The sequence below is a fragment of the Ruegeria sp. BA2 genome (assembly GCF_056539605.1).
Genome location: NZ_JBQFVE010000006.1, coordinates 1 through 110,987, shown reverse-complemented (window position 1 = coordinate 110,987; position 110,987 = coordinate 1). Strand labels below are relative to the sequence as shown.

Genomic DNA, 110,987 nt, shown 5'->3' with positions numbered 1-110,987 from the left:
TGACGCCGCGCGGTATCATCTGTCTTATTCCCGCGCGATCGCTGCGATTGCCGAGGCTTGCACCCACAAGGACATCCGCGAAAACCCCGGCATCTCAGTCAAGTTGTCAGCACTCCACCCACGCTATGAGCTGGCGCAAGAACAGCGGGTGATGGATGAACTGGTCCCTCGCCTGCGGGCCCTGGCGCTGCTGGCCAAGGCTGCTGGCATGGGTTTGAACGTCGACGCGGAAGAGGCCGACCGGCTTTCCCTGTCACTGCAGGTCATCGAAGAAGTGATGGCTGAGCCCGCGCTGGCAGGCTGGGACGGGTTCGGCATCGTTGTACAAGCCTATGGTCCGCGCGCCGGGCTGGTTCTGGATACACTCTACGATATGGCCGAACGACATGACCGCAAGCTGATGGTGCGGCTGGTCAAGGGCGCATATTGGGATACCGAGATCAAGCGCGCTCAGGTCGAAGGCGTTGCGGGGTTTCCGGTCTTCACCCAGAAGGCGGCAACGGATGTGTCATATGTCGCCAATGCTCGCAAACTGTTGGGCATGACCGATCGTATCTATCCGCAATTCGCTACCCACAACGCCCACACGGTCAGCGCCATCTTGCATATGGCCGAAGACCAGCCGTTCGAATTCCAGCGCCTGCACGGGATGGGCGAGACGCTGCATCAGATCGTGCGTGACAATCAGAACTCGCGCTGTCGCATCTATGCTCCTGTCGGGGCGCATCGTGACTTGCTCGCTTATTTGGTTCGGCGATTGCTTGAGAACGGGGCGAATTCCTCATTCGTAAACCAAATCGTCGATGAAGATGTCGCTCCGGAAATTGTTGCGGCGGATCCATTCCAAGACGTTCAGACGCCTGCAAAACCATTGCCGACCGGACCCGAATTGTTCGCGCCCGAGCGCCCGAACTCAAAAGGCTTTGATCTGCATCACACGCCGACCTTAGACCGGATCGATATCGCGCGAGACGCCTTCCGCGCCCATCACTGGTACGCCCGACCTTTGTTGTCAGACGAGGCGCGGCCTTTGGCCGACACGCCTGTGATCAACCCTGCGCACCCACAAGATTGCCCTGGCTCAGTCGCTGCTGCCAGCCCCGAGGACGTAGAATTGGCACTGGCGAGCGCATGCCCTTGGCAGGCCTCAGCCGAAACACGCTCTGACATTTTGAACAAGGCCGCTGACCTCTACGAGGCCCATTTCGGAGAGCTCTTCGCCTTGCTTGCTCGTGAGGCCGGGAAATCGATGCCCGATGCGGTGGCCGAGCTTCGCGAAGCGGTAGATTTCCTGCGCTATTACGCCGCCAATATCCCAGAGGCCAAACCCGCCGGGATATTCACCTGTATCAGCCCATGGAACTTTCCTCTGGCTATCTTTACAGGGCAGATTTCGGCCGCGCTTGCCGCCGGCAACGCCGTGCTGGCCGCCCCTGCCCCGCAAACCCCGCTGATTGCACACCGCGCTGTTCAATTGCTGCACGAGGCGGGCGTTCCGCGCGATACGCTGCAACTGTTGCCCGGTGGGCCAAAGATCGGCGCGGCGTTGACCTCAGACGCACGGGTCTCAGGCGTGGCCTTTACCGGCTCAACCGCAACCGCGCTGAAAATCCGCTCGGCCTTGGCTCAGCACATGCGCCCCGGAACGCCTTTGATTGCCGAGACCGGCGGTTTGAATGCAATGATTGTGGACAGCACCGCCCTGCCCGAGCAGGCGGTTCAGTCGATCATCGAAAGCGCGTTTCAATCTGCAGGTCAACGCTGTTCCGCCCTGCGTTGCCTCTACCTTCAGGAAGACATTGCCGAGGATGTTCTGACCATGCTGCAAGGCGCGATGGACGCTCTGCAGGTTGGAGATCCTTGGCTAATCTCGACCGATTGCGGACCGGTGATTGATGAACAGGCCCGTCAAGGTATCGCCGATCACGTCGCCCAGGCCCGGGCCGAGGGGCGGGTATTAAAAAAACTCTCAACTCCACCCGAAGGAACGTTCATTGCGCCTACGCTGATCGAAATTCCAGGCATCTCAGCGCTTGAGCGTGAGGTGTTCGGGCCGGTATTACACGTCGCTCGGTTCAAATCGCACGAGATTGATAAGGTCATTGCGGATATCAACGCCACAGGCTATGGCCTGACCTTCGGTCTTCACACCCGTATCGATGACCGCGTGCAGCATGTGACCGAAGCCGTCCACGCTGGTAATATATACGTCAATCGCAACCAGATCGGTGCCATTGTGGGCTCGCAACCCTTCGGAGGAGAAGGCCTGTCAGGCACGGGTCCCAAGGCAGGCGGCCCGAACTATATGGCGCGGTTCTGTGCTCCGGACCGAAGGGCCGTATCGGCAAGCTGGGATACTGCGGCAGAGCTGGGCACCCCCGAAGGACAGCCTGCGCCATCTCGCACCCAGTCTTTGCCCGGTCCGACCGGTGAATCAAACCGTTTGACCGAATATGCCCGCGCGCCGCTTTTGTGCATGGGACCCGGGCAAGAGGCGACACAAACGCAAGTCGACGCCGTCAAAGAATTGGGCGGCACAGCCATCCGGATGACAGGCATGCTGGACTTGCACCGGCTTGAAAACCTGACCGGGTTCTCAGGTGTTTTGTGGTGGGGTGACGACGACACCGCTCGCCAGATCGAGCAGCACTTGGCGCGGCGCGATGGCCCGGTCATTCCGCTGATCCCCGGACATCCCGACCGCGCGCGCGTTCTGGGCGAGCGCCATGTCTGCGTCGATACCACCGCCGCCGGTGGCAACGCCGCCCTTTTGGGAGGCGCAGCGTAACCAGGCCTTGACGCTGGGCCGCGAAAAGCCCAGCGTCGCGCCATGTTTCCGATCCGCGATCATAACCCTTCGGGGCGCACTCCGTTTGTTGTCTATACACTGATGGCTGCGAACACCTTGATTTTCCTCAGCTATGTGGGGTCAATGGACAATGCGCGGCTGATAAATCAGCTTTATTTCGACTACGCGGTCATCCCTGCCCGTATTGCTGACGGATATGGGTTTGAGACGCTTGTGACATCAATGTTCCTGCATGGGGGCTGGATGCATCTGGCCGGTAACATGCTGTTTCTATGGATCTTCGGCGATAACCTTGAAGACGAAATGGGTCATCTTCTGTTTTTGTTGTTCTACCTGCTGGCGGGGATCGGAGCGGGGCTGATTCACGTGGTTTCGGCACCCGGCTCTATGGTGCCAACGATCGGTGCGTCCGGGGCCATTGCCGGGGTGATGGGTGGTTACCTTTTGCTGTTCCCGAAGGCGCGCGTCGATATTCTACTGATCCTGATCGTCTATTTCAGAGTTTTCACCATCCCGGCCTTTGTCATGCTCGGGGTATGGCTTGGTTTGCAGTTCTTTGGCAGCCTTTCCAGCAATCCCGATCAGGGAGGCGTCGCCTATTGGGCGCACACGGGTGGCTTTTTCGTCGGAATGATCCTTTGCATCCCCTTGTGGCTCAGGCGTGGGGGACCCGGGTACTGGAATCGCACACATGGTCACCCGCCACACCCCGAACATAAGTATAAGCTTTCGAAATCGAGCATTCCCAAAGTAACGCGCAAGAAAACAAGAACTAACCCTTGGGCCCCCTCCCGCCGCTTAGATGAGTGATCTCTTGCGCCGCACGCATGACCAGATCCCCCAGCTCGGGCGCGCGTTCGCGGCTGAACCTTACGGTTGGGCCTGAGACTGAGATACCCGCGCAGGGCTCAGCCCGGTCATTGAAGATGGCCGCGCCGATGCAAGACATGCCTTCGTACCGTTCTTCGTGATCGTAAGACCAACCTCTGGCGCGGGTCTCGGCCAGATCCTCGCGCAAACCTGCATCAGGCAGATGTGTATTCTCGGTAAATGCAATCGGATCTGTCAGCCCCAAAACCTTGTTGAGTCCCTCATCGCTGAGAGCCGCAAGTATCGCCTTACCTGTGCCGGACGCATACATGGGCGCACGCACCCCGGGCGGAAAAAAAGCCCGGATTGGGTTTTGTGTTTCGACTTGTCCAACAAAGACGACCTCGGCCTTATCCGGCACTGCCAGATTGGCGGTCTCTCCGCTCTCCTGCATCAAGCGACGCAGGATGGGTCTGCCGATCTCAAGCACGCTGTTACGGCGTAGGAACGAAGCCCCGGTGCGATACGCCTCAATCCCGATCATCCATTCCTGACGCTCTTCGTCGAATGTGACGAAGCCATGTTTTTGCAAGGTAACCAGTATGCGATGGGTCGTTGCGGTTGGAACATCGACCTCTCGCGCCAGATCGCTGAGCGTCGAACGTTCAAGCCGGGCCACCGTTGTGAGAACGCCCAGCGCCCGGTCGAGCGATTGCATGGTCCCCGCCGAGCTTTCCTTGAACAGTGATTTCGGCCTGCCGCGGGGTCTTTTCTGCGATTCCATTTTGCCAAAACCCCCGCTTGTTTGCCTGATTTCGAAATCTGGCGCCGTCTCGCCAGTTATTCGTGCGTAAATTCAAGAAACTGAAACCATATACATTTCAGCCGCTTATTATTTAATTATCGAAATTGAAAATATTTTTCAAGAAAATTGCACAAAAGTGAGGCACGGGTGAAACTTGGGGTGAGAGGAAAGGACAGCAGCCATGTCAAACCAGAACCCGGTCTTCATTCCCGGCCCGACCAATATTCCAGATCGATTGAGGCTTGCGATGCAGGTCCAAACTCAGGACCACCGCGCGCCAGACTTTGTTGAGACGTTCGCCCCTGTGCTGGAAGATACTAAGAAAGTGTTCGGCACAGGTGATGGGCAGATAATCACCTTCCCTGCTAGCGGCACGGGTGGCTGGGAGGCTGCGATCACCAACACGCTCAGCCCTGGTGACAAAGTTCTGATCGCAAGATATGGCGTTTTCAGCCATCGCTGGATCGACCTGTGTCAACGCCATGGACTGGACGTTCAGATCATCGAATGCCCTTGGGGAACGGGTGCGCCTGCCGATCAGTTCGAAACCGCGCTGGCAGCGGACACGTCGCGGCAGATCAAGGCGGTGCTGGTCACGCATAATGAAACTGCTACAGGTGTGCGATCTGACATTGCGGCAGTACGCAAAGCGATGGACGCTTGCGACCACCCGGCAATGATGTTCGTCGACTGTGTCAGCTCTTTGGCATCAATGCCGTTCGAGTTTGATCGTTGGGGCGTGGATATCGCCATTTCGGGATCGCAAAAGGGGTTTATGCTGGCCACCGGTATGGCAATCCTCTGCATCAGCCCTAAGGCTTTGGACGCGATGGAAAGCGCTAGCCTGCCACGTACCTTTTTCGACTTCCGCGACATGATGGCTGCAAATGCCTCGGGTGGGTTTCCTTACACACCACCGCTGCAGCTCATCTATGGCATGCGCGAAAGCCTGAAGATGCTGTTCGAAGAAGGGTTAGAGAACGTTTACGCCCGCCATCACAGACTGGCCGAGGGTGTACGCCGCGCGGTCGACGCCTGGGGCTTGAAACTGGTTGCGCAGTTGCCCGATCTTTATTCTGACACTGTCAGCGCGATCTATGTACCCGAAGGCTATGACAGCAACCTGCTAACCGATCATGCATTTAATACGTATGGAGTATCCTTTGGTATTGGTTTGGGTGAACTAAATGGCAAAGCCTTCCGGATCGGCCATCTGGGCAGCCTGACGGATGTGATGGTTCTATCCGGTCTTGGCGCAATCGAAATGGCGATGGCAGATCTGGACTATCCGATCAAGCTGGGCAGTGGTGTCGCTGCGGCACAGGACTTCTACCGCACTGGTCCGACAGGCCAGGCCAAGGCTGCAGCATAAGGAGGACGAGATGTTGGACCATACCCCAGCCGCAGATCTGACCATCGATGACATGCGCGCAGCGCACGAACGGATCAAACCTTATATTCGCCGTACGCCCATCATGACCTCGGACTATCTGAACGATCTGACCGGCGCCCAGCTGTTCTTCAAATGCGAGAATTTTCAGGAAGCGGGCGCATTCAAGGTGCGTGGAGCGTGCAACGCGGTGTTCGGACTTAGCGACGATATGACAGCCAAAGGCGTTTGCACCCATTCCAGCGGCAATCACGCTCTGTCTTTGTCATATGCAGCCGGTCGGCGTGGGATACCTTGCAACGTAGTGATGCCGCGCACTGCACCGCAGGCCAAGAAAGACGCTGTGCGCCGTTATGGCGGTACAATCACCGAATGCGAGCCCTCGACATCATCGCGTGAGGCGACATTCGCTGATGTACAGGCCCGGACGGGTGGCGAATTCGTGCATCCCTATAACGATCCGCGCGTCATTGCCGGTCAGGCAACCTGTTCGGCTGAGATTCTGGAACAAACGGGTGGTTTGGACGCTGTGATCGCGCCCATTGGCGGGGGCGGGATGGTATCGGGCACCTGCCTGACCGTCTCGAATCTTGCGCCTGAGACCGCAATCTATGCGGCTGAGCCTGAACAGGCCGATGATGCATACCGATCTTTCAAGGCCGGTCACATCATCGCGGATGACGCGCCCAAAACTATCGCAGACGGGCTGCTGGTGCCGCTTAAGGAAAACACATGGCACTTTGTATCCAACAACGTGACGGATATTTTTACTGCTTCTGAGGGCGAAATCATCGATGCAATGAAACTGACCTGGAAATACCTGCGGGTCGTGATGGAGCCGTCGTCGGCAGTGCCGTTGGCTACGATCCTCAAAAACCCCGAGGTTTTCCGCGGGAAACGGGTCGGCGTGATCATCACCGGCGGCAACGTGGATCTGGACAAGCTGCCCTGGCTGAACGGGTAAGGAGAAACAGGATGAACAAACTCATGAATACCGATCAACTCGAAGTGGGCTATGACATTCCAGCCACGATTGGCATGGATGAGTCCGATATCCAGACGCCATGCCTGATCCTCGATCTGGATGCGCTTGAACGGAACATCAAGAAAATGGGCGACTACGCCAAGGCGCATGGGATGCGGCATAGGGTGCACGGTAAGATGCACAAATCGGTGGATGTCGCGAAATTGCAGGAACAGATTGGCGGTGCCGTCGGTGTCTGCTGCCAGAAAGTCTCCGAGGCTGAGGTGTTCGCGCGCGGAGGTATCAAAGACATTCTGGTCTCGAACCAAGTGCGGGACCCGGCCAAGATCGACCGACTGGCGCGCCTGCCTAAGCTTGGTGCACGCACAATCGTTTGCGTCGACGATGTGGACAACGTCGCGGACCTTTCTTCCGCGGCCGAAAAGCACGGCACCGAATTGGAGATCTTTGTCGAAATCGACTGCGGCGCAGGCCGTTGCGGGGTGATCACAACCCCGGTCGTGATCGAAATCGCCAAAGCGGTTGAGGCGGCACCCAACCTGAAGTTCACTGGCATTCAGGCCTATCAGGGCGCGATGCAACATCTGGATACGTATGAGGCCCGCCAAGAGAAGCTCGATACGGCCATCGCCATGGTCAAAGACGCTGTCGATGGGTTGAAGACCGAGGGGATCGAGTGCGAATTGGTCTCGGGCGGCGGCACGGGGTCTTATTATTTCGAAAGCAATTCAGGCGTTTATAACGAGCTGCAATGCGGGTCTTACGCCTTTATGGATGCCGATTACGGTCGGATTCTGGACAAGGACGGTCAGCGGATCGATCAGGGCGAATGGGAAAACGCGCTGTTCATCCTGACCAGCGTGATGAGCCATTCCAAGGCGGATAAGGCGATTTGTGACGCTGGCCTAAAGGCACAGTCTGTCGATAGCGGCCTGCCTTTCATCTATGGACGGGAAGATGTCGAATACCTGAAATGTTCGGACGAACACGGCGTGATCGGCGACCCGGATGGCGTGCTGAAAGTCAATGACAAGCTGCGACTAGTGCCCGGTCATTGCGACCCGACTTGCAACGTTCACGATTGGTATGTTGGCGTGCGTGGCGGCAAGGTCGAAGCCCTGTGGCCAGTTTCGGCGCGCGGCAAGGCTTATTGATCTGCCAGCAAATGCAATAAAGGGCGGTTCATCTGTGCCGCCCTCTTTTTGATGCCATACGAAAGAAAGGCACACGCGATGATCATCGTCCCTGAAAAGGAAATCGGCGCTCTGCTGGGGCGTCAGGAAAGCTACACCGCTGTCGAACAAGTATTCGCCGCAATGGCCGCAGGTGACGCCTACAACTTTCCGGTTGTACGCGAGGCGATTAGCCATGCAGATGCGCTCTATGGCTTCAAAGGCGGGTTTGACCGCGCTGGAATGACATTGGGCCTGAAGGCAGGCGGGTATTGGCCCAACAATCTTGAGACACATGATCTGATCAACCACCAATCCACGGTGTTTCTGTTTGATCCTGACACGGGCCGTGTCCGCGCAATTGTTGGAGGCAACCTTTTGACTGCGCTGCGCACGGCGGCAGCCTCGTCAGTTTCGATCAATCATCTGGCGCGCAAAGATGCCAAGGTGATCGGGATGGTCGGTGCGGGGCATCAGGCGACATTTCAACTGCGCGCCGCGCTGGAGCAGCGAGACTTTGAAAGAGTGATCGGCTGGAACCTGCACCCTGAGATGCTGCCCAACATTGAAAAGGTCGCTGATGAGGCGGGGCTGCCATTCAACGCAGTGGACCTACCCGACATGGTGCAAGCGGATGTGATTGTGACCATCACCTCATCCTTTGCGCCAAGCCTGATGTCCGAACACGTCTCGGACGGCACTCATATCGCCTGCATGGGCACGGATACGGTTGGCAAGCAAGAGGTCGCCACCGACCTGATCACCCGCGCCAGCGTCTTTACCGATGAGATCGCACAGGCTGTGACTTTGGGCGAATGCCAGCACGCCGTGGCTGCAGGAACGAAAGACGAAAGCGATATCCGGCAAATCGGAGAGGTCATTAACGGCACCCATCCCGGGCGCACGTCCAATGACGAGGTGACGGTGTTCGACGGCACAGGTGTCGGATTACAAGACCTTGCGGTGGCAAGTGCAGTGGTCGATCTGGCGGTTCAACAGGGGATCGCCATCGAAGTCGACTTCTAAACCAAAACACGCGCCTGAAATGGACGCGCGCTGCGATAAGCTGACCGGGGTTGGATGTCAGCCCCGGATCACCTTTGCAAAATTGTCAAAGATCGGCTCGTTCGCGCAGATCACCTCGCCATCTTCAAGCACGCTGCCTTCGGGGTTCAGGGCCTGAACAAACCCACCTGCTTCTTTGACGATGATGATACCAGCGGCCAAGTCCCACGCATTCAGACGACGCTCCCAGAAGCCTTCGTAGCGACCAGCGGCCACATATGCCATGTCAAGCGCTGCGGCCCCCCAACGGCGCACACCGGCGCAGGCGGGCATCAGGCGGGCCAGATCTTGCAGCGTTGCAGGCAAGTCCGAACGTCCCCCAAATGGCAAACCGGTCGAAAAGATCGATTCAATCATGCGATGACGGCCCGAGACCCGGATGCGCATGTCGTTCATCCACGCGCCCTCACCTTTCTCTGCAAAGAACATCTCATCCTTGGCAGGGTCATAGATGACACCGGCGACGATTTTGCCCTTGTGTTCAAGCGCGATTGAAACCGCCCAGTGCGGCAGCCCGTGCAGGAAATTCGTAGTACCGTCCAGCGGGTCAACGATCCAGCGGCGGGTTGGGTCCTCGCCATCGATCGAACCACCCTCTTCGGCCAGCCAGCCATAGGTAGGGCGCGCACCTAGAAGTTCTTCTTTCAGGATTGCTTCTGCTGCGATATCCGCTTTTGACACAAAGTCGCCAGCGCCTTTCATCGACACCTGCAAGTTCTCGACTTCACGAAAATCCTTGACCAAAGAACGCCCCGCTTTGCGCGCGGCTTTGATCATGATGTTGAGATTTGCACTGCCAACCATTTTACATAGGCTCCTGTCCGGTCAAGCCGCGCGTATACTGCCGCAATTCAGCATTGCCAAGAGGAATGATACGCATGGCTGATCTGCGCTGGTTACTACTGTGACTGCAACTTCTTCGCCTGAGTGCGAGCCAGATCCACCAGTTCCTGCACAAAGGGCTTTTCAAGGTCCTCGCTGCGCACCGCCGCGTATAGTCTGCGGGTTATCCCCTCTTTGGTCAGCGGACGTGTGACATAGTCCGAGTTGTATTTCACCTCACGCACCACCCAATCCGGCAAAGCGGAAACACCTCGGTTCGAAGCAACCAACAACAAGATTACAGCGGTCAGCTCAACCTGCCGGACCGAAGCCGGCTCAACCCGCGCCGGGATCAGCAACTGGCTGAAAACGTCCAGACGCGTCCGTTCGACCGGATAGGTTATCAATGTCTGCCCTCGAAAATCTTCAGCTTCGACATAAGTTTTGTCGGCCAGGGGATGTGAGGCTGCCGCAACGAACACGGCCTGATAGTCAAAAAGCTCGACGAACTCGACACCTGGCAAATCCTCGGGATCTGACGAGACCACCAGATCGACCTCTTCTTTCTGCAAGGCAGGCAACGCGTCAAATGCAAGGCCCGGGCGGATATCCACGTCGACATCTGACCATGACTTGCGGAAATCTTCGAGCACTGGGAAAAGCCACTCAAAGCACGCGTGGCATTCAATCGCGATATGCATCCGACCCGTGCGGCCGTCGCGCAGGGATGAAAACTCATCCTGCATCGCCTCGACCTGCGGTAAAATCTGTTCGGCGAGCCGCAAAAGCCGCAATCCAGCCGCCGACAATTTCATGGGCTTGGAACGGCGCAGAAACAGTTCGACCCCGGCCTGATCTTCCAACCCTTTGATTTGATGGCTGAGTGCGGATTGCGTGATGTTCAGTTGATCAGCCGCACGCGCCAGCCCACCACATTCGTGGATGGCTTTGATCGTCCGCAAATGGCGAAATTCGATATGCATTACTCATACAACTCATGTTGTTGTTGAAGAATATGAGTTTGTCTCACAACGCTTCAGATGGCACAAGGGTGCAAATGACAGTTACGAGGCCAAGATGACCAAGCCTGAGATTTCATTCGAGTTCTTTCCGCCCCAAACACTGGAGGCCTCGTTTCGCCTTTGGGATACCGTTCAGACGCTTGCCCCCCTGAACCCTCGATTTGTATCCGTTACCTACGGCGCGGGCGGTACAACCCGCGAGTTGACCCGCGACGCGGTTGCGACATTGCACAAATCCTCAGGGTTGCCCGTCGCGGCGCATCTGACCTGCGTCGATGCCTCGCGTCAGGAAACCCTTGAGATTGCCGATGCGTTCGCGCGCGCTGGCGTTGAAGATATCGTCGCGCTGCGGGGTGATCCGCCGAAAGGTCAGGATCGCTTTGCACCTCACCCGGACGGATTTGCCAACTCGGTCGAACTGATTGAGGCGCTGGCCGAGACCGAAATGTTCAGCATTCGTGTCGGTGCCTATCCAGACATCCACCCAGAGGCGCAAAATGCCCGCACGGACGTTGATTGGTTAAAGGCCAAACTGGATGCGGGTGCCGACGAGGCATTGACCCAGTTCTTTTTCGAAGCCGAAACCTTTTTCCGCTTCCGCGACGCTTGCGACAAGGCCGGGATCGACAAGCCTATCGTACCGGGCATTTTACCGATCGAAAACTGGAAGGGCGCGCGCAACTTTGCAAAGCGCTGTGGCACGCGTATTCCTGAATGGGTCGAGAACGCATTCGAAAAAGCACTCCGCGACGACCGCGAGGATCTATTGGCCACCGCCTTGTGTACCGAGCTTTGCTCGGACTTGATGGATGGCGGCGTGGACAAGTTGCATTTCTATACGCTCAACCGGCCAGAGCTTACTCGGGATGTCTGCTTTGCCTTGGGCATTACGCCTCAGGCTGAATTGCAGAATGTCGCTTGAGCTAAAGCCCTATCTTTCCCCGCATTGCATGGCTCAATTCACCTTGCTGAATTGAGCCGACTATTTTGTAGCGACAATCTCGAAGACCTGTCGTCAACTGTTGCTTGACCTTGGCCTAATGCCCCAAAAAATTTGACAAAAATGTGATCGGTGGCAATCTGGTCTCAGTGTAGTTTTACGAGTGTTAATAGTATGAAGCCAGTGAGCAAGGTAAAGGCTCGGGCCGAGGCGTTGCGGGTTCTCGGTCTGACCGCAAATGCCAACGGAACTGAGATTCGCGAGGCTTGGCGCAAGATCGCGTTTCACGATCACCCCGATCACACTGATGGTGATTATTCAGGGTTTTCAGAAGCCAAAGCAGCTTATGATTTTTTGCGAAAAGAGGGCATGACGCGCAGCAGCGCGTCTGATTGTTCTGGCCCACGTCGCCCCAAACTGAAAAAACGAGTCATCGAACTAGCGACGGATGAGATCGAAGCATGCCGCAATATGCTAAAGCCGGATCGCGCACTATCAGATCTATCTGACCCGGTAGGTGCAGATTCGACCGATCGAATTCGTGGCTTTTCGGATCACATTCCCGAAGCAATCGGGTGTTACGGGCGTGATCTGACCTACTTCGTCGCATCCTCAGTCTGCGAAGGATCAAATCGCGTCGCGCTACCAACCTCAGTCCTATCCGGTTGTCGCAATGCCGAAACCGAGATTCTCACCTTTCAATCAAAAGGTTCAGGCTCGGGTGATTTGGTGATCCCTGATCTGATACGAGAGCGAAAGTTTCCCGGTGCCAAGAGTGTCAGAATACGGTTCGAAGCCGATCAACATATGCGGGATATGTTTGAGTTGGCGGGGTGAGAGAACCCAACAACAAAAAAGCCCGGCCATAATGGCCGGGCTCGTCAATATTCTGCTAACTTAGTTGGAAACCGGACCTTCCGATGTGAATTTCGGGATCACGCTGGTCGAGGCTGCATCGCCTTCGATACCCGGCCAGTTTCCTTCAGCCAGATTGATATTGGCGGGAACATCCTCTTCCCAGAAACCAACCACCACATCGGTAATGTTCAGGTACAGCTTGTCATCAACAATCCGCCACAGGTTTGGGTTAGCCGGAACTTTCCCGCCTTTGGATACGCCGTATGCGCAGTGGCCATCATATTGCGGTGCATAAAAGGCTGGATTTTCCAGAAACTTGTCGCGGTTCTCTTCAGAGGCGAATGCCCATGTCGCACCATTGTAGCCTGCGGTGATGTCGGCCCGGCCACGAACGGCCTCGGGCTGTGATTGACCAACGGGTACCTGATCTAGGCTGCGATAGGCAACGACGTCATACCCCGACACGGCAAATCCAGTGCCGTCGACATATTGATCTCCGGCGAAGGCAGGCACGGCAAGGGCCATCGTCGCGGCAAGGGTCAGCGCAAAGCGTTTCATGTGATTTGTCCTCATGTCCTAACAGAATCTGGGCACCCGACTTACGGGTCTGGTCAAACAATAGGTAATTTTGGCCTGGCGCGAAGACCCGCTCGCGCCGGTGTGAAAACGGACGAGGATTTGTGAGGCGAACGGCGGGGTTTGTTACAAAACTCTTGCCACATCCGGGGTTGGACTTTGAGTTCTGCAATATTAGCTGTGATGGCGGCGGCGATTTGGCCAAATGATGCAGAAAGGCACGAGATGAGCGAACAAACCACTTACACACCCCCAAAGGTCTGGACTTGGGACAGCGAAAGCGGCGGACGCTTTGCCAGTATCAATCGGCCCATAGCCGGTGCGACCCACGACAAGGATCTACCGGTCGGAAAGCATCCTTTTCAGCTGTATTCGCTGGCAACGCCGAATGGCGTAAAAGTCACGGTCATGCTGGAAGAGCTGTTGGCTTTGGGCCACACAGGGGCTGAATACAATGCATGGCTGGTTAACATCGGCGAAGGCGATCAGTTCAGCTCGGGCTTTGTCGGGGCCAATCCCAACTCGAAAATACCTGCGTTGTGGGATCATTCGGGTGATGCGCCTGTAAGGGTATTCGAAAGCGCTTCGATCCTGATGCATCTGGCCGAAAAATTCGGCGAATTTCTACCAAAGAACGGTGCTGAGCGGACAGAAGTGCTGAACTGGTTGTTCTGGCAGATGGGCAGCGCGCCTTATCTGGGCGGTGGCTTTGGCCACTTCTACGCCTATGCGCCTGAAAAATGGCAATATCCGATCGACCGTTTCGCGATGGAAGCCAAACGCCAGTTGCATGTCCTGGACTTGGAGCTTGCGGACAAGCCTTATATTGCCGGTCAGGAGTATACCATCGCCGATATGGCGATCTGGCCATGGTATGGGCAGCTTGTTCTGGGGCGTCTTTATGATGCGGCAGAGTTTCTGGATGTCGAAAGCTATGAAAACGTGATGCGGTGGGCCAAAGCCATCGATGAGCGCCCGGCTGTTCAGCGTGGCCGGATGGTCAATCGTGCATTCGGAGAGCCGCACACGCAGTTGCACGAACGTCATGACGCCAGTGACTTTGAGACGCGCACACAGGACAAGCTGGAAACAGCAGAATAAAGCTCATCGCTATTTCAGAATAGGGGGCCGCTCGGGATCACTGCCCGGAGCGGCCCTTTCCATTTGGGGCGCTTGTGGCTGGGGCAAATCAAACCGCAACCCAACCCTCGCCAAAGCTGTGGCGGCGGGTTCCTGCGCTTCGAAAAAGCCGACATCCAGCGCACCAGCCTCGATCCCTGAAAAGGTCAACGCCTCGGAAACTGCGCGGGCCAGAGCGGGCTGCGCGCCCTCAACTGCCGCGACAAAACCCAAAAGATGGCCCTGCCCTCCATCCTCGGACTTTGTTCCAACCAGAAAAGCCGCTGCGGCGAGCCCGGCAGCTGTCACCAGTTTTGCATCAAGCGCGGTCAACAAAACATCGGGCAAACCCGCGGGCGGATGGAATTCCGCGAATCTCTGATGCACCTCTTGCGGGCCGTTCTGCAACGTATTGGAGAGCCAACTGAGAGCCTCGGCAGGGATCAACATTGACGACGGTGCAACCTCAAGGTTCAGGCCCAGCCCGACCCCCTGCCCCGACAACATACCCGAAAGAACACGACCCGACAGAGCGACATAGGGGACCGGTCGCCCGGCAAATGCTGCAAGCCGTTCTTCAAGATCGAAGACCAAAACAAAGCGCCCATCCGCCACATCAAAAAGCTCGGGCGAGATGTTTTCATTCCGCGCCTCTTCGGTGAGCATCAAGAACAACTCGCTATCGGCCAATCTCTCAAAAAACCGCAAGCGCGCATTATCGTCGTCCGGAGCAGACTGCATCGCGGTATGTGCGGCGTCTAAGGCCGTGGCTTCAGTCATTCAGCACCTCTTGTACCCGCGCTCGTAACACCGGCAACAGCTCGGCCTCGAACCAGGGATTTTTCTTAAGCCATGCCGTATTGCGCCAGGACGGGTGAGGCAAGGCAAAGACGCGCGGCGCATGGTCTCGCCATCGGCTCACTGTCTCGGTGACCGGCGTTTTCCCGCCAAGATGGTATTTATGCGCATGTCCCCCGACGAGGATCGTCAAAGGTACTTCTCCCAACGCAGCCATCACCTTGTCATGCCAGGTGCGCCCGCATATCGGCGGCGGGGGCAGGTCGGCTTTGCGCGCATTGTACCCGGGGAAGCAAAACGCCATCGGCACGATGGAGACGCGCGAACGGTCATAGAACCCCGTTTCATCCAGCCCCAGCCAATCCCGCAACCGATCCCCCGATGGATCGGTAAAAGGTCTGCCCGATTCATGCACGCGCGCGCCGGGCGCCTGCCCTGCGATCAATATACGCGCACCGGGGCGGAACCACACGACCGGGCGAGGCTCGTGCGCGGTTGCTGTATGCGCAAATTTATTCGCGCACAAACGGCAGGATTGAATGTCCTCAATCAGTGAATTCATCGGATCGTCAGGCTTTTGCAATCTGGTTCGACCAAGATAAGTAACATTCATCCCGGGGCCAATGAAACAGCCGCTGCAACACATCGGCGTCATGACCTCGGATGCGCATTGATCATTTGTTTCATATTTCGACATAATGTGGCCGACAAGGATCGGTAGCACACCCATCTTCAAACGACAAAAACCCGAGCGATCTGCAGGCCGCGTATGCTGGAATTCGACAATGTCAGCAAATCTTTCTGGACCGGAACTCGCCGCAAGGTGATTCTGGATCAGGTCTCGTTCCGGGTTGAGTTGGGCACGTCTTTAGGAGTGCTGGCCCCGAACGGGACTGGCAAAACCACGTTGATCAACATGATGGCCGGATTGGAAAAGCCCGACGAAGGTGTCATCCGGCGTGACTGCCGGATTTCGTTCCCGATGGGATTTACCGGGGGCGTGGCAAAACGCCTGTCCGCATTGGAGAATGCGCGCTATATCGCCAAGATTTACGGCATGGATCCCGACTATGTCGAAGCCTACTGCAAATGGCTGTGCAATCTGGGCGAATATTTCGACCAACCGCTTGGCACCTATTCGTCTGGCATGCGGGCCCGATTCACCTTTGCGCTGATGCTGGCACTGGATTTCGACATGTACCTGATTGACGAGGGGATGCCCTCAACAACTGATGTGGAATTCAACAAGAAAGCCGGCGATATACTGAAGGAAAAGCTGCGGACAACGACCTTGGTGATCGTGTCTCACAACCCTTCGATTCTTGAGAAATTCGCGCGCCAAGCTGCGGTTCTGGTGGACGGCAAGCTTTATATGTTTGAAACCTTGGAAGAGGCAAAGCAGCTCTATGACTACCAAACCCAAGGCTAGAAAATACAACCCTGATCGCGCCGCACGTGCCGCTGGCACCGCCGAAGCGCGCTCGGATGCGATTTCGCGCATCCGTAAGGCAACGCAGGGCTCGGACACGAACGAAAGCGCTCAGCAGCCGGGCACCGAGCTGGATGCCATCAAACGCGAGGGCCTGACAGGCCGACAATTGCGGGTTGCACGGCGACTTGCGCAAAAGAATGGGCTGGCCGCGACATCGGATTATGATGCCGTACGCCTATTGCGAAAAAAGGGGATCGATCCCTTTCAGCGCACAAATCTGCTCGATCTGGCAGCCTCTGCGCAAAGCAATTCGACCGGTGATGACACGGCGCAAGACAACATCAAGATAAACCTGCCTCAGACCGCCAAAGCCGCGCAGCAAAATCTGCCCGGCCCAGAGCTCAGCCCGGCTGAACGTCGTGAATATGAGATCGGGCAGATCCAGAAAGATATCGCCCGCCGCCGCCGCCGAAAGCTTGCAGGGCTGTTTGCGCGGTTGGCAGCCTTCGTCATCATTCCTACCTTTGTCGTGGGGTACTATTTTTATCGGGTCGCGACTCCAATGTATGCCAGCGACTCGGTGTTTTCGATCCTGCAGGCTGATGGCGGCGGTGCCTCGTTTGGCGGGTTCCTGGCGGGAACGCAGTTTGCGACGGCGCAGGATTCTGTGGCGACTCAGGAGTTTCTGGAGTCCAAGGATGCGTTGGAACGGCTTGAACGTGATGTGGGCTTTGCTGAATTTTTTCAGCAAGACGGAATCGATCCGATTCAGCGCCTGCCGGTCGATGCGACGCTGGAAGAGACGTACAAACTGTACAAACGCATGATCACGATTGGGTATGACCCCAGCGATGGCGTCATACGGATGGAGGTTGCCGCCCCAAGCTCGGAGATATCCGTCGATTGGTCCAATCGGCTGATCTCGTATGCCGAAGAGCGGATCAACGGTCTGACCGAATTGAAGCGTGAAGATCAGATGCGCGATGCGCTGGCAGGCTTTGAAGCCGCGCAAGAGGCGCGCCGCCAAGCGCAAGAGGATTTGATCGAATTGCAGCTGCAAGGGGCAATCCTTGATCCGCAGAGCGTGATCGCCAGCCTCCGTGCGCGGATCGACCAGTTCGAATTCGAACTGCAGGATAAAGAACTTCAACTGGCCGCACTTCTCGACAACACGCGCCCGAACCAAGCCAAGGTGGACGGCACCCGAGCGGATATCGAACGACTGCAAACGGTCCTTGATGAGTTGAATGCCGAGATGCTGGATGCCTCAGCAGGCGAAAACTCGCTGGCGCGTCTGAGCGTGCGCATCCAGATGGCTCAGGCAGATCTGGCGGCCCGTGATATGATGCTGCAAACGGCAATGCAGCAAATGGAATCCACGCGGACCGAAGCAAACCGCAAGGTGCGGTATCTGACCGTCTCGGTTAACCCGGTCGCCAGCCAGGAACCCAGCTATCCGCGCAAGTTCGAAAATACGATTTTGGCTTTCCTGTTATTTGCTGGTATCTACCTGATGATCTCGCTTACCGCGTCGGTCCTTCGTGAACAGGTATCCTCGTAAGACTTATGAAACATGTAAAAATCGCCGACCTCACGGTTGGCAACGACCTTCCGCTGACCCTAATCGCGGGCCCCTGCCAGCTTGAAAGCGCGGATCACGCGCAGATGATTGCGGGCACCATGAAAGAGGCATGTAACGCCGCCGGGGCGCAGTATGTATTCAAGGCTTCGTATGACAAAGCCAACCGGACCTCGTTGTCCGGCAAGCGTGGCATGGGCATTGATGCCGGATTGAAGGTGCTGGACGACATTCGCAAGACCATTGGTGTTCCGGTTCTGACCGACGTTCATACCGAGGCCCAATGCGCAATCGCGGCCGAGGCTGTAGATATTCTGCAAATCCCGGCGTTTCTGTGTCGCCAGACGGACATGCTGCTGGCGGCCGGCAATACCGGCAAAGCAGTGAACGTAAAAAAAGGACAGTTTCTCGCCCCGTGGGAAATGCCCAATATCGTCACTAAGATTGAAAGCACCGGCAATCAGAACATCCTGTTGACCGAACGTGGAACTTCGTTTGGCTATAATACGCTGGTCGCGGACATGCGGTCGCTGCCGCAGATGGCCAAGACTGGTTATCCGGTTGTAATGGATGCCACCCATTCGGTGCAGCAACCAGGCGGTCAAGGCGGCTCATCCGGTGGGCAGCGTGAATTTGCACCTGTTATGGCGCGGGCCGCGGTTTCGCTGGGCGTGGGGGCTGTATTCATCGAAACGCATCAAGACCCCGATAATGCACCTTCAGATGGGCCGAACATGATCCCACTGGATCAGATGGCCCAACTGATCGACACATTGATGCGGTTTGATGCTCTGGCCAAAGAAAACCCAATTCAGATTTAAAGATTGAGATTTGTTATGACCAAACCCCTTCCCGAGGTGGTCCCAAACACCTGGAGCTTTCTGCGTGACCCGATGATCAAGCCCACGGGCTTTCGCGAATATGACGCGCGATGGAAATATCCTGACGAGATCAATCTTCCTGGCATGACGGCCTTGGGTCTGGGTCTGGGTACTCAGATGCACAAACGCGGGATCGAACCGGTGATTGCGGTTGGCAACGACTATCGCGACTATTCGCTGTCGATCAAAAATGCCCTGATCGTGGGGCTGATGCAGGCGGGAATTCAGGTCAAGGATATCGGCCCGGCGCTCAGTCCCATGGCCTATTTTGCGCAATTCCATCTGGATGTGCCTGCGGTTGCGATGGTTACAGCCAGCCACAATCCCAACGGTTGGACCGGTGTGAAGATGGGCTTTGACCGCCCCCTGACCCACGGCCCCGACGAGATGTCAGAGTTGCGCGACATCGTGCTGAATGGTGAAGGCGTCGCGCGACCGGGCGGCTCTTATGAATTCGTTGACGGTGTCAAAGAAGCCTATATCGACGATCTGGTTGGTGACTTCAAAATGTCCCGCCCGCTCAAGGTTGTCTGTGCGACCGGCAACGGTACCGCTGCCGCCTTTGCGCCCGAGATTTTCGACCGGATCGGTGTTGAGATCGTGCCCAGCCATACTGAACTGGACTACACGTTCCCCAACTACAACCCCAACCCCGAAGCAATGGAAATGCTTCATGATATGGCCGATTCAGTCAAAGCCAGCGGTGCCGATCTGGCGCTTGGATTTGATGGCGATGGAGATCGTTGCGGCGTTGTGGACGACGAAGGCGAAGAGATTTTTGCCGACAAGGTCGGTGTCATCATGGCCCGTGATCTGGCCAAGCTGTACCCGGGTTCAACCTTTGTGGCTGATGTCAAATCGACAGGATTGTTTGCAAGCGATCCGGAACTGCAGGCGCGTGGTGTGAAAGCCGACTATTGGAAAACCGGCCACAGCCACATGAAGCGCCGGGTCAAGGAAATTGGCGCGCTGGCCGGGTTCGAAAAATCGGGTCACTACTTTCTGGCTGAACCTGTAGGGCGTGGATACGATTGCGGAATGCGTGTGGCGGTAGAAATCTGCAAACTGATGGACCGCAACCCGGATCAGAGCATGTCGGACCTGCGCAAGGCACTGCCCAAAACGTGGTCAACGCCCACCATGTCACCTTACGCTGCGGATACCGAGAAATACGACATTCTGCAGCGGTTGGTCGACAAACTGGTTGCGAAGGCTGACGCCGGCGATCGCTTTGCGGGACGTGCGATCAAAGAAGTTGTGACTGTCAATGGCGCGCGCGTCATTCTGGACAATGGCAGCTGGGGACTGGTGCGTGCGTCGTCAAATACGCCCAACCTTGTCGTGGTTTGCGAAAGCAGCGAAAGCGAAGACGAGATGCGCGCGATCTTTGCCGATATTGATGCGGTAATTCGCACCGAACCCGGTGTTGGCGACTACGATCAGACTATCTAGTGTACCAGATCAAGGGCGCTGAATTCAGCGCCCTTGTAGCGCGCCATTAATCCCCGCCAAACAGTTTCAGAAGGCTTTTCTTGGCCTCATTCTCCAACTTGTCTTTTAGGGCGTCTTCAATCTGACCGGTATCTGAGACTGTCGTATCAAGTTCTTTACCAACTTTCTCCAGAACCTTTTGCTTGGCGTCATCTTCCAATTCTTTGACCTTACCTTCGGCCGCAGCTTCAATGACCTTGGTGAGGTCAGGCCTGATTGACGGATTGCTCCATGGACCAACGATCCGAACAGGAACCGATATTCCCTGCCCCGCGTTAGCCCGCAACGCGACCGGAGTGAACAGGTAATCAATGTCGCGCGCGCCCAGGCCGACACGGCCTGTACCGTCCGCACGGAAATTGTCCAGTTGCATCAGCAGATCCTTGTTGGTCAGATCACCGTCTTTCATTGTGAAACTGGCCGTGAGGCTGTTGAACACCGTGGTTCCGCCAGACCCTTTGCCGCGTCCCATGAGGCGATCTAGATCCAGCCCGGATATCACGCCCTTGCCAACCTCAATGTCACCTTTGCCGCTAAGGGATTTCATAATCTGATCTTCGCTCTGACCAACGCCGAGAAACTCAAGGTTCCCTGAGCCTGTGCCAGATAGGCGCTTGATGTCCCCAAGCGTTTCAAGGGCTTCATTGATGTCGATATTGTCCGCCTTCAGGTTTCCCCCGACCGATAGGCCATTGCGATTGTTGGCAACCACCTGGCCGTTCAGATGCCCGGAAAACAGTGAAGCCGGATGCATTTTCAGCACCGCCCGTGACCGATCGAGGCTAAGCGTCAGATCGCTTTTGCCAAATTTCATACCCGGCACCGCAATCGAATTGGCCTGGAGACGGATCTGCCCGTTTGCGAGCCCCAGAAAGGACGCATCAATTGGGGTTTTGGACCAACCTTCCGTCGAAGCGCCGCCCTCAGTTGTGTCGTCCCCGCTCACCTTCGTCAGATCAAGATCGCCTGCATTCAGGCGCGCCGTGATTTGCGGGGGATCCGAAATCTGGATATCGGCTTCGCCCTGAAACCTATTCTGATCAAGAACGGCGATCATGTTCCGCAATGAAACCCGTCCGTCACGCGTATAGGTCATATGCCCGGATACGTTCGCGACCTGCCCTAACCCTTCAGGTACAGCCACGCCGCTTTGACCAAAGGCGGCCAGCATCTTGTGGGTGTCTTCCGCAGTCACAGTGGTTTTGCCATCCATTTCACCCGCCAGATTTACCCGGCCTGAGAACTGAATTTCACCGCCCGGTGCAGTCAGGCCGAGTTCCAACGGCGTGACAGTGCCGCTGGAAAAGGCAGGAAGGTCGGGGATAGTCAGGTCCACCGCAACATTGCCGCCGGGGACAGGCATGCTGGCCTGCATTTCCATAGGCGCGGTTACGTCGGGCCAACGGGCGGAAAGGTCAACATCCGCGAAGTCCATGCTGACCGTGCCATTCTCAAGATAGATCAGACGTGCATTGGTCAGTTCCAACCGTTCAAGCGTGATGGGACGGCTTTCAACGGTTTGTGCTGCCGTACCTGTGTCCGCGGAATTGCCGGGTTGGTGCAATTCCCAGTTCCCGCGACCATTGGCACGTTCAAGACGCAGAACTGGCCTGTCCGCCAACACGCGTTTGATCCTGATATCACCCGACAACAAGGCCGACGCATCAATCCCAACCGCAAGACTTTGGGCGCTGAGCATCGGCTCAGGCCCCGCCCATGGCGCATTACCAAAGGTCACAGGGCCGGTTTCCATTCCCAGCACCGGCCAGAAAGACAGCTTAACGTCACCGTTCAACTCAAGATCACGGCCTGTTTGCGCCTTTACCTGTTCGGCCAAAATGGTCGCCAGCTTGTCGCCCGGCATCAGCAACAAGGCGCCAATAACCAACCCGAAGGCGGCAACTATGAAAAATAGAAAGCGAATGATCCACTTCATGGGTCTGCCTTTCCGGCTTTTCTGCTCTGTCCTAAGTCAGCCCCGAGCTGGCAAGATTTGCAAGGGGAAGCTTTCCCCTCTATATGCCCGGCCATGAGTACGAACCCGCCAAACCTCCGCCCTGATCTGGCTCCTTCAGCGCAGATCACAGATACACCCCGCAAAGGCCAACCGACCCTTGGGATGGTGTCGTTGGGATGCCCCAAGGCTTTGGTTGATAGCGAACGTATTCTGACCCGGCTGCGTGCCGAAGGATACGGCATTTCGCCCGATTATGCCGGGGCCGATGCCGTCATTGTGAACACATGCGGGTTTCTGGACAGCGCCAAGGCGGAATCGCTGGAAGCAATCGGCGAAGCGCTGGTTGAGAATGGCAAGGTTATCGTGACAGGCTGCTTGGGGGCTGAGCCGGATTATATCCGCGAGCATCATCCGCGCATTCTGGCTGTCACAGGTCCACATCAGTATGAACAGGTTCTAGACGCGGTTCATGCCGCCGTTCCACCTGACCCGAACCCTTATGTTGATCTGCTGCCCGCCTCAGGCGTCAAACTGACCCCGCGCCATTACAGCTATCTCAAGATTTCAGAAGGCTGTAACCACAAGTGCAAGTTCTGCATTATCCCGGATATGCGTGGCAAACTCGCCAGCCGTCCTGCTCATGCCGTTTTGCGCGAAGCGGAAAAACTGATCGACAATGGTGTGCGCGAACTGTTGGTGATCTCACAGGACACCTCGGCCTATGGGCTGGACCGTCGATACGATCTGAACCCGTGGAAGGATCGCGAGGTGCGCAGCCATATCACCGACCTGGCGCGTGAACTGGGGCAGTTCGATACGTGGGTACGACTGCATTATGTCTATCCTTACCCCCATGTGCGCGAATTGATCCCTTTGATGGCGGACTCGGGCTGCAACGTGCTGCCTTATCTGGACATCCCGTTCCAGCATGCGCATCCCGACGTTCTGAAACGCATGGCCCGCCCGGCGGCCGGGGCCAAAACACTGGATGAGATTGCCGCTTGGCGCGCAACCTGTCCGGATATCACCCTGCGATCCACCTTTATCGTCGGCTATCCAGGCGAGACCGAGGCGGAGTTTCAGACGCTTTTGGACTGGATGGATGAGGCTCAGCTGGATCGCGTTGGGTGTTTCCAGTACGAAAACGTAGATGGCGCTCGGTCTAACGACCTGCCGGATCACGTTCCGGCCGAGGTCAAGCAGGATCGGTGGGAACGGTTTATGGAAAAGGCGCAGGCCATCTCTGAGGCCAAGTTGGCAGCGAAGGTTGGCCAAACCCTTGAGGTCATCGTGGACGAGGTGGACGATGAGGCTGCGACCTGCCGCACCAAGGCCGACGCACCGGAGATCGACGGCAATCTATTCATTGACGAGGGCTTCGAGGATTTGAAACCCGGGGATATTGTATCGGTCAACGTGGATGAGGCCGGCGAATATGACTTGTGGGGACGCTTGAACCGCTCGGCGTGATGAGACGCTCCGGAACTCAGAGCAGGCCAATCAATATCACGATCCACGCCACGCCTGCAGCAATCGCAGTCAAAGCGACCGCAGCACTTGCCGCATCTTTGGCTTGCCCGGCTAAAGTGTGATGCTCGGTCGAGGTATGGTCGACGGCCCTTTCAATCGCTGTATTGAACAGCTCTGCCACTAGAACCAGAATGCCCAAAGCAAGGATCAGCGCCCGTTCTGCGGTACCAAGAGGCAGCGCAAGCGCCAGTGCGGCTGAAATTACGTTGGCCCAACCCCACGCGCGAAACGAGTACTCATCCTGCCAAGTTGAGGCGAGGCCCTGCCAACTCCAGCGAGTGCGATCTTTAAGGTGGATGAACAATCTGCGCATAGGGTCTTCCGTTTGATCTAACTGGGATCTGAAATTCGCGACCTAGGGCAGAAAGGCAAGAAAAAACCGCCTTGAAAAGCGGCATACACAAGTTAAATACAGGCGGTCTCAAATTTGAGACCGCCTGAGGAATACTTATTGAGTAACTGGGTTACATACGGTCTGGCCTGCCTCGGTGGTGGCCAGTTCGTAGCCTGCCGAGCAGCTGGGTGTACCATACTTGTCATAGTCGGGCTGGATGTAGACCGGGGTCGGTTCCTCTTGCTGCGAGCACGCAGTCAGTACAACAGCCGTGGCGCAGATAGCAGCGAATTTCAGTTTCATGTCCATCAATCCTCTATTACTTTTCTGATATTGCCCAGTTTTTCGGGGCCAGTCTCAGAATAGGACTAAGAATTTCGTATGGCAACCGAATCGATAACGCATTTGTGAATAAAGGCGAAACCACGCTGGCAAAACGCTGATCAAAGGCAGCCTACCTTTTTTGACAAAGGGCACTAAACTCAGAAATTGACAGCAGCCAACGACGGAGTAGCCCCATGTCAGACGCACCCAGCATTGCCCAGAAAGCACCCTATCCGGTCGAGGTAACCGAAGGAAAAACCTATTTCTGGTGCGCGTGCGGAAAGTCTAAGCGGCAGCCATTTTGTGACGGCTCTCACAAAGATACATCGATTGAACCGGTGAAATATACCGCCGAGGCGAGCAAAAAAGTGTTCTTTTGCGGCTGCAAAAACAGTGCCAATCCACCGTTATGCGACGGGTCACACAGCAAGCTTTGAATTTCGGGCCAGATTGTTGAAAACGCTCGCATTAGCGCAAAATTCAGGCGCATTGGTTGCCCTTGTCTGCTGTGAAGCAAGCCATATCTGACAGCGTTCACTACAAGTTGCAGCCCGGCAACGGGTCACCATTTGGGCATAATCAAAGGGGGTCAATTTACCGTCGGCCATCGCTTCGGTCAAAGAAACCCCCACGCAGCGTGCTACCGAACGCGTCAGCCAAAAGTGTTTCTCGATATCACCCAGTGATGTCCGGTCCATTTAATCACCTTCGATTGCAGACTTTCAAAGCAGTAAATCTGTGCCGGTTTGGGCAGGTGCAGGGTGCGTGTTCGACCGTTTCATTCTCGCTCAGCCAGTCTGGGCATGCGCGCGCCCATTCACAGCCTCGACAAAGCTGGATCATATCAGCCCATTCTTGCTGGCTCAGGCGCCCCTCGCGATGCGCAGCAGCCAAATCGGTTCCGGTGGCCTGCGCCATCCGAAGTGCCAGACGAACGTGGGTCATGATCTGTCCGAGTCGTGGCACGGCAAATCCCCTTGCCATTAAGGCTTTAGCCTGCTCAGCAGCTCTTGGTTGCGACAGTATTCAGGTGTTTTTGACGCTGCCTGATTTTGGGCCAGTAAAGACTCACAATGCCCAGGGTTCGGACATTTGGTGCATCGCAAAACGGCGTCCGATATTTCGTCGAATTCTAGGGCCCCTTCGATGGCCGCTTCTTGCAAATCAACGCCTAATGTCGTGGCCATCTTGTCCACAAGATCAGCGTGATGTCGCAGCGTTTCGCGATCAGACATGTGGCTTCCTTTTCCGTTCACACTTTGGAAAAGTTACCCTATCCCCGCAGGAACGCCTTTGACTCAGGTCAATGCCCTGTTCCCAACTGGTCTAAATAGGTGCGCGTGGCATCCTGCACACGTCGAAATCTGTCTCCGCCCAACTTTTTCCCACCGTACCAGCGCGTCACGATTATCACGTGATCCGATAACTCGGCCCGCTCCATCATCCGAAGAATAACCATCGCGGCCCCGGATTCCCCGTCATCCGCCTTGAGTGCTCCGGTCGGCAGAACGGCGGCCCAGGTATTATGGGTCGCCTTGGCATAGGATTTGTCGGATTTTAGCTCTGCAAGCACCTGATCAATATCGGCGCGACTGGTCACCTGCGCACCAGTCACGGCGTATTTTGAGCCGCGATCGCTGAGAACGACGCCCAGTTGGGTGAGCTTGACCACTATTGCAACCCCAACTGACGGGCCGTTTGCAGCACTGCTTGGACCCGTTGCGCATTCGGTGGATGCGTCGCCAGAAATCGGTCGCCCGGATCGGGAATGCGCTGAAAGAAAGCCATCCCGACCAGTGGATCATATCCCGCTGCATGTGTGATCTTGGTGCCCAACCGATCCGCCTCGAGCTCGAATTCACGCGTGTAATTCTGCACTCCAACCTCAGCACCCAGTGCTTGTGCGCGCTCGATCCCTGCATCGTCGGCACCTTGCCTGCGGGCGAGATCGCCAAAAATACGGGCGCTTTCCTTGGCATTTTCCGCCTGTCGGGCGATGTGGCCCAGAATGTGGTGGGCGGCCTCGTGCCCCATGACGAAGGCCATCTCATCCGCGTTCTGCGTCGAATCGATCATCGGCTGCGTGAATATGATCAGCGGTCGCCCGTTCTTGTCCAAAGTCTGGAATGCGTTGGCGGGCGCGTTGGGCGAAAGATCGACCAAAATTACAAAATCACAATTGGCTGCCCTTGACCGGCGGCGGCATTCCCGACTGGCGGTGGTGCCAATGGCGCGGCTGACCTGTTCGAACTCGCGCGCCTTTTCCTGCTGAGCCGATGAGGGTTGCCATTGCTCGGCAGGGATCGCGACAATAGACGAGGTGTCACACGCCGCCAAAAGCAGAACCAGCAAAAGGGCAAGACGGCGCATTCACTTTCCTTTCACTCACTCTGCCGGCAGGCCAGCATAGCGCGACAAATCCCGACGGGCTACAACCGATTGCGGTTTACGACGGGTTGCATTGCAGCAATAGGATCGGCAGTCTGCGCGTATGTTTTCAATAGAACACGAATTCGACTCGACGGTCATTACGCTGGTGGACGAAGGTGCCAAGCCTTTGCAAGAGGATGTTGTTATCAACAACTTCGCCGAATGTGTTACGCTAGAGCAATTGGATCCCCGCACAGACCAGATCCAGAAAATCACGCTGTCACCCGAACAGGTGCGCGATCTGGCGGCTGCGCTGGATCTGCCAGAGGGCGTTTATCAGATACGCGAAACCGATACCGCCAAGGAATAGGCTGACCATTCCGCGCTGGCATTTGATCACAAGCTTCAATTCCGATTGAGTTTGTTGCCTTTTAATGGGCAGTTTGCACTTGAAAGAGGATACCGGGCCTCCGACATAGTGACTGCCCATGTGAAGGATATTAACATATGACCCTGAAGAGCCAAGCTGCGCTGGATTTCCTACACGCGCGCCGGTCCCGCCCAGCCAAGACCTTGGTGGCGCCAGCCCCGACAAGGGAAGAGTTGATACCCTTGTTAACCGCAGCCGCGCGCAGTCCGGATCATGGCAAGCTGGAACCATGGCGCTTTATTGTTGTCGAGCGCGGAGCGATGCAACGTCTTGCAGAACTTACCGCAAATTGCGGTCAGGCTATGGGCAAGACCGCCGAAGACATCGCCAAAGCCCGCAGTCAGTTCGATATGGGTCACTTGGCAGTCGCGGTCATTGAAGTGCAGAAACCATCTGAGAAGATACCGGCAATAGAACAAACCTATTCGGCGGGCGCAGTTTGTTTGGCCCTGCTTAACGCAGCACTTGCTGCGGGTTGGGGCGCAAACTGGTTGTCTGGCTGGCAAGCGCATGATCGCGATTTTTGCGAGCAGGGGTTAGGGTTGGCTGCAAACGAAAGAGTCGCAGGTTTCATTCATATCGCGACAGAAGGCACCGCCCCACCCGAGCGACCTCGCCCGGATGTGGCAGCACTTACCCAATGGATTTCCGAATGATCATTATCCAATCCTTTCTGAAAGCTCTGGGTCAGATCGGTGATCCCAGATTTCGTAAGGTGTTACTGTTGGGGGTCGCATTGACCTTTGCCTTGCTGGTCGCGGCATATGCTGGGCTTCTTTGGCTGATCAACATCTTTGTCGGAGACCAGGCGACGCTGCCAATCTTGGGAGAGGTCACATGGCTGAACGACCTGCTCAGCGTGTCTTCGTTTTTGTTCATGATGGTGCTGTCGGTGTTTCTGATGGTCCCAGTTGCATCGGCCATCACCTCGATGTTTCTTGATGAGGTCGCCCAAGCAGTTGAGGATCAGCATTATCCCCGCTTACCCCCGGCCCAGCGCATTCCCTTCGGAGATGCGTTGATGGACACGCTCAGCTTTCTGGGGGTGCTGATCGTCGCCAACCTGCTGGCCTTGATCCTTTATGCGCTCTTCACACCGTTTGCCTTGTTTATCTTCTGGGGCATGAACGGGTTTCTACTTGGCCGCGAGTATTTCACGCTGGCCGCCATGCGGCGACTGGGTCGTGAGGGTGCGCGGAAGCTGCGCGCAAAACACGCAACGACCATTTGGATTGCAGGCATTCTGATGGCGGTCCCGCTGTCGGTGCCGCTGGTCAACCTGTTGATCCCGATCCTGGGCGCAGCGACCTTTACGCATATCTATCACGGGCTTTCGGATAACCGGCCCTGAACTATTCGCGTGGCTCCAACTGGTTCAGCCAATCGAAATCACGCACGCTGATCACGCCCGAGATAATGATGCCGGCAATGATCGCCCACAGCACCACCGAAATCCCGGTGGTGATCCATAGCTTTTTCTTCATGTGATGGATTTCCGGCGCACCCGCATGGGTGCCTGGAACAATATCCCCCAGATCGCCTTGTGTTTTGATGCGCACAGGCAAGACCATCAGCAGGGTCAGAAACCAAATGACCGCAAACAGGACCAGAGCAGCAGTGATCGTCATCGGCGTCAGACCTGTTCCAGCTCAACAAGGCAACCGTTGAAATCCTTTGGATGCAGGAACAATACCGGCTTGCCATGCGCACCGATCTTGGGCTCACCCGAGCCCAATACGCGCGCTCCGGTCTCTTTCAGATGATCGCGGGCTGCAATGATATCTTCGACCTCATAACAGACATGATGGATGCCGCCGGATGGGTTCTTCTCCAGAAAGCCGTTAATCGGGCTATTCTCGCCCAAGGGATACAGCAATTCGATCTTAGTGTTTGGCAGCTCGATGAACACCACGGTGACGCCATGATCCGGCTCATCCTGCGGCTCACCAACTTTGGCACCAAGTGCGTTGCGATACTGGGCCGAGGCGGCCTCGAGGTCGGGAACGGCAATGGCGACGTGGTTCAGGCGACCAATCATAAGGCTCTCCTTGCATCTGCATTGACGTGGTTATGGGGGCAGATGTTAAGAAGGACAAGTGCGCCAAATCGTCGTTAACCCGGTATTAGCCAGAAGTTCCTAGCTTGAGGCATCTGCTAATCAGGAGTTCTGCCATGGACGATTCGGGACCTTTCGCCTCTGCACCGCTTGCCACCAAGATGCGGCCGCTGCTGGGCCAAACCATCCTTGTGGTCGAAGACAGCCGCTATGCGTGTGACGCAATACGATTGATGTGTTTGCACAGCGGTGCACGTATCCGGCGTGCGGATTGCCTGAAATCAGCGCGGCGACATCTGCAGATTTACCGCCCTTCGGTTCTGATCGTCGATATGGGGTTGCCCGATGGCTCGGGGGCCGACTTGATTGCCGAACTGACCCACGCCACGCCCCGCATTGGTGTCATACTCGGATTGTCAGGGGACGATAACATGCAGGCCCTCGCCATGCGCGCCGGTGCCGATGGCTTTCTGGCCAAGCCCCTGACCTCGGTCGCCTATTTCCAGAAGTCTATTCTTGAACTTTTGCCCGAAGATCGTCGCCCCAGTGATATTTCTGCAGTGCGGGAGGATTTCGTTCAACCCGATCCATTGGCCTATCTGGACGACATGGCCCATATCGCCGACGTGCTGACCGGCCCCACCGATCAGCGCACATTGGACTATGCAGCGCAGTTTCTGCACAGCGTTGCCCGCGACGCAGAAGATATGGTTCTTGCTGATGCCGCACGAGATCTTGCTCGATCACGCGCGAAGGGCGCGCCGTTCACAGCCCAGACGGCGCTGGTGGCTGGGTTGGTGCAAGACCGACTGGAGCGGCAAGAGGCGATTTGACATGCTCACTGCGTATTTTATTACAGCGACGCTGTTGTGCGTCTGGATTTATCGCCAGACGCGCCTCACAGCCAAGAACATTCGCAATCGTCGGGATTCAACAAATCCATTGGATTAACTCGACTCCCTGCGGTGCTTCTTGAATTGGGTCTGCGCATCAAAATCCCAAATGCAAACCGCCCGCTCGTGGCGGGCGGCTGCTATCAGCCCTGTGGGATGATCCTAAGACCCAATTCCATCAACTGATCCGAGGTCGGATCGGATGGTGCGTCCATCATCAGGTCTTCGGCGCGCTGGTTCATCGGGAACATCATGACTTCGCGAATGTTGGCCTCATCGGCCAGCAACATCACAATCCGGTCGATCCCTGCGGCACACCCACCGTGTGGCGGCGCGCCATAGTGGAACGCATTGAACAGCGCACCAAAGCGGGATTTGACCTCATCCTCGCCATAGCCCGCCAGTTCAAAGGCTTTTAGCATGATCTCGGGCTTATGGTTCCGGATCGCGCCCGACACCAGTTCATACCCATTGCAGGCCAGATCGTACTGGTAACCGCGCACTTCCAAAGGATCGCCGTTCAGCGCATCCATACCGCCCTGCGGCATTGAGAACGGGTTGTGTTCAAAATCAATCGTGCCGGTTTCTTCGTCCTGCTCATAGATCGGGAAATCCACAATCCAGGCAAAGGCAAAGCGGTCCTTCTCGGTCAGGCCGAGTTCTTCGCCAATCACGTCACGAGCCTTGCCGGCGACTTTCTCGAAAGCCTTCGGCTTGCCACCCAGGAAAAACGCCGCATCACCGACGCCCAATCCCAATTGCTGACGGATCGCCTCGGTCCGCTCGGGGCCGATGTTCTTGGCCAACGGCCCTGCGGCCTCCATCCCTTCGCCCTGATCGCGCCAGAAGATATAGCCCATACCGGGCAGACCCTCTTTTTGCGCAAATGCATTCATGCGGTCGCAGAATTTGCGGCTGCCACCACTCGGCGCTGGGATGGCGCGGATTTCGGTGCCTTCCTGCTCCAACAGCTTCGCGAATATCGCGAAGCCAGAACCGCGGAAGTGGTCGGAGACCACCTGCATTTTGATAGGGTTACGCAGGTCAGGCTTGTCCGTGCCGTACCATAGTGCCGCGTCTTTATAGGAAATCTGCGGCCATTCCTGATCGACCTTGCGACCCCCACCGAACTCTTCGAAGACGCCAGTCAGAACGGGCTGGATGGTGTCGAACACGTCCTGCTGCTCGACAAAGGACATCTCGAGATCCAGCTGATAGAAATCAGTGGGCGAACGGTCCGCACGCGGGTCTTCATCCCTGAAACACGGTGCGATCTGGAAATACTTATCAAAGCCCGACACCATGATCAGCTGTTTGAACTGCTGCGGCGCCTGTGGCAGCGCATAGAACTTGCCCGGATGCAGGCGCGAAGGCACCAGAAAGTCGCGCGCGCCCTCGGGGGACGAGGCGGTAATGATTGGTGTCTGGTATTCGCGGAAACCTTGATCCCACATGCGGCGGCGCATCGAGGCGACAACGTCCGAGCGCAGCGTCATGTTCTGTTGCATCGCCTCGCGGCGCAGATCCAGATAGCGATAGCGTAGGCGGGTTTCCTCGGGGTATTCCTGATCACCGAAGACCATCAACGGCAGTTCGTCGGCTGCACCCAGAACTTCAAGCTCGCGCACATAGACCTCAATCTCGCCGGTCGGCAATTTCGGGTTCACCAGTTCTTCGTCACGCGCTTTGACCGTGCCATCGATGCGGATACACCACTCGGAACGGACCTTTTCCAGCTCGGCAAACGCCGCGCTATCGCCGTCGCACAGAACCTGAGTAACGCCGAAATGGTCGCGCAAGTCGATGAACAGCACGCCACCGTGATCTCGCACTCGATGCACCCAGCCAGACAGGCGGACGGTTTCACCGACATTGGCGGCGGTCAGAGCGGCGCAGGTGTGGCTGCGATAGGCGTGCATGGATCATATCCCTTCGGGCGAAGAATTCGTCGCGCCGATACACCCCGTCAGGCTTGGAAAGTCAAGGCAGGTAGCGCCGTCAAAACGGCCTTTGCACATTGCCCGAGTAGAAATAGACACCCAGACCGGCGGCAAAGATGATATTGCCCGCAATTGCGTGCAGAAGAACAGCATAAAAGAACGACCCACGTTTGCGATAGGCCCATGTGAACAAAAGGCCTCCGGCGAAGGTCATGATCGTGACGACCCAGCTCCAATACATCAGGTGAGCCAGCGAAAAGAGCCCGGCGTTCAACAGATAGGCCGCGCGCCCATTAGGCAGGATCGCGTGGTAGCGCCGGAAAAAGAGAGACCGGAACAGCAGCTCTTGCGGAAGGGCGGACAGCAACGGGTAGCCGATACAAATGAATATCAACATCTCCGGCCGGTGTAGCAGCATAGCAAAGGCTGCATTCGGTCGTGCCCACAGTACCAAAGCGGAACAAAAGGCAGCCATGAACAGTGTGAAGCCAATCACCTCAAGCCACGACCAGTTCCGCCACCCATATCGAAGCTCGGCCCATGAGAACCCCGTGGTGTCCTGCAATAAAAGGATACCGAGGCCGGTGAACCCGAACAGTGCAGGAAACATCCAGTTCGGTGGGAACAATACCGCGATCAAGACCGGGACAGCCACAAAGAAAAAGACAAACTCGATCCTGAGCCTTTGATGGGGTGCTGGGGTTTCCACCCACTCGGTCATTTTGCTCAAAGTGCTACAAGCTCCGCCCGGATCAGCCCCCGCAGGGAATTTCCACAATAGATATTTTGTGCGTTTTGCAGATCGGTCAAGGTTAGAACGGTTTCAGTAACTTCTTTGTTCTCAATCAATTCTTCACGCAGGATGCCCGGAAGCAACCCGGAATTCAGTGAGGGCGTCAGCTGTCCTCCATCGGACATGGTTAGAAACAGGTTCGTAATCGTACCTTCACACAGCTCATCCCGTTCGTTCAGAAACAGCAGCTCGTCAACACCCTGCGGGAGGTTCGCGCGCGCCGTATCGTAAATCGCCCGACGGGTCGTTTTATGACGCAACCATAAATCCGCTGAGGACAACCTCTGATCCGCCAATCCCACGCGCCACTCAGGCGGGTTGGCTGCCAATTCCCCGGTTGTCAGATCAAATTCACCATGCACGTCCAGCGTCAGGCGGCAGCGGATTGCTGTGTCGCCCGACACCTTATCCAAAACGCGATGCGCTGAGGCTCGGTCAAACGCAATACCGAGCGTCTCAGCCGTTCGGACCATGCGAGATAGATGGCGTTCGAGACGCACAAAACCCTGCCCCGGACGGAACGCCAGAGTTTCGATCAGGCGGAAATCAGGCTCAGCTGGTGGGCGAAGCGGGCTTTCCATAGCGCCTCCTCATATTCTGACGGAGCGGTGCTGTCCCAGACCAATCCACCGCCTACGTTCAGGGTCGCCGTGTCGCCTTCAACCATGAGGGTGCGGATGGCGACGTTGAACTCGGACCGTCCATCCGGTGCAGCCCAACCAATGGTGCCGCAATAGGCATCGCGAGGCCAGGGTTCCAGCTCAGACAGGATTTCCATGGCACGAATCTTCGGCGCACCCGTGATTGAACCGCAAGGAAACAAAGCCGCAAAGATGTCAGAAAGACCTACCCCGAGGTGCAGTTGCGCCTGCACCAGCGATACCATCTGGTGAACGGTCGCGTAACTTTCAACCTTGAATAGCTCGGGCACATTGACCGATCCGGCCAGGGCAACGCGGCTGATATCGTTGCGCAGCAGGTCGACGATCATCAGGTTCTCGGCACGGTTCTTCGCGTCCGAAGACAGGAATGCCCGGCGGCGCTCGTCCTCGACCGGATCCTCACTGCGTGGTTGGGTGCCCTTCATCGGACACGTCTCGATGCGCCCTTGGGTGTCGGTACAGAAGAACAACTCGGGTGAACGGCTAAGCAGATCGGGCAGCCCGTCTTGCTCGACCAAAGCGCCATGGCCGACAGGTTGACCAGCCGCAAGCGCCGCATACAATGCCGCGCTGTTTCCGGTGACATCAAGGTCGATGGGAAACGTCAGATTTGCCTGATAGATATCTCCAGCGCCAATCGCATCATGAATGTCGCGGAACGCTTGGGTATATCGCGCCTCGTCCCAGCGGGGCTGAAACGCGGTGACAGCACCCATCTCCTGAGGCAGGCCAACGCGGTCCGGTTCTGCGTACACACCAAAACATAACAGCGGCAATCGCCGACCCTTAGGCAAACGCCCCGTCAGGCGAGGCTCAAGCACATAGCCCAGCTCATAGCTTGCGTAGCCAGCAAGCCAAGCGCCATCTGCGCGCGCCTGATCAAGCGCCGCCAGAGCTTGGGGCACCTCCACCGCATCATCCGCGCGAATGACATGGGATGGACGCTCGAACCGGGTTCCACGCCCGGCTGGTCCTTGATCGAAACGAATACGCAAGTGCATCCTCATTTATCGTGCTGCGCGATATAGAGGATACGCCAGCAAACGAAAGGGGGGAAAGCGGCAATTTCGCCCCTGTTTCCGATACCTCTTGCACCTTTTCGCGCGGTCCCTATAACGCAGGACAATTTGGGCGCTGGGGCGGTGCCCTGACTCGCGGACAATCGAAGGAACAAGGCCATGCCGAGAAGAACCGACATCCAGTCGATCATGATCATCGGGGCGGGGCCCATTGTTATTGGTCAGGCGTGTGAGTTCGACTATTCCGGTGCTCAGGCCTGTAAAGCGCTGCGGGAAGAAGGCTACCGGGTCATTCTGGTGAACTCGAACCCCGCGACGATCATGACGGATCCTGGGCTGGCGGACGCGACTTATATCGAACCGATCACGCCCGAGGTTGTCGCCAAGATTATCGAGAAAGAACGCCCCGACGCCCTGCTGCCCACTATGGGCGGGCAGACCGGTCTGAACACCTCGCTCGCGCTGGAAGAGATGGGTGTGCTGGACAAATTCAATGTCGAGATGATCGGCGCCAAACGCGACGCCATTGAAATGGCGGAAGACCGCGCCCTGTTCCGCGAGGCGATGGACCGGCTGGGTATCGAAAACCCCAAGGCCGAGATCGTGACCGCCCCCAAAGATGACAGCGGCAAAAAGGACCTAGATGCCGGTGTCGCGCTGGCGCTGGACACGCTTGAAACGGTTGGCCTGCCTGCCATCATCCGTCCTGCCTTTACGCTGGGCGGCACCGGCGGTGGCGTGGCGTATAACCGCGAAGACTACATCCATATTTGCCGCTCGGGCATGGACGCCTCGCCCGTTGGCCAGATCCTGATCGACGAAAGCCTGCTGGGCTGGAAAGAATATGAGATGGAGGTGGTGCGCGACACCGCTGACAACGCCATCATTGTCTGTTCCATCGAAAACGTCGACCCGATGGGCGTGCACACCGGTGACTCGATCACTGTGGCCCCGGCGCTCACGCTGACCGACAAAGAATACCAGATCATGCGCAATCACTCGATTGCCGTGCTGCGCGAGATCGGGGTCGAGACCGGTGGGTCAAACGTTCAATGGGCGATCAACCCGGTTGATGGCCGCATGGTCGTGATCGAGATGAACCCGCGCGTGTCGCGGTCCTCGGCGTTAGCATCCAAGGCGACCGGCTTCCCGATTGCCAAGATCGCAGCCAAGCTGGCCGTTGGTTATACGCTGGACGAGCTGGACAACGATATCACAAAGGTCACGCCCGCCTCGTTCGAGCCGACCATTGACTATGTTGTTACCAAGATCCCGAAATTCGCCTTCGAAAAGTTCCCGGGTTCCGAGCCCTATCTGACCACCGCGATGAAATCGGTGGGTGAGGCTATGTCCATCGGCCGCACAATCCACGAATCGATGCAAAAGGCCCTGGCCTCGATGGAATCTGGCCTGACCGGTTTTGATGAGATTGAAATCCCCGGCCTTAACGTTGGCACCTGGGACGAGGCTGATGACAAAGCCGCTGTCATTAAGGCGATCAGCCAGCAGACGCCCGACCGCTTGCGCACCATCGCTCAGGCCATGCGTCACGGGTTGACGGATGATGAAATCTTCGGCGTCACCAAGTTCGACCCATGGTTCCTGGCCCGCATTCGCGAGATCATCGAGGCCGAGCGGGTGGTCCGCAAAGACGGCCTGCCCGTCACCGAAGACGGCATCCGCAAGCTCAAGATGCTGGGTTTCACCGACGCCCGTCTGGGCAACCTGACCGGCCGGGATGAGGCCAACGTCCGCCGCGCCCGCCGCAACCTAGGCGTCAACGCAGTATTCAAACGCATCGACACCTGTGCGGCTGAGTTCGAGGCGCAGACGCCCTATATGTACTCGACCTACGAGGCCCCGATGATGGGTGAGGTTGAGTGTGAGGCGCGCCCGAGCGACCGTAAAAAGGTTGTCATCCTCGGCGGCGGCCCGAACCGGATCGGTCAGGGCATCGAGTTCGACTATTGCTGCTGCCATGCCTGTTTCGCACTGACCGAGGCGGGATATGAGACCATTATGGTCAACTGTAACCCCGAGACAGTCTCGACCGACTATGACACCTCAGACCGTCTGTATTTTGAGCCGCTGACTTTTGAACATGTCATGGAAATCCTGACAAAAGAGCAGGAAAACGGCACGTTGCACGGTGTGATCGTGCAGTTCGGTGGTCAAACCCCGCTGAAACTGGCCAACGCGCTTGAGGCCGAAGGCATCCCGATCCTGGGCACCACGCCAGACGCGATTGATCTGGCCGAAGACCGCGAACGTTTCCAGGCACTGGTCAACGATCTGGGCTTGAAACAACCCAAAAACGGCATCGCCTCGACCGACGAGCAGGCGCTTGAGATCGCCGAAAGTATCGGCTTCCCGCTGGTCATCCGCCCGTCTTACGTACTGGGTGGTCGTGCGATGGAGATCGTGCGCGATATGGATCAGCTGCGGCGCTATATCAACGAAGCCGTGGTGGTATCCGGCGACAGCCCGGTTCTGCTGGACAGCTATCTGGCCGGTGCGGTCGAACTTGACGTAGACGCCCTGTGCGATGGCACCGACGTGCATGTCGCGGGCATCATGCAGCATATCGAAGAGGCGGGCGTGCACTCGGGCGACTCCGCCTGTTCGCTGCCACCCTATTCGCTGTCGAATGAGATCATCGAACAAATCAAGGATCAGGCGTTCAAACTTGCCAAAGCGTTGAACGTTGTGGGCCTGATGAATGTGCAGTTCGCAATTAAGGATGACGAGATTTACCTGATTGAGGTGAACCCCCGCGCCTCGCGTACTGTGCCGTTCGTGGCCAAGGCAACCGATAGCGCAATTGCATCGATTGCCGCACGCGTCATGGCTGGTGAGAAGCTTTCGAACTTCCCGCAACGCCCTGCCTACAAAGAAGGTCAGGACACCAAGATCGCCGATCAAATGACGCTGGCAGACCCGAACATGCCGTGGTTTTCGGTGAAAGAAGCCGTAATGCCCTTTGCCCGTTTCCCTGGCGTCGATACGATTTTGGGCCCCGAAATGCGTTCGACCGGAGAGGTTATGGGTTGGGATCGCGACTTCCCGCGCGCCTTCCTCAAGGCACAAATGGGTGCAGGTATGGTGCTGCCGTCCTCGGGCCGCGCCTTCATCTCGATCAAAGATGCAGATAAGGGTGAGGCCATGCTTGAAGCCGCAAAGGTTTTGGTCGAGCAAGGCTTTGCGCTGGTTGCGACACGCGGCACACAAAGCTGGCTGGAAGAGCAAGGCGTTGCGTGTGAGGTGGTCAACAAGGTCTACGAAGGCCGCCCGGATGTAGTGGACATGCTGAAAGACGGTCAGGTGCAACTGGTGATGAACACCACCGAAGGTGCGCAGGCCGTCGAAGATAGCAAGGCAATCCGCTCCATCGCGCTTTATGACAAGATCCCATATTTCACCACAGCCGCCGCCAGCAACGCCGCCGCGCTTGCGATCAAGGCGCAGGCTGAGGGAGATGTCGAAGTGAAATCGCTGCAGGGCTAATCCCGCACACCAAAAAGACCAGATTGACCCCGGCCTCGGCGGGGGTCTTTTTTCTTCCTCTTTGCGCCAGACACACTCATGATGCAGCAAAAGGGGGCGTGATGGATCTCTGTACAACTTACGGAACGAATGACCTGCCGCGTGCCATCCGTTTCTATGATGCGATCTTTGCGGTTCTCGGACAGCCGCGTCTGCCCGGATGGATCGACGGTTGGGCCGGATGGGGCAAAGACCCCGACAGCGGTACTGGATTTTGGGTTTGCGCCCCTTTCAACGGAGCACCCGCCAGTACCGGCAATGGCACGATGATTGCATTTCCCGCCAAAAGCGCTGATCAGGTCCGACGGTTCCATGCCATCGGTCTGCAAAACGGCGGCACGGATGAAGGTAAACCCGGCGTCAGGCCTCACTACCAACCCGATTTCTATGTGGCTTATCTGCGTGATCCTGATGGCAACAAGCTATCGTGCTTCTATTGCCATCATGATCCCGAGGCAGAGGTGGGCGGCTAAATCCGCCGCCCATCCTTATCCAATGGCAGCCAGACGACGCTTTTCATCACGGTTGAAAAACAACATGTAGAATACCGGCGCTGCGACCATGGTCAGAATGGTGGCGAACGCCAGACCGCCCATAATCGTGACCGCCATCGATACGAAGAACGCGTCGGTCAACAGCGGTGCCATCCCCAGAATTGTCGTGATCGCAGCCAACATCACCGGGCGCAGACGCGAGACCGAAGCCTCGACAATCGCGGGTCGCAGGGCTTTGCCGGTGGCACGGACCAGATCGATTTCCTCGACCAGAACAATGCCGTTCTTGATCAGCATGCCCGACAAGCTGAGCAACCCGAGCAATGCCGTGAAGGTAAACGGCAGCCCTGTCCCCAGCAGACCGATAACCACGCCGTTCACAGACATCGGGACTAGCAGCCAGATGATGACCGGTTGCCGGATTGCATTGAACAGCAACACCGAGATCAGAACCATGATCAGCAGGCTCAGTGGCAATTGCCGCCCCAGGCTTGCTTGAGCATCACCCGAATCCTCGAATTCTCCGCCCCATTCCATGCTGTAGCCGATGGGCAGTTCCATCTCTTCAATGGCGCTGCGCACCTCGGAATGGACCTGCGCTGCGGTCAGATCGGGCGGGATATCGGCCCCCACTGTGATCGTCAGCACCCGGTCGCGGCGATGGACCAACGTGTTGAGCGCCTTGTATTCAAAGCCATCCACCATTTGTTCAATCGGCACAAAACGTTCCGACTGATCCGAGTACACCACTTGATCGACAATCGAATAGTCTCCATCCGCCGGGCGACGCAGAATGATCGGAATCAGGCGGTCGCGTTCACGAAGAACCCCACCGGTGATCCCATCCGTCGAAAACTGCAGCGTTGCGGCAATATCCTCGCGCGACACACCCGCCGTCTGTGCACGTTCCGTTGCATAGATCGGCTGCACGGCCAGTTCCTGCTCACGCCAGTCGTGATGAACGTGTAGCGCATTTGGCGATGCGGCTGACATGCGTTGCACGGCCTCTTCGGCCAATTGACGCAGCACGGCAGGATCACTGCCCGAGAAACGGGCCTGGATCGGATCGCCTCCGCCCGGGCCAAAGATCAGGCGCTTGGTGCGGAACTCACCTTCTGGGAATTGGGCCGAGCCGAACGCTTCGAGATCGGCCTGCAAGGCAGGTATATCTTCCAGTGTTTCGGTGCGGATGATCATGTGGCCATAGCTGGGGTTCGGCTTTTCGGCCGCATAGGTCAACATGAACCGCGTGGCCCCCTGCCCCACAAACGTGGCGACCGAAACGACATCATCCCGGTCGGCCAGCCAATCCTCGAAGATGGCCATGTCTTCGGCGGTTCGGGCAATCGGCGTGCCTTGCGGCAGCTTGTAGTGCACGAAGAAAAGCGGCGTGTTCGAGTTGGGGAAAAACTGCTGCTTCATCAGCCCGAACCCTGCGAAGCACGCAACCGTGACGCCAATCAAGCCGGCGACCACCAGCCAGCGGAACCGCAGCGCCCAGTTCAGGATTGCCCCATAGACGCGGAACAGGATGCCACTGTAGGCGTCTACCTCACCCTCTTTGCCCTGCTTGAAGAAATAGTGCCCAAGCAATGGCGTCACCGTGATCGCCAGCACCCAACTGAGCAGCAGCGAGATGCCGATCACCGCAAACAGCGAGAACAGAAATTCCCCCGTTGCGTCGGGACTTAGGCCAATCCCGGCAAAGGCCATGATTCCTATGACGGTTGCCCCAAGCAGCGGAATTTGCGTTTTTGAGGCCACATCCTCTGCCGCATCGCGAGAGTTCTTGCCGCGCAGCATGGCGATCTGCATCCCTTCGGCCACAACAATGGCATTGTCGACCAACATCCCCATGGCGATAATCAGGGCACCCAGCGAAATCCGCTCCATCTCGATCGAGAACATCGACATGAAGAGCAGCGTGCCCACCACGGTCAGCAACAGCGTCGAACCCACGACAATAGCTGCGCGCCAACCCATGAAGATGCCCAGAACCGCAACCACGATACTGACCGACATGGCGAGGTTCAGCAGGAAAGCATTCGAGGCCTCATCGACAACAACATGCTGCTGATAGATCGGCAGGATTTCGACACCAAAGGGGATTTCGGAATCCAGCTCGGCCAGTTTCGCATCCGCGCGCTGACCGACTTCAACGATGTTTTCGGTGGCCAGCCCTGCGATACCCAAAGTGAAGGCCTCAGCGCCATTGTAGCGGATCATGATATCGGGATCATTCTGCCGCCCGCGATAGACATCAGACATATCAAACAGATTGATCACCTGCCCTTGTGATCCAACCGATAGCCCCGCGATGGCAGATACGCTGTCCGAACCTTCGGCCGTCAGGATCGTTGTCCGGTCACTTGCGGATCGCAACGAGCCCGAGGCGTTGACCGAGTCCGCGTTTGCGATGGCTTCATTGATCGCTTGTAAGGGCACGTTCTGATTGACCGAGATCGACAAATCGGGCTCGATGAAAATCGCTTCGTCCGGTAAGCCCTGCACTTCGACATCGGCAACACCACTGACCGTCAGTAATTCGCGGCGCAGGAACGTTGACAGCTCATGTTTCTCTGCGTCCGAGAACCCATCTGCGGTAACCGCATAGAACAGGCCAAACACGTCGCCAAACCCGTCGTTCACGTAGGGCGCACCGACGCCCGAAGGCAGACCGCGCGCCGCATCACGCACCTTGGCGCGCAGACGGGTCCAGATGTCGGGCAGTTCGCTGCCATCATAGGTAGATTTGATCTCAACCTCGATCAGCGACTGTCCTGGCTGGTTGACCGAAGTGATGACGTCCACCTCGCCCATCTGCTGAATGGCAGATTCCAGTGGCTCTGACACTTCCAGCGCAACCTGTTCTGCCGTGGCTCCTGGATATTGCGTGGCGATCACTGCTTGTTTGATGGTGAATGCCGGGTCTTCAAGTCGGCCCAGCGAAGAAAACCCCCAGATGCCGCCAAACAGGGCGATCAGGATGAACAGCCACGTATAGAGCGGTCGATCGATCGAAGCGCGTGAGATGCTCATAAACTCACCCTCAGTTCGAGAAGCCGACGAACCGGCGGACAGTCTGACCGTCAGTCAGCGCACCCCCACCGGCCACGACGATCTCTTCACCATCCGTCAGACCAGTGAGCACACGGACATCACCACTCTGAGTTGGCTCGATTGTCACGGGAACCCGGCGAATGGTGCCTTGGTCGGCGCCAACCGGTGAAAAGACCATCACACCCAACGCGCCGCTGGCATCTGCCACGACAGCTGTTGGGGGAATGATGATCCCGGTGCGTTCGTCTTGCACCTGGACTGTAACAGTTACTGAGGAACCTGGCAGAATTTGCAGCCCTTCTGGCGGTGTTAAACCGAATTGGATGCGGAAAGTCTGCCCTACGCTTGAGGATTCGGCGTCGAACTCTCGTATCTCAAGCGGAAAAATCTCGTCGCTGACTGGGAACTTGGCGGTGATTGTAATGTCGTCCTGCTGCCCGGACCGCTGAAACAGAATCTCAGGCACGTCAACCTCGATACGCAGTTCAGACATATCGTGGATCCGCACGATCGGAGTGCCTGCAGAAACTGTTGTAAACGCCTCAACCGCACGGCTTGAGACCAGCGCATCGAACGGGGCGGTCAATGTGGCATGATCCAACTCGTATTCTGCGTCACGGACGGCAATCGCGGCCAATTGCGCTGTCGTTTCAGCGTCGTCAACGGCCACTTGGCTCGCTGCTGTTCCACGCAGTCTTGATAGGCGCGCAAGGGTGCGATCTGCCTGATCCTTTTGCAGACGCGTCCTATCGCGCTGCAATTCGAACGGCTCCTGATCAAGGCGTGCGATTAGTTCGCCCTTCGGGATCACAAAGCCTTCGGTCACGGGCATTTCAATGATCTGGCCAGCCACTTGGAATGCCAGATCAACCGTCTGCCGCGCGGCGATCCGGCCAAAGAACTGTCGCGAAAATCCGGGGGATGTTTCGCTAACCTGCATCAGCTTCACAGGTTTAGCAGATTCTTGGGCAATGACGGGTGTGGCGAGCACAGCCAATGCAAGGCAAACAGAGGTCACGAGTTTCATTTCTTCAATCCCTCAGGAATTCCGGTTTTCAAAATATTGTCGCGGATTTTGCGCGCCAGACGGGCAAATTCTGCGGTTTCTTCGGTGTTGAGACCGGATGCGCTGCGAAATAGCTCTCCGGCCACTGCTACCAGCATATTGCGGGCCTCTTCGCCTTGTTCGGTCAGGACCAAAAGCCAGGCGCGGCGATCTTCGGGGTCCCGCTGACGGCTCAGATAGCCCGCCTGCTCCAGCGCATCCGCAGTCGCGGTGATCGTGGAAGGCACCGTCAGCATATCCGCCGCCAGCACGCCCATACGTTTGGGAGCATCCAGCTTGATCAGCATGTGGCATTCCTGATGGCTCAGGTCTGTTTCGATGCAATCAAAGCTTTCTTCCAGTTTCCAGTAAAGCGCATAGACCCCCATCATCGCCTGAATCTCAGGGCTGAGGCGGCCCAATCGGGTGCTTATTTCGTCTGACATGTGTCTCTTCTATGTGAGTCGCGGCGCAATATACTTCGAATTATGAACTATTCAAGTTTCGAAGCGGATAAGCGCGCATTCCCTTGGGTCAACACATCTTGATCAAACCCCGCAGGGGCTGCATTTTGTGCAGATCATGAATTCAGGACCCGCCATGTACACTCCTGCCATCACTGGTACCGGCGTCTATACGCCCGAAAACGTCATCACCAACGCCGAACTGGTCGTCGCATTCAACGCCTATGCGGATCGTATGAATGCTGAAAATGCACAGGCCATTGCAGCAGGTGAGGTGGAGCCGATGCAGCATTCGTCGGAAGATTTCATCGTTAAAGCGTCAGGAATCGAGAACCGGTATGTGATGGACAAGTCCGGAGTGCTGGACCCCGAAATCATGTACCCATCGCTTCGGCAGCGCAGTGATGATGAACCCGGGATCATGACCGAGATGGCAGTGGATGCATGCCGAAAAGCGCTCGATCAGGCAGGACGCAGCGCCGAGGACATTGATCTGGTGATCTGCGCCGCCTCAAACCACGAACGCGCCTACCCGGCGATAGCAATCGAAATTCAGCAGGCGCTGGGCATCAATGGCTTTGGCTTTGACATGAACGTAGCCTGTTCATCTGCCACATTTGGTATTCAAGCCGCGGCCGATATGGTGCGCTCGGGCTCGGTTCGAGCTGCGCTGGTGGTCAACCCCGAGATTTGCTCGGGCCATCTGGAATGGCGCGACCGGGATTGCCATTTCATATTTGGAGATGTTGCCACCGCGACGCTGGTCGAACGGCTGGACAATGCCACAGGTCCGCATTTCGAGATCCTCTCGACCCGCTGCGCCACTGCGTTTTCCAACAATATCCGCAACAACAATGGTTTTCTGCGACGTTCGCGCCCGGATGGTCTGGTGGATCGCCGTGACATGCAGTTCATGCAAAACGGGCGCAAAGTGTTTAAAGAAGTCCTGCCCATGGTCAGCAAACATATCAGCGACCATATGCAGGACGAGGGCGTCGACAGCGGCGATCTGAAACGCCTCTGGCTGCATCAGGCCAACAAAACAATGAATGATTTCATCGGCAAGAAGGTTTTGGGCCGCGAACCGGAGCCCGAAGAACAACCCAATATTCTGCAGGATTATGCCAATACGTCTTCGGCAGGCTCGATCATTGCCTTCTCGAAGCACTCCGATGATTTGGAGGACGGGGATATTGGTCTGATTTGCTCATTTGGCGCGGGCTATTCGGTTGGCTCTGTCATTGTGAAACGGCACCAATAGGCGCAGCCCATCCAGATCGTTGCTGAGTTCTGCTGAATCCTCAAGATATCTTCAGGTAACCTCAACCGCTTCTTCACCTTACATCGACACATCAAGGGTCGGGTGCCCAGCGCATCCGAGTGATGTAGTTATGGGAGCCCGCCGTTATGGGGAAGAACGTTCGAGTAGGTATGGCCGCTTTGGTTGCCGCGCCATTCATTGGGATCATGGCCGCAAATGCAGCGACCGCCCAGGTACAAACCTGCACCGTCAACATGGCGCGTGCGGCAGCCAATGAAGGCGATTTTGACGCGCTTTGCGGCTGCTCTAGGGTGACGCGCGGATTTGTGTCGCATCTGCAAAATCGCTCTGATTTTGCTTCGATCCTACAAAATACCGCAGCCCAATGCCCCGGGCTGACTCAGGTGCTGAGCGACCTGCCGACCGCATCTATCGCTGGTAGTAGTGGCGGGGAAGACCGCAGCAGTGATCCATCCTCAGGCTCATCTGGCGCAGGCAACAACGGAAGCTCGGGCGGCACCGGCGGCAGTTCCAGTGGCGGAAGCGGAAGCTCTGGCAATAATGGGGGGGGCTCCAGTGGCGGCGACAATCCCGGCGGCGGCGGTTCTGGCGGAGGTAGCGGTTCTGGCGGGGGTAGCGGCGGTGGCGACAATCCCGGCGGTGGTGGTTCTGGCGGCGGTAATGGTGGCGGCGACAAACCTGGAAAAGGTGGCGGCAAAGGTGGTCATGGTGGCGGTGACAAACCTGGCAAAGGCGGCCACGGCGGTGGTGACAAACCCGGAAAAGGTGGCGGTAAGGGCGGTGCCAAAGGCAATAACGGTGGTGGCAATGGCCCTGAAGGAGCTAGCCCCGGACGTGGCAAGAACGCCAATAATGACGAAAGCTAAGCAAAGGACTTGCCCGTCAGAAATACAAAAGGCGGCACACGGGGCCGCCTTTATTCTGCAATATTCACCCAGATCAATGCTGGGCTTCGCGCGGGACAATGCTCAACGCTAACTAACGCTTTCTTCTTCCAGATGCAGCTTCATCTCGATCAGCACCTGCTGCAGCATGCTGGTTTCTTTCAGCAACCGCTTCGCCTCATTCACGGTGATAATACCGTCTTCGATGGCTGATTGGTATTCCGTCATCAGCATGGCGAACCGTTGGCTTAATGCGATGACATCGGAATTCACGCCCCCCGTCCGGGGACTGTCCGAGTTTCGACCGTCATAGGACAATGTGATATTCTTCAGGTCCGCAAGCGCCGCAGTCACATGCGGATAGGCCGCGGCATTTTCCAACCGGGCAACGGCATCTACAGGCATGAACCTGTCAGCATGTTCCGCATTGTCAGAATAATACCTGCCTAACGTGGCTTTGGATTTACCGGTAACCTCGCATGCTGCTTCGATCCCAACATCCTTAACCAATGCCTCGGTATGCTTTTTCAGATAGGCCCCGATATCTGCCATTTTGCTACCCTTGTTACCTGCGCCCTCAGTCCCGTGTCTATCCATGCCGGGGGAAAGGGTAGGGAAATTTCCCATATCCGAGTCATAATTGAAATGCGATTAATTGACTATCCCTCAGATATGCAGGGATTTTGTGAGTGAGTGGCGGCCATTCGTGCCGGTAATGAGTAAATGTGGAGCATGATTTTAGCCCTACAATGTAAAGGCCGCATGTAGGCCGAAGACGCCGCTGTTGCGGATACGAGGCATCCATCCCCAAGAGCATCTGCTCGGCCTCGGCTGCCGTAACGGCGGCGTCAACTTTGCAGCCCATCAGATGGCTTGCCCAGCCGGATCAGTCGAATTAGACCCGCCGCATGGCAAAGCTCTATTTCAACTACTCGACGATGAACGCAGGCAAGTCGACCGTGCTGTTGCAGGCCTCGCACAATTACCGTGAACGCGGCATGGATACGTATCTTATGACCGCCGCAATAGACGGTCGGGCCGGTTCAGGACAGATTGCATCCCGAATCGGGATTTCGGAACAGGCAGATATGTTCCAACCCGACGACGATGTATTCGCCATGATCGAGCGCCGCCTGGAAAAAGGGCAGATTGCCTGTGTCTTCATCGATGAAGCCCAATTTCTTTCGGATGTTCAGGTCTGGCAACTGGCCCGCGCTGTGGACGATTTGGGAGTCCCAGTGCTGACATACGGATTGCGCGTGGATTTTCAGGGCAAGCTGTTCCCTGGATCAGCGGCCCTACTGGCCTTGGCTGACGAGATGCGCGAGGTGCGCACCATCTGCAAATGTGGGCGCAAGGCGACGATGGTGATTCGTCAGGATGAAAACGGCAAGGCAATCACAGAAGGCGCACAGGTCCAGATTGGCGGGAACGAGACCTATGTCTCGCTCTGCCGCAAGCATTGGCGCGAAGCGATGGGCGACTAAACCGGGTTTGGCAAGTCCTGCCCCGCAACAAACGCCGCCACGTTATCCAGCGCCATATGGCCCATATCAGTACGCACCTCTTCGGTCGCAGTGCCCAGATGGGGCAACAGCGTCACGTTCTCCATATCACGCAATACCTGAGGAACTTCGGGCTCGAACTCATAGACGTCCAGCCCCGCACCTGCGATCTGTCCTGCTTGCAAGGCTGAGATCAGAGCGGCTTCGTCCACCACTTCCCCACGTGCGACATTGACCAGTACGCCAGTGGGCTGCATGGCCTCCAGAACCTGCACGTTGATCAGATGCTGCGTTTCAGCACCACCGGGCACCGCTATGATCAGAAAGTCCACGGTTGAAGCCAATGCGGCAAGATCGGGAACGTAGTCGGCTGGAAAATCCACCTGCTTTGGGCTGCGGGATAGATATGCGACCCTCATCCCAAACCCGAAATGGCAACGCCGGGCAATGGCCTGCCCGATGCGGCCCATTCCGACGATCCCAACCTTTTTGCCGGTCACGTGATGCCCCAGCATTTGCGTCGGGTGCCAACCTTCCCATTGGCCCGACCTGACCAATCTTTCTCCCTCGCCAGTGCGGCGGGCAGTAGTCAGCAGCAGCGTCATAGCAATATCGGCGGTCGCGTCGGTGACTGCGCCCGGTGTGTTTGTCACCGCAATACCTGCCGCACGCGCCGCATCCACATCGATATGATTGTAACCAACACCGAAATTCGCCAGCAGCTTACAGCGCGGCTGTGGCACTTGGGCAAATACCTCTGCCGAGAACTGATCGCCCAGTGTCGGAACCACGACATCGAATTCAGTTAGCGCCCTTTCCATTTCATCTAGGGATAGGGGCGTTGTCGCCTCGCGGATTTCCACATCGAATTCCATTTGGGCGCGGGCTTTGACAGCCTCAGTCATCGGGCGGGTTATCAGAAGTTTCATCAGTGCATCCGCCCGCCAACGGGAACCTCACCATCAGGACCGATCAGAACAATTTCTCCGTCCTCGTCCGGCAGCCCCAACACAAGAACCTCGGACATGAATTTACCGATCTGTCGCGGGGGGAAGTTGACCACTGCCATCACCTGTTTTCCGACCAGTGTCGCGGGGTCGTAATGCTTGGTGATCTGGGCCGAGGTTTTGCGTTCGCCGATCTCAGCGCCAAAGTCGATCCACATCTTGATCGCGGGTTTGCGCGCTTCGGGGTATGGCTCGGCACGAATGACTTCGCCAACGCGAATGTCGACTTTGAGAAAATCGTCAAATGAAATCTCACTCACGAGACAGCTCCTTGGATCGGTTTGTCGCGGCTTTGACCGCGCGGTGCAACAGGTCGGGGAACCCTTCCTCTTCGTGCATCAGCACCTCAAGCGCAGCCTGCGTTGTGCCGTTTGGCGACGTCACGTTGACCCGCAATTGTGAGGGATCTTCGTCGGCGGTCATCGCCAGCGCCCCCGCCCCAGCCACCGTGGATTTGGCCAGTTTCATAGCCAATTCGGGCGGCAACCCGTGGGCCTCACCTGCTTGCGCCAACGTTTCGATGAGATGGAAGACATAGGCCGGGCCTGAACCGCTGACACCTGTCACGGCGTCCATCTGCGCCTCATCCTCCAACCGCACGGTTTCACCAATCGCAGACAGCAATTCCTCGGCCAGCGCGATATCTGCCTCAGATGTTTTGTGGTTCCCGACCAGCGCCGTTATCCCCTGCCGAACCGCCGCCGGGGTATTTGGCATTGCACGGATAATGGGCGTGTCTGATCCAAGTACGTTTTCAAAGGTTGCCAGCGAGGTTCCCGCAGCGACCGAAATGAATAGGCTGTCACCACCACCCAGCGCTTGAATTGCTGGCAAGGCGTCGCCCATCATCTGCGGTTTGACAGCCACCAGAACGACCGCAGGCGCTTCAGGCAGGGGCGTGTTGATATTCACGCCTTGCGCCTTCAGCCAGTCAGAGGGGTACGGGTCAATCACCCAAACCGACGCGGCGGGCAATCCATGGTCTAACCAGCCTGCAAGCATCGCAGACCCCATCTTGCCGCATCCCAGAAGCACCAACCCCTGTTCGGCGACGCGCGAGATATCCATGATTGCCCCTCCCCTATGGTTCGGGGCAAAGCTTTACGCGCGGCCGTAGGCCTCTGCAATGGCGACTTGCATCGCCTCTTCGGGGTCTCGGTTTCCCCAGGTCACCAGTTGGATCGCGGGGTAATAGCGCTCGGCGCTCAGTACCGCTGCGGTGATCATGGTATCGATCTGTTCCGGGCTGGCCGTCTGACCACCGGCCAGCACCAAACCATAGCGATAGACCATCAATTTCTGATTGGCCCAGTATGTAAACGCCCCAGCCCAACACTGGTCGTTCATCTTGTTCAGCAGCTCGTAAAGCACGGTTTCCCGCTCGGTCGGAGGCTCCATCTCGAACGAACACACCATACGCAGCGTTTCGTCGTAGTTCGACCAAGCCAATGTGATCGAATACGTGCGCCACTGGCCTTCAACGGCCATGGCGATCTGATCATCCCCGATCCGGTCAAAATCCCAGTCGTGATGTTCTGCAAGATGTTCAACAATGTCGATCGGATGAAGGTCTTCTTCGAGATACTGCTCGGAAAGGGCCATAATGCCACCTCACTAATCTCTAGCAATTCGGGGCTGGCAGCGCCCCAGCGCTAGTTGCCTGCTCTACAAGCCGGGCTTCCCCAGTCTGTCTGTACTAAATATGGTGCGACGCATGCTGGGTTCTGGCAACCCTAATTATTGGGGATAACAGCAATAAGTTGTGGACAGTTGGCAACGGCGATCAAAATATTGGCGTCTCGCGCAGCTTTGTCTTGATTAATTTCTGCAAGGCGGCATGATGCACAACACCGCACAATCCCCATCAGGATTGCGCGGCGAATTTTGTTTGCCCTAAATGTTGGAAATCAGCCGGACTTACTTGTCCAGCTTCGCCTCAAGCGCGGCGATACGCTGTTCCAGCGCAGCATTTTCTTCGCGTGCCTTCTGCGCCATCGCCCGAACAGCATCAAACTCTTCACGGGTGACAAAGTCGCGATCGGCCAGCCAGCGGTCCATCATCGACTTCATTGCATTTTCAGCTTCTTCCCGAGCCCCCTGGGCCACGCCCATGGCGTTGGTCATTAGTTGAGACATATCGTCCAGAATCTTGTTACGGGTTTGCATGGGCTTTCTCCGAATTCGCGATTGCCTTCTATATGGGTAAAGAATGGTCCGGGCTCAAGGTTGACTTGCCCCGCAAACCCCGGGCAATGAGACGCACATGCAGGCTGTTTTGAATTTCCCCGATCTGTCGCCCGAACTATTCTCGATATCTTTGTTCGGGATGGAGTTTGCGCTGCGCTGGTATGCGCTGGCCTATATCGCTGGCATTTTGATCGCTTGGCGCATGGCGTTGATGGCGCTGCGGCGGCCTGCGCTTTGGCTGGACGAGACACCCCCCATGCGCCCCGACCAGCTTGAAGATCTGGTCACCTGGATCATTCTTGGCGTCATATTGGGTGGTCGACTGGGCTTCGTCCTGTTCTACCAACCCGCCTATTACCTAACCCATCCGCTTGAGATCCTGATGGTCTGGCAAGGCGGCATGGCATTTCACGGCGGATTGCTGGGCGTGATTATTGCCACCTATCTCTATGGCAGACGCCACAATATCGAGATTCTCTCGCTGGCTGATCTTGTTGCCCACACCGTGCCGCCCGGGTTGTTACTGGGACGTTTAGCAAACTTCACCAATGCCGAGCTGTGGGGGCGGCCCAGCGAACTGCCATGGGCCGTGATTTTTCCCGGCGCGGCTGCACAGGATTGCCCCGACGTTGTGGCCGGGATGTGTGCCCGCCACCCGTCACAACTTTATGAAGCAGCGCTTGAGGGGCTGGTTCTTGGTGCGCTACTGATCTGGCTGGTTTACCGGCGCGGTGCGTTTCGGAAACCCGGTCTGATAATGGGTGTCTTCCTTGCAGGCTATGGCGCCTCGCGTTTCTTGGTCGAGTTCTTCCGGCAACCAGATGCACAGTTTGTGTCACCCGGGAATCCGCTTGGGTTGGCGTGGCATATCGGAGGATATGGGCTGACGATGGGGCAACTCTTGTCGCTGCCAATGATTGCGCTCGGCCTATGGTTTGCGTTGCAGGCGCGTCGCAGAACATGACGCTGAAGGATCATCTGCTCCGACGTATTCATCACGATGGCCCTATGACTATCGCCGACTATATGTCCGCGTGCCTGATGCATCCGGAGCACGGATACTACACGACGCGCGATCCGCTGGGAGCAGAAGGCGATTTCATCACTGCCCCCGAGATCAGCCAGATGTTCGGAGAGCTTGTCGGGCTTTGTTTGGCCCAAAGTTGGCTTGATCAGGGTCAGCCTGATCGAATCGTACTGGCCGAACTTGGGCCGGGCCGGGGTACCCTGATGGCGGATATCTTGCGCGCGACAAAAGCTGTCCTCGGATTTCACGACGCCGCCCGGATTGCGCTGCTCGAAGCCTCTCCGGTTCTGCGCAGAATGCAATCTGACACCCTGCAGGGCCATGAGCCTCAGTGGATCGACTCGATCACTGACCTTGCTGACCTGCCTCTGTTTCTCGTCGCAAATGAGTTCTTTGATGCCCTACCCATCCGTCAGTTCCTGCGCGATGGTGAAGGTTGGCGCGAGCGATTGATCGGAGTCGATGGCGCAAGCCTTGCCTTCGGTCTTGGAGCACAAGTCCCTCAGGCAGCATTGGACGACAGATTGCAGGATACGCAAGATGACGATCTGGTTGAGCTGTGTGCGGCTGCGGCCCCTATTCTCTGCAACATCGCTAGGCAAATATCTCGCAATGGCGGCGCTGCACTGATCATCGACTACGGAGATTGGCGATCATTAGGCGACACGCTGCAAGCCTTGCAAGCGCATGTATCCGTTGATCCGCTGGCTCAGCCCGGCCAAGCAGACCTGACCGCCCATGTGGACTTTGAGGCGCTCGCAAATGCGGCAAAGGTATCCGGCTGTGCTCATACCCGATTGACGCCACAAGGTGTGTTTCTCGAGCGGCTCGGCATTACTGCGCGTGCGCAGTCGCTCGCCGCCACGCTCAGTGGGACACAGCTTGAGACATTGATCGCCGCACATCGACGGTTGACGCATCCCGATGAAATGGGAAACCTGTTCAAAGTACTGGGCCTTTATCCGCAACTCGCCGCGCCTCCACCGGGACTGAAACCATGACCTTGGAAATCCTCACCTCAGACATGCTGTCCCCTGTGCGCCACGGGTTCTTCAGTCGTCGCGGGGGGGCGTCATCGGGTATCTTCGAAGGGCTAAACTGCGGAACAGGTTCGACTGATCTTGCCGAGGCTGTTGCGCTGAACCGCCGCCGCGTTGCTGACGCAATGGACGTCGCGCCCGAGGCCATGATTGGCGTACACCAGGTGCATTCTCCGGCTGTGATTACGGTTGATGGACCAATCATCGGCGACAAACCCAAGGCGGACGCGGTAGTGACATCGACCCCCGGTCTGGCGCTTACGATATTGACCGCCGATTGCCAGCCGGTTCTGTTCGCTGATCCTGACGCACATGTGATCGGCGCCGCGCATGCTGGCTGGCGCGGTGCTTTGAGCGGTGTCCTTGAGGCGACATTGGAGGCAATGGAGGCCCTGGGAGCGAAACGGCAGAATACGATTGCCGTCATCGGTCCAACCATTTCGCAAAGTGCATACGAGGTTGGTTCTGAATTTATAGACGAGTTCCTATCTGACGGACCCGAAAACGCACGTTTCTTTGCCAACGGCGAAGGCGACAGGATGCAATTCGACCTGCCCGCCTTTGGCCTGCACCGCCTGCGCGAGGCGGGTATCGGTGAGGCTGAATGGATCCGGCATTGCACATATTCTGACCCGGACAGGTTCTATTCCTACCGACGCTCAACCCACGCCAATGAAGCCGACTATGGCCGGTTGATTTCAGCGATCAGACTGTAAATCTGGCCTTAAATAAGGCAGGTTTGCCCAGTTTCCGCCACATTTCTTGTGTTTATCAGAGTCAGAATCGACTCAATTTTTCATCAATGCTCAGACGGTTAACCCAAATCAAGGGCCCGGAGCATTGAAGAAACCAACAAAGAGGTACCTGAAACCTTTAATTTGTCCTCAATTCATCCCGGATCAGCCTTATAGGCGCCTCAAATCAGCGTCACAGTGGCTTCATAAACGGGAACCGGGCGTATCGCCCAATCGATGCAGGACAAAGATATGAAACCGAAATCACGCTTTCTCAGCGCCGTTCTTGCGGCTCTTAAAGATCAGGTACCGGAAATGCCCTGGAAGCGGGTTTCAAGTCACTCTGTCAGAGTTGCGCGCCGTTTGGCGGCAAAACGCTGACCTACAAACCCCATGAGGCCATCTGCCGGTCTCGACGGGCATGCCACATACCGAATGATGCTCCGGTTCGGTGTGTGGGGTCGCACTCAGGAATGCGACCATGTTTCGGGGCGTGTGTGCAGGCAATTTCAGTCTGCAGTTTACGAGTTTGTCTGGGGGGTCAATAACTTGACCAAAACACTGGTGTATTCTGCTTCGGCGCCGTTCATTCGCGGTGACCAGCCCATGTTTGCCCATCTCATTACAGACAAAGAACAAGATCGTCTGGTGCATTTGCACGGGGGTTCAATCGCCCAGACGAGAATTAGAGGGGACGGAATATTATGACTATTCCAAATTCTCTGGCCCGCGCTGCCAGAAACGCGGTCGAGACATCAGCGCTGTTGCGCGATGCGCCTCGTCCGGCGACGAAACAAAAGGCGCAGTTAAGACGTTACGAAGTGTGCAGTCTGTTGAAAAACGGAGATGTTTCACAGACACGCCACATCGCGCCTGCCTTGCCGATGTTCGAAGATGCGTTCTGCGCCTTTACACGCGGCTCTCTGGTAGAAACACCGCAAGGTCCAATGGCGATCGAAGATCTGCTGCCCGGTGACGATGTTCTAAATCAGGACGGAGAATCCGAAACGGTTCTGTGGAAAGGGTCCGTTACCTTGATCCCAGGACGCGAGGATACGCGCGGTCGAACACGTCCACTGACGCGGATCATGGCCGACACATTTGGGATGCAAAAACCGATGTCCGGCGTCATCACCGGGCCTGCTGCGCGCCTGCTGGGGACACCCGCGCATATGCGCCACCTGAATGGCGGCCAGCCTATACTGACCCCGGTCAGCGAATTTCAGGATGGGATGAGCGTAATCGAAACGCTGCCCCCGACACCGGTTGAGCTGTTTCACATCTGCGTTGCACGCCATTCGGTGATTCGGGTCGATGGGCTGCAATTTGAGACCTATCATCCAGGCATCAACGCCGTTCGAATGATCAGTCACTCTTTGCGTTCGATCTATTTGAATCTATTCTCACATATCGAATCGCTAAATGACTTCGGCCCGTTGCTTTTGCCAAGAGCCGGAGATGGTGAGATTGACGCGATGACAGCGTGAACTGGTTAACAATTACTGCAGCTGTGGGGGCATTATGCAGATTTTACTGAGTTGGGTCGTATCCCTAGCCGTGGCAGCAATGCTGCCACCCTGTCCTGTGGATCAAGCAAGAGTAAGGTTCAGGCCGTCCGGTTCATCCGGTCTTCCAGCACGTCAAATGGTACGCCTGGCTCGTCTTTTGCGCCTCGGATAACAAGCGAAGTTTTGACACTGGCCACGTTTGGCGTGGTCAGCAACTCGCCTGTCAGAAATCGCTGAAAACTGCTGAGATCCGGTGCGACGCATTTCAGGATAAAATCAACCTCGCCGTTCAGCATGTGGCATTCCCGAACCAAAGGCCATTCGCGGCAACGGTCCTCAAATGCGCTGAGTTCGGATTCGGCCTGGCTTTCGAGGCCCACCATGGCAAAGACCTGCACCTCGAACCCAAGTTCACGGGCATTTACATCGGCATGATAGCCATGGATATAGCCCGAATCCTCAAGCGTTCGCACGCGCCGCAAGCAAGGCGGCGCTGAAATTCCTACGCGTTTGGCCAGTTCTACATTGGTCATTCGGCCATCGGCCTGCAGCTCTGCAAGAATCTTGCGGTCGATTTCATCCAACCGGGTCGTGACCATCGAATGCTCCTGAGTTTTTCAGTTGTTATATCAGTAGCCCCGATGGGCGCAATAATATTTCACAAACACGCAATTTTTGTCATCTGACATACACATTTGCTCGCTAAGGCCATCCACCAGTGCATCACGGGCTTGCAATAGGAAGGGGCTTTAAGCCACGCCCGGTGGTCGCTATATCGATCCGCACCGGACAACAGGTCCGCCGAGGCAAATTGAGTGGGGATACCATGGCCGAAACAAGACACACCAAGGTTCTGATCATCGGATCGGGACCCGCCGGATACACTGCGGGCGTTTATGCCAGCCGCGCCATGCTGGAACCAATTCTGGTACAGGGGATCGAACCGGGCGGTCAGTTGACCACCACCACCGAAGTCGAGAACTGGCCCGGAGATACCGAAGTTCAGGGCCCCGATCTGATGGTGCGGATGCAGGACCACGCCAAGGCGATGGGCTGCGAAGTGATTGGCGACATCATCAGCGATCTGGACGTTACCAAGCGCCCATTCACAGCAAAAGGCGACAGCGGCACGGTCTACACCGCAGATGCGGTCATTCTCGCCACAGGCGCGCGCGCCAAATGGCTGGGTCTGCCCTCGGAAGAGAAATTCAAAGGCTTCGGCGTATCAGCCTGCGCGACCTGTGATGGGTTCTTCTATCGCGGTCAGGAAATCGTGGTGATCGGCGGGGGCAACACTGCCGTCGAAGAGGCGCTGTTCCTGACCAACTTTGCCAGCAAGGTCACGCTGATCCACCGCCGTGATGAGCTGCGCGCAGAGAAGATCCTGCAGGACCGATTGCTCAAGCACGAAAAGATCGAGCCACTTTGGTTCCACGAACTGGATGAGGTCATTGGCACCGACGCTCCGTTGGGTGTCGAAGGTGTTAAGGTCAAGAATGTCAAAACGGGCGAAATTTCCGAGATTCCTTGTAAGGGCGTTTTCGTCGCGATTGGCCACGCCCCCGCAAATGAACTGGTCAAAGACACTCTGGAGACCCACATGGGCGGTTATGTCGTAACCAAACCGGGTACGACCGAAACCTCGGTTCCGGGCGTATTCGCAGCCGGCGACCTGACCGACCACGTTTATCGCCAAGCGGTAACCAGCGCTGGAATGGGCTGCATGGCCGCATTGGATGCGGAACGTTTCCTGGCGGAGAACGACTAGGATGATCACAGAATTCTCTGGCCCCGTCTGGAGAATTCTGTTTCGCCATCAATCGGGCGATCCATTGTCGCCCGCACGTGCACCGGAAGGCCGGTTCCATCATTCCGGCCAATTCGCGCTTTATGCCTCCCTAAGCGCAGAAGGCGCTGGGATCGCCATACAGCGCTATATCTCGACAAGTGACCAGCCGCGCGTGATACAACGGCTTCGGGTTTCCAAGGCGCAGATGTTAGATTTGCGTGGTCAGCAGGCTGCTTCGATCATTTGGCAGGGCCTTGTGAATACTGGCTCCCCTTCCCCAACTTGGCAGTTTTCAGATGAAGCACGCGCAAGCGGTACCGATGGGCTGCTATATAGTTCGCGTTCACGACCCGAACTCAGCCATCTTGTACTGTTCAACGCGCGCCCTGCATTAATTCAGCCAAAGGGTGCTCCTTGCGACTGGTTTCCTGAAAACTCAGCACCTCTGTCTTGACCGATACAAACCGCCGTATCAGGATCACTCCAAGCAACGCGAAGAACAGGTGAGCCTTTGGACAACGCTCTATGGCGCGGCGGATGGATGAGCCGGCTGAGGATCGCAAGTGGCCTCGTGCTGTTTGTCTTCGCGTTCTTTCATTTCATCAATATCGGCCTCGGACTGTTCCACACTGACCTGTTGCATGGAATGCAAGGAGGGCGCAAAGCAGTCAGCCGCCACGGCATCGGCAGCATGGTGATATACGGCGCATTTCTACTGCACATGGGATTGGCCCTGATCTCGATCGCACAGCGCCGTACACTCAGGATGCCATTCAGCGTTGCGCTGCAAGTGGTTCTTGGCCTATTGATTCCGCTGCAGTTGATCTCACATCTGGTCCATACCCGATACGCGCACGAAATTTTCGGAGTGAACGATGAAATGGGTTACATCATCATCCTGATGTGGCCAAGCAACGCGATCTGGTTCCAAAGCCTGCTCCTTTTGCTCGTTTGGGTGCACGGATGTATCGGGCTGCATATGTGGTTGAAGTTGACCACCTGGTGGCGCGCACTGGTCCCCTATCTGATTGGTGTCGCAGTGTTCGTCCCGGCCTTTGCCTTCGCGGGTCTCCTGACCGAAGGGCGGCGCATCTGGACCGATTTTGCCGACCCGGATCTGCGACAACAGTATATCGAATACTATAACTGGCCATCACAGGAAGAGTTTCAGGCACTATTCTCCGTCACAGACTACACTCGACTGGTGTTCTGGGCCGCGCTTGGCCTGACCGGACTGATCTATCTTGGTCGCAAGCTTTGGCGGCGACGGCATTCGGTTCGGATCAACTATGTGAACGGTCCCGAGGTCGTTTCTGAAAAAGGCATGACGCTGCTTGAAATGTCGCGTGCAAACGGCATCCCTCACACTGCATTGTGTGGTGGCAAAGGGCGCTGCACGACCTGCCGGGTTGTTGTTGAGGATGGCGCCGATCAACTTCCTCCGCCGACCGAGATTGAAGCGCGCAGTCTTAAAGCCGTCAACGCCCCGAATGGCACCCGTCTGGCCTGTCAGATGCGACCAACCGATCCTGTCACCGTGTTTCGCGTTTTTCGCCCAGACGGCGCGCGGGATCGCGCACATGCAAGCCAGGGCGAGGAACGACAACTGGCTGTTTTGTTTCTGGACATGCGTGGTTTTACGGCGCGCACGACGGGCCAATTGCCATATGACATCGTGTTTCTTCTGAACCGTTTCTTCGATGCCATCGTGCCTGCAATCAATGCACAAGGCGGAACGGTCGACAAATACATGGGCGATGGGCTGCTTGCGATGTTCGAAACGACCAATGCTGCAAGCTCGGCAAGCGCAGGATTGAGGGCCGCGGCTGAAATTGGGCGCGCGCTGCAGCGTTTCAATGAGCGACTGGCGACAGAGGAAAGCCAGCCCGTGCGTATCGGCATGGGCCTTCACCTTGGCGATCTGGTTCTGGGCGAAATCGGCGCAGCAAAAGATGCACCACGCACGATCATTGGGGACGCCGTAAATGTAGCCAGTCGTTTGGAGGCTGAAACCAAAGCTCTTGGCGTCGAGCTATTGGTTTCAGACAAGGTACTGCACGCTGCCGGTATGCAATGCGATCCCCGCGCTTTGCGAAATTTCAACTTGCGTGGTGTTTCCGCGCCCATTCCTGCACTGCCAGTTGAGCATGCCGCTGACCTTGAGTCGCACACATCGCCACTAGAACAGTTTGCTTGAAATGGCTCGGCATTTCTGCAAACAGCAGGATTTTTTTCTACGACCGGAAACAATGTTCAGAAAACTGTTCCATATCGCGAATAAACCGCGCATATCATCCTTTGTTTCTGTCCTTCTATGGACATCACATAGAAGTCGGGGCAAATGCCTCGACAACGCCCTTAAAACAAAAGCAAACAGAACGACGATACGAGCTCTTTCATGATGTTAAGTAATTTAGCCCCGATCCCTGAATTGTATGTCTCTTATGAATCTGCACAGAAGCTGAAGGTCGAAGCCGCAGATCTAACCAGCTGGGATCTGAGCCCCAGACAGATTTGCGACCTGGAACTGCTTATGAACGGCGGGTTCAATCCGCTCAAAGGGTTCCTGAGCGAGGCAGACTACGACAATGTTGTCGAAAATATGCGCCTGTCCGATGGTACGCTGTGGCCGATGCCGATTACGCTCGACGTCAGCGAAGAGTTCGCCGAGCAGATCGAATTGGGCCAGGACATTGCCCTGCGCGATCAGGAAGGTGTCATCCTTGGCACAATGACCGTAACCGACCGCTGGACACCAGACAAATCGCGTGAGGCCGAAAAAGTGTTTGGTGCCGATGATGACGCGCATCCAGCTGTGAACTATCTCCACAACGTTGCGGGCAAGGTCTATTTGGGCGGTCCGATCACCGGCATCCAACAGCCGGTACATTATGATTTCAAAGCCCGTCGCGATACGCCGAACGAACTGCGTGCCTTCTTCCGCAAACTGGGCTGGCGTCGCATTGTTGCTTTCCAAACTCGCAACCCGCTGCACCGTGCGCACCAGGAACTGACCTTCCGCGCGGCTAAAGAGGCACAAGCCAACTTGCTGATCCATCCGGTTGTCGGCATGACCAAACCCGGCGATGTGGATCATTTTACACGTGTACGCTGCTATGAGGCTGTATTGGATAAGTACCCAGCCTCAACCACATCCATGTCGCTGTTGAATCTGGCGATGCGTATGGCTGGCCCGCGCGAAGCGGTTTGGCATGGTTTGATCCGAGCCAACCATGGCTGCACCCATTTCATCGTTGGCCGTGACCACGCGGGCCCAGGCAAAAACTCGGCCGGCGAAGACTTCTATGGCCCTTATGATGCGCAGGACCTATTCCGTAAATTCCAGGATGAGATCGGTATCGAAATGGTCGATTTCAAACATATGGTCTATGTACAGGAGCGCGCCCAGTACGAGCCCAATGACGAGATTCTGGACAAAGAGAACGTCACCATCCTGAACATCTCGGGCACCGAATTGCGTCGCCGACTGGCCGAAGGTCTAGACATCCCCGAATGGTTCAGCTTTCCCGAAGTTGTCGCTGAGCTGCGCAAAACCAAGCCGCCACGCAGCCAGCAGGGCTTTACCGTGTTTTTCACCGGCTTCTCCGGTTCGGGTAAATCCACCATCGCCAACGCGCTTATGGTCAAGCTGATGGAGATGGGTGGTCGTCCGGTCACGCTGCTGGATGGTGACATTGTTCGTAAGAACCTGTCCTCGGAACTGGGCTTCTCGAAAGAGCACCGCGACTTGAACATCCGCCGCATCGGCTACGTGGCAAGCGAAATCACCAAGAATGGCGGCATCGCGATCTGCGCGCCGATCGCGCCTTACGCCACAACTCGGCGCGCCGTGCGGGAAGAGATCGAACAATTCGGTGCGTTCTGCGAAGTCCACGTGGCGACCAGCATCGAGGAATGCGAACGTCGTGACCGCAAGGGGCTGTACAAACTGGCGCGCGAAGGAAAAATCAAGGAGTTCACAGGGATTTCTGACCCTTATGACGTGCCAGCAGACCCCGAGCTGAGTGTTGAGACCGAGAATGTCGAGGTCGATCACTGCGCCCATCAGGTCCTGTTGAAACTGGAAAGCATGGGATTGATCGCTGCTGGTTAAAAATCCGCGAACTAAAAAATCAGCCTCCGATAATCGGAGGCTTTTTCTTTTGTACAATACACATCACATTGCCTGGTCCGGCAAAATCCGAATATAGGTTGTGCAGTCAAACTGTTCGGATGTGGTCACTGAATGGGGCAATCTCTGCCAACAATCGCCGGCTTCTGGTATGGTTCGGATCTGTCCTGGCTAGAGACGCTTTGCATCCAATCCTATCTCGACAACGGTCACGAATTCGTTCTCTACACTGCAGAACAGCTTAAGGGTGTCCCAACCGGCGTAGATATCCGCCCCGCCTCCGACATCCTCTGGCCTTCTCCGTTCGATCTGCTGAACAACGACCGACTGCGGGTCGCCGTGTTCTCAGATATCTTCCGACTACACCTGATGCAGAAAACCGATTTCATTTGGGTGGATCTGGATGCCTATTGCGTTAAGCCATTCGAATTCGACAGCGTATATGTATTTGGGTCCACTTCGTCCGGAACATTTCCAAACGGAGTTCTCCGACTGCCTGAGAACTCGTTGACGCTAACGCATATGCTGGAGTTCGTGGCGACCACGAACCCTACACAACCCTGGCGAAGGCCGCGCTTGCACCGCAAGAACCGCGAACGTGTCAAGAAAGGGGAAACCTGGGGTATTGAGTCACTACCTTGGGGGTGTTCCGGTCCCAAAGCGCTGAGTCATTTCCTTCGCGAAACGGGCGAAGATCACAACGCACAACACCCCGAAACGTTTTATCCGCTCGAACGGGGCGAGCTATGGAAATTGCACGATCCAAACGTCCCGATAGCAGAGATCGAAGGTGACCGGACCTATTCTGTTCATATCTATGGCCATCAGAAAAAGTGGCTGGCCAATTGCAATGCTGGCCTCCCGATACAGAGGTCTTATCTGGACACGATCTGTGGCAGGCATTCGATTGATCCAGCTTCGAGGCCGATCATCCCAATCGCGTGGATGACCCGATAATCCGGAATGGCAACCGATGCGCTAAGCCACGGAATCCGGCAGATCCACCTGCCCGCGCATCAGAACATAACCGCGCCCTGCGACCTTGATTCCGGTCATCGCGTTTGCAGGCCCGACCCGTGTCACTCGGGCCTGCCCCGGGCGGCCCATGTCATGTCCCTGCTCGGCTATGAACGTATCTTTATCCATCAGGTCATGGCTCCACAGATAGGCCGCCATCGCGCCCGTCGCCGACCCTGTGAACGGATCTTCAGGTGGGCTGGGTGGGGCCATCAACAGGCGCGAGAACGTATCGCCAGACGCCGTTGCACCTTTGAGCGTAACCAGAAACGGCTCAGCCATGTCCGAGCCAGAGAACCCTGCCCGCTCTGAAATCCGGTTCAAAGAAGTCACATTCAGCTGGGCCGCGCGCAACGCCGCATGATCGCGCAGGACCGTTATGCAGAATGGCAATCCAGTGGAAACAAACTGCGGTGGTGAGATTATCGCGTCTTCCGGCAAAGCGATGGAATCAGCAACCAAACCAGCAGGTACATGTTCGCCAAATTGCGGGGCGACCTGCGTCATTTCAATCTCATCACCACTCAGCCGGATCGGCACGATGCCCGCGCCGGTTTCGAGAGTCAGCGCATCGCCCTGAAACAGCCCGCGCGACCGCATTGCAGCGACAGTGGCGATGGTTGGGTGCCCCGCAAAAGGGATTTCCCGACTTGCCAGAAAGTACCGCACGCGAATATCGGCAACATCTGACGGTCCCGTGAACGTGCATTCAACCAGAGAGGTTTCGCGCACGTAAGACATGCAGACTTCATCTGATAGTTCTGCCCCTCCATGCACGACCGCACAGCCATTGCCCCCAAAGGCCCGGTCACTGAAGGCATCTACCCAGTCGAAATCATACCATCCCATCGCGCGCACTCCTGCTTAACCGACTGCGGCACGATCACCGCAGTCGAGGCAAATGTCACGTCATTTCAGCAGAGTGTTGTGCAGTATCAGTGTACGGCAACCGGCGATAAATCATGCTCGCGCGCCAACACAAAGGCCAGCTTACGGTCGGCGACCAACGCCAGTTGCTGGCCATCGGAATCGTGGACGGCATAGAGTTGATCCAGATCACCAACTTGCTCGCGCACATCGCTTGGCAAATCAGCCACATCGACGGCCTTTACATAAACGATCCGATTACCTTCTGTGTTGATTTCAATCGGTGTATTCATTGCTCTTACCCCTTCCTTATGTTGATTGTCTGAACCACGGTTTCAGGTACGGCGCGGGTCAGGTCCACGTGCAGCAGACCGTTTTCCATGATCGCCTCGCCCACCTCGACCCCGTCAGCCAGCACAAACATGCGCTGGAACTGGCGTGCCGCGATACCGCGGTGCAGGAATATGCGCCCCTCGCTGTCGTCGCGTTGACGGCCCCGGATCACCAGTTGGCGATCCTCGATGGTAATCGACAGGTCCTCTTCCGCGAACCCGGCCACCGCCAGGGTGATGCGATAGGAAAAATCCGAGGTCTGTTCGATGTTATAGGGCGGGTACCCTTCATTTCCGGCCTTTGCAGACCGTTCCAGAAGGCGTTCCAACTGCTCGAACCCCAAAAGATGCGGGTATGAGCCTAAGGTAAGTTTCGACACGTATTTTCGTCCTTCATTGTCAAAGCGACGTCGTCTGCGGCCCCGTTCTGGCAACCGCGTGATATAGAATATGGGAAGATACGGGGATGTCCACAAGGTCTGGCCGGATAAAGCCTGACACACTATCTTGTGTGCAAAGCACCACATGAGCTACTGAGTCGCCAATGAATGCGCCTACCGATCTTTCGATGAAAACCGATGAAGTCCTGCGGGTTGAGTTGGAGGTTTTTCGCCGCCAGCACCGCGATCTGGACGAGGCAATTGAGGCGCTTCAAGCCAAAGGAACTTCGGACCAACTGACGATCAAGAGGCTGAAAAAGCAGAAACTGCGGCTGAAAGACATCATCCGCCTGATCGAAGACCGCCTGACCCCCGATATCATCGCCTAAGGCGCCTGAACCGCATTGCCACATAGGCGGATTTGGCTATAGTGCGCGCTCTTTCCGAAGGCAGGGGCGCAACAGCTATGAGCGATGTGAAAGTAGGGATCATCATGGGCAGCCAGTCGGATTGGCCCACGATGAAAGAGGCCGCCGATATTCTGGACGAACTGGGCGTCGCCTATGAGGCGCGCATCGTCTCGGCCCATCGCACGCCGGACCGCCTTTGGGACTATGGTAAATCCGCTGTTTCGCGCGGCTTACACGTGATCATCGCGGGCGCAGGCGGCGCGGCACACTTGCCCGGTATGATGGCGTCAAAAACTCGCGTTCCGGTGATCGGCGTACCGGTGCAGACCCGCGCATTGTCGGGTGTGGATTCGCTTTATTCCATCGTGCAGATGCCCAAAGGCTTTCCCGTTGCGACCATGGCAATCGGATCGGCTGGCGGGGCCAATGCAGGGCTGATGGCCGCTGGCATTCTGGCGTTGCAGGATGCAGCATTGGCAGAGCGACTGGATGCTTGGCGTGAAGCTTTATCCGCCTCTATCCCTGAGGAACCTCAGGGATGAGCCGCATCGGGTTCATCGGTACGGGCCACATCGCTGCGCCGATTGCTCGGCTTATGGCCTCGAAAGGCCACGACATCTACGTTTCGGAACGCAATGTGCAGGTATCCTCGGCCCTCAAAGCCGAGCTTGGGGTCAGTGTCGGCACCCCCCAAGAGGTGATTGATGGGTCAGACATCGTGTTCCTTTGCCTGCGCCCGCAGATCGCTGAGGAGGTTCTTTCGCCGTTGAGCTTTCGTGCCGATCAGCAGATCGTTTCGGTAATGGCCGCCGTGTCTCAGGCACAGCTTGCCACACTCTGCGCGCCAGCATCTGATTTCGTGCAGACCATCCCGCTGGGGTTCCTGCAGAGCGGAGGTTGTCCCTTGGCCGCTTACGGCAATGACAACCTGATGGCTGATCTATTTGAGCCTGAAAACCCTGTGGTGAAAGTTGCAGATGAGACCGCGTTGAACGCTCATTTCGCCGTCTGTGCAATGGTTCCGGGCCTGCTAGATCTGATGGCGACCGGAGCTGAGTGGCTGGCGACGCAAACCGGCGACGATGATGGGGCGGAATTCTATACAACGCAGCTCATATCCGGCTTTCTGGCGACGATGCAGAAAGGCTCAGCCGGGCGGCTTGCCGAAGAGCGCGACGCGCTTGCAACGGATGGCACGCTGAGCCTGCAGATGACGCAAACCCTGCAATCGGGCAAAGCGCATGATGCATTGCGCGACGCGCTATCGGCCATTGGACAACGTTTGGAGAAGAAGTGATGAGTGAGATGCTCGCCCCCGGTGCAACCATTGGAATATTGGGCGGCGGTCAGCTGGGCCGGATGCTGTCCATAGCAGCGGCACGGCTGGGCTTTACCACACATATTTTTGAGCCCGGAGCGAACCCACCCGCCGGTCAGGTTGCGGATCGGGTCACCACGGCAGCCTATGATGATGCCGACGCGCTGGCAGCCTTCGCCGCTTCAGTCGATGTGATCACTTACGAATTCGAGAACATTCCGACCCACGCACTTGACCTGCTGGAAAGCCACCGCCCCATCCGCCCCGGGCGAGAGGCGCTGCGCGTAAGCCAGGACCGGCTGACTGAAAAGACCTTTCTGCAAGGTCTGGGCCTGAAAACCGCCCCCTTCGCTAATATCACCGATCTGGAAAGCCTGCAGGCCGCGATGGATGAAATCGGCACCCCTGCAATCCTGAAAACCCGACGCTTCGGCTATGACGGCAAAGGGCAGGCCCGGCTGCGTGCGCCCGAAGATGCCGAAACAGCTCTGGCCGATATGGCAGGTTCACCGTCGATTCTGGAGGGATTCGTGGACTTCAGCCACGAGGCCTCGGTCATCGCTGCGCGCGGTCTGGACGGTCAAGTCGCCTGTTTCGATCCCGGCGAAAACGTGCATCGTGATGGCATCCTTCATACGACTACCATTCCAGCTCGGTTGTCTCCGGCTCAGAGAACGGATGCCATTTTGCTGGCAGCCAACATTCTGAACGCGCTGGACTATGTCGGCGTAATGGGGGTTGAGCTGTTCGTGACGCCTGAGGGGCTGATCGTGAATGAAATCGCGCCGCGCGTTCACAACTCGGGCCATTGGACTCAGAATGGCTGCGCCGTGGATCAGTTTGAGCAACATATTCGCGCTGTATCGGGCTGGCCCTTGGGCGATGGCCAGCGACACTCGGATGTTGTGATGGAAAATCTGATAGGCCACGACATGGACCGCGTGCCCGAACTGGCGCGCGAAAGGGATGTTGCGCTGCATCTTTACGGTAAGGCCGAGGTCAAGGCGGGCCGTAAGATGGCGCATTTCAACCGGATCGTACGTAAGGGGTGATCGCGCTGACGCGCGATGCCTCCGACGGGGATATTTTTGGCCAGATGAAGCTGGGATCAGCTTAGAAACCGCGTTGCGATATCTCCAGACATATAGCTGACGCGCCCGCCCGAAAAGGTGGCAGCGACACGGTGTGTTGCGGCGTCAAGTATGACAAAGTCTGCGCGTTTCCCCGAACACAGATCTCCGCGATCTTCGAAGCCGAGCACCGATGCCGGGCCAGATGAGACCAGTGCCCACGCGTCTGCCATGTCCAGCAGGCCGGATTTGACCAACATCAAGGCCGCGCGACGCGGGCTTGGATAGTGATAATCTGATGCCAGAGCGTCACATAGACCCATCGCAATCAAGTCCAAAGCGCTCGCATTCCCCTTGTGCGAGCCGCCCCTGACGACATTGGGTGAACCAAGGATAATGTGATCCCCACCCGAGCGGGCGGCCTCGGCCGCATCAAGGCTTTCCGGAAATTCCGAGATCATGACACCACGATCACGCCACTCCGTACGATCCTGCGCTGTGGTGTCATCATGACTACCCAGACGAATGCCTTGATCTCTTAGCTTGGAGCATAATGCATCCAATGCAGCTGGTACTTCGCTGGCGCGTTTGTGCATGGATAGCAACATCTCAAAATGCGTCTCGGGGTTGCGCCCGGCCTTCAATGCTTGCCCAGTCAAGCGCGGAGGCTTGCGCCTTTGCGACAGCCGGTCATGCGGCAGGTGATCATTCAGAACCACGTAAGGCACTTGCCATTCTTCGATGCGCTCGGGCAGAGTTTCGTAGTCGTCCAGCATATGGGTTTCAAAACGCAGCTGCGGGATAAGATCGGTCGCGACATCATTCCGGACCGATGCGATGGCCTCGAAGACTTGCCCCGCAAATTCAGGTCCGCGCACACCACCTTCCCAGCTGAAAAACTGGGCCAGAACGGCGGTCGTTATGCCGTTCGCCGCCAGTTCTGCCTCGACCGACCGTATGCCCTCTGACATCTGTTTCATGGCCCCGCGACGGGGCGCGATATGGCGCTCGAACCCGTCTCCGTGCAAATCGATGATGCCCGGCAAGACGAGGTAACCCGACAGATCGATTTGCCGCCCTGCCCTATCGGGCTGAATGCGACCTTCGGCGATGGTCAGATCGGCGCGCGCCATCCCTTGACCAGGCAGCAGAACATCTGCGCCGGTTAGCGTAAGTTCCAATGAGTTCATTGAGTGCGCTCCGAGTCGGGTTCCGAGCAATCTTCACCCAGGCAAATCTGGTCGATGATATCCATCACTCCATCCAGCCACGTAATCTGGGGATCGAACTGTCCAAATTCGATGAAATGCAGTGTCTGGGCCATAACACGTGGGTTGTTCATCATAAAAGTATGCGTCACGGGCAAGATAATGTGATCCGCCATACCCTGAACCTTGGTGGTCTCTATCGAGACCTTACCATCATCAGGCCCATCGATCAGTGACGAGAAAAGCGGATTCAACGAATTCTCGCCCGCGATGACCCCCAGATCGAAATCAACAGGCGGCAAACGGCGCGGAATACCCTCGGGACCTGTACCCAATGCCAGTCCTGCGGGGCCGTTCAGAAAACCAAACACCTCCCAAGCGCCAAGCTCATCCACAAGTTGGCTGCCCTGGTTCGGGGGCCCAAGCATCACGACGCGCCCCAAGTTCTCGGGATCATGGTCCTGCAGCCAGTAGCGCAACAGGATGCCACCCATCGAATGGGCCACAACATTCACCGTTTCATCCCCGCAGGCTTCGAATGCGCTTGGTATGGTCTGGTTGGCCAATTCTGGTATCGGCAAATCGGTCGACGGATAGCCAGGCCTCACCACGGTATAGCCATGGGCATGAAAGAGCTGTTCCATAACCGTAAACGAAGCCTCGGTGCGCGCGAGCCCGTGCAGCAGCACGACGCACTTGGCGTGAGCTATTGCAGGCACGAGGCACAACAAAAAGGCTGCTACAAACTTCATACACGCCAAATAAGACGTTACCGGTGGTGAGGGAACCCCTAGCCGCGACTGCGGCGCGCGACTGCCAGCGCGATACCGCCCAATACAAAGCCAGCCCCAAGCATCAATCGCAGGTTGGCGGCCTCAGCCAACAGGACAACTCCGGCGGCGATTGCAATGACCGGCACGCTGAGTTGCACAATCGCAGCGATTGCGGGAGTGAGCTGTGGCAGGACCCGATACCATAGAGCATAGCCCAGACCGGACGTGACGGCCCCGGATAGGGTAGCTAACCCGTAGCCCAGCGCAGTCATTTGCCAGTTGCTGCCCAAAAGCAGCAGGGCCAACCCGGTGACAGGTAACGCTACCAAAAAGTTTGCAGCCGTTCCTGACAGCGCATCAGGTTCCGATCGCCCTGCGATGGAATAAATCGCCCACCCAACGCCCGCTGCAGTCATCAGGCTGGCTCCAACCGGATCAACCTGAACCGCTCCAGCGGGCCAAAGGACAAAGGCTAGACCACCCAACGCGATAGCTGCTCCCAATATTTGTCGTGTTGTGGGCGTCGCACCGGTCAAGGCACCAATCGCAAACATGGTGATCTGCACCACTCCAAACAGGATCAATGCGCCAAGGCCCGCGTCGAGAGTCAGATAAGCGACAGAAAACCCGATCATGTAGAGCGACAGCGACCCTGCCCCAACAACACGCCGACGATTAAACACTGGGATCGAGCTGCCCCGAAGCGCAACCAGTACCGCCAGCACCAACGCACCAGACAAAACCCGAATGACGGCAAATCCTGCTGGATCACTGGCACCGCTATCGATTGCGAGCCGATTTAGGATCGAGTTCGCCGCAAAGGCGCACATGGTCAGAGAGGTCAAAAGAAACAGGCGCATATCACCCGCATAGAGGTTTCGGCGTGGTTTGCACACTCACTTTTATGCGCATGGGTGGTCGACGAATATCTCTGCTACCCCTCAAACAAAACGGGGCCACCCGTAGGCGACCCCGCTTTTAAATTCTAAGGCTTAAGCAGCTTACATCATGCCGCCCATGCCGCCCATGTCGGGCATGCCGCCGGTAGCTGCCGCGCCTTCTTTGGCGGGCTTGTCGGCAACCATCGCTTCGGTGGTAACCAGCAAGCCAGCAACCGAGGCCGCATCTTCCAGAGCGGTACGGACAACTTTGGCCGGGTCGATCACACCGAACGAGAACATGTCGCCATATTCTTCGGTCTGTGCGTTGAAGCCGAAGGCTGCGTCGGACGATTCACGGACTTTGCCCGCAACAACCGCACCGTCGACACCTGCGTTTTCAGCGATCTGGCGCAGCGGCGCTTCGATGGCTTTACGAACGATGTTGATGCCCGCGTTCTGGTCAGGATTTGCACCTTCCAGAGCGTCCAGTGCTTTACCGGCCTGAACCAGAGCAACACCACCGCCCACAACAACGCCTTCCTGAACGGCAGCGCGTGTCGCGTTCAGAGCATCGTCCACACGGTCCTTACGCTCTTTCACTTCAACTTCGGTCATGCCGCCGACGCGGATAACAGCAACACCGCCTGCCAGTTTGGCAACGCGCTCTTGCAGCTTCTCACGGTCGTAATCCGACGAGGTTTCTTCGATCTGAGTACGGATCTGGGCAACACGTGCTTCGATCTCGGCTTTCTCGCCAGCACCGTCGACGATGGTGGTTTCGTCTTTGGTGATTTCGATTTTCTTGGCGGTGCCCAGCATGTCCATGGTGACGGACTCGAGCTTCATGCCCAGATCTTCGCTGATGACCTGACCGCCGGTCAGGATTGCGATGTCCTGCAGCATGGCTTTGCGGCGGTCGCCGAAGCCAGGTGCTTTGACTGCAGCAATTTTCAGGCCGCCGCGCAGTTTGTTGACAACCAGAGTCGCCAGCGCTTCGCCTTCAACGTCTTCCGCGATGATCAGCAGAGGCTTCTGCGACTGGATCACCTGCTCGAGCAGCGGAACCATCGGCTGCAGCGAGGACAGTTTCTTTTCGTGCAGCAGGATCATGCAGTCGTCGAGTTCTGCGATCATCTTGTCTGCGTTGGTAACGAAGTAAGGCGACAGGTAGCCACGGTCGAACTGCATACCTTCGACAACATCGGTCTCGGTTTCCAGACCTTTGTTTTCTTCGACGGTGATAACGCCTTCGTTGCCAACCTTCTGCATCGCGTCTGCGATCTGCTGACCGATTTCCGCTTCGCCGTTGGCCGAGATGGTGCCAACCTGAGCGACTTCGGCCGAGTCTTTGACTTCGCGCGAAGCCGACTTGATACCTTCAACAACCTTGGCAGTTGCCAGGTCGATGCCGCGCTTCAGGTCCATCGGGTTCAGGCCAGCAGCAACCTGCTTCAGACCTTCGCGAACGATGGCTTGTGCCAGAACAGTTGCAGTGGTGGTGCCGTCACCGGCTTCGTCATTGGTGCGGCTGGCGACTTCTTTCACCATCTGCGCGCCCATGTTTTCGAACTTGTCTTCCAGTTCGATTTCCTTGGCAACCGAAACACCGTCTTTGGTGATGCGCGGTGCGCCGAAGGATTTGTCCAGAACCACGTTACGGCCTTTGGGGCCCAGGGTCACTTTAACAGCATCGGCCAGAACATTTACACCGGCCAGCATGCGGTTACGGGCATCGGTGTCAAACTTGACGTCCTTTGCAGACATGTTGTCTCTCCTTGAGAAAATCTATTGAGATGAAGATCAGAGAAAGCGCGCGGGCTTACTCGATGATCCCCATGATGTCGCTTTCTTTCATCATCAGCAGCTCTTCGCCGTTGACCTGAACCTCGGTGCCCGACCATTTGCCGAACAGGATCTTGTCACCAGCTTTTACAGCCATCGCGATCAGTTCGCCGCTGTCCTTGCGCGCGCCTTCGCCGGTTGCGACGACTTCGCCTTCGCTGGGCTTTTCTTTTGCGCTATCAGGGATGATCAGGCCGCCTGCGGTTTTTTCTTCGCTTTCAACACGACGGACCAATACACGGTCATGAAGCGGTTTCAATGCCATCTTTGCAGCTCCTTGGGCTCAAAGTTTGTTTATCCTCCCCTCGCCGACTGGCGAGGCGTTAGCACTCATACTTGTCGAGTGATAACGACGCATAGCTAGGGGGTCACAAGAAGCGAGTCAACAAGCTGCCAGAATATTTTTCAGCGCATTAACTTCAGATTGTCCCGTTTACACTTTGCCTTTGCTGGCTAATCTGGCCGCAAATCATTTGATAGAGGTGAAATCGATGCGCCGGTGCAGGTTCAACGCAGTCAAATACCTGTTTCTGTTCATACTGTTAGCTGGATTCGGCGCTCCGGTGCAGGCACAAACTCTGACTCAGACCGTTGAATCATGGGAACGTCAGCTAGATGCCCGGATTGGGATACTTTTGTTTAGCATCGATGGCGAATGGGAGGTCTCGTACAAGGCAGATGAGCGGTTTCCAATGTCCAGCACATTCAAGCCGCTTTTGTGTGGTGCGATCTTAGCCAGCGTAGATGAAGGCGCCCAAAGCCTGTCAGATCACATTGCATATGAAGCAGCAGATTTGGTCGAATACTCGCCAGTCACCAGCAAACATGTTGATGCGGGAATGACGGTTGGCGATCTGTGCGATGCGACGATGACGATCAGCGATAACACAGCGGCCAATCTTTTGTTGCAACGTTTGGGCGGGCCCGCCGGGCTAACCGAGTTCATTCGCGCAACAGGCGACGGCATCACCCGGCTGGATCGCTGGGAGACGGAGCTGAATGAAGCCACACCAGGAGATCCACGCGATACAACGACCCCACGGGCAATATTGGCGACTCTGGATCACCTCTTGTTCGGCGAGGTCCTCTCACCCGCATCTTCAGCGCAACTGAGGCAATGGATGATCGAGGATCAGGTAGCCGATGGGCTTATCCGTGCGCACGTCCCGGACGGTTGGGAGATCGGTGACAAGACCGGTGCAGGAGGTCACGGCAGTCGCGCGATTGTCGCCTTTCTGCAATCACCCGAGCCGCGTACCTATCTGGCGGCTATCTACATGACCGAGAATGAAGCTCCATTTCCAGAACGCAACACGGTGCTTTCGGACATCGAAAGGGCGATGATTGATGAGATCAGTGCGCGAACAGAGTGATCCGGGACAACAATCAACGCATATCTTTAGTCGGCATCTTCCCAACTATATGCCCAGTGCTTTAAGCCCTCAATTCCGGAATCGGACAGCGCATAGACACCCTTTTCAACCTTCTCAAACCAGCCGTAGTGGTTGTCATACATCAAACGTGTCGCCGAACTGACGCCCGTTGCCTGCGCGACCTTTGCCCCCTTGACCGCGCCATGCTCAGCCAGATGGGCCGCGCATTTAAGCGCATCCTGTCGATAGGCTGTCACAATCCCGTGGCGCGTGGCACCCCCTGCGTTTGGGTCACCTTCCAGTCGTTCAAACTCACGCAGTAATCGCCTGGTTTTGACCTTGTCCTTTCGCGGCGAATAGGGTCCGGGGTCGCATTGAACCTCAACTGTCCCATCTTTCCGCACTGTAATAAGGCCCAGTCCCAGACGCCGGCACAGCGACAGGTTATCCTTCAGCGCCCGACGCGCGGTTCGACCTTTGGGTTTGCAAACTCCGATATAGACTTGATCGGTCACCTTCAGGCGTGTGATCGCCTGATGGAACAGAGCAAGACTGAATCGCAATTTGAGTTCAACGATCACGGGCTCTTCGCCATCGCGGATGGCCACGATATCTGCGGCCCCAACCTCTCCTTTTACGGTATAGCCTTGTCGTTCCAATAACGCTTTGATCGGCGGATAGAGGTCTTGTTCAAGCTTCATGCGGCCATGCTATGCAGTTTCACGCGGATTGCCAGACGCAGTGTCAAAACAAACTAAGTTGCAGGCCAAAAGAAGGCAGGGGTATGAATTGGGCGTCGACATAAATTGCGGAAGGAATCCCATGCGCCTGCTCAGCATTTGTATTTGTCTGCTGCTCCCACTCACCGCTTATGCAGCATGTGAGGGGCGCGACCTAAGGCTTGATTTGTCCGCTGAGGCACAGGCTGCGTTGGACAACACACTGCAGGACATTCCGTTTCCAGAGGGCAACCACTGGATCGCAACGAAGGGTGATACGGTCCTGCATCTGATCGGCACGCTGCACACCAACGATCCCCGCATGGGGCCGGTGGTTGACAGATTGACACCCGTACTAAGCAAAGCCGATGCCTTCTATTTCGAAGTGACGAAGACCGAGATGGAAGCATTCGAAAAAGACCTGTCAGATGACCTGAGCCCGGTGTTGATTACTTCAGGCCCCACTTTGATTGATCTGATGTCGGAACAGGACTGGGCTACGCTGTCGGCGACACTGGCCGAGCGCGGTATCCCCAGCTGGATGGCCGCGAAGATGCGCCCCTGGTTCCTAAGCATGATGCTGGGCATCCCGCCCTGTCTGATGGATACCCCAGATTTTGATCGCGGCATGGACACGCGCCTGACCGAGTTGGCCGAGGCACACGGTATCCCACAACACTCGCTCGAACGGATTGAAGACCTTATCGCGATGTTCGACAGCCACTCGCTAGAGGACCAAGTCGCCTCGCTGACCCGTATGTCCGGCGCCTTACAGGCGGGCAGTGATCAGATTGTGACGATGGCGAATGCCTATATCGAAGAACAACACGCCACGATTTTGGAGTTAGCCAAGATACAGGGGCTTGAGGCCTCTGGCTTGACGCCTGAGGAATTTGACGCCGAGTGGCGAAACTTCGAGGACCAGCTTCTCGTGCAGCGGAATGCAAATTGGATGGCACAGATTCTTGAGCTAAAGGATCAGACGACGGTCATTGCCGTCGGTGCCGGGCATCTAAGCAACGACTATGGATTGCTGAACCAATTACAACAGGCGGGATATCACTTGGAACGCGCTGAATTCTAGGGAGTCAGACCAAGGGTCGCAGCGGGTTTCCTTGCGGGTGACAACCGAGAGTGACCGCCCTATAAGGCGCGCAAATCCACATTCCTCAGGACACGCGACATGACAACGCTAGTATTCGGCCACAAATCTCCCGACACCGATTCCACCGGATCTCCGATCCTGTGGTCATGGTATCTGAACGAAGTGAAGGGTGAACAGGCCCAGCCCGTCTTGCTGGGCGAGCCCAACACCGAAGCGGCGTTCATGCTGGAACGCTGGGACCTGCCTAAACCGCGGATCATCGAAGACGTCGCCGAAGATGCGCCGGTTGTCATTGTCGACACCAACAATCCGGCAGAACTGCCTGCCAGCATCAACAGCGCCGACATCCGTGCCATCATCGACCACCATAAGCTGGTCGGTGGGCTTGAAACCAAAGGTCCCATCGATATCACCGTGCGGCCACTGGCTTGCACCGCCACTATCATGGTCGATCTAATGGGCGATGATGCCGCCAACATGCCCGACGCCATTAAAGGCGCGGCCCTGACCTGCATCCTGTCAGACACGCTGGAGTTCCGCTCGCCCACCACCACCGCGCATGACCGTGCGGTCGCTGAGAAACTGGCGGCAGAGCTTGGGTTGGATGTCTCGGCCTATGCCGCCGACATGTTTGCTGCGAAATCGGACGTGTCATCTTTCTCGGACGCCGAACTGATCCGTATGGACAGCAAGGAGTACGAAGTTGATGGCACCAAGTTCCGCGTGTCGGTTCTGGAAACCACAGCCCCCGGCGTTGTGCTGGATCGCAAGGACAGCCTTGCAACTTCGATGGTGGATGTCGCCAAAGAAGACAGCGTTGATCAAGTGCTTCTATTCGTCGTCGATATTCTGAACGAAGAGGCGACCCTGCTGGTTCCCAATGATCTGGTCAAAGGTGTTGCCGAGAAAAGCTTTGGCGCAACCGTGAACGGTGATGCAGTGGTGTTGCCCGGGATCATGAGCCGGAAGAAGCAGATTATTCCAAACCTCAAGGTCTAATCTCCGGACACAGACGGCGCCCAATTGGGCGCCTTTCTTTTTTGCGAGGCTCTGCCTCGCGCTCCGGGATATTTTTAGCCAGATGAACAAGGGTTTCTGATTTCATCTGTTGCGCCTTAGGCCACAGCTCTGGCCAATTCTGCCGCGCTCTGCCATAGGCTTTGGCATCTCGCATTCTATGCTGCACGAGGCGCGCCATGACCCAAATCGTTTCTTCACTCGCCGAAATCTCTGACAGGTACAAAGCGCTGTTCGTTGATTTGTGGGGATGCGTCCACAACGGGATCACCGCCTACCCCGAGGCGGTGGCGGCGCTGGAAGCTTATCGGCAAACTGGCGGTACAGTGGTACTGGTGACCAACTCACCCAAACCACGAGCCGGTGTTGCTGAACAACTTACACAATTCAATGTGCCTTCGGACGCGTATGACACGATCGCAACCAGCGGAGATTCAGCGCGTTCAGCCATGTATCGCGGCGCGGTGGGCGAGAAGGTCTATTTCATGGGTGATTGGCAGCGCGACGAGGGTTTTTTTGAGCCTCTGAAGTTGCTGGATCATCCAATCCAAATCGAACGCGTCCCACTGGAAGAGGCCGAAGGCATTGTTTGCTGCGGCCCATTCGACGCTATGGCGGACCCGGACGTAAACCGGCCAGATTTTCTATACGCCAAACAGAAAGGGCTAAAACTGCTCTGCGCCAATCCGGACATCGTTGTGGACCGAGGTGAAACGCGAGAGTGGTGCGCCGGAGCTTTGGCCCGGCTTTACACAGAGATGGGAGGCGAAAGCCTGTATTTCGGCAAGCCGCACCCACCGATCTATGATCTGGCGCGGAGAAGGCTACAGGCCATTGGGGTCGATGCGTCGGATACCGAGATACTGGCGATTGGTGACGGACCGCAGACAGACATCGCAGGCGGCATGGGGGAAGGCATAGACACCTTGTTCATCACAGGTGGTCTGGCCGCTGCCGAGACCAAAACCGCGCATCATCCGGATGAAGATGCATTGCGGGCCCATAACGACAAGGAACAGATCAATCCAACCTACTCGATTGGTCGATTGAGATAGCAAAAAAGGACTTGATTTTCTGCGACTGCGAAGTAATAAAGTTGCCGAAGAGCGGCAACTGATGGTCTTTTGTTGCTCACGCGATCTCTGACGAGGACAACATGTTGGACAACCTTCCGCGCGGAACGATTTGTATCGAAGACATCGAGATGGGTATGTCGCGGCACCTTCGCAAAGTGGTGACGGACGAAGACATCGAGATGTTTGCACAGGTCTCGACCGACCGGAATCCGGTTCATCTGGATGATGACTATGCCCGCGATACGATATTCGAGGGGCGTATCGCACATGGTATGCTGACCGCTGGCCTGATCTCTGCCGTGATAGGCGAGCAACTGCCCGGTCACGGTACGGTTTACATGGGCCAGTCTCTCAAATTCCTTGCCCCTGTGCGTCCGGGTGACATGGTTTACGCCGAGGTCAAGGTGATCGATATTGATTTCGCCAAGCGCCGGGTGAAGCTGGATTGCCACTGTGCAGTTGATGGAAAAAAGGTGCTTGTAGGCGAGGCCATGGTTCTGGCACCGAGCCGTAAATTCGACTGACCACTTTAGGTGACCCAATCAGATGCTTGAACCTATCGGGTAGTCCGGCTAGGCAAGCCTCATGCAGATCATCCGGGACTTTCAGTTTGTTGAGCCAGAAAACCGTGGTGCGAGTGTCGCCATCGGGAATTTTGACGGTGTCCACATCGGGCATCAAAAGGTCATTGAACTGGCACGCAATGCGGAAGCGAATGCTCCATTGGGAATTCTGACATTTGAGCCGCACCCACGAGAGTATTTTGCACCTGAGGCCCCGCCGTTTCGCCTGATGCGGGGGAATGCACGCGCGCATCGATTGGAAAAACTTGGTGTCCAAAAACTGTACGAGCTGCCGTTCAACGCGTCACTCGCCGGTATGACGCCAGAGGCATTTGCCAGAAACGTCATATTTGAAGGTCTTGGCCTGTCTCACGTCGTGGTTGGAGCAGATTTTTGCTTTGGCAAAGGGCGCAGTGGCAACCCTCAGGATTTGTGCCGCTTTGGCGAAGAAATGGGATTTGGTGTGACGATCGCACCTCTGATGGAACGGTCTGAGAATGTGGTTTCATCAACCGCGATCCGTACCGCATTATCCGAAGGTCGCCCACGCGATGCAGCGACAATGCTGGGGCATTGGCACCGAATCGAGGGCGAAGTCGTTGGTGGCGAACAGCGTGGACGTGATCTGGGGTTCCCTACGGCAAATATGTCGATAGGGGGGCTGCACCCTCCGAAATTCGGTGTCTACGCAGTGTTGGTCGATGTTCTGGATGGCCCGCACCAAGGCAGTTATCACGGCGCTGCATCGGTTGGTACGCGGCCTATGTTTCAAGGTGAGGTTCCCAATATCGAGACCTTTCTGTTCGATTTCTCAGGTGATCTGTATGGCGCGACTTTGTCCGTTGGTCTGGTCGATTACCTGCGCCCGGAAATGACATTCGATGGCCTCGAAGGACTGATCTCGCAGATGGAGGCCGATTGCGCGCGTGCCCGAAAGATCCTGGCCAAAACATGACAACGGACCCCATTGATCGCGCGGGCCTCGCGCCCAGATTCTGGGAACGAAAGCCATTGCGCAAGATGAACCAGAGCGAATGGGAAGCCTTGTGCGATGGTTGTGGAAAATGCTGCCTGAACAAGCTGGAAGACGAAGACACGGGCGAAGTCGCCCTGACATGCGTTGCCTGCCGTTTGCTGGACGATGAAACCTGTCGGTGCACGCAATATGATATCCGGCATCAATTCGTGCCCGAATGCATTGTGATGACACCAGACAACATCGACAGCCACGCTTATTGGCTGCCCCAGACCTGCGCCTATCGGTTGCTATGGGAAGGCAAACCGCTTTACGACTGGCATCCTTTGCTGTCTGGTACGCCGGACAGCGTCCATGCCGCAGGCGTATCAGTGCAGGGCCGCACCGTATCTGAGTTCGAAACACCCATGGAAGAATGGGAAGACTACATCATTGAGGAGCCGAGCTGATGCATTTTGCTTCTGACAATTCCGGACCCGTCCACCCCGAGGTTCTGGCCGCACTGACCGAGGCCAATCAGGGCTACCAGATGGCTTATGGCGCTGACACTTTGATGAACGAAGTCCGTGATCAAATCCGCGGGATCTTTGAGGCGCCCGGCGCGGCCGTCTATCTGGTGGCTACGGGAACTGCGGCAAATTCTCTAGCGCTGGCGACGCTGAGCAATCCGTGGGAAACTGTGTTCTGCTCACCCGTCGCGCATATCCACGAAGATGAGTGCAACGCGCCCGAATTCTACAGCGGCGCAAAGCTGACGCTGGTCCCAGGTGGCGACAAGATGACGCCCGAGGCTTTAACGGCCTCTATCGAAGGTGAGGAAACCCGCGGCGTGCATGGCCCTCAGCGCGGTCCTGTCTCAATCACTCAGGTCACCGAGCGGGGATCGGTCTATTCCTTGGCAGAACTGCAGGCCCTGTGCGGTGTCGCAAAGGCGAATGACCTGCCCGTGCATATGGACGGCGCGCGTTTCACCAACGCGCTGGTTGCTCTCAATTGCTCACCCGCAGAAATGACGTGGAAATCCGGTGTTGATGCGGTCAGCTTTGGCGGCACCAAAAACGGCCTTATGGGTGTTGAGGCAGTTGTTTTCTTTGACGAGATCAAAGCGTGGGAGTTTGAGCTACGGCGCAAGCGCGGCGCGCATTTATTCTCGAAGCATCGGTATCTATCGGCACAGATGGCTGCCTATCTGCAAGACGACCTGTGGCTAAAGTCGGCGCGTAAGGCGAATGCCAGTTGTGCGCGATTGGCGGATGGGTTGCGAGCGGTCGGAGCCGAGTTTCTGCATGAACCGCAAGCCAACATGATTTTCGCCAGTTTCCCCCGCAGCCAACACAAACGCCTGCACGAGGCAGGCGCAGTGTATCATCTGTGGGGCGACACGCTGGAAGGTGAAGACGACAGCGCGATGTTGGCCTGTCGCTTGGTTTGTGACTGGTCGATCGAAAGCCATCAGATCGATCAGTTCCTGAGCCTGCTTTGATCAGGTCCGCCTGCCCGGCTACTTCATTTCCCCCAGATGTCTGTCCAGATCGTCAAGTCGGTCCTGTCCCCAGAATCTTTGACCATCTGGGGTGATATAAAACGGCGCACCGAATACACCTCGATCCACGGCCTCTTCAAGATTGGCCGCATAAGTCTCTGCGCCTACCAACAGGCCACTATCGGCGAGATTTGCGCTGAACCCAGCCTGCTCTAGGCTCTCTCGGATTACACTATCGTCGGCGATGTCTTTTTCCTCAGCCCAGCAGGCCCGCAAGAAGGAATGGCACAGCTTGCCAATATCACCTGATCCATCCTGAATCGCTGCGATTACAGCATATGAAGAAGGCGCCATATTGGTTGGCCAATGCGCGGGTTGCAGATTCAGCGGCATCTCCAGATTGCGCGCTTGGCGCACAAGTTCTTGCGCACGATATTCCGTGCGAGAGATATGGCGGTCTTTGGGTGGCGTGCCTCCGGTACGCCCGAACAGGGCCATAATGTCCAACGGCTTGTAATTGATCGTTGCACCATGTTTTTCCGCAATCTCTTCCAGTCGTGTCCCTGCCAGATAGGAATAGGGTGAGAGTGTCGCAAAAAAGTAGTCAATCTGGGTCATGTTCACTTTCTCCGCCGGGTTATCTTTGCGGGACCGTAGACCCATGCTAAGCGGTGTCAACATCACGAATCTGTCACATTGCCACTGCTGCCCGGGGAAAATCAGCCGATGCCGACACTTCACGAACCCAAGCTTATCGCTGGGAACGCCAATCTTCCGCTTGCCGAAACCATTGCCCGCCGCATGAGCCTGCATCGCGGCGTAGACCAGGGGCTGGTCGATGCGCGGGTCGAACGGTTCAACGACGGAGAGATTTTCGTTGAGGTGTTCGAGAATGTTCGTGGTGAGGATATGTTTATTATCCAACCGACCTCAAACCCCGCGAACGACAATCTGATGGAACTGCTGATCATTGCAGATGCGCTGCGTCGGTCGTCAGCCGCCCGCATCACTGCTGTCATCCCCTATTTCGGCTACGCCCGTCAGGACCGACGCACCAAAGCCCGCACACCCATTAGTGCCAAGCTGGTCGCCAATATGCTGACCGGCGCAGGGATCGAGCGTATTCTGACCATGGATCTGCACGCGGCGCAGATTCAGGGCTTTTTCGATATGCCGGTGGATAACCTTTATGCCTCGCCGATCTTTGCCCTGGATGTGAAGAAGCAGTTCAAAGACCAAATGGACGACCTGATGGTGGTCTCGCCGGATGTCGGCGGTGTAGCCCGGGCCCGCGAGCTGGCCAAGCGCATCAACGCGCCGCTTTCGATCGTCGACAAGCGTCGCGAAAAAGCGGGCGAAGTGGCCGAGATGACCGTTATTGGTGACGTGAAAGATAAGATCTGCCTGATCGTTGACGACATTTGCGATACCGCCGGCACGCTGTGTAAAGCGGCTCAGGTGCTGATGGATAATGGCGCGAAGGAAGTGCACTCATATATCACCCACGGCGTCATGAGTGGCCCTGCGGTTGAGCGTGTGACTAATTCGGTGATGAAATCTCTGGTCCTGTCGGACACAATCCAGCCGACAGCCGAGATTAACAAGGCCGCAAACATCCGTATTGTGCCCACAGCTCCGATCTTCACGCAGGCGATCCTGAATATCTGGAATGGTACCAGTGTTTCATCTCTGTTCGAAGACAAAACTCTGACACCAATCTACGAGTCGCTCTACCACATGGATTGATCAACGAGGTTGTTGATCAATCCATCTACTGAACAAGATCATGGCGGCCCGACTATTCGGCGACCGTCATGATTTCGTCCAGCGGCTTTTTCATCTTGGCCACTTTTGGCACTTTCGCATCTTCGCTGGGATGGCCGACAGCCACGATCATGATTGGCTTCTCGTGATCTGGCCGATCCAAAAGTTTGTTCAAGAATTTCATAGGATTGGGCGTGTGGGTCAGTGAAACCAGCCCGGCGTGATGCAAGGCCGCTAGCAGGAAGCCTGTCGCTATTCCTGTGCTTTCTGGCACATAATAATTTTTAAACCGCACCCCATCATCAAAATGCCCCCAACGCTGAGCGAAAATCACAATCAGCCACGGCGCATCTTCCAGATGTGGCTTCTGTTCATTCGTTCCAATCGGTTCAAGCGCCTTCAACCATTCATCGCCTGCGCCGCCATCATAGAACTTGCGCTCTTCTTCTTCCGCTTCTTCGCGAATGCGGCGTTTCATCTCCGGGTTCGAGATCGCCACAAAGTGCCAGGGTTGATGATTTGCACCTGATGGGGCCGTTCCGGCTGCGCGGATGCACTCTTCGATCACAGTACGCGAAACGGGCCGGTTCGAGTAATCGCGGACGGTGTGACGACGCTTCATCTTGTCATAAAATGCCAGGGCTTCGGCCAGCATCTCTTGATCAGTCAGATCCAGTCGATCCGGTAAACTCAATGCTTCGTATTCAATGTGCTCACGTGCAAACACCGCCAAGGTCCTCCGAATTCATCGCGTGTGACAAACGCCCGAATTCCTTATGATACGGCTTACCGGCGGTTACAATCGCCTCTCTTAGGCTATGCGCTTCAGGAAATGTCCCAATCATCTTGGTGCGAGACCTCTCCGATCGCTGTCCAACTCACCCTAATCCGGGCGATGCGTGTGTCTGACCACGTTCGAAAAACAGCACTGAACCCTTCGTGCGATATATCCTCGGCCTTAACCTCGGCGCGCAGCGCAGAGGATGTATCCACATCCCACAACACCACACCGATCTGCACGATTGGCGCCGAGCGAAATGCTTCTTTGAACCGAATGGCGGTCCGCCGTTCTCGTGCGCCTTCTCCGGTCCACATATCTCCGCCATCGGCGAAATCCGAGAAGAGAACGGTTTCACCCTGATCGATACCAATGGGATGGGTCAGAAATTTCTTCATCTTGTCGTCTTTTCTTTCAATTCCGGCAGCTTACCTCGCGCCTTTGACGAAATCACGACAAAAAAACGGCCCCGCAATGCAGGGCCGTTTCAAATAGACAGACATGAACCCTTATAGGCTCATGTGTGTTCCAAGGGCTTCCATATCAGCCAGCAGCTTGGCGGCATCATCAACGACAGTCTGATCATCACCCGCCTTGGCTGCCTCGTGTGAGGCGCGGGCGTCAGCGATCATATCGTCCAGATGGGACCGTGTTACCTCGGCAACCGGGATTGCCTTTTCGGCCAGGACCGAAAGGCCATCACCATTGATCTGAGCAAACCCGCCGGTCACCAGATAATCGCTGGCACCTTCGGGTGACTCGACCTTCAGGATGCCCGGGCGCAGCGTGGTAATGGTGGGGGCATGATCGGGCATCGCCGTCATGTCCCCGTCCGCGCCGGGAATCTGGACCGCCGTCGCCGCGAGCGAAGCAAGGCTCCGCTCGGGGCTGACGAGGTCGAATTGCATCGTGTTAGCCATCAGGGATACTCCTTAGGCAGCTTCTGCGGCCATCTTCTCCGCTTTGGCGATCACTTCTTCGATGCCGCCAACCATCAGGAAGGCCGCTTCGGGCAGGTGATCGTATTCGCCAGCCACAACGGCTTTGAACGACGAGATGGTGACTTCCAGAGGAACCTGAACGCCCGGCGACCCGGTGAAGACTTCGGCCACGTCGAACGGCTGCGACAGGAAGCGCTCGATCTTACGGGCACGTGCCACGGTCAGTTTGTCCTCTTCCGACAGTTCGTCCATGCCGAGGATGGCGATGATGTCCTGCAGCGACTTGTAGCGCTGAAGGATCTGCTGAACGTCGGTCGCAACCTTGTAGTGCTCTTCACCAACGATGGCCGGGTCGAGCAGACGCGAGGTCGAGTCGAGCGGGTCAACAGCAGGGTAGATACCCTTTTCCGAGATCGCACGGTTAAGAACGGTGGTTGCGTCCAAGTGGGCAAACGAGGTTGCCGGCGCAGGGTCGGTAAGGTCGTCCGCAGGCACGTAGATCGCCTGCACCGAGGTAATCGAGCCCGACTTGGTCGAGGTGATGCGTTCCTGCAGGGCACCCATGTCGGTGGCCAGTGTCGGCTGGTAGCCCACCGCCGAAGGAATACGACCCAGCAGAGCCGAAACCTCGGAACCCGCCTGCGTAAAGCGGAAGATGTTGTCGACGAAGAACAGAACGTCGGTACCGGACTGGTCGCGGAACTGCTCAGCCAGCGTCAGACCGGTCAGAGCAACACGTGCACGCGCCCCGGGAGGTTCGTTCATCTGACCGTAAACCAGGGCAACCTGCGATTCCGACAGGTTGTCCGGCTTAATAACGTTCGATTCGATCATCTCGTGATACAGGTCGTTCCCTTCACGGGTCCGTTCACCAACACCCGCGAACACCGAGAAGCCCGAGTGCACTTTTGCGATGTTGTTGATCAGTTCCATGATCAGAACGGTTTTACCAACGCCAGCGCCACCGAACAGGCCGATCTTACCGCCTTTGGCGTAGGGGGCCAGCAGGTCAACAACCTTAATGCCGGTCACCAGAACTTCCGACTCGGTCGACTGTTCGTCGAAGGTCGGTGCTGGCTGGTGGATCGCGCGGGCCTCAGACGCCTCAACCGGACCTTTTTCGTCGATCGGCTCGCCGACCACGTTCAGGATGCGGCCCAGGGTGGCGTTGCCAACCGGAACCGAGATCGGTGCGCCGGTGTCGGTCACGGCTTCGCCACGAACCAGACCTTCGGTCGCGTCCATCGCGATGGTACGGACGGTGTTTTCACCCAGGTGCTGAGCAACTTCCAACACCAGGCGCTTGCCGTTATTGGTGGTTTCCAGCGCGTTCAGAATTTCAGGCAGCTGATCCTCGAAGTGCACGTCGACGACGGCCCCGATGATCTGTGTGACTTTGCCTTTTGCATTCGCCATGTTTCGTCTCCGGTATGTCTCTACAGCGCTTCGGCGCCGGAAATAATTTCAATCAGCTCGTTGGTGATCACGGCCTGACGCGAGCGGTTGAACTGGATCGTCAGCTTGTCGATCATTTCACCCGCGTTGCGTGTCGCGTTGTCCATTGCGGACATCCGTGCACCCTGTTCAGACGCTCCGTTTTCGAGCAGAGCCGAGAAGATCGCGGTGGCAACCCCCTTGGGCAGCAGATCGGCCAGAATGGCCTCTTCGCTGGGCTCATAGTCGAATACCGCACCGCTGTCGTCACCTGTCGCTTCGTCTTCGAACGATGCGGGGATGACCTGCTGTGCCGTCGGGATCTGGGTCACAACGTTGACGAACTTCGAGTAGAAGATCGTGGCAACATCGAACTCACCCCCGTCGAAACGAGACAGGACATCCTTGGCGATGTCTTGCGCGTTGGAATAGCCCAGACGCTTGACCTCGCTCAGGTCGATATGTCCAACGAACAGATCGGCAAAGTCGCGCTTGAGTGCGTCGCGACCCTTTTTACCAACGGTCAGAACCTTGACCGTCTTGCCTTTGCCGCGCAGCTCGTCCGCTTTGGCGCGGGCCAGCTTGGCGATGTTCGCGTTGAAGCCACCACACAGGCCGCGTTCAGCTGTCATGACAACCAGCAGATGGACATCATCACTGCCCGTACCCCGGAGCAGCTTGGGGGCGCTATCGCTGCCCCCAACCGAAGCCGCCAGCCCCGCCATCACGGCGTTGAAACGTTCAGCATAGGGGCGCGAGGCTTCGGCAGATTCCTGGGCGCGGCGCAGCTTTGCGGCCGCGACCATCTGCATGGCCTTGGTGATCTTGCGGGTCGATTTGACCGACTCGATCCTGTTTTTAAGGTCCTTCAGACTAGGCATCGGAACCCCCTATCAAGCGAAGGTCGCGGCGTATTCGTCGATCGCTGCCTTGAGTTTGTCTGCGGCTTCACCTTTGATTTTCGGATCTTCGTCGGTGATCCACTTCAGCAGGTCAGCGTGCTTGCCGCGCAGGTGTGACAGCAGGCCAGCCTCATAGCGGCCAACGTCAGATACTTCGATTTTGTCGAGGTAACCGTTGGTGCCTGCGAAGATGACGCAGACGATTTCCGCGTTGGTCAGCGGCGAGTACTGCGGCTGTTTCATCAGCTCGGTCAGACGCGCACCACGGTTCAGCAGCTGCTGAGTTGCGGCGTCGAGGTCCGAACCAAACTGCGCAAAGGCCGCCATTTCGCGGTACTGCGCCAGTTCCAGTTTAACCGGACCAGCAACCGACTTCATCGCATCGGTCTGAGCCGAAGAGCCCACACGCGAAACCGACAGACCGGTGTTCACAGCAGGACGGATACCTTGGTAGAACAGTTCGGTTTCCAGGAAAATCTGGCCGTCGGTGATCGAAATCACGTTGGTCGGAATAAACGCCGAAACGTCACCACCCTGAGTTTCGATAACCGGCAGAGCCGTCAGCGAGCCTGCACCGAAATCTTCGTTCAGCTTCGCCGAACGTTCCAGCAGACGGGAGTGAAGATAGAAAACGTCGCCAGGATAGGCTTCACGTCCGGGCGGGCGACGCAGCAGCAGCGACATCTGGCGATAGGACACAGCCTGCTTCGACAGGTCATCATAGATGATCAGCGCGTGGCGGCCGTTGTCACGGAAGTATTCAGCCATCGCGGTTGCGGCGTAAGGTGCCAGGAACTGCATCGGTGCCGGATCGGACGCGGTTGCGGCCACAACAATCGAGTATTCAATCGCGCCGGACTCTTCCAGCTTCTTCACCAGCTGTGCAACGGTCGAGCGCTTCTGACCAACCGCAACGTACACGCAGTACAGTTTCTTCGACTCGTCGTCGCCTGCTGCGTCGTTGTAAACTTTCTGGTTCAGGATGGTGTCCAGAGCAACGGCGGTTTTGCCGGTCTGACGGTCACCAATGATCAGTTCCCGCTGGCCACGACCGATCGGGATCATCGCGTCAACCGATTTCAGGCCGGTTGCCATCGGCTCGTGCACCGATTTGCGCGGGATGATGCCCGGTGCCTTAACGTCTGCAACGCCACGCTTCGACGCATTGATCGGGCCTTTGCCGTCCAACGGGTTGCCCAGACCGTCAACAACACGGCCCAGCAGTTCGTCACCGATCGGAACGTCCACGATCGAGTTGGTGCGCTTAACAGTGTCACCTTCTTTGATGTCACGGTCAGAACCGAAGATAACGACACCAACGTTGTCGCTTTCCAAGTTCAGGGCCATGCCCATGATGCCACCGGGGAATTCGACCATTTCACCCGCTTGCACGTTGTCCAGGCCGTATACACGGGCAATCCCGTCACCGACGCTCAGCACGCGGCCGATCTCGGCCACTTCGGCTTCCTGACCAAAATTCTTGATCTGGTCCTTCAGGATTGCAGAAATCTCTGCAGCTTGGATTCCCATTTATCCGACCTCTTTCATTGCATTCTGTAGGGAGTTCAGCTTCGAACGGATCGAGCTATCGATCATTTTCGAGCCCACTTTAACGACAAGACCGCCGATGAGGCTTTCATCAACGGTCGCATTGATTGTCACGGTCTTGCCCACACGCTCGGACAGCGTCTTGGACAGTTTATCCATTTGGGTCTTGGTCAGCGCTTTGGCCGAAGCGACATCGGCGGTCACTTCGCCACGTTCGTCAGCCAGCATGTCGCGCAAGACCTGTACCAATTGAGGTACAACAAACAGGCGCCGCTTCTGCGCCATCAGACCCAGCGTGTTGCGCAGGATGGCGTGCAGGCCCATCTTGTCGGCAACCGCGGTGATTGCACCCTCTTGTTCGGCGCGCGAAACCAGAGGCGAAGCGATCAGGTCGCGCAGTTCGGCGCTTTCGCCCAATGCTGCTGCCAAATCGTTGATTCCGGTTTCCAGACCTGCGAGGTCATTATTCTCTTTCGCGATCTCGAAGATCGCTGTGGCATAGCGCTCGGCAATGCCTGTGGAAATCGAAGCTGGTTCGGACACGTCCACCCTTCCGATATTTGAGGCCCCGAATTTCGCGTGCGGCAGCACCCCGGGGGCGTGAAGAAACCCCGTCCTTGAAGGGCGGGGATCAAAATCACCGGGGATGTAGCAGAGGTGTTCCAACCAAGCAATACGCTATAGCGGTATTAGATTTATCCACAAATCTTTATTTTTCATACACTTAACCCAAGTGCGACTGTTTGGACCGGTCGGGGCAGTTGAAAAATGTTACGAATATGCAGGTTTTAGCGATTCCTGTGACTTTTTTCGCGCATTTTTTCCGTTCGAAATGCACTGGATTGTCACGCAGGCTTCAACAAGCCATCCAATGCCTTAATCGGGCGTTTCGCAGCGTCCTTGGTCACGCTTCCGCTGGGCGGGCGAATGAGTTTGCTGGCCTCCACCATCAGCACGCCCCCGGCCATGACAGTCGGAATACGCTGTCCAGTTTTTTCGATCAGGCTGCCCGATTTCAGCCAGAACCGTCGGAATGAGGGTGGCAGGTAAAGCGCCGAACAATGGTTTTCCGGAACGAAGTGATGGGCGCGCAACTGCTTCTCTAACTGTGTTGTAGAGTATGGCTGGCCAAACCCAAATGGCGTGCGATCCGATCGTGACCAAAGCCCCGCCCGGTTCGGGACGATGAATAGGGCTCGCCCCCCCGGCCCCAACACACGCCAGCATTCTTCCAGTAGTTGACTGGGGCGGTTTGAGGTTTCCAAACCATGCATGACCACCAGCTTGTCGACATGGCCGGTTTCGATTGGCCATTTTGTCTCTTCGGTCAAAACCGAGACGTTGGGCATTCCGGCGGGCCAAGGCATTACCCCTTGGGGCCCCGGCATCAAGCCGATCACACGGCGGGCGTCCTTGAGATAAGGGCGTAACAACGGCACGGCGAAACCAAAACCGACCACGGTCTGCCCCTTGGCTTCTGGCCAGAGTTCCACCAACCGTCCACGGATCGCCGCCTGGGCCGCACGACCCAAAGTGCTGCGATAATAAAAATTCCTCAGATCCTGCACATCAAGATGCATTGCGGACACCCGGTCAATCGGCTTAGCTGGGCGCAGTCTAGCAATGAAAGGGCAAAAGGCCATGCCTCTTGAGATCGTAACCATCCCCTGCCTCAGCGATAATTACGCCTTTCTCGCCCATGATCCGTCCAGTGGTGAAACCGCATTGGTCGATGCACCAGAGGCAGCTCCGATTCTGGCTGCGCTAAAAGCACACGGCTGGAGTCTAAGTCACGTTCTGCTGACCCACCATCATTGGGACCATGTTGATGGCCTGGCGGACATTTTGGAGGCGCATCCCGCGCGGGTAATCGGTGCAAAAGCGGATGAACACCGCCTGCCAAAGCTCGATCAGGCGGTGGTCGAGGGGGACACCTTTTATATAGGCAGCGAGCCGGTCGAAGTGCTGGAAGTCCCAGGCCATACCATCGGTCACATCGCATTTTATATGCCGCAATCAAACGCTGTCTTCACAGCAGACAGCCTGATGGCGCTTGGATGTGGGCGGCTGTTCGAGGGCGAACCGGCCCAAATGTGGGCCTCTCTCAGCAAATTGGCTGCCTTGCCAGACGAAACAATTGTATGTTCAGGTCACGAATATACACAATCTAACGCCAAATTCGCCCTGACAATCGACCCCGACAACCCTGACTTGCAGGATCGCGTGGCCGACATCAACCGCGCCCGCGCTGCTGGCGAACCCACTGTGCCTTCACTTTTGGGGCTGGAAAAGGCGACAAACCCATTTCTGCGGGCCACTGATCCGGCGATTCAGGCCAGATTGGGTATGGAAAATTCTGACCCAGTGTCAGTTTTTGCCGAAATCCGTGCCCGAAAAGACAGCTTTTGACCGGTTTCAACCCCATTTCACGGCCACGGTCACAACAAATGTGACTGTCAAGTGAAAGAAAACCCTTGAAGCCGGGCCACGATCTACCAAACTCTAATAGTATGAGGACATGGTTGGGATGGGGATCCGGCCTGCAGCCTGCCCCCTTCCGGCCCAATACAGAGGAGCACCCGCGTGCCTTCATTCTCGAGCACACTGGAACAAGCCATCCACGCGGCCCTTGCGGCGGCGAATGAACGGCGACATGAATTTGCAACGCTAGAACATCTGCTGCTGGCGCTGCTGGAAGAACCCGATGCGGTGCGCGTCATGAAAGCGTGCAGCGTCGATCTAGATGAGCTGCGCAGCACATTGGTCGAATTCATCGACGAAGACCTTTCTAATCTGGTCACCGATATCGATGGTTCTGAAGCTGTGCCTACAGCCGCCTTCCAACGTGTCATTCAGCGCGCCGCGATCCATGTTCAAAGTTCCGGCCGCACCGAAGTGACCGGGGCCAATGTTCTGGTCGCGATCTTTGCAGAACGCGAAAGTAACGCAGCCTACTTCCTGCAGGAACAAGATATGACGCGCTATGACGCGGTGAACTTCATCGCACATGGTGTCGCAAAAGACCCAGCCTATGGTGAAAACCGGCCTGTGACAGGTGCAGATGAAGCCGAAGAAGAGGCGCAGACGACATCCGGTGATGCAGAGCAGAAAGAAAGCGCACTTGGTAAATATTGCGTAGACCTGAACGCCAAATCGCGGGCCGGGGATGTTGATCCCTTGATCGGACGCTCGGACGAGGTCGAACGCTGCATTCAGGTGCTGTGCCGCAGGCGCAAAAACAACCCATTGCTGGTGGGTGACCCCGGTGTTGGTAAAACCGCCATTGCTGAAGGTCTTGCTCATAAGATTGTGGCCGGTGAGGCCCCCGACGTGTTGTCGGAAACCACCATCTACTCGCTGGATATGGGCGCGCTCCTTGCAGGAACCCGTTATCGCGGCGATTTCGAAGAGCGTCTGAAAGCCGTCGTTACCGAGTTGGAAGAGCATCCCGATGCGGTTCTCTTCATTGACGAAATTCACACGGTGATCGGTGCGGGGGCGACGTCAGGAGGTGCAATGGATGCGTCGAACCTGCTGAAGCCTGCGTTGCAGGGCGGCAAGCTGCGCACTATGGGTTCGACCACGTATAAAGAATTCCGCCAGCATTTCGAGAAAGACCGCGCGCTGAGCCGCCGGTTCCAGAAAATCGACGTGAACGAGCCTTCGGTCGAGGACAGCGTCAAAATCCTGCGCGGTCTCAAGCCGTATTTCGAAGAGCATCACTCGATCAAATACACCGCGGACGCCATCAAAACGGCGGTCGAGTTGTCGGCGCGCTATATCAACGACCGCAAACTGCCCGACAAGGCCATCGACGTGATCGATGAGGCTGGGGCAGCGCAGCATTTGTTGGCCGAAAGCAAACGCCGCAAAACTATCGGCGTGAAAGAAATCGAAGCCGTGGTCGCCAAGATCGCGCGCATTCCACCCAAAAACGTCACCAAGGACGATGCCGAGGTTCTGAAAGATCTCGAAACCTCGCTGAAAAGGGTGGTGTTTGGTCAGGATGTAGCCATCGAAGCGCTGTCGAGTGCCATCAAATTGGCCCGTGCCGGTCTGCGTGAGCCTGAAAAACCCATTGGCAACTATCTGTTCGCCGGTCCGACCGGTGTGGGTAAAACCGAGGTGGCAAAACAGCTGGCGGATACGCTGGGTGTTGAACTGCTGCGCTTTGACATGTCGGAATACATGGAGAAACACGCCGTCAGCCGCCTGATTGGTGCCCCCCCAGGCTATGTCGGGTTTGATCAGGGCGGTCTGCTGACTGATGGCGTCGACCAGCATCCGCATTGTGTGCTGCTGCTTGATGAGATCGAAAAGGCGCACCCGGATGTGTTCAACATACTGTTGCAAGTGATGGACCATGGTGAGTTAACCGACCATAACGGACGCACTGTGAACTTCCGCAACGTAGTGCTGATCATGACCTCGAATGCAGGGGCTCAGGAACAGGCCAAGGCCGCGATCGGCTTTGCCCGCGACCGCCGCGAAGGCGAAGACACTGCCGCGATCGAGCGAATGTTCACGCCGGAATTCCGCAACCGTCTGGACGCCGTGATCTCATTTGCACCGCTGCCGAAAGAGGTCATTCTGCAGGTGGTTGAAAAGTTCGTCCTGCAGCTTGAGGCTCAGTTGCTGGATCGTGGCGTGACCATCGATCTGACACCCCGCGCCGCCGAATGGCTGGCCGACAAAGGGTATGATGACAAAATGGGTGCGCGCCCACTGGGCCGCGTCATTCAGGAGCACATCAAAAAGCCGTTGGCTGAGGAACTTCTGTTCGGAAAACTGGCCAAAGGCGGCGTGGTCCGTGTCTCGGTCAAGAAGGGTGAGCTGAACCTGGAAATCCTAGGGCCCGATCAACCACGCATACCGGGCGACAAACCACCGTTGCTAACTGCGGATTGATGCGGTCAGTGTATTTCGGAATGCTATTGCTCGCTGCCTCTCCGGCAGCGAGCGAATTTCTTCTAGAATTGCCCGTAGACTGCAAATTGGGTGAGACCTGCCACATCCAGAACTACGTCGATCACACTCCGACCGGCGAGTACCGTGATTTTCGCTGCGGCCCACTAACTTATGACGGTCACAAGGGTACGGATTTCGGTCTGCCTACGCTTGCGGAAATGGAGAACGGGGTTGATGTTCTTGCCGCGGCGCCAGGCGTTGTCCGCGCGGTTCGAGATGGGGTTCTCGATAAGAAATTCGACCCGAATGCCCCAAACGATATTGAGAACCGCGAATGTGGCAATGGGGTCGTAATTGCGCATGACGATGGCTGGGAAACACAGTACTGTCACTTGATGCGCGGTACTGTCGAGGTTGCACCTGATGACTTTGTAAGTTCAGGCACGGTTCTGGGCAAGATCGGGTTAAGCGGGAAAACTCAGTTTCCGCATCTGCATCTGTCGGTCCGTAAAGATGGCCGTACTGTCGATCCTTTTGTTCCAAACGGCAGTGATGGTTGCGAAACGACAGGTCCTACTCTTTGGGCGAATCCGCTTGAATATGTTTCATCTGGCCTTCTCTCGGTTGGGTTCTCGCAAGACATTCCATCATATGAGGCAGTGCTGGCTGGAACTGCTGCGGTGACCAATTTGCCTAAATCCGCCGGCGCGATTGTGTTATTCGGCCACGCCTTTGGTGGCCGCGCTGGGGATGTCATGCGGCTTGAAGTTTTCGGGCCAGATGGAGAGTTCCTTTCTCAAGATGTGGAGTTGGAGAAAACGCAGGCGCAACTCTTTCGCGCAACCGGGCGGCGATTATCGGGCGCACATTGGACTCCCGGTGAATATCGAGGCGCGGTAACGTTGATCCGCGACGGAAACGAGATAAGCCAAAAGACAGTGTCAGTTAACGTTCGTTGAGCTTTAACGCTCTGTCAATTTCAACTCGATCCGACGGTTTTGGGCGCGCGCCTCAGGCGTGTCTTCCGGATTGACGGGCTGGAACTCACCAAACCCGTTGGCGGCCAGTCGATCTGGCGGAATGCCTAGCGCATCGACCATGTAGCGTACCACTGAAAGGGCACGACCTTGGCTTAGCTCCCAATTGTCACGGTACCGACCGCTGCCTGTAAACGGCACGTTGTCGGTATGCCCATCCACGCGGATAACCCAGTTCAAGCCCTCGGGGATTTCTGCGGCAACGCTGCGCAGGATATTGGCCACCTTCGCGACCTCCTGTTGACCCTCGGCTGACAAGTTTGCAGACCCAGTTGCAAACAATACCTCAGATGAGAACACAAAACGGTCGCCTTCGATACGTACACCATCCTGATCGCCCAGAACATCCCGAAGCCGTCCGAAGAATTCCGAGCGATAGCGCTGTAGATCTTCGGCTTGTGCAGTCAGCTCCTGATTTTGGCCCGCCAATGCCTCGGCTTCGGCTTCCAGCCGAATACGCTCAGCCTCTTCCAGCAGTCGGCGGCGGCGCTCTTCCGAGGCCGCCCGGGCCAAAGCTGCGTTCAGATCCTGACCCAATGTCTGAATTTGAATTTCGGCAGACGCATTCCGTTCTTCGTAGTCATCCAAAAGCGCCTGAAGCGATCCCAATTGGTTTCGCAAGGCCGCCATCTGCTGATTGAGCAGCGCAGTCTGGCGTTGCGCTTCGGTCGAGACCTCCTGTTCGGACGCAAGCGCATTCTCCGCAATAGCCAGCAGCGCTGCGCGCTCTTCGGCAAGCGATCTTTGTTCGTCAGCATTTGCTTGCGCTTGTGTTTGCGCCTCGAGAGCGGTCTGCAATTGAGCCCGCAACTCATCTGCGTTGATCTCACCAAACTGTCGCTCAAGCTCGGCCTTTGCAGCCTGCGCTGCGGCCAGCAAGGTCAGAGTTTCTTCAGCCTCTTGTCGCTGCGCTTCTAACGCCAAGGTCATCGCGGTCAGTTCAGCATCTGCATCTTGCAAGCGATTCCGCAACGCTTCAGCAGCCGCTGCTTCAGCCAAGCGGGCTGCTTCCTCCTCGGTCAGTTGCTGCTCTAATTCGGAGATTTGAGCAGCCTGAGCACCTTCGGTCGCCTCAAGGTCAGCAACCAAAGCCTCAAGCGCCTCACGCCGCGCAGCGGCGAGACGGGCGGCCTCGGCCTGGGCGTCGATTTCCTGCCGGCTTTGTACAAGTGCCAAGTTTAATGCATCTTGTTCGTTCAGCAACTCATCGCGCTGCGTCTCAAGCGTAGCAATATCCCCTTGCGCGCGTTCCTGATCCGCCAACAGTTCTGCAACCTGTGCTTCAAAATTGGTTATGCGGGTCTGCGCCTGCGCAAGATCACCCTCGACCTGGTTCAGGGTCGCATTCAGGTTTCCCAGTCGCGCTTGGAGTCGGCTGTTCTCTCGTTCTTCCAGCCCCAAAGCCCCTGCTAGGGCTGCGATTTCATCGGACAGCGCGGTCAGTTCATCTTCCTGGCCCGAGATGGTCTCGCGCAGCACGAACTGAACGATCATGAAGATGGTCAGCACAAAGGTCAGCACCATCAGCAAACCCGTCATTGCATCCACGAAACCAGGCCAGACCGAGCCCGAGAACCGTTGACCGGTGCGACGAGAGAGAGCCATCCTTTACTCTCCTTCCGGGGGCGTTCGCACCGCGCCCCGCGGGAGGGTCAGAGCTTTGACCAGCAGTTCAAAATCTTTACGTAGCTCATTCATGCTGTCCTGACGGCCTGCCGAAATTTCTTCAAGGATACGCAGCAACTGCACGTCCATCGATCGCAAGCGCATTCGGCTTTCCGCATCAATCCCCTCGCCCGCGCCATGTTCGCGCATGTGATCCAGCAAAGCGTCTTGGCCGAGCGCGACGCGCTCCAACGCAGCGGTCACGCCTTCGGTCTGGGCCTGACGCTGGTTCATTTCCCCTATCACATCGACCAATTGACCCAGCTTGGTTGAGACGCTGATCCGATCAACCTCTTGCGCCGCGAACATATCCTGAAGCGCATCCATTTGTTCAGACATCGCGTCCAGAACCGGCGTAAGCACGGCCAGTTCCGCACCGCCTTCATCGCCCGCAGCAAAGCCGACTCGCGTGATCGAAGACAGCCATTCCTCTAGTTCGCGGTAGAACCTGTTCTGGCCATGGCCCGCGAACAGCTCCAGCAAGCCGACGATCAGCGAACCCGCCAGCCCCAGCAAAGACGAACCAAACGCAACGCCCATGCCCTGCAGCTGAGATTCCAGCCCTGTCATCAAGCGGTTAAAGACCGCGAGGCCTTCCTCACCCTCTTGCGGGTTCAGGCTGCGAATTGTGTCGACAATGGCAGGAACGGTGGTGGCCAAGCCAAAGAATGTTCCCAAAAGACCAAGGTAAATCAGAACATTGGTGATGTAGCGTGTGATTTCGCGTTCTTCTTCAACCCGTTCGGCGACAGAATCCAGAATGGACCGGGTGGAACTGGAGCTTATCTGCGAGCGCGCGCCACGTTCCCGCAACAATGAGGCGAGCGGTGCCAGCAGTTGCGGAGGGCGCGCATCATCCCGCTCGACCCCGCCGATGAAAGCTTCGATCCAGCGGACTGAACCAATCAACTGCGTGACCTGCAGGAAACAGGCCGCAACGCCGATGACAAAGACCAGCAGGATAAATCCGTTCAGGTACAGGTTAGCCTGAATAACCGGCAGCACGTATGGCAACGCCATAAACACGCCAAGCCCTGAAAGCCCTATTGCGATCAGCATCATCAAGATTTGACGGATCGGTTGTGAGAAATGTGGTCTCACGACCTGTTGTGCCTGCGCCATGCGCGTGGCTCCTGGTATTGTCTGCTCTGGGCTGAACCTATCGAAGTTCCACCCTAGACGCCAAGAGTTTATGCGCTGATTGTGCGCACCCGTTGCGACAACCACTCAAGGTCCGGGTCGTGCAACCCAATCTCGGTCAAATGCGACGCCGTGTTGTAGAGATATTCGGTGTTTGACCCGCGCCCGCCAACCGCGTTTGCGATGATCTGAGCCTGCTCTTCCAATGGTAACCCACCACAGTACTGAACGTGGTGCGCATCAATCACGTATGTCACTGCGTTCACAATCGTCCCGCAATCCAGATGCACATCCAGCATCCGCTCAAGATAAGCGGACGAGATTAATTCGCGCTCACGCAGCTCGGCCAGCGTGCGGTCTTCGTGCCCCGCTTCGACGGCCAAAGCCAATCCGGTGCAGCGCGCGTCGGGCTGTTCGTCCAGTGCTAGAACCAGACCGGGCTCCTCTTCTGTGCCGCGATGGTGAATCGAGCGCATGCAAAAGGACCGCGCATATCCATTCAGCGTGGCACGTTCGCTGCGGGCCACCGGAAAGCCGGGGTTCCACAGCAGAGATCCATATCCGAATACCCACATCGTCATTGCACTGGTCCTTGCCTGTTTGGCCCTATAAACATCAAATCTGAGGCAGGAAAAAGGGCCATTCATCATGCGCCGACTGACACGCGTACTTGTATTTGTCGCCCTTGCTTGGAGCGCCTACTGGTTTGTCGCCGGTTACGGGCTGCGCAACGCCCTAACCGGTTGGTTTGATCGGCAGCAGGAATTGGGCTGGCAGGCCGAATTCTCGGGTGTCACGACCGCCGGTTATCCGCTTCAGCACATTACGCGCTTGAACAACCCGGCCTTGGCCGATCCCGTTAACGGAACAGCTTGGAGTGCTGACTGGATCGAGTTCCAAAGCCCCGCAATCTGGCCCGGTCGCCAAATGCTGCGATTTGCCAGCACGCCGCAGCGGCTGTCTTACTTCGACCAGACCACGACTGTTCAGGCCGAAGAATTGCAAGCCGAACTGCATTTGCAACCCGGTGTCGCCCTGGTTCTTGAGAAAATGGCGTTGACCTCTGAACGTTGGCTGCTGATCACCGAAGGCGACCCGCAAGCTGGCGGTCAGACGCTAAGCCTCGTGATGGAGCAATCTGGCGCCCCTGAAAGCTATGGGATCGCGGCCAAGATCGACGGGTTCACACCCGGAGATGACCTGCGACGCCTGATGCGCTCAGCCTCAACTCTGCCGCAGTCCTTCGAAACGCTTGAAATGGATATGTTTGTCACCTTCGACAAACCTTGGGATCGCACCGCGCTTGAACAGCGCCGCCCACAGCCCGTTGAAATCGATCTGCGGTTGGCGGAGGTGAAATGGGGCGAGTTGCGCCTATTCGCGACCGGAAAACTGGATGTTGACGAACAGGGCATTCCAACCGGTGAAATCGCCATGAAAGCCGAAAACTGGCGCGACATGATCGCAATGGCCAACGCCGCAGGTGCGCTGCCCGATCAGGCGGTTGATCCGGTGACCCGCGCTTTGGGGTTCATGGCGGGATTGGGCGGCAACCCAAATGCGTTGGATCTACAACTGAATTTCCGCGACGGGTTCGTCGCCTTGGGGCCACTGCCGCTAGGGCCTGCGCCCCGTCTGGTTCTGCGCTAACGACAATAGGTACCGCTGCGATAGCGCGCCGTATCAAGGTGGAAATGATCCCGATGATAGCGATCTGAATTTGGCCCGAGCACCGTACCAAACGGCCCACACGCACCGCGCCAGACTTTGGTCAATTGCTTCTTGGACGGATTCTTGCGCCAGCCATTCAAGACGGTCACGACCTCGCCATCGGCCATCTTGAAGCCTGAGATATCAATGGCACGCCCCTTGCCATGTTCGGAAATCCGCGCCCCTTTACGATTGTTCCGTGTCCGACAGGCGTAATGTGCTGCGACCTGCAGCTCAACCAACGGGCCGCGTCGTTTGAACGTGGGTTTGACAGTTTTATCGACCCATTTGTTCAACGCCTGCGCCGTGCCGCAATCCATCGTTGACGGGCGGCTCAGCTTGACACCCGAGACCGAAGTGATCTGAACCGCATCCTTGATCCCACAGGCTTTGATATTGCCCTTCACGCGCCCGACGGCTTTACCCTGAATGTCAATGTCACCACAGACCGAGCCCTTGCGAAGCTTTCGTTTCTTGAGAAAGACACGCTGCTCCAACTCTTCCGGGCGCACAAACGGCCTGATTGAATTCTCAGGTCCTAGCAATGGAAGAGCAGCAGGTCGAGCTGCGGCCGCTGTTACTTGCGGTGACGCGGGCCTTAAGACTGGACGGATATAGGGTGTGACAACCGCTGCGACCACTTCGGTATTTGCAGGGCGTGTCAACGGCACCAGCGAAGATTCGGGCGCCGCAGCGTTTGCAGTCGTCGCCACCAATACGGCGAAACCTACCAAAATGCAGCTGCCCAAGCCTCTCATGCCTATGTCTTTCCCCGCCCAAAATTTGGCGCATCCGTGTCCTGCCCAGCATCGATAATGCCTCGGCGGATTGCCCGTGTGCGCGTAAAATAGTCGAACAATTGCTCTCCGTCACCTGTCCGGATAGCGCGTTGAAGTGCAAAGAGTTCTTCTGTGAATCGTCCGAGAATCTCCAGCGTGGCGTCTTTGTTGGTCAAGAACACATCACGCCACATGGTCGGGTCCGAGGCTGCAATCCTTGTAAAGTCTCGAAAACCCGCAGCCGAGTATTTGATCACCTCGGTATCCGTGACCCGCCGAAGATCATCCGCGACCCCAACCATTGTGTAGGCAATCAAGTGCGGCGCATGCGATGTAACCGCCAGCACCAGATCGTGGTGATCGGCGTCCATCTCATCAACATTTGCGCCCATACCCTCCCAGAAATCACACAGACGGGCCACCGCATCCGGGTCTGACCCTTCAACCGGCACGATCAGGTTCCAACGATTGTCAAATAGTTCGGCAAACCCGGATTCCGGGCCCGAATGTTCGGTCCCTGCCAAAGGGTGGGCCGGGATGAAATGCACACCTTCGGGTATATGGGGCAAGACCGCCTGTATCACATGGCGCTTGACCGAACCCACATCGCTGACCGTAGCTCCGGGTTTCAGCACAGGCGCGATATCAGCGGCCACGGCCCCCATCGCCCCAACGGGTATACAGAGAACAACCAGATCGGCACCTTCGACTGCCTCGCGCGCGCTGTCGCAGACTTTGTCGCAAAGACCAATCTTGCGCGCGGTGTCCCGTGTTGCCTCGGACCTCGCATAGCCGGTCACCTCACCCGCTAGGCCCGCACGTTTGATCGCCCAGAACATGGATGATGCGATCAGGCCAAGCCCGATCAGCGCGACGCGGTCATAAATCTGGCTCATGCTGCGCCCTCTTTGAATTCTGTGATCGCTTTGACGACAAGGCGGCATGCCTCCTCGTCTCCAACAGTGATCCGCAGCGCATTTGGTAGGTTGTAACCTGCAACTCGACGCACGATCAGTCCTTGGGATTTCAGATAGTCGTCACAAGCCTCGGCTTCGGCCTGATCGCCAAAACGCGCGAGGATGAAGTTGGTATAGGATGGATCAGAAGACACGCCGATTTTCGACAGCTCATCCGCCAGCCACCTGCGCAATCGCGCGTTTTCAGAGTGACAGAATGTCAAATATTCCTCATCCTTGATTGCAGCCTCAGCAGCGGCCAATGCCGTCAGGGAAAGGTTGAATGGCTGGCGCACTCGGTTCAGCACATCAATGATCGCTTGCGGCGCATACCCCCAGCCGACACGCATCCCGCCCAGCCCGTAAATTTTCGAGAATGTGCGCGTCATGATCACATTCTCAAACCGGTCCACCAAAGATGCACCACCATCAAAATCTGCGACAAATTCGGCGTAAGCGCCGTCAATCACCATTAGGCAGGTCTGCGGTAGCGCCTCGGCCAAACGCGTCAGTTCCGCTGGGCCGATCATGGTCGAAGTTGGGTTACCCGGATTGGTCACGAACACAATCCGCGTCTTGTCGTTGACCACTGCAAGAATGTTGTCCACATCGACGCACCGGTCCTTTTCCGGCACCATCACAGGCGTCGCACCCGCCATCCGCGCAATGATCGGGTACATGGAGAACCCGTGCTCGGTATAGATTACTTCATCCCCCGGCCCTGCATAAGCCTGAGCGATGAACTGCAACACCTCGTCACTGCCAACTCCGCAAATAATCCGCGCAGGGTCTAGCTGATGACGCGTGCCAATGGCCGCGCGCAGGCTGGCGTGGTCAGTGCTGGGATAACGATTCAGGGTCGCAGCACTGTCGCGGACAGCTTCAATCGCCTTGGGGCTAGGACCAAACGGATTTTCGTTAGAACTTAACTTGATCACGCGCGACACCCCGGCCACATGCGACTGACCGCCCTGATACAGCGCGATGTCCATAATGCCAGGTTGTGGGGTGATCTTGTTCATAAGAGGCTCCGTATTCTGGAGCCCCTCATACCCGTCTCATTGCGTTGAGAAAAGCAGCAATTCCGTCACGCCGCCTTGAAGCGAGCCGTCGCCGGGTCAGCGTTGTAGAATGGCGCGAATTCCTCGGTGCGATGGGACAGTTCGTTGACGCTGTCGATGATGAAGCGAACGGTCTCCTCGCTCATCAGGTACGAGAAATTCAGCCGTACCCAACCGGGTTTCTTCATCTCTTCGCCTGCTGACAAGGACGCGTGCAGCTCTTCCGATGTTGTGCGGTCTATCCCAAGCAGGCGATGCGCATACGGTCCGGCGCAGGCACAGCCGCCACGCGCCTGAATGCCATAGATGTCGCTGAGCATTCGCGTAAACAGCTGTTGATGCACCGGCTTCCCCTGCCGATCACGCACAAGAAACGAATAGATCGGCAGGCGGTGAGTGTTCTCGGCGCCCAGCAATGTCAGATGAGGATTGCCTGACCAACCGTCCAAAGCCATCTTGTTGTAAAGCGCCTCGCGCTTTGCGATCTCATCTGTACCAACGGCGTCTTTCACGATGAAGGCAAGGGCTGCGCGAATATCTCCGATGACATTCGGGGTTCCCGCCTCCTCCCGCGTTGCCAGATCAGCACTGTAGTCATGCCGCCAGGGTGAAACAAAGCTGACCGTTCCACCACCCGGCCAACTGGGGCAGGTCCGCTGAACGGCGTCCTGATTTACCACCAGAACGCCGGATGCCCCCGGCCCTCCCGGAAATTTGTGCGGAGAAACGACAATTGCATCTTTGCGGGCATCCTCTGGCCCCATATCCATCGGCAGATAAGGACCGGCGCCTGCGTAATCCCAAACCGCCAATGCGCCATGCTCTTTCAGCAGCCGAGTGACCGGATCTGGATCGGTGATAATACCAGTAACGTTTGACGCCGCTGAAAATGATCCAATCAACAGGTCTGAGCTCGCACGCTCGACCAACGCAGTCTCAAGCATCCGCATGTCGGGCCCACCCTCAGCAGCTTCGGGAATTTCAATCACCTTTGCCTTGCTCTCCCGCCACGGCAGAATGTTCGAATGATGCTCATATGGTCCGATCAAAACGACCGGCTGATCAGCCTCTTGCACTCCCAGCAGACTGACCAGCCGGTTAAGACCCGCAGTGGCGCCAGACCCGGCAAATATCACCGCGTCCCCTTCCCCGGCGCCGACAATCCGAGCGATCTCGGCCCGCGCCTCGCGGCGCAGACGGGTCATGTAGGATCCGCAATAGGAGGCTTCGGTGTGACTGTTGGCATAAAACGGCAACACATGTGCAGCCACAAAATCCTCGACTTGCCGCAACGCGCGGCCCGAGGCGACGTAATCCGCATAAACAAGCGGTACGTCCTTGTGAAGACCCGGGATGAGCACCCCCTCACCGATCAGCCCATCACGCAGAGTATTTCCGTGAGCGGCAGTTTGTATTTCTGCGCGAAAGTTGGACAAGATCATAACACAAGCTCCATATTGCTAAACTCAATGTGATTGCTCAACGACGTAAAAACTTCCCCTATTTTTGCCTTTTGAAACGCAATTTTGTGTCATATGCTTCGATATGGAGAAAAAATTAGATCAGATCGACACTCGTCTGCTGAAAGAACTGCAAAAGGACGCCACACTATCACAGCGGGAATTGGCGGATCGAGTCGGCCTGTCCCAAAACGCCTGCTGGCGCCGCTTGAAAGCCCTGAACGACCAAGGTGTCCTGCAAGGTTCAACCGCGCGGATCGCAAGGGAAAAACTGGGATTGAATTTGGTGGTCTTCGTCATGCTGCGTACGCGCCACCATTCGGCCGAATGGCTGCAGGCGTTCCGCAGACATGTGCTGACCATACCCGAAGTGGTCGACTTTCACAGAATTGGCGGTGACTACGACTATCAGTTGAAGGTCGTCACCCAAGACATGACTTCTTATGACAAGGTGTACCAGCGCCTCATCGAGAAAGTTGAATTGGACAGCGTCACATCTTATTTTGCGATGGAGGCCATCGCCGAAGGCCGCCCTCTACCCCTCTGATCCGTGCCTTCATCTGGCCAAAAATATCTCGGGGGCGGTGCGCAGCGCCGGGGGCAGAGCCCCCTAAAACAAAAAAAGACCGCGCTGAACGCGCGGCCCTTCGAATTCGGTACTTCGGCGAAGATTAGTTCTTCGCGTAGAATTCAACAACCAGGTTCGGTTCCATCATGACCGGGTAAGGCACATCGCTCAGGCCCGGCGCGCGGACGAAGGTCGCGGTCATTTTCGAATGATCTGCGTCGATGTAATCAGGCACGTCACGCTCAGCCAATGCAGCGGCTTCCAGAACGATGGCCAGTTGCTTGGACTTGTCGCGCACTTCGATCACGTCACCTTCTTTGACGCGGTAGCTGGGGATATTGACCCGCTTGCCGTTCACTTTGACGTGGCCGTGGTTCACGAACTGACGTGCGGCAAACACGGTCGGAACGAACTTGGCGCGGTAGACAACGGCGTCCAGACGGCGCTCCAGCAGACCAATCAGGTTTTCACCGGTGTCGCCTTTGACACGCTCAGCTTCAGCGTAGATGCGGCGGAACTGCTTCTCGGTCAGGTCGCCATAGTAACCTTTCAGCTTCTGCTTGGCACGCAGCTGCAGACCGAAGTCCGACAGTTTGCCCTTACGGCGCTGGCCGTGCTGGCCGGGGCCGTATTCGCGACGGTTGACCGGGGATTTCGGACGACCCCAGATGTTTTCGCCCATCCGGCGGTCGATTTTGTACTTGGCAGACGTGCGTTTGGTCACGGCTGATCTCCTTCGTTTGATCGAGGCCCTATCGGCCACTATGAAGGGCGTTGTCCTCTTGAGGTTTCCCTCATGACAGGCATCCCCTTGCGGGGGCCACCAACACCAATAAAGCCGCGCTTATATCTGTGCATTGCCCAGAGTCAACACGTCACAGCGCTGAGCTATGACATTTCTGTCCAGGCTTGGAAGAATTCTGACAAGTGCCTTTATTCAGCGGCCCAACCGGCGGCACTTGTTATGCTTACCGGCACAGTATTTGCACCCGCACTTGCCGCAGGGAAGGCGACAACGTTGCTGTCGTAACCGCTGTCAATCTCGACCGGTTCAATCTGTGATGCGGCAGCGCTGACCCAGAACTCCTGTCCCGGCTCGGGGCACCCATTGTCGAACACCAGCACCAGCGACGCTTCACCATCTGCGCGCACCAGTTCCGCACCAAAAGATTGGGCACCGTTTGACAGCTCTATCCTCGCACATTCGTTGATTGAGTTCGGGGCCACGACACTTGATCTAGCCGCTAGCATAGACACAAGCCCGCCGCCATCAGCACGCTGAGACAAACACTCGGCATTCGCAGCCAACTGAATCGCACGCCCCCGCCAGGACCAAGAGCTTCCAACAACCAAATGGGCCAGAGGCGCTGCCTCAAGCCCGTCGACTTCAGTCTGAGACCAAAATACTGCTACTTGACCGTTATTACCGGTTCTCATTTATCCGCCCGCACTTTTACTCATATAACAAGTAACTTTGATTGTGTATCAACGAAAAAATGGGCGGAAAAGAGACGGAAATGCAGCAATCACGTAAATGTTGCTAAAGAACAGCCCCAAATTGATACTTTATTCATGCGCCTTGCTGAAGCGCGGTTCACAATCTTGGGATCCAAACCGTAGTTTCATCGCTTTAGAGCTTGCAAAGTCAATTGGCTTTTTTTGAATAGATGGTGATGCGAACCATCAAAAAAGTGCCTTTGTTGTGTCGGAATGCCCTTATCTTGCTGCCGGCATCACCCACATACGCATGCGGAAACAGCCATAACATTCAGAAATGCTAGGCCAGAAAAGCAGCGGCCTTGGCGACAATTTTGTTGAGTTTAACACTGTTTTGACGAACCAGCACAATTGCAAGCCCGATATCTGTCTGACTTTATTGCGAAGTCTATTTTTTGTTGTGCCTGACATTACCAGCACATTTGCGTTGGTCTCGCCCCCTAAATGAAGCACCAACCAATTAGAACCCACTCGCAGACGGATGACCGTGTAATAACAGTGAAAAAACCAGTGAAACGTGGTAAGCGGCTGCCAGATGGCCCATACCACAAGGTCATTCCCGCCCACCGAACAGATCACTTGCCACAAAAAAAGACCGCTCAATAGAGCGGTCTAGGTCGAAAACCTGTAGGATTTGTCGTTAGAGGTCGGAGACCCGGTAGAACTCGGCACCAGCAACCTCTGGATCCCACATCGGTCTAAGACCTCTGGATGCCAACTCATTGCGTAGACGGTCTGGATCACGAACCCAGAAACCATCGATCTGAGACAGTTTGCGATATCGGGCTTTGAAAACGCGCAAGCTTTCTTGATCGACCAGATCGTGCATTTTCCCCATGTGACGTACTTGGCCGCACGACTTGAGTGCTGAGTGACCATCTGGATCACTTGCCCGCAACAGAAACCGAACGGTTTTTGTAGGGACAAGAATCTCACGTGACGCCTCCGAGATTGTTAGTCCCGGTTGGCCGGCCTTCACTCCAAGTTTTTTCGCGACTTCTTCGAGGTTCACCAACACTGACTGGAACTTGAGGCCAATCGGTAAAAGTTCGATTTTGTTCAGACGACCATCAAGCAGTAGAGCCAAAACATCCATGGATGGTACTTTTAAAGCTCCTGCCGTATCGCCAATGTTTAGCATGCCCTCGCTTGGCTCCGCGACCGAACTGCCGAACTGCCGCATTGCGTCGATGAGTTCATTCAGGCTGTCTGCGTCCACACCTTTGTGCCGACCACTGGTGTCACCATCGTCCTTGATAACCGGGCTGAGGATGCCGCTTTTCACCAGCAAGGAGGCTTGCGCCCGTGTGCAACCAATGAATTGCGGAATCTTGGCAACGGGAACCGCCTGCGCCAATTTTTTAAATAGAGCTTCGGCTTGCTCGGCTGGAATGGTAGGCCTCACATCTTCCTTTTCGCTGGAATACGGCAAAAGGCCAGATTTTCGAAGCGCGTGGGTGGTCGTCTTTAAATGGAGGCCGTACTGAGCCGACAACGACGCGACCGTATGTCGCCTCGGTCGGTCCACAGTCTTCCCAAACAATTTCGATCCCGCCGGCACGTAAAACCTGTCGAGAATGAACTCACGAAAGACATCCTGGATTGGTCCTACTGGTTTATCGTTCTTTCTGAACTGAGCCCACTCGTAAAGTTTCCCAAAGATTCCCTTGGGCCCGACCTGAGAAATATTTTTTACCGGGCGACTACAGATGATTTCGAGCCCCTCAACGATGCCCTTTTCTCCGCGGGATGTGAACTCAAAACCGGTTTGACCGGCAGCATCCCAATCATCTTCTGAGAGCTTTGACAGTGTAACTTGTGCGCCAAACTCGATACAGGCGCCCAGCATCTCGGTGGCACGGCAAGCCAAATCGATCTGCTGCGAGTCCATCCAATGATAGCTATCACACCTTTCAAATCGTGCCTCAGCATAGAGTTGCAGCGCAGACGGGTCTCGTTGTTGAGAAACCTGCAAATATTCCTCCAACGCACTCCGATTGCTGGCGATATCAGCGTATTCTCCAGCGGCTTCCCAAAATTTAGCGACACGTTCCCTTGCCAAGGGCAACCTGTGGACGGCGCAGGTCCGGATAGGAGCAAACAACCAGTTGATCCGAAAGGCTCCGGCACGAACACCGTCCAGTTCATCATCAATGTCCAACAACAGGCAAGTTGGACAAAACTGAATGCAATTCATATCCAAAAACTCACGATGGAACCGTTCATTTTTGAAGCGATAAAGGCGGTGGGAAACATTTTCGAATGCCCCCAAGGCGAGTAACTCCATCGAGGTTCCTGTCACCTCAGCTAGTCGTTCCAGCGCACTCCGCTTTCCTGAGATCAAATCGCTCTGCGACACACCGATGAGTTTCAAAAAATCCGTTGCTCCCAGGCCGCAATGAAGCAATCCAAAACGGTTGACCCACGACACAACACTTTCTCCTGCCGCTAACGGCAGATTGGGACGCATCGCCATTGAGTTACTTCCGCCCAGCCTGAAGATTCTGCCGAGCTGTTCGCGCGGCCTCGAAAGCCGCAGCTCCAGCATCAAGTTCGATGGAAGCCCAATTGGGAGACACAAAGACATTTCGCTCCCAATCGCAGCCCTCCTGCATACCCCATGCTTCGGCAAAGTGCATTGTGGTCAAGTTGGATGCACATTCCTCTACAGCGCACTCAATTGCGTTCAGGATAGTTTCAACTGCTCTTCCAAATCGGTATCGACTCGCGTGAATCAAACGCCCTGCGAGAAGTTTGTCTCTTTCAAATCGAAGACCGATCTCATTGGTGAACGCTTCAATCAGATGCAGCAAATTGACGTCATCCAAGCCCGGTGCCAGTGGAGCCGGTACGACTTTCGTGAACCTGCGATTAACCTGCGGGTCGTAGCTTGTGATTTCTGCGAGACGCTCCGTCCCGCTAAGGATCGGAATGACAGCAGAGTCATTTTGCATCAGAGTCTTTAACATTTTGAGCATGTCGTCGATCTCTCGTGCTGAACCAGAAAGAAACATATCCTGCGCCTCATCGAACCAAAGGACCACGATGTCGAGAAGAGCCAGCCGATGACGTGCAATGCGCCAGATCTCCCACGCGGTGGTACTTGCTGCTACCCGATCCAACCCGGTCGCGGACAAAACGGCACGACCCAGGCTTTTAAGTGTCGCAGGGCTGGGCACTTGAATTCTCAGATAGCGCGGCCAGTCTTCGCCTTGTTTGGCTTGAAGCGCGGGGTGCCGTGATAACACACGATTGACAGCAGTAGTTTTCCCGCTGCCCGCAGCTTCGATGATCGTGATGCCACGAGTTTCAAGGTCGCCTGTGAAACGCTTCGCCCGCGGCAAATAATTGCCATGTTCATCACGCATCAAAAGGCGATTGAGGTGTCGTAGAACCTGCTTGTCGCGGTCTGTTTCTACGTGGTGTTTCCTTAATTCCATCAGGATCGTGTATTTCTCATTTTGGCTGAAATCCGCCATCATTCATCGCCTTTCTTGATTGTCCAGGTTGGGTTCGGTGCCGGTTCTTCCGTACGCGGCGGCACAGCAGTTTTAGGATGCTGAAGATCATCTGGTTCAGCGGGAGAAATGATTTCTCCGTAGCCAGAAGAAGCCTCATTTAGTGAAATTGATGAAGATGAGACGTTGAACCCGACAAAGAGGGAGTCTTCGAGGTTCTTGACCCGTTCAGGGGACCAGTTTTGCGAAATCAGACCGAATTCCAGCGAGCGCTGTTGGTTCATCATATTGATCGCATCGATTGCTTCGAAGACCACACGATCTCGCCATTTGAGCGCCTTTTGGTCTTTCGTGCGGAGGCTGCGTCGCGCCTCCATCCAAACTTGCGCATGTACGCCAGAAAACCCGGAGTGGCTTGCTTGGACCGTCTCCCAGATGTCACCAAGCCGAACTTCGATGGAACCAATATCGTCTGGTAGCCACCGCACTTCGACTTCAGTGTTACCATACCGAGTGAACCAAGCGGCAAGTCCCTCAAAATGGTAGCGAACACCAAGTACGGTGACACCATTCTTACTGACTTTGCGGGTGTGCCCGGGCGACTTCGCTCTCGTTCACGTAGACAACGATTTTAAGCATCGTTCACCAGCCTTTCGCCACACAAGCAGCGCAACGTTCGCGATCATCCGTTCGGTCGACCTGACCGTAATAGCCACAAACTGAGCAGGTCATTCGATCCCGAACAGGCTTTTCCCGAACACCAAAAAGCGTCTTCCGTTCAGGGTGGCGTTTGCTCGCAACATCATGCGCGCACCAACAGCACAGGGTCGTGTACCAGCCGTCCAACAGCTGGGTGTCGGCAGAATTACCGCATCGCTCACAGGTACGGTTTGCTCGTGCAATTGTGGCGGTGATCATCGACTGGATGTGTCGATCATCACACCTGTGGTAGATGCGGAGCTCGCCGAGTTTTTCTTCTATCTGGACGACAAAGGGGTAGGTGGCATCTTTAAGATCGCAGTATTCTTTGACATGTGTGAAGAGCGCCGTGACCAAGCCGGACCAGCCTTCGGGTGTGCGGCCGAGGCCCTCCTCGACCGATTGCTTGATGTGGTTGAAATCAATTGCGTTCGTAATGTCGTCCGACATGACGGACACCTCCTGAGGATGGTAGGAGGCGTCGGAATCGAACCGACTCGTGCACTCTAATCTGGAGCAATTACAAGGATATAAGCCTCGCCCGCATACCAATGCTGCCTCCCACGGATTTCGCGTGGGCTATCGACCTCAGGCCGATATTCGATGGCAGTGGATGCGTGAGTTCGTCATGACCTGAAGCTGAACCAGTTCGTGTCACTATGTCAAGACGGAGTGTGCTGCACTTCGAGTTTCACCGCGTAGTACCGGGAACCTTCTCGCTAAACGAGTGCCAAATAGGTTGCCCGCATCGCAGAATTGTAAGCACTGTTGGCATGGCCCGCCTAAGGCTTCCTGTAACCACATATACGGAAGTCAGCGACGGTCGTTACCGAGTTCAAATTGACTGATGCCGCGCGAAGCTCCAATTACAGCAATGCGCAGAAAGCGGACTTTGCAAAGTTTCGCCAAGGCACCAAAACGGACGCTTATCGCAATCTCGTATGTAGCAGGATAATTTCCCAAAAATGATCGTTAGTCTTCTGTGCCGCTGACCCAAGCCACCTTCAAGTTTGGATCGAAGAGCAACGGCTTCACCTCTACTTGCCTAGTTCTAAGCCAGGCAGGCTCAAATTCTCTGTTGTCCGCCAAAGCATCAAGGCTTGTATCGTGCGTAGTCGAAGTCCATATACACGAGGCTTACGTTTTTCTTTTTCGACCTGCTGTCTCCCCAATTCGGCGTTCAGTCTTTCGATTCAGACCGACCACGCCGAGTCGCCGCAATGATGCGGGCGGCACGTATTAGGAGACTTCCACCATGGCAAATGGCACAGTAAAATGGTTCAACTCAACCAAAGGTTTTGGCTTTATCGAGCCTGAAGATGGCAAGCGCGACGTGTTCGTGCATATCTCAGCAGTTGAACGTTCCGGCCTTAGCGAATTGAAAGACGGCCAAAAGGTTACTTTTGACGTCGAGGCTGGCCGTGACGGACGCGAAAGCGCCGCCAATCTGGCACTCGCCTGACCTTTTACGGGCACCCCATAAGGGTGCCCGTTTGAACAATGGGCGACAATAAGCCGTCGGAGACCAAGTAAGTTGCAACCTAAAGACTGGACGCGGGTGCTCGCGCAATACCGTGTGCCCGATGCGAAGCGCAGTGTTTTTGAACTTGCGATCACTGTTTTCCCCTTATTCGCGCTATGGGCCCTAGCGTGGTTTGCGTTGTCATTTAGCGTCTGGATCGCAATATTGCTGGCCATCCTGAATGCCGCATTTCTGGTCCGTATCTTCATCATCATGCATGATTGTGGTCATGGATCTTTCTTTAGAAGCCGCAGCGCATGCAATTGGACTGGCCGGGTTCTGGGTGTTCTTACCGTTACACCTTATGACGTTTGGCGGCAAAGCCATGCGATTCACCATGCCTCAACCGGTAACCTTGATCGGCGTGGTATGGGTGACATCCCTACATTGACCATTGAGGAATACCTGAAACGGAATTGGTTCGGGCGTGCCGCGTATCGTCTGACCCGGAACCCCGTCTTCCTGTTCGGTGTTGCGCCGATCTATACGTTCTTTATTCAATACCGCTTACCTGTTGGCTTCATGCGGTCGGGCTGGCTGTATTGGGCAAGTGCGATGGGAACAAACGCCGCAATTGCAGGGTTCTTGGCTCTGATTTTATGGGCCGGAGGCTTTGAGGTGGTGGCGTGTGTTTTCCTGCCAACCGTGATTGTCGCATCATCGATTGGTATTTGGCTTTTCTACATTCAACACCAGTTCGAACACACGACCTGGGACCGGGAAGAGGGCTGGAACCTTCAGAACGCCGCGTTCTATGGCAGTTCTCACTATGCCTTGCCTGGCATCTTGCGGTGGTTCTCTGGCAACATTGGTGTGCACCATGTTCACCACCTCGCCAGCCGCATACCGTTCTATCGGCTAAACGAAGTTTTGCGTGACCATTCTGAGTTGGAAAACTGCCAGCGTATTACTCTATATCAGAGCCTTCATTGTGCGCGATTGCATCTTTGGGATGAAAAAAGTCAGCGCCTGATGACCTTTTCAGAGGCTTTGTCATACGCCAATCCCAAAAAGAGCTTAGTGTAGTCTGGCGCGGACCAAATAGGCTTCAATAGTATCACCGCCGAGGGCGCGGATAGCCTCTAGTCGGTGAAGACCTTCAATCAGCACGAACCTTTTGTTGTCAGCGCGTATCTGGATCGGGGTCTTCTGGCCATTCTTCAGGATATCTTCGGCCAGCGTCAGAACTTTTTGCTGATCAAGCGTTTTCGCCCGTTTCACAGGTACATAGATCAGGTCGAGCGGATATGGTCTTTTCTCCAACATAAGCTACGTGAGCAACCTTTCGTGCATTTGTTCCGGTTCGAAGTTCGCTACAGGAGCTGGGGCTGGAACGTACGTCATAGAACCGAACGAACAGCGTCGCGCAGTTCCTGATGCATAATCCAAGTTGCTGGCTCGTCGTCACTTTCGATGTGAGAAAATGCCAGGACCTGAGCGGCGCCATCATTCTGTACCGATCCGCCTTCGGGAAGTTCGAGCTCTAGATACTCCGCAATCAATAGACCGATTTTCTTAAAGACCTTGATTGAGGCCTCGCGCGATTTGTAACCGGCCGCCTGAGACAAGTGACCAATGGTCAGACCGTCCTTGCCTGCAATTGTAAGTGCTTTGAGCAATGTGACCTGCGCGGGGGTGAGCCTGATCTGGCGTAATGCCTCTGCATATTCTCTTTCACTGGGAACGAAGGTGCCGGAGTTTCCCTCCAAACGGCGTTGACCGCTACGCTTCCTGTCTCGTTCTTCGAGAATTTCTTTTAAGGCTTCAATGGCCAATGCTGGTGTTTCTCCAACTGCGTCGGCAATCATTGCCTGCGTTTTAGCCGGCGGCTTGGGAAATGCCCGTGCAACACTATTGCCGCTCAGAACGCCAGCCTTAATCAAGTACTTTCCAAATTCTTCCTCAATCACTCCTGATACGTCAGCGTTCCGCGACTTACGAACACTGCGGTCCTGAAACGCTCTTTGTTCCAGACCATGAGCTGACATCTTTGAACTGGGAAGAGTTACTTGAGGGGCATTTTTACGCATCAGAGAAACACCACGGTAATTATCGCTGCAACGCACACTGCTGACGCAATAGATAACTTAATCCCATAGGACCGGCGACGCGCCTTTTCGGCTTTGAGACTTTTACCCAGGTTTTCGTCAATCGAGTTATAGTTCACGGCTTAGTCCTTCCGGATTT

General features: G+C 56.3%; 116 protein-coding genes, 1 tRNA gene and 1 pseudogene (1 of these 118 running past the window's edge). 53 read left to right on the top strand and 65 right to left on the bottom strand.

Annotated elements, in window-relative coordinates; genetic code table 11:
* Positions 1 to 2,788, top strand: partial view of a bifunctional proline dehydrogenase/L-glutamate gamma-semialdehyde dehydrogenase PutA gene (putA, locus tag ACR0NN_RS14490; protein WP_170723588.1) — the 3' portion only. It extends 611 nt beyond the left edge of the window; the window shows 2,788 of its 3,399 coding nt (coding positions 612–3,399); its start codon lies off the left edge, out of view; the stop codon is at positions 2,786 to 2,788.
* Positions 2,789 to 2,830: 42 nt separating this feature from the next.
* Entirely contained in the window at positions 2,831 to 3,619 is a 789-nt protein-coding gene (locus tag ACR0NN_RS14485; RefSeq protein WP_170723589.1) for a rhomboid family intramembrane serine protease, read from the top strand.
* Here the strand turns inward: ACR0NN_RS14485 and ACR0NN_RS14480 are convergent.
* Positions 3,582 to 4,403 (bottom strand): IclR family transcriptional regulator, encoded by an 822-nt coding sequence (locus ACR0NN_RS14480; RefSeq protein ID WP_170683331.1) that lies wholly within the window; start codon positions 4,401 to 4,403, stop codon positions 3,582 to 3,584. The genes ACR0NN_RS14485 and ACR0NN_RS14480 overlap by 38 nt on opposite strands.
* Positions 4,404 to 4,605: 202 nt before the next feature.
* On the opposite strand from ACR0NN_RS14480, the gene bhcA reads away from it, so the two are divergent.
* The 4 genes from bhcA to bhcD all read left to right on the top strand — a co-directional run bounded on the left by bhcA (position 4,606) and on the right by bhcD (position 8,997).
* Entirely contained in the window at positions 4,606 to 5,796 is a 1,191-nt protein-coding gene (bhcA, locus tag ACR0NN_RS14475; RefSeq protein WP_170723590.1) for an L-aspartate--glyoxylate aminotransferase BhcA, read from the top strand.
* A gap of 10 nt (positions 5,797 to 5,806) precedes the next feature.
* On the top strand, positions 5,807 to 6,778 hold the full coding sequence (bhcB, locus tag ACR0NN_RS14470) for a beta-hydroxyaspartate dehydratase BhcB (protein ID WP_170723591.1): 972 nt from the start codon (positions 5,807 to 5,809) through the stop codon (positions 6,776 to 6,778).
* An 11-nt stretch (positions 6,779 to 6,789) separates the two neighbouring features.
* Complete coding sequence (bhcC, locus tag ACR0NN_RS14465; RefSeq protein ID WP_170723592.1) at positions 6,790 to 7,953, top strand: 3-hydroxy-D-aspartate aldolase BhcC; 1,164 nt, start codon at positions 6,790 to 6,792, stop codon at positions 7,951 to 7,953.
* A gap of 78 nt (positions 7,954 to 8,031) precedes the next feature.
* Positions 8,032 to 8,997 carry an iminosuccinate reductase BhcD gene (gene bhcD, locus ACR0NN_RS14460; RefSeq protein WP_170758102.1) on the top strand — a complete coding sequence of 322 codons (966 nt, stop codon included), beginning with the start codon at positions 8,032 to 8,034 and terminating at the stop codon, positions 8,995 to 8,997.
* A gap of 57 nt (positions 8,998 to 9,054) precedes the next feature.
* Here the strand turns inward: bhcD and ACR0NN_RS14455 are convergent, their stop codons facing one another.
* Both ACR0NN_RS14455 and ACR0NN_RS14450 read right to left on the bottom strand, forming a co-directional pair.
* On the bottom strand, positions 9,055 to 9,840 hold the full coding sequence (locus tag ACR0NN_RS14455) for an inositol monophosphatase family protein (protein WP_170683335.1): 786 nt from the start codon (positions 9,838 to 9,840) through the stop codon (positions 9,055 to 9,057).
* Positions 9,841 to 9,935: 95 nt separating this feature from the next.
* Positions 9,936 to 10,841: a LysR family transcriptional regulator gene (locus tag ACR0NN_RS14450; protein WP_170723593.1), complete on the bottom strand. Its 906-nt coding sequence runs from the start codon at positions 10,839 to 10,841 to the stop codon at positions 9,936 to 9,938.
* A gap of 94 nt (positions 10,842 to 10,935) precedes the next feature.
* Between ACR0NN_RS14450 and metF the strand changes: the two genes are divergently transcribed.
* Both metF and ACR0NN_RS14440 read left to right on the top strand, forming a co-directional pair.
* Positions 10,936 to 11,802, top strand: coding sequence for a methylenetetrahydrofolate reductase [NAD(P)H] (gene metF, locus ACR0NN_RS14445; RefSeq protein WP_170723594.1), 867 nt, complete (start codon positions 10,936 to 10,938; stop codon positions 11,800 to 11,802).
* 192 nt (positions 11,803 to 11,994) lie between these two features.
* Positions 11,995 to 12,657, top strand: coding sequence for a J domain-containing protein (locus tag ACR0NN_RS14440; protein WP_170723595.1), 663 nt, complete (start codon positions 11,995 to 11,997; stop codon positions 12,655 to 12,657).
* Between the two features lie 60 nt (positions 12,658 to 12,717).
* Here the strand turns inward: ACR0NN_RS14440 and ACR0NN_RS14435 are convergent, their stop codons facing one another.
* Positions 12,718 to 13,236 (bottom strand): YHS domain-containing (seleno)protein, encoded by a 519-nt coding sequence (locus tag ACR0NN_RS14435; protein ID WP_170723596.1) that lies wholly within the window; start codon positions 13,234 to 13,236, stop codon positions 12,718 to 12,720.
* 243 nt (positions 13,237 to 13,479) lie between these two features.
* Here ACR0NN_RS14435 and yghU point away from each other — a divergent pair, with 243 nt between their 5' ends.
* Positions 13,480 to 14,355 carry a glutathione-dependent disulfide-bond oxidoreductase gene (gene yghU / locus ACR0NN_RS14430; RefSeq protein WP_170683339.1) on the top strand — a complete coding sequence of 292 codons (876 nt, stop codon included), beginning with the start codon at positions 13,480 to 13,482 and terminating at the stop codon, positions 14,353 to 14,355.
* Between the two features lie 9 nt (positions 14,356 to 14,364).
* Here the strand turns inward: yghU and ACR0NN_RS14425 are convergent, their stop codons facing one another.
* Positions 14,365 to 15,153, bottom strand: a complete 789-nt coding sequence (locus tag ACR0NN_RS14425; protein WP_170723597.1) for an SseB family protein — start codon at positions 15,151 to 15,153, stop codon at positions 14,365 to 14,367.
* The gene (locus ACR0NN_RS14420) at positions 15,146 to 15,733 is read right to left on the bottom strand and encodes a uracil-DNA glycosylase family protein (RefSeq protein WP_170683341.1); all 588 of its coding nucleotides are present in this window, start codon (positions 15,731 to 15,733) and stop codon (positions 15,146 to 15,148) included. Before ACR0NN_RS14420 ends, ACR0NN_RS14425 begins: the two co-directional genes overlap by 8 nt.
* A 207-nt stretch (positions 15,734 to 15,940) precedes the next feature.
* On the opposite strand from ACR0NN_RS14420, the gene ACR0NN_RS14415 reads away from it, so the two are divergent.
* Genes ACR0NN_RS14415 through ACR0NN_RS14400 form a run of 4 tightly spaced genes read left to right on the top strand, consistent with a single transcriptional unit; the run spans position 15,941 to position 20,515 of the window.
* A complete protein-coding gene (locus tag ACR0NN_RS14415; RefSeq protein ID WP_170683342.1) occupies positions 15,941 to 16,600 on the top strand; it encodes an ATP-binding cassette domain-containing protein in 660 nt (219 codons plus the stop codon).
* Positions 16,578 to 18,164, top strand: a complete 1,587-nt coding sequence (locus ACR0NN_RS14410) for a capsule biosynthesis protein (protein WP_170683343.1) — start codon at positions 16,578 to 16,580, stop codon at positions 18,162 to 18,164. Before ACR0NN_RS14415 ends, ACR0NN_RS14410 begins: the two co-directional genes overlap by 23 nt.
* A 5-nt stretch (positions 18,165 to 18,169) precedes the next feature.
* Positions 18,170 to 19,003 (top strand): 3-deoxy-8-phosphooctulonate synthase, encoded by an 834-nt coding sequence (kdsA, locus tag ACR0NN_RS14405; RefSeq protein WP_170723598.1) that lies wholly within the window; start codon positions 18,170 to 18,172, stop codon positions 19,001 to 19,003.
* Positions 19,004 to 19,018: 15 nt separating this feature from the next.
* Positions 19,019 to 20,515: a phosphomannomutase/phosphoglucomutase gene (locus ACR0NN_RS14400; protein ID WP_170723599.1), complete on the top strand. Its 1,497-nt coding sequence runs from the start codon at positions 19,019 to 19,021 to the stop codon at positions 20,513 to 20,515.
* Positions 20,516 to 20,561: 46 nt separating this feature from the next.
* Here ACR0NN_RS14400 and ACR0NN_RS14395 read toward each other — a convergent pair whose 3' ends face one another.
* Positions 20,562 to 22,490, bottom strand: a complete 1,929-nt coding sequence (locus ACR0NN_RS14395; RefSeq protein ID WP_170723600.1) for an AsmA family protein — start codon at positions 22,488 to 22,490, stop codon at positions 20,562 to 20,564.
* 93 nt (positions 22,491 to 22,583) lie between these two features.
* Here ACR0NN_RS14395 and rimO point away from each other — a divergent pair, with 93 nt between their 5' ends.
* Positions 22,584 to 23,981 carry a 30S ribosomal protein S12 methylthiotransferase RimO gene (rimO, locus tag ACR0NN_RS14390; RefSeq protein WP_170723601.1) on the top strand — a complete coding sequence of 466 codons (1,398 nt, stop codon included), beginning with the start codon at positions 22,584 to 22,586 and terminating at the stop codon, positions 23,979 to 23,981.
* A gap of 16 nt (positions 23,982 to 23,997) precedes the next feature.
* Here rimO and ACR0NN_RS14385 read toward each other — a convergent pair whose 3' ends face one another.
* Complete coding sequence (locus tag ACR0NN_RS14385) at positions 23,998 to 24,354, bottom strand: diacylglycerol kinase (protein ID WP_170723602.1); 357 nt, start codon at positions 24,352 to 24,354, stop codon at positions 23,998 to 24,000.
* 135 nt (positions 24,355 to 24,489) lie between these two features.
* Positions 24,490 to 24,678, bottom strand: a complete 189-nt coding sequence (locus ACR0NN_RS14380; protein WP_010441832.1) for a hypothetical protein — start codon at positions 24,676 to 24,678, stop codon at positions 24,490 to 24,492.
* Between the two features lie 215 nt (positions 24,679 to 24,893).
* Here ACR0NN_RS14380 and ACR0NN_RS14375 point away from each other — a divergent pair, with 215 nt between their 5' ends.
* A complete protein-coding gene (locus ACR0NN_RS14375; protein WP_170723603.1) occupies positions 24,894 to 25,136 on the top strand; it encodes a CDGSH iron-sulfur domain-containing protein in 243 nt (80 codons plus the stop codon).
* Here ACR0NN_RS14375 and ACR0NN_RS14370 read toward each other — a convergent pair.
* The 5 genes from ACR0NN_RS14370 to ACR0NN_RS14350 all read right to left on the bottom strand — a co-directional run bounded on the left by ACR0NN_RS14370 (position 25,119) and on the right by ACR0NN_RS14350 (position 27,069).
* Complete coding sequence (locus ACR0NN_RS14370) at positions 25,119 to 25,397, bottom strand: DUF6455 family protein (RefSeq protein WP_170723604.1); 279 nt, start codon at positions 25,395 to 25,397, stop codon at positions 25,119 to 25,121. The genes ACR0NN_RS14375 and ACR0NN_RS14370 overlap by 18 nt on opposite strands.
* Positions 25,398 to 25,401: 4 nt before the next feature.
* Positions 25,402 to 25,683, bottom strand: coding sequence for a DUF6455 family protein (locus ACR0NN_RS14365; protein ID WP_480684937.1), 282 nt, complete (start codon positions 25,681 to 25,683; stop codon positions 25,402 to 25,404).
* Positions 25,683 to 25,934: a DUF6455 family protein gene (locus ACR0NN_RS14360; RefSeq protein WP_170723606.1), complete on the bottom strand. Its 252-nt coding sequence runs from the start codon at positions 25,932 to 25,934 to the stop codon at positions 25,683 to 25,685. The genes ACR0NN_RS14365 and ACR0NN_RS14360 overlap by 1 nt, the downstream gene beginning before the upstream one ends.
* 68 nt (positions 25,935 to 26,002) lie before the next feature.
* Positions 26,003 to 26,371 (bottom strand): YigZ family protein, encoded by a 369-nt coding sequence (locus tag ACR0NN_RS14355; RefSeq protein WP_170723607.1) that lies wholly within the window; start codon positions 26,369 to 26,371, stop codon positions 26,003 to 26,005.
* A complete protein-coding gene (locus tag ACR0NN_RS14350) occupies positions 26,371 to 27,069 on the bottom strand; it encodes a M48 family metallopeptidase (RefSeq protein ID WP_170723608.1) in 699 nt (232 codons plus the stop codon). The genes ACR0NN_RS14355 and ACR0NN_RS14350 overlap by 1 nt, the downstream gene beginning before the upstream one ends.
* Before the next feature lie 121 nt (positions 27,070 to 27,190).
* On the opposite strand from ACR0NN_RS14350, the gene ACR0NN_RS14345 reads away from it, so the two are divergent.
* The 3 genes from ACR0NN_RS14345 to ACR0NN_RS14335 all read left to right on the top strand — a co-directional run bounded on the left by ACR0NN_RS14345 (position 27,191) and on the right by ACR0NN_RS14335 (position 28,850).
* A complete protein-coding gene (locus tag ACR0NN_RS14345; protein ID WP_170683355.1) occupies positions 27,191 to 27,439 on the top strand; it encodes a hypothetical protein in 249 nt (82 codons plus the stop codon).
* A 137-nt stretch (positions 27,440 to 27,576) separates the two neighbouring features.
* On the top strand, positions 27,577 to 28,155 hold the full coding sequence (locus ACR0NN_RS14340; protein WP_170723609.1) for a nitroreductase family protein: 579 nt from the start codon (positions 27,577 to 27,579) through the stop codon (positions 28,153 to 28,155).
* Complete coding sequence (locus tag ACR0NN_RS14335) at positions 28,152 to 28,850, top strand: EI24 domain-containing protein (protein WP_170723610.1); 699 nt, start codon at positions 28,152 to 28,154, stop codon at positions 28,848 to 28,850. Before ACR0NN_RS14340 ends, ACR0NN_RS14335 begins: the two co-directional genes overlap by 4 nt.
* A gap of 1 nt (position 28,851) precedes the next feature.
* On the opposite strand, the gene ACR0NN_RS14330 is transcribed toward ACR0NN_RS14335, so the two are convergent.
* Both ACR0NN_RS14330 and mce read right to left on the bottom strand, forming a co-directional pair.
* Positions 28,852 to 29,127 (bottom strand): DUF1467 family protein, encoded by a 276-nt coding sequence (locus ACR0NN_RS14330; RefSeq protein WP_170723611.1) that lies wholly within the window; start codon positions 29,125 to 29,127, stop codon positions 28,852 to 28,854.
* Between the two features lie 5 nt (positions 29,128 to 29,132).
* Complete coding sequence (gene mce / locus ACR0NN_RS14325; RefSeq protein ID WP_170683358.1) at positions 29,133 to 29,537, bottom strand: methylmalonyl-CoA epimerase; 405 nt, start codon at positions 29,535 to 29,537, stop codon at positions 29,133 to 29,135.
* 134 nt (positions 29,538 to 29,671) lie between these two features.
* Here mce and ACR0NN_RS14320 point away from each other — a divergent pair, with 134 nt between their 5' ends.
* Positions 29,672 to 30,388 (top strand): response regulator, encoded by a 717-nt coding sequence (locus ACR0NN_RS14320; protein ID WP_170723612.1) that lies wholly within the window; start codon positions 29,672 to 29,674, stop codon positions 30,386 to 30,388.
* 203 nt (positions 30,389 to 30,591) lie between these two features.
* On the opposite strand, the gene aspS is transcribed toward ACR0NN_RS14320, so the two are convergent.
* From aspS to ACR0NN_RS14300, 4 genes are all read right to left on the bottom strand, one after another.
* Positions 30,592 to 32,367, bottom strand: a complete 1,776-nt coding sequence (aspS, locus tag ACR0NN_RS14315; RefSeq protein ID WP_170723613.1) for an aspartate--tRNA ligase — start codon at positions 32,365 to 32,367, stop codon at positions 30,592 to 30,594.
* Between the two features lie 79 nt (positions 32,368 to 32,446).
* Positions 32,447 to 33,109, bottom strand: a complete 663-nt coding sequence (locus ACR0NN_RS14310; RefSeq protein WP_480684932.1) for a CPBP family intramembrane glutamic endopeptidase — start codon at positions 33,107 to 33,109, stop codon at positions 32,447 to 32,449.
* A 5-nt stretch (positions 33,110 to 33,114) separates the two neighbouring features.
* A complete protein-coding gene (locus tag ACR0NN_RS14305; protein ID WP_170723615.1) occupies positions 33,115 to 33,762 on the bottom strand; it encodes an aminotransferase class IV family protein in 648 nt (215 codons plus the stop codon).
* Positions 33,717 to 34,844: an aminodeoxychorismate synthase component I gene (locus ACR0NN_RS14300; RefSeq protein WP_170723778.1), complete on the bottom strand. Its 1,128-nt coding sequence runs from the start codon at positions 34,842 to 34,844 to the stop codon at positions 33,717 to 33,719. The genes ACR0NN_RS14305 and ACR0NN_RS14300 overlap by 46 nt, the downstream gene beginning before the upstream one ends.
* A gap of 177 nt (positions 34,845 to 35,021) precedes the next feature.
* Between ACR0NN_RS14300 and carB the strand changes: the two genes are divergently transcribed.
* On the top strand, positions 35,022 to 38,366 hold the full coding sequence (gene carB / locus ACR0NN_RS14295) for a carbamoyl-phosphate synthase large subunit (RefSeq protein ID WP_170723616.1): 3,345 nt from the start codon (positions 35,022 to 35,024) through the stop codon (positions 38,364 to 38,366).
* A 101-nt stretch (positions 38,367 to 38,467) separates the two neighbouring features.
* Entirely contained in the window at positions 38,468 to 38,878 is a 411-nt protein-coding gene (locus ACR0NN_RS14290) for a VOC family protein (protein WP_170723617.1), read from the top strand.
* A gap of 15 nt (positions 38,879 to 38,893) precedes the next feature.
* On the opposite strand, the gene ACR0NN_RS14285 is transcribed toward ACR0NN_RS14290, so the two are convergent.
* From ACR0NN_RS14285 to ACR0NN_RS14275, 3 genes are read right to left on the bottom strand one after another with little or no spacing between them, the layout of a single operon-like run.
* Positions 38,894 to 41,938 (bottom strand): efflux RND transporter permease subunit, encoded by a 3,045-nt coding sequence (locus ACR0NN_RS14285; protein ID WP_170723618.1) that lies wholly within the window; start codon positions 41,936 to 41,938, stop codon positions 38,894 to 38,896.
* Positions 41,939 to 41,948: 10 nt separating this feature from the next.
* Positions 41,949 to 42,986, bottom strand: a complete 1,038-nt coding sequence (locus ACR0NN_RS14280; protein ID WP_170723619.1) for an efflux RND transporter periplasmic adaptor subunit — start codon at positions 42,984 to 42,986, stop codon at positions 41,949 to 41,951.
* On the bottom strand, positions 42,983 to 43,450 hold the full coding sequence (locus ACR0NN_RS14275; protein ID WP_170723620.1) for a MarR family transcriptional regulator: 468 nt from the start codon (positions 43,448 to 43,450) through the stop codon (positions 42,983 to 42,985). The genes ACR0NN_RS14280 and ACR0NN_RS14275 overlap by 4 nt, the downstream gene beginning before the upstream one ends.
* A 154-nt stretch (positions 43,451 to 43,604) precedes the next feature.
* Between ACR0NN_RS14275 and ACR0NN_RS14270 the strand changes: the two genes are divergently transcribed.
* Both ACR0NN_RS14270 and ACR0NN_RS14265 read left to right on the top strand, forming a co-directional pair.
* Positions 43,605 to 44,729: a beta-ketoacyl-ACP synthase III gene (locus ACR0NN_RS14270; RefSeq protein ID WP_170723621.1), complete on the top strand. Its 1,125-nt coding sequence runs from the start codon at positions 43,605 to 43,607 to the stop codon at positions 44,727 to 44,729.
* Between the two features lie 146 nt (positions 44,730 to 44,875).
* Positions 44,876 to 45,616 (top strand): hypothetical protein, encoded by a 741-nt coding sequence (locus ACR0NN_RS14265; protein ID WP_480684929.1) that lies wholly within the window; start codon positions 44,876 to 44,878, stop codon positions 45,614 to 45,616.
* 108 nt (positions 45,617 to 45,724) lie between these two features.
* On the opposite strand, the gene ACR0NN_RS14260 is transcribed toward ACR0NN_RS14265, so the two are convergent.
* The gene (locus ACR0NN_RS14260; RefSeq protein WP_170723623.1) at positions 45,725 to 46,186 is read right to left on the bottom strand and encodes a hypothetical protein; all 462 of its coding nucleotides are present in this window, start codon (positions 46,184 to 46,186) and stop codon (positions 45,725 to 45,727) included.
* Between the two features lie 356 nt (positions 46,187 to 46,542).
* Between ACR0NN_RS14260 and ACR0NN_RS14255 the strand changes: the two genes are divergently transcribed.
* Complete coding sequence (locus tag ACR0NN_RS14255; RefSeq protein WP_170723624.1) at positions 46,543 to 47,121, top strand: thymidine kinase; 579 nt, start codon at positions 46,543 to 46,545, stop codon at positions 47,119 to 47,121.
* On the opposite strand, the gene ACR0NN_RS14250 is transcribed toward ACR0NN_RS14255, so the two are convergent.
* The 5 genes from ACR0NN_RS14250 to ACR0NN_RS14230 all read right to left on the bottom strand — a co-directional run bounded on the left by ACR0NN_RS14250 (position 47,118) and on the right by ACR0NN_RS14230 (position 50,312).
* Positions 47,118 to 48,068, bottom strand: coding sequence for a 2-hydroxyacid dehydrogenase (locus ACR0NN_RS14250; protein WP_170723625.1), 951 nt, complete (start codon positions 48,066 to 48,068; stop codon positions 47,118 to 47,120). The genes ACR0NN_RS14255 and ACR0NN_RS14250 overlap by 4 nt on opposite strands.
* Positions 48,068 to 48,406, bottom strand: a complete 339-nt coding sequence (locus tag ACR0NN_RS14245; RefSeq protein ID WP_170723626.1) for a tRNA-binding protein — start codon at positions 48,404 to 48,406, stop codon at positions 48,068 to 48,070. The genes ACR0NN_RS14250 and ACR0NN_RS14245 overlap by 1 nt, the downstream gene beginning before the upstream one ends.
* Entirely contained in the window at positions 48,399 to 49,214 is an 816-nt protein-coding gene (proC, locus tag ACR0NN_RS14240; RefSeq protein WP_170723627.1) for a pyrroline-5-carboxylate reductase, read from the bottom strand. Before proC ends, ACR0NN_RS14245 begins: the two co-directional genes overlap by 8 nt.
* Before the next feature lie 33 nt (positions 49,215 to 49,247).
* Positions 49,248 to 49,748: a YbjN domain-containing protein gene (locus ACR0NN_RS14235; protein ID WP_170723628.1), complete on the bottom strand. Its 501-nt coding sequence runs from the start codon at positions 49,746 to 49,748 to the stop codon at positions 49,248 to 49,250.
* A 315-nt stretch (positions 49,749 to 50,063) separates the two neighbouring features.
* Positions 50,064 to 50,312 carry an accessory factor UbiK family protein gene (locus tag ACR0NN_RS14230; RefSeq protein ID WP_010441801.1) on the bottom strand — a complete coding sequence of 83 codons (249 nt, stop codon included), beginning with the start codon at positions 50,310 to 50,312 and terminating at the stop codon, positions 50,064 to 50,066.
* 97 nt (positions 50,313 to 50,409) lie between these two features.
* Between ACR0NN_RS14230 and lgt the strand changes: the two genes are divergently transcribed.
* The 4 genes from lgt (at position 50,410) to ACR0NN_RS14210 (ending at position 54,621) form a co-directional block, all read left to right on the top strand.
* Positions 50,410 to 51,297 (top strand): prolipoprotein diacylglyceryl transferase, encoded by an 888-nt coding sequence (gene lgt, locus ACR0NN_RS14225; protein WP_170723629.1) that lies wholly within the window; start codon positions 50,410 to 50,412, stop codon positions 51,295 to 51,297.
* Complete coding sequence (locus ACR0NN_RS14220; RefSeq protein WP_170723630.1) at positions 51,294 to 52,361, top strand: SAM-dependent methyltransferase; 1,068 nt, start codon at positions 51,294 to 51,296, stop codon at positions 52,359 to 52,361. Before lgt ends, ACR0NN_RS14220 begins: the two co-directional genes overlap by 4 nt.
* Positions 52,358 to 53,116: a peptidoglycan editing factor PgeF gene (pgeF, locus tag ACR0NN_RS14215; protein ID WP_170723631.1), complete on the top strand. Its 759-nt coding sequence runs from the start codon at positions 52,358 to 52,360 to the stop codon at positions 53,114 to 53,116. Before ACR0NN_RS14220 ends, pgeF begins: the two co-directional genes overlap by 4 nt.
* A 722-nt stretch (positions 53,117 to 53,838) precedes the next feature.
* Positions 53,839 to 54,621, top strand: a complete 783-nt coding sequence (locus ACR0NN_RS14210) for a Hint domain-containing protein (RefSeq protein WP_170683377.1) — start codon at positions 53,839 to 53,841, stop codon at positions 54,619 to 54,621.
* A 119-nt stretch (positions 54,622 to 54,740) separates the two neighbouring features.
* Here ACR0NN_RS14210 and ACR0NN_RS14205 read toward each other — a convergent pair whose 3' ends face one another.
* Complete coding sequence (locus tag ACR0NN_RS14205) at positions 54,741 to 55,241, bottom strand: Lrp/AsnC family transcriptional regulator (RefSeq protein ID WP_170723632.1); 501 nt, start codon at positions 55,239 to 55,241, stop codon at positions 54,741 to 54,743.
* Positions 55,242 to 55,468: 227 nt separating this feature from the next.
* Here ACR0NN_RS14205 and trxB point away from each other — a divergent pair, with 227 nt between their 5' ends.
* The 5 genes from trxB to ACR0NN_RS14180 all read left to right on the top strand — a co-directional run bounded on the left by trxB (position 55,469) and on the right by ACR0NN_RS14180 (position 61,520).
* Positions 55,469 to 56,410, top strand: coding sequence for a thioredoxin-disulfide reductase (gene trxB / locus ACR0NN_RS14200; protein ID WP_170723633.1), 942 nt, complete (start codon positions 55,469 to 55,471; stop codon positions 56,408 to 56,410).
* Between the two features lies 1 nt (position 56,411).
* Positions 56,412 to 56,885, top strand: coding sequence for an RES family NAD+ phosphorylase (locus ACR0NN_RS14195; protein WP_170723634.1), 474 nt, complete (start codon positions 56,412 to 56,414; stop codon positions 56,883 to 56,885).
* Positions 56,886 to 56,972: 87 nt separating this feature from the next.
* The gene (locus ACR0NN_RS14190) at positions 56,973 to 58,628 is read left to right on the top strand and encodes an adenylate/guanylate cyclase domain-containing protein (RefSeq protein ID WP_170723635.1); all 1,656 of its coding nucleotides are present in this window, start codon (positions 56,973 to 56,975) and stop codon (positions 58,626 to 58,628) included.
* Between the two features lie 201 nt (positions 58,629 to 58,829).
* Positions 58,830 to 60,545 carry a bifunctional sulfate adenylyltransferase/adenylylsulfate kinase gene (locus tag ACR0NN_RS14185; RefSeq protein ID WP_170723636.1) on the top strand — a complete coding sequence of 572 codons (1,716 nt, stop codon included), beginning with the start codon at positions 58,830 to 58,832 and terminating at the stop codon, positions 60,543 to 60,545.
* A 132-nt stretch (positions 60,546 to 60,677) separates the two neighbouring features.
* The gene (locus ACR0NN_RS14180; protein WP_170723637.1) at positions 60,678 to 61,520 is read left to right on the top strand and encodes a hypothetical protein; all 843 of its coding nucleotides are present in this window, start codon (positions 60,678 to 60,680) and stop codon (positions 61,518 to 61,520) included.
* A 21-nt stretch (positions 61,521 to 61,541) separates the two neighbouring features.
* On the opposite strand, the gene ACR0NN_RS14175 is transcribed toward ACR0NN_RS14180, so the two are convergent.
* From ACR0NN_RS14175 to ACR0NN_RS14165, 3 genes are all read right to left on the bottom strand, one after another.
* A complete protein-coding gene (locus ACR0NN_RS14175) occupies positions 61,542 to 62,429 on the bottom strand; it encodes a PhzF family phenazine biosynthesis protein (RefSeq protein ID WP_170723638.1) in 888 nt (295 codons plus the stop codon).
* A gap of 86 nt (positions 62,430 to 62,515) precedes the next feature.
* Positions 62,516 to 62,740 carry a DUF1150 family protein gene (locus tag ACR0NN_RS14170; RefSeq protein ID WP_170683384.1) on the bottom strand — a complete coding sequence of 75 codons (225 nt, stop codon included), beginning with the start codon at positions 62,738 to 62,740 and terminating at the stop codon, positions 62,516 to 62,518.
* A gap of 5 nt (positions 62,741 to 62,745) precedes the next feature.
* Positions 62,746 to 63,159, bottom strand: coding sequence for an Hsp20 family protein (locus ACR0NN_RS14165; RefSeq protein WP_058275530.1), 414 nt, complete (start codon positions 63,157 to 63,159; stop codon positions 62,746 to 62,748).
* A 164-nt stretch (positions 63,160 to 63,323) separates the two neighbouring features.
* Between ACR0NN_RS14165 and ACR0NN_RS14160 the strand changes: the two genes are divergently transcribed.
* The 4 genes from ACR0NN_RS14160 to ACR0NN_RS14145 all read left to right on the top strand — a co-directional run bounded on the left by ACR0NN_RS14160 (position 63,324) and on the right by ACR0NN_RS14145 (position 65,939).
* Positions 63,324 to 63,548 (top strand): YdcH family protein, encoded by a 225-nt coding sequence (locus ACR0NN_RS14160; RefSeq protein ID WP_010441787.1) that lies wholly within the window; start codon positions 63,324 to 63,326, stop codon positions 63,546 to 63,548.
* A gap of 77 nt (positions 63,549 to 63,625) precedes the next feature.
* On the top strand, positions 63,626 to 64,111 hold the full coding sequence (gene purE / locus ACR0NN_RS14155) for a 5-(carboxyamino)imidazole ribonucleotide mutase (protein ID WP_170723639.1): 486 nt from the start codon (positions 63,626 to 63,628) through the stop codon (positions 64,109 to 64,111).
* Positions 64,108 to 64,866: an NAD(P)-binding domain-containing protein gene (locus ACR0NN_RS14150; RefSeq protein WP_170723640.1), complete on the top strand. Its 759-nt coding sequence runs from the start codon at positions 64,108 to 64,110 to the stop codon at positions 64,864 to 64,866. Before purE ends, ACR0NN_RS14150 begins: the two co-directional genes overlap by 4 nt.
* Complete coding sequence (locus tag ACR0NN_RS14145) at positions 64,866 to 65,939, top strand: 5-(carboxyamino)imidazole ribonucleotide synthase (protein WP_170723641.1); 1,074 nt, start codon at positions 64,866 to 64,868, stop codon at positions 65,937 to 65,939. Before ACR0NN_RS14150 ends, ACR0NN_RS14145 begins: the two co-directional genes overlap by 1 nt.
* 56 nt (positions 65,940 to 65,995) lie before the next feature.
* On the opposite strand, the gene ACR0NN_RS14140 is transcribed toward ACR0NN_RS14145, so the two are convergent.
* The 5 genes from ACR0NN_RS14140 to groES form a co-directional block, all read right to left on the bottom strand.
* Positions 65,996 to 67,147, bottom strand: coding sequence for an alpha-D-ribose 1-methylphosphonate 5-triphosphate diphosphatase (locus ACR0NN_RS14140; RefSeq protein WP_170723642.1), 1,152 nt, complete (start codon positions 67,145 to 67,147; stop codon positions 65,996 to 65,998).
* Entirely contained in the window at positions 67,144 to 67,917 is a 774-nt protein-coding gene (locus ACR0NN_RS14135; RefSeq protein WP_170723643.1) for an alpha/beta fold hydrolase, read from the bottom strand. Before ACR0NN_RS14135 ends, ACR0NN_RS14140 begins: the two co-directional genes overlap by 4 nt.
* Before the next feature lie 38 nt (positions 67,918 to 67,955).
* Complete coding sequence (locus ACR0NN_RS14130) at positions 67,956 to 68,798, bottom strand: DMT family transporter (RefSeq protein WP_170723644.1); 843 nt, start codon at positions 68,796 to 68,798, stop codon at positions 67,956 to 67,958.
* Positions 68,799 to 68,939: 141 nt separating this feature from the next.
* Positions 68,940 to 70,583 carry a chaperonin GroEL gene (gene groL, locus ACR0NN_RS14125; RefSeq protein ID WP_480684921.1) on the bottom strand — a complete coding sequence of 548 codons (1,644 nt, stop codon included), beginning with the start codon at positions 70,581 to 70,583 and terminating at the stop codon, positions 68,940 to 68,942.
* Between the two features lie 55 nt (positions 70,584 to 70,638).
* Positions 70,639 to 70,926, bottom strand: a complete 288-nt coding sequence (gene groES / locus ACR0NN_RS14120; RefSeq protein WP_010441779.1) for a co-chaperone GroES — start codon at positions 70,924 to 70,926, stop codon at positions 70,639 to 70,641.
* 226 nt (positions 70,927 to 71,152) lie between these two features.
* On the opposite strand from groES, the gene bla reads away from it, so the two are divergent.
* Positions 71,153 to 72,034, top strand: a complete 882-nt coding sequence (gene bla, locus ACR0NN_RS14115) for a class A beta-lactamase (RefSeq protein WP_480684920.1) — start codon at positions 71,153 to 71,155, stop codon at positions 72,032 to 72,034.
* A 26-nt stretch (positions 72,035 to 72,060) separates the two neighbouring features.
* Here bla and ACR0NN_RS14110 read toward each other — a convergent pair whose 3' ends face one another.
* Positions 72,061 to 72,735: a DUF2161 family putative PD-(D/E)XK-type phosphodiesterase gene (locus tag ACR0NN_RS14110; protein ID WP_170723647.1), complete on the bottom strand. Its 675-nt coding sequence runs from the start codon at positions 72,733 to 72,735 to the stop codon at positions 72,061 to 72,063.
* Positions 72,736 to 72,856: 121 nt separating this feature from the next.
* Here ACR0NN_RS14110 and ACR0NN_RS14105 point away from each other — a divergent pair, with 121 nt between their 5' ends.
* From ACR0NN_RS14105 to ACR0NN_RS14075, 7 genes are all read left to right on the top strand, one after another.
* Positions 72,857 to 73,837 (top strand): TraB/GumN family protein, encoded by a 981-nt coding sequence (locus ACR0NN_RS14105; RefSeq protein ID WP_170723648.1) that lies wholly within the window; start codon positions 72,857 to 72,859, stop codon positions 73,835 to 73,837.
* Positions 73,838 to 73,936: 99 nt separating this feature from the next.
* Positions 73,937 to 74,857, top strand: a complete 921-nt coding sequence (locus ACR0NN_RS14100; RefSeq protein WP_170723649.1) for a manganese-dependent inorganic pyrophosphatase — start codon at positions 73,937 to 73,939, stop codon at positions 74,855 to 74,857.
* Positions 74,858 to 75,054: 197 nt separating this feature from the next.
* Entirely contained in the window at positions 75,055 to 75,930 is an 876-nt protein-coding gene (locus tag ACR0NN_RS14095; RefSeq protein ID WP_170723650.1) for a TIGR01459 family HAD-type hydrolase, read from the top strand.
* Between the two features lie 101 nt (positions 75,931 to 76,031).
* Positions 76,032 to 76,475 carry a MaoC family dehydratase gene (locus ACR0NN_RS14090; protein WP_074736482.1) on the top strand — a complete coding sequence of 148 codons (444 nt, stop codon included), beginning with the start codon at positions 76,032 to 76,034 and terminating at the stop codon, positions 76,473 to 76,475.
* Between the two features lie 61 nt (positions 76,476 to 76,536).
* Positions 76,537 to 77,469 (top strand): bifunctional riboflavin kinase/FAD synthetase, encoded by a 933-nt coding sequence (locus ACR0NN_RS14085; protein WP_170723651.1) that lies wholly within the window; start codon positions 76,537 to 76,539, stop codon positions 77,467 to 77,469.
* The gene (locus tag ACR0NN_RS14080) at positions 77,466 to 77,939 is read left to right on the top strand and encodes a YcgN family cysteine cluster protein (protein ID WP_170723652.1); all 474 of its coding nucleotides are present in this window, start codon (positions 77,466 to 77,468) and stop codon (positions 77,937 to 77,939) included. Before ACR0NN_RS14085 ends, ACR0NN_RS14080 begins: the two co-directional genes overlap by 4 nt.
* A complete protein-coding gene (locus ACR0NN_RS14075) occupies positions 77,939 to 78,973 on the top strand; it encodes a beta-eliminating lyase-related protein (protein ID WP_170723653.1) in 1,035 nt (344 codons plus the stop codon). Before ACR0NN_RS14080 ends, ACR0NN_RS14075 begins: the two co-directional genes overlap by 1 nt.
* Before the next feature lie 18 nt (positions 78,974 to 78,991).
* Here the strand turns inward: ACR0NN_RS14075 and ACR0NN_RS14070 are convergent, their stop codons facing one another.
* The gene (locus tag ACR0NN_RS14070) at positions 78,992 to 79,591 is read right to left on the bottom strand and encodes a 2-hydroxychromene-2-carboxylate isomerase (protein ID WP_170723654.1); all 600 of its coding nucleotides are present in this window, start codon (positions 79,589 to 79,591) and stop codon (positions 78,992 to 78,994) included.
* 108 nt (positions 79,592 to 79,699) lie between these two features.
* On the opposite strand from ACR0NN_RS14070, the gene ACR0NN_RS14065 reads away from it, so the two are divergent.
* Positions 79,700 to 80,719, top strand: a complete 1,020-nt coding sequence (locus tag ACR0NN_RS14065; protein WP_170512558.1) for a ribose-phosphate pyrophosphokinase — start codon at positions 79,700 to 79,702, stop codon at positions 80,717 to 80,719.
* Positions 80,720 to 80,771: 52 nt separating this feature from the next.
* Here ACR0NN_RS14065 and ACR0NN_RS14060 read toward each other — a convergent pair whose 3' ends face one another.
* The 8 genes from ACR0NN_RS14060 to ACR0NN_RS14025 form a co-directional block, all read right to left on the bottom strand.
* Entirely contained in the window at positions 80,772 to 81,464 is a 693-nt protein-coding gene (locus ACR0NN_RS14060; protein WP_170723655.1) for a nitroreductase family protein, read from the bottom strand.
* Between the two features lie 98 nt (positions 81,465 to 81,562).
* Positions 81,563 to 81,913, bottom strand: a complete 351-nt coding sequence (locus ACR0NN_RS14055; RefSeq protein ID WP_170683402.1) for an H-type lectin domain-containing protein — start codon at positions 81,911 to 81,913, stop codon at positions 81,563 to 81,565.
* Positions 81,914 to 82,024: 111 nt separating this feature from the next.
* Complete coding sequence (locus tag ACR0NN_RS14050; protein ID WP_170683403.1) at positions 82,025 to 82,435, bottom strand: F0F1 ATP synthase subunit epsilon; 411 nt, start codon at positions 82,433 to 82,435, stop codon at positions 82,025 to 82,027.
* Between the two features lie 12 nt (positions 82,436 to 82,447).
* Complete coding sequence (atpD, locus tag ACR0NN_RS14045; RefSeq protein ID WP_170588732.1) at positions 82,448 to 83,872, bottom strand: F0F1 ATP synthase subunit beta; 1,425 nt, start codon at positions 83,870 to 83,872, stop codon at positions 82,448 to 82,450.
* A gap of 20 nt (positions 83,873 to 83,892) precedes the next feature.
* Entirely contained in the window at positions 83,893 to 84,771 is an 879-nt protein-coding gene (locus ACR0NN_RS14040) for a F0F1 ATP synthase subunit gamma (protein ID WP_039537694.1), read from the bottom strand.
* A gap of 12 nt (positions 84,772 to 84,783) precedes the next feature.
* Positions 84,784 to 86,322, bottom strand: coding sequence for a F0F1 ATP synthase subunit alpha (gene atpA, locus ACR0NN_RS14035; RefSeq protein ID WP_170683404.1), 1,539 nt, complete (start codon positions 86,320 to 86,322; stop codon positions 84,784 to 84,786).
* Complete coding sequence (locus tag ACR0NN_RS14030) at positions 86,323 to 86,883, bottom strand: F0F1 ATP synthase subunit delta (RefSeq protein ID WP_170594551.1); 561 nt, start codon at positions 86,881 to 86,883, stop codon at positions 86,323 to 86,325.
* A 302-nt stretch (positions 86,884 to 87,185) separates the two neighbouring features.
* Positions 87,186 to 87,920 carry a methyltransferase domain-containing protein gene (locus ACR0NN_RS14025; RefSeq protein WP_170723656.1) on the bottom strand — a complete coding sequence of 245 codons (735 nt, stop codon included), beginning with the start codon at positions 87,918 to 87,920 and terminating at the stop codon, positions 87,186 to 87,188.
* Between the two features lie 61 nt (positions 87,921 to 87,981).
* On the opposite strand from ACR0NN_RS14025, the gene gloB reads away from it, so the two are divergent.
* The 3 genes from gloB to ACR0NN_RS14010 all read left to right on the top strand — a co-directional run bounded on the left by gloB (position 87,982) and on the right by ACR0NN_RS14010 (position 92,207).
* Entirely contained in the window at positions 87,982 to 88,749 is a 768-nt protein-coding gene (gene gloB / locus ACR0NN_RS14020; protein WP_480684915.1) for a hydroxyacylglutathione hydrolase, read from the top strand.
* 174 nt (positions 88,750 to 88,923) lie between these two features.
* A complete protein-coding gene (clpA, locus tag ACR0NN_RS14015) occupies positions 88,924 to 91,248 on the top strand; it encodes an ATP-dependent Clp protease ATP-binding subunit ClpA (protein WP_170723658.1) in 2,325 nt (774 codons plus the stop codon).
* On the top strand, positions 91,248 to 92,207 hold the full coding sequence (locus ACR0NN_RS14010; RefSeq protein ID WP_170723659.1) for a M23 family metallopeptidase: 960 nt from the start codon (positions 91,248 to 91,250) through the stop codon (positions 92,205 to 92,207). The genes clpA and ACR0NN_RS14010 overlap by 1 nt, the downstream gene beginning before the upstream one ends.
* 3 nt (positions 92,208 to 92,210) lie before the next feature.
* On the opposite strand, the gene ACR0NN_RS14005 is transcribed toward ACR0NN_RS14010, so the two are convergent.
* From ACR0NN_RS14005 to ACR0NN_RS13995, 3 genes are all read right to left on the bottom strand, one after another.
* Positions 92,211 to 93,890 (bottom strand): peptidoglycan -binding protein, encoded by a 1,680-nt coding sequence (locus ACR0NN_RS14005; protein WP_170723660.1) that lies wholly within the window; start codon positions 93,888 to 93,890, stop codon positions 92,211 to 92,213.
* A gap of 3 nt (positions 93,891 to 93,893) precedes the next feature.
* Positions 93,894 to 95,072, bottom strand: coding sequence for a biopolymer transporter ExbB (locus tag ACR0NN_RS14000; protein ID WP_170723661.1), 1,179 nt, complete (start codon positions 95,070 to 95,072; stop codon positions 93,894 to 93,896).
* Positions 95,073 to 95,140: 68 nt separating this feature from the next.
* A complete protein-coding gene (locus ACR0NN_RS13995; protein ID WP_170723662.1) occupies positions 95,141 to 95,671 on the bottom strand; it encodes a gamma-glutamylcyclotransferase in 531 nt (176 codons plus the stop codon).
* Positions 95,672 to 95,738: 67 nt separating this feature from the next.
* Between ACR0NN_RS13995 and ACR0NN_RS13990 the strand changes: the two genes are divergently transcribed.
* On the top strand, positions 95,739 to 96,740 hold the full coding sequence (locus ACR0NN_RS13990; protein WP_170723663.1) for a DUF2125 domain-containing protein: 1,002 nt from the start codon (positions 95,739 to 95,741) through the stop codon (positions 96,738 to 96,740).
* Here ACR0NN_RS13990 and ACR0NN_RS13985 read toward each other — a convergent pair.
* The 4 genes from ACR0NN_RS13985 to ACR0NN_RS13970 all read right to left on the bottom strand — a co-directional run bounded on the left by ACR0NN_RS13985 (position 96,737) and on the right by ACR0NN_RS13970 (position 101,038).
* Complete coding sequence (locus ACR0NN_RS13985; protein WP_170723664.1) at positions 96,737 to 97,558, bottom strand: extensin family protein; 822 nt, start codon at positions 97,556 to 97,558, stop codon at positions 96,737 to 96,739. The genes ACR0NN_RS13990 and ACR0NN_RS13985 overlap by 4 nt on opposite strands.
* Positions 97,559 to 97,560: 2 nt before the next feature.
* Positions 97,561 to 98,475 carry a prephenate/arogenate dehydrogenase family protein gene (locus tag ACR0NN_RS13980; protein WP_170723665.1) on the bottom strand — a complete coding sequence of 305 codons (915 nt, stop codon included), beginning with the start codon at positions 98,473 to 98,475 and terminating at the stop codon, positions 97,561 to 97,563.
* Entirely contained in the window at positions 98,472 to 99,557 is a 1,086-nt protein-coding gene (gene hisC / locus ACR0NN_RS13975; RefSeq protein WP_170723666.1) for a histidinol-phosphate transaminase, read from the bottom strand. Before hisC ends, ACR0NN_RS13980 begins: the two co-directional genes overlap by 4 nt.
* Positions 99,558 to 99,622: 65 nt before the next feature.
* Positions 99,623 to 101,038 (bottom strand): aminotransferase class V-fold PLP-dependent enzyme, encoded by a 1,416-nt coding sequence (locus tag ACR0NN_RS13970; protein WP_170723667.1) that lies wholly within the window; start codon positions 101,036 to 101,038, stop codon positions 99,623 to 99,625.
* Between the two features lie 103 nt (positions 101,039 to 101,141).
* Here ACR0NN_RS13970 and ACR0NN_RS13965 point away from each other — a divergent pair, with 103 nt between their 5' ends.
* Positions 101,142 to 101,603 carry an Lrp/AsnC family transcriptional regulator gene (locus ACR0NN_RS13965; RefSeq protein ID WP_170723668.1) on the top strand — a complete coding sequence of 154 codons (462 nt, stop codon included), beginning with the start codon at positions 101,142 to 101,144 and terminating at the stop codon, positions 101,601 to 101,603.
* A gap of 124 nt (positions 101,604 to 101,727) precedes the next feature.
* On the opposite strand, the gene rpsD is transcribed toward ACR0NN_RS13965, so the two are convergent.
* The 8 genes and pseudogenes from rpsD to ACR0NN_RS13925 form a co-directional block, all read right to left on the bottom strand.
* A complete protein-coding gene (gene rpsD, locus ACR0NN_RS13960) occupies positions 101,728 to 102,348 on the bottom strand; it encodes a 30S ribosomal protein S4 (RefSeq protein ID WP_170683418.1) in 621 nt (206 codons plus the stop codon).
* Between the two features lie 209 nt (positions 102,349 to 102,557).
* Positions 102,558 to 103,061 carry a hypothetical protein gene (locus ACR0NN_RS13955; RefSeq protein WP_170723669.1) on the bottom strand — a complete coding sequence of 168 codons (504 nt, stop codon included), beginning with the start codon at positions 103,059 to 103,061 and terminating at the stop codon, positions 102,558 to 102,560.
* A gap of 700 nt (positions 103,062 to 103,761) precedes the next feature.
* Positions 103,762 to 105,669, bottom strand: coding sequence for a TniQ family protein (locus ACR0NN_RS13950; RefSeq protein ID WP_480685005.1), 1,908 nt, complete (start codon positions 105,667 to 105,669; stop codon positions 103,762 to 103,764).
* Positions 105,602 to 106,600 carry a TniB family NTP-binding protein gene (locus ACR0NN_RS13945; RefSeq protein WP_480684911.1) on the bottom strand — a complete coding sequence of 333 codons (999 nt, stop codon included), beginning with the start codon at positions 106,598 to 106,600 and terminating at the stop codon, positions 105,602 to 105,604. The genes ACR0NN_RS13950 and ACR0NN_RS13945 overlap by 68 nt, the downstream gene beginning before the upstream one ends.
* Positions 106,600 to 106,956, bottom strand: a complete 357-nt coding sequence (locus ACR0NN_RS13940; RefSeq protein WP_480684909.1) for a hypothetical protein — start codon at positions 106,954 to 106,956, stop codon at positions 106,600 to 106,602. The genes ACR0NN_RS13945 and ACR0NN_RS13940 overlap by 1 nt, the downstream gene beginning before the upstream one ends.
* An 81-nt stretch (positions 106,957 to 107,037) precedes the next feature.
* Positions 107,038 to 107,166, bottom strand: a pseudogene (locus ACR0NN_RS13935) (Mu transposase C-terminal domain-containing protein); the annotation flags it as partial.
* A gap of 55 nt (positions 107,167 to 107,221) precedes the next feature.
* Positions 107,222 to 107,728 (bottom strand): hypothetical protein, encoded by a 507-nt coding sequence (locus ACR0NN_RS13930; RefSeq protein WP_170723674.1) that lies wholly within the window; start codon positions 107,726 to 107,728, stop codon positions 107,222 to 107,224.
* A gap of 19 nt (positions 107,729 to 107,747) precedes the next feature.
* Positions 107,748 to 107,841, bottom strand: a tRNA-OTHER gene (locus ACR0NN_RS13925).
* Positions 107,842 to 108,533: 692 nt separating this feature from the next.
* Here ACR0NN_RS13925 and ACR0NN_RS13920 point away from each other — a divergent pair.
* Together ACR0NN_RS13920 and ACR0NN_RS13915 are read left to right on the top strand one after the other, a co-directional pair.
* The gene (locus tag ACR0NN_RS13920) at positions 108,534 to 108,740 is read left to right on the top strand and encodes a cold-shock protein (protein ID WP_170328727.1); all 207 of its coding nucleotides are present in this window, start codon (positions 108,534 to 108,536) and stop codon (positions 108,738 to 108,740) included.
* A 72-nt stretch (positions 108,741 to 108,812) separates the two neighbouring features.
* The gene (locus ACR0NN_RS13915; RefSeq protein WP_480684907.1) at positions 108,813 to 109,826 is read left to right on the top strand and encodes a fatty acid desaturase; all 1,014 of its coding nucleotides are present in this window, start codon (positions 108,813 to 108,815) and stop codon (positions 109,824 to 109,826) included.
* On the opposite strand, the gene ACR0NN_RS13910 is transcribed toward ACR0NN_RS13915, so the two are convergent.
* Both ACR0NN_RS13910 and ACR0NN_RS13905 read right to left on the bottom strand, forming a co-directional pair.
* On the bottom strand, positions 109,818 to 110,066 hold the full coding sequence (locus ACR0NN_RS13910) for a ParB N-terminal domain-containing protein (RefSeq protein ID WP_170353732.1): 249 nt from the start codon (positions 110,064 to 110,066) through the stop codon (positions 109,818 to 109,820). The two genes, ACR0NN_RS13915 and ACR0NN_RS13910, sit on opposite strands and share 9 nt — an antisense overlap.
* Positions 110,067 to 110,140: 74 nt before the next feature.
* Positions 110,141 to 110,830, bottom strand: a complete 690-nt coding sequence (locus tag ACR0NN_RS13905) for a hypothetical protein (RefSeq protein WP_170583825.1) — start codon at positions 110,828 to 110,830, stop codon at positions 110,141 to 110,143.
* Positions 110,831 to 110,987 lie beyond the last annotated feature (157 nt).

Bases quoted from the DNA above. Each gene is read 5' to 3' on its own strand.
- ACR0NN_RS14485 (WP_170723589.1), top strand. From the start codon at position 2,831: ATGTTTCCGATCCGCGATCATAACCCTTCGGGGCGCACTCCGTTTGTT.
- ACR0NN_RS14480 (WP_170683331.1), bottom strand. From the start codon at position 4,403: ATGGAATCGCAGAAAAGACCCCGCGGCAGGCCGAAATCACTGTTCAAG.
- bhcA (WP_170723590.1), top strand. From the start codon at position 4,606: ATGTCAAACCAGAACCCGGTCTTCATTCCCGGCCCGACCAATATTCCA.
- bhcB (WP_170723591.1), top strand. From the start codon at position 5,807: ATGTTGGACCATACCCCAGCCGCAGATCTGACCATCGATGACATGCGC.
- bhcC (WP_170723592.1), top strand. From the start codon at position 6,790: ATGAACAAACTCATGAATACCGATCAACTCGAAGTGGGCTATGACATT.
- bhcD (WP_170758102.1), top strand. From the start codon at position 8,032: ATGATCATCGTCCCTGAAAAGGAAATCGGCGCTCTGCTGGGGCGTCAG.
- ACR0NN_RS14455 (WP_170683335.1), bottom strand. From the start codon at position 9,840: ATGGTTGGCAGTGCAAATCTCAACATCATGATCAAAGCCGCGCGCAAA.
- ACR0NN_RS14450 (WP_170723593.1), bottom strand. From the start codon at position 10,841: ATGCATATCGAATTTCGCCATTTGCGGACGATCAAAGCCATCCACGAA.
- metF (WP_170723594.1), top strand. From the start codon at position 10,936: ATGACCAAGCCTGAGATTTCATTCGAGTTCTTTCCGCCCCAAACACTG.
- ACR0NN_RS14440 (WP_170723595.1), top strand. From the start codon at position 11,995: ATGAAGCCAGTGAGCAAGGTAAAGGCTCGGGCCGAGGCGTTGCGGGTT.
- ACR0NN_RS14435 (WP_170723596.1), bottom strand. From the start codon at position 13,236: ATGAAACGCTTTGCGCTGACCCTTGCCGCGACGATGGCCCTTGCCGTG.
- yghU (WP_170683339.1), top strand. From the start codon at position 13,480: ATGAGCGAACAAACCACTTACACACCCCCAAAGGTCTGGACTTGGGAC.
- ACR0NN_RS14425 (WP_170723597.1), bottom strand. From the start codon at position 15,153: ATGACTGAAGCCACGGCCTTAGACGCCGCACATACCGCGATGCAGTCT.
- ACR0NN_RS14420 (WP_170683341.1), bottom strand. From the start codon at position 15,733: ATGAATTCACTGATTGAGGACATTCAATCCTGCCGTTTGTGCGCGAAT.
- ACR0NN_RS14415 (WP_170683342.1), top strand. From the start codon at position 15,941: ATGCTGGAATTCGACAATGTCAGCAAATCTTTCTGGACCGGAACTCGC.
- ACR0NN_RS14410 (WP_170683343.1), top strand. From the start codon at position 16,578: ATGACTACCAAACCCAAGGCTAGAAAATACAACCCTGATCGCGCCGCA.
- kdsA (WP_170723598.1), top strand. From the start codon at position 18,170: ATGAAACATGTAAAAATCGCCGACCTCACGGTTGGCAACGACCTTCCG.
- ACR0NN_RS14400 (WP_170723599.1), top strand. From the start codon at position 19,019: ATGACCAAACCCCTTCCCGAGGTGGTCCCAAACACCTGGAGCTTTCTG.
- ACR0NN_RS14395 (WP_170723600.1), bottom strand. From the start codon at position 22,490: ATGAAGTGGATCATTCGCTTTCTATTTTTCATAGTTGCCGCCTTCGGG.
- rimO (WP_170723601.1), top strand. From the start codon at position 22,584: ATGAGTACGAACCCGCCAAACCTCCGCCCTGATCTGGCTCCTTCAGCG.
- ACR0NN_RS14385 (WP_170723602.1), bottom strand. From the start codon at position 24,354: ATGCGCAGATTGTTCATCCACCTTAAAGATCGCACTCGCTGGAGTTGG.
- ACR0NN_RS14380 (WP_010441832.1), bottom strand. From the start codon at position 24,678: ATGAAACTGAAATTCGCTGCTATCTGCGCCACGGCTGTTGTACTGACT.
- ACR0NN_RS14375 (WP_170723603.1), top strand. From the start codon at position 24,894: ATGTCAGACGCACCCAGCATTGCCCAGAAAGCACCCTATCCGGTCGAG.
- ACR0NN_RS14370 (WP_170723604.1), bottom strand. From the start codon at position 25,397: ATGGACCGGACATCACTGGGTGATATCGAGAAACACTTTTGGCTGACG.
- ACR0NN_RS14365 (WP_480684937.1), bottom strand. From the start codon at position 25,683: ATGGCAAGGGGATTTGCCGTGCCACGACTCGGACAGATCATGACCCAC.
- ACR0NN_RS14360 (WP_170723606.1), bottom strand. From the start codon at position 25,934: ATGTCTGATCGCGAAACGCTGCGACATCACGCTGATCTTGTGGACAAG.
- ACR0NN_RS14350 (WP_170723608.1), bottom strand. From the start codon at position 27,069: ATGCGCCGTCTTGCCCTTTTGCTGGTTCTGCTTTTGGCGGCGTGTGAC.
- ACR0NN_RS14345 (WP_170683355.1), top strand. From the start codon at position 27,191: ATGTTTTCAATAGAACACGAATTCGACTCGACGGTCATTACGCTGGTG.
- ACR0NN_RS14340 (WP_170723609.1), top strand. From the start codon at position 27,577: ATGACCCTGAAGAGCCAAGCTGCGCTGGATTTCCTACACGCGCGCCGG.
- ACR0NN_RS14335 (WP_170723610.1), top strand. From the start codon at position 28,152: ATGATCATTATCCAATCCTTTCTGAAAGCTCTGGGTCAGATCGGTGAT.
- ACR0NN_RS14330 (WP_170723611.1), bottom strand. From the start codon at position 29,127: ATGACGATCACTGCTGCTCTGGTCCTGTTTGCGGTCATTTGGTTTCTG.
- mce (WP_170683358.1), bottom strand. From the start codon at position 29,537: ATGATTGGTCGCCTGAACCACGTCGCCATTGCCGTTCCCGACCTCGAG.
- ACR0NN_RS14320 (WP_170723612.1), top strand. From the start codon at position 29,672: ATGGACGATTCGGGACCTTTCGCCTCTGCACCGCTTGCCACCAAGATG.
- aspS (WP_170723613.1), bottom strand. From the start codon at position 32,367: ATGCACGCCTATCGCAGCCACACCTGCGCCGCTCTGACCGCCGCCAAT.
- ACR0NN_RS14310 (WP_480684932.1), bottom strand. From the start codon at position 33,109: ATGACCGAGTGGGTGGAAACCCCAGCACCCCATCAAAGGCTCAGGATC.
- ACR0NN_RS14305 (WP_170723615.1), bottom strand. From the start codon at position 33,762: ATGGAAAGCCCGCTTCGCCCACCAGCTGAGCCTGATTTCCGCCTGATC.
- ACR0NN_RS14300 (WP_170723778.1), bottom strand. From the start codon at position 34,844: ATGCACTTGCGTATTCGTTTCGATCAAGGACCAGCCGGGCGTGGAACC.
- carB (WP_170723616.1), top strand. From the start codon at position 35,022: ATGCCGAGAAGAACCGACATCCAGTCGATCATGATCATCGGGGCGGGG.
- ACR0NN_RS14290 (WP_170723617.1), top strand. From the start codon at position 38,468: ATGGATCTCTGTACAACTTACGGAACGAATGACCTGCCGCGTGCCATC.
- ACR0NN_RS14285 (WP_170723618.1), bottom strand. From the start codon at position 41,938: ATGAGCATCTCACGCGCTTCGATCGATCGACCGCTCTATACGTGGCTG.
- ACR0NN_RS14280 (WP_170723619.1), bottom strand. From the start codon at position 42,986: ATGAAACTCGTGACCTCTGTTTGCCTTGCATTGGCTGTGCTCGCCACA.
- ACR0NN_RS14275 (WP_170723620.1), bottom strand. From the start codon at position 43,450: ATGTCAGACGAAATAAGCACCCGATTGGGCCGCCTCAGCCCTGAGATT.
- ACR0NN_RS14270 (WP_170723621.1), top strand. From the start codon at position 43,605: ATGTACACTCCTGCCATCACTGGTACCGGCGTCTATACGCCCGAAAAC.
- ACR0NN_RS14265 (WP_480684929.1), top strand. From the start codon at position 44,876: ATGGGGAAGAACGTTCGAGTAGGTATGGCCGCTTTGGTTGCCGCGCCA.
- ACR0NN_RS14260 (WP_170723623.1), bottom strand. From the start codon at position 46,186: ATGGCAGATATCGGGGCCTATCTGAAAAAGCATACCGAGGCATTGGTT.
- ACR0NN_RS14255 (WP_170723624.1), top strand. From the start codon at position 46,543: ATGGCAAAGCTCTATTTCAACTACTCGACGATGAACGCAGGCAAGTCG.
- ACR0NN_RS14250 (WP_170723625.1), bottom strand. From the start codon at position 48,068: ATGAAACTTCTGATAACCCGCCCGATGACTGAGGCTGTCAAAGCCCGC.
- proC (WP_170723627.1), bottom strand. From the start codon at position 49,214: ATGGATATCTCGCGCGTCGCCGAACAGGGGTTGGTGCTTCTGGGATGC.
- ACR0NN_RS14235 (WP_170723628.1), bottom strand. From the start codon at position 49,748: ATGGCCCTTTCCGAGCAGTATCTCGAAGAAGACCTTCATCCGATCGAC.
- ACR0NN_RS14230 (WP_010441801.1), bottom strand. From the start codon at position 50,312: ATGCAAACCCGTAACAAGATTCTGGACGATATGTCTCAACTAATGACC.
- lgt (WP_170723629.1), top strand. From the start codon at position 50,410: ATGCAGGCTGTTTTGAATTTCCCCGATCTGTCGCCCGAACTATTCTCG.
- ACR0NN_RS14220 (WP_170723630.1), top strand. From the start codon at position 51,294: ATGACGCTGAAGGATCATCTGCTCCGACGTATTCATCACGATGGCCCT.
- pgeF (WP_170723631.1), top strand. From the start codon at position 52,358: ATGACCTTGGAAATCCTCACCTCAGACATGCTGTCCCCTGTGCGCCAC.
- ACR0NN_RS14210 (WP_170683377.1), top strand. From the start codon at position 53,839: ATGACTATTCCAAATTCTCTGGCCCGCGCTGCCAGAAACGCGGTCGAG.
- ACR0NN_RS14205 (WP_170723632.1), bottom strand. From the start codon at position 55,241: ATGGTCACGACCCGGTTGGATGAAATCGACCGCAAGATTCTTGCAGAG.
- trxB (WP_170723633.1), top strand. From the start codon at position 55,469: ATGGCCGAAACAAGACACACCAAGGTTCTGATCATCGGATCGGGACCC.
- ACR0NN_RS14195 (WP_170723634.1), top strand. From the start codon at position 56,412: ATGATCACAGAATTCTCTGGCCCCGTCTGGAGAATTCTGTTTCGCCAT.
- ACR0NN_RS14190 (WP_170723635.1), top strand. From the start codon at position 56,973: ATGAGCCGGCTGAGGATCGCAAGTGGCCTCGTGCTGTTTGTCTTCGCG.
- ACR0NN_RS14185 (WP_170723636.1), top strand. From the start codon at position 58,830: ATGATGTTAAGTAATTTAGCCCCGATCCCTGAATTGTATGTCTCTTAT.
- ACR0NN_RS14180 (WP_170723637.1), top strand. From the start codon at position 60,678: ATGGGGCAATCTCTGCCAACAATCGCCGGCTTCTGGTATGGTTCGGAT.
- ACR0NN_RS14175 (WP_170723638.1), bottom strand. From the start codon at position 62,429: ATGGGATGGTATGATTTCGACTGGGTAGATGCCTTCAGTGACCGGGCC.
- ACR0NN_RS14170 (WP_170683384.1), bottom strand. From the start codon at position 62,740: ATGAATACACCGATTGAAATCAACACAGAAGGTAATCGGATCGTTTAT.
- ACR0NN_RS14160 (WP_010441787.1), top strand. From the start codon at position 63,324: ATGAATGCGCCTACCGATCTTTCGATGAAAACCGATGAAGTCCTGCGG.
- purE (WP_170723639.1), top strand. From the start codon at position 63,626: ATGAGCGATGTGAAAGTAGGGATCATCATGGGCAGCCAGTCGGATTGG.
- ACR0NN_RS14150 (WP_170723640.1), top strand. From the start codon at position 64,108: ATGAGCCGCATCGGGTTCATCGGTACGGGCCACATCGCTGCGCCGATT.
- ACR0NN_RS14145 (WP_170723641.1), top strand. From the start codon at position 64,866: ATGAGTGAGATGCTCGCCCCCGGTGCAACCATTGGAATATTGGGCGGC.
- ACR0NN_RS14140 (WP_170723642.1), bottom strand. From the start codon at position 67,147: ATGAACTCATTGGAACTTACGCTAACCGGCGCAGATGTTCTGCTGCCT.
- ACR0NN_RS14135 (WP_170723643.1), bottom strand. From the start codon at position 67,917: ATGAAGTTTGTAGCAGCCTTTTTGTTGTGCCTCGTGCCTGCAATAGCT.
- ACR0NN_RS14130 (WP_170723644.1), bottom strand. From the start codon at position 68,798: ATGCGCCTGTTTCTTTTGACCTCTCTGACCATGTGCGCCTTTGCGGCG.
- groL (WP_480684921.1), bottom strand. From the start codon at position 70,583: ATGTCTGCAAAGGACGTCAAGTTTGACACCGATGCCCGTAACCGCATG.
- groES (WP_010441779.1), bottom strand. From the start codon at position 70,926: ATGGCATTGAAACCGCTTCATGACCGTGTATTGGTCCGTCGTGTTGAA.
- bla (WP_480684920.1), top strand. From the start codon at position 71,153: ATGCGCCGGTGCAGGTTCAACGCAGTCAAATACCTGTTTCTGTTCATA.
- ACR0NN_RS14110 (WP_170723647.1), bottom strand. From the start codon at position 72,735: ATGAAGCTTGAACAAGACCTCTATCCGCCGATCAAAGCGTTATTGGAA.
- ACR0NN_RS14105 (WP_170723648.1), top strand. From the start codon at position 72,857: ATGCGCCTGCTCAGCATTTGTATTTGTCTGCTGCTCCCACTCACCGCT.
- ACR0NN_RS14100 (WP_170723649.1), top strand. From the start codon at position 73,937: ATGACAACGCTAGTATTCGGCCACAAATCTCCCGACACCGATTCCACC.
- ACR0NN_RS14095 (WP_170723650.1), top strand. From the start codon at position 75,055: ATGACCCAAATCGTTTCTTCACTCGCCGAAATCTCTGACAGGTACAAA.
- ACR0NN_RS14090 (WP_074736482.1), top strand. From the start codon at position 76,032: ATGTTGGACAACCTTCCGCGCGGAACGATTTGTATCGAAGACATCGAG.
- ACR0NN_RS14085 (WP_170723651.1), top strand. From the start codon at position 76,537: ATGCAGATCATCCGGGACTTTCAGTTTGTTGAGCCAGAAAACCGTGGT.
- ACR0NN_RS14080 (WP_170723652.1), top strand. From the start codon at position 77,466: ATGACAACGGACCCCATTGATCGCGCGGGCCTCGCGCCCAGATTCTGG.
- ACR0NN_RS14075 (WP_170723653.1), top strand. From the start codon at position 77,939: ATGCATTTTGCTTCTGACAATTCCGGACCCGTCCACCCCGAGGTTCTG.
- ACR0NN_RS14070 (WP_170723654.1), bottom strand. From the start codon at position 79,591: ATGACCCAGATTGACTACTTTTTTGCGACACTCTCACCCTATTCCTAT.
- ACR0NN_RS14065 (WP_170512558.1), top strand. From the start codon at position 79,700: ATGCCGACACTTCACGAACCCAAGCTTATCGCTGGGAACGCCAATCTT.
- ACR0NN_RS14055 (WP_170683402.1), bottom strand. From the start codon at position 81,913: ATGAAGAAATTTCTGACCCATCCCATTGGTATCGATCAGGGTGAAACC.
- ACR0NN_RS14050 (WP_170683403.1), bottom strand. From the start codon at position 82,435: ATGGCTAACACGATGCAATTCGACCTCGTCAGCCCCGAGCGGAGCCTT.
- atpD (WP_170588732.1), bottom strand. From the start codon at position 83,872: ATGGCGAATGCAAAAGGCAAAGTCACACAGATCATCGGGGCCGTCGTC.
- ACR0NN_RS14040 (WP_039537694.1), bottom strand. From the start codon at position 84,771: ATGCCTAGTCTGAAGGACCTTAAAAACAGGATCGAGTCGGTCAAATCG.
- atpA (WP_170683404.1), bottom strand. From the start codon at position 86,322: ATGGGAATCCAAGCTGCAGAGATTTCTGCAATCCTGAAGGACCAGATC.
- ACR0NN_RS14025 (WP_170723656.1), bottom strand. From the start codon at position 87,920: ATGCATCTTGATGTGCAGGATCTGAGGAATTTTTATTATCGCAGCACT.
- gloB (WP_480684915.1), top strand. From the start codon at position 87,982: ATGCCTCTTGAGATCGTAACCATCCCCTGCCTCAGCGATAATTACGCC.
- ACR0NN_RS14010 (WP_170723659.1), top strand. From the start codon at position 91,248: ATGCGGTCAGTGTATTTCGGAATGCTATTGCTCGCTGCCTCTCCGGCA.
- ACR0NN_RS14005 (WP_170723660.1), bottom strand. From the start codon at position 93,890: ATGGCTCTCTCTCGTCGCACCGGTCAACGGTTCTCGGGCTCGGTCTGG.
- ACR0NN_RS14000 (WP_170723661.1), bottom strand. From the start codon at position 95,072: ATGGCGCAGGCACAACAGGTCGTGAGACCACATTTCTCACAACCGATC.
- ACR0NN_RS13995 (WP_170723662.1), bottom strand. From the start codon at position 95,671: ATGACGATGTGGGTATTCGGATATGGATCTCTGCTGTGGAACCCCGGC.
- ACR0NN_RS13990 (WP_170723663.1), top strand. From the start codon at position 95,739: ATGCGCCGACTGACACGCGTACTTGTATTTGTCGCCCTTGCTTGGAGC.
- ACR0NN_RS13985 (WP_170723664.1), bottom strand. From the start codon at position 97,558: ATGAGAGGCTTGGGCAGCTGCATTTTGGTAGGTTTCGCCGTATTGGTG.
- ACR0NN_RS13980 (WP_170723665.1), bottom strand. From the start codon at position 98,475: ATGAGCCAGATTTATGACCGCGTCGCGCTGATCGGGCTTGGCCTGATC.
- hisC (WP_170723666.1), bottom strand. From the start codon at position 99,557: ATGAACAAGATCACCCCACAACCTGGCATTATGGACATCGCGCTGTAT.
- ACR0NN_RS13970 (WP_170723667.1), bottom strand. From the start codon at position 101,038: ATGATCTTGTCCAACTTTCGCGCAGAAATACAAACTGCCGCTCACGGA.
- ACR0NN_RS13965 (WP_170723668.1), top strand. From the start codon at position 101,142: ATGGAGAAAAAATTAGATCAGATCGACACTCGTCTGCTGAAAGAACTG.
- ACR0NN_RS13955 (WP_170723669.1), bottom strand. From the start codon at position 103,061: ATGAGAACCGGTAATAACGGTCAAGTAGCAGTATTTTGGTCTCAGACT.
- ACR0NN_RS13950 (WP_480685005.1), bottom strand. From the start codon at position 105,669: ATGCTGGAGCTGCGGCTTTCGAGGCCGCGCGAACAGCTCGGCAGAATC.
- ACR0NN_RS13945 (WP_480684911.1), bottom strand. From the start codon at position 106,600: ATGGCGGATTTCAGCCAAAATGAGAAATACACGATCCTGATGGAATTA.
- ACR0NN_RS13940 (WP_480684909.1), bottom strand. From the start codon at position 106,956: ATGGAGGCGCGACGCAGCCTCCGCACGAAAGACCAAAAGGCGCTCAAA.
- ACR0NN_RS13930 (WP_170723674.1), bottom strand. From the start codon at position 107,728: ATGTCGGACGACATTACGAACGCAATTGATTTCAACCACATCAAGCAA.
- ACR0NN_RS13920 (WP_170328727.1), top strand. From the start codon at position 108,534: ATGGCAAATGGCACAGTAAAATGGTTCAACTCAACCAAAGGTTTTGGC.
- ACR0NN_RS13910 (WP_170353732.1), bottom strand. From the start codon at position 110,066: ATGTTGGAGAAAAGACCATATCCGCTCGACCTGATCTATGTACCTGTG.
- ACR0NN_RS13905 (WP_170583825.1), bottom strand. From the start codon at position 110,830: ATGCGTAAAAATGCCCCTCAAGTAACTCTTCCCAGTTCAAAGATGTCA.